Origin of the sequence: Leucobacter celer subsp. astrifaciens (assembly GCF_001273835.1) — a bacterium.
GTDB classification, from domain to species: Bacteria; Actinomycetota; Actinomycetes; order Actinomycetales; family Microbacteriaceae; genus Leucobacter; species Leucobacter celer.
On record NZ_JHEI01000132.1, the window covers coordinates 168,721 to 284,063 of the forward strand.

At 69.5% G+C, this 115,343-nt stretch carries 93 protein-coding genes, 1 pseudogene and 1 riboswitch (2 of these 95 only partly in view); of the genes and pseudogenes, 58 read left to right on the forward strand and 36 right to left on the reverse strand.

Annotation, left to right across the window (positions count from 1 at the left end; genetic code table 11):
* The 5 genes from guaB to guaA all read left to right on the forward strand — a co-directional run.
* A protein-coding gene (gene guaB, locus AMS65_RS01715) for an IMP dehydrogenase (protein ID WP_053382440.1) crosses the window boundary here: on the forward strand, window positions 1-676 show its 3' end. Its footprint begins 827 nt before the window's first position; 676 of the gene's 1,503 nt are visible here — the last part of the coding sequence; the start codon falls outside the window, past its left edge; it ends in the stop codon at window positions 674-676.
* Between the two features lie 198 nt (window positions 677-874).
* A complete protein-coding gene (locus AMS65_RS01720) occupies window positions 875-1,996 on the forward strand; it encodes a GuaB3 family IMP dehydrogenase-related protein (RefSeq protein WP_053382441.1) in 1,122 nt (373 codons plus the stop codon).
* A gap of 16 nt (window positions 1,997-2,012) precedes the next feature.
* Entirely contained in the window at window positions 2,013-2,921 is a 909-nt protein-coding gene (locus tag AMS65_RS01725; RefSeq protein WP_241489297.1) for an SURF1 family cytochrome oxidase biogenesis protein, read from the forward strand.
* A gap of 246 nt (window positions 2,922-3,167) precedes the next feature.
* On the forward strand, window positions 3,168-3,632 hold the full coding sequence (locus tag AMS65_RS01730) for a DUF3817 domain-containing protein (RefSeq protein ID WP_053382442.1): 465 nt from the start codon (window positions 3,168-3,170) through the stop codon (window positions 3,630-3,632).
* A 96-nt stretch (window positions 3,633-3,728) separates the two neighbouring features.
* A complete protein-coding gene (guaA, locus tag AMS65_RS01735) occupies window positions 3,729-5,312 on the forward strand; it encodes a glutamine-hydrolyzing GMP synthase (protein ID WP_053382443.1) in 1,584 nt (527 codons plus the stop codon).
* A 170-nt stretch (window positions 5,313-5,482) separates the two neighbouring features.
* Here guaA and AMS65_RS19755 read toward each other — a convergent pair whose 3' ends face one another.
* On the reverse strand, window positions 5,483-6,046 hold the full coding sequence (locus AMS65_RS19755) for a prepilin peptidase (protein ID WP_053382444.1): 564 nt from the start codon (window positions 6,044-6,046) through the stop codon (window positions 5,483-5,485).
* 503 nt (window positions 6,047-6,549) lie between these two features.
* Here AMS65_RS19755 and AMS65_RS01745 point away from each other — a divergent pair.
* Entirely contained in the window at window positions 6,550-7,494 is a 945-nt protein-coding gene (locus AMS65_RS01745; RefSeq protein ID WP_053382445.1) for an NYN domain-containing protein, read from the forward strand.
* Between the two features lie 135 nt (window positions 7,495-7,629).
* On the opposite strand, the gene AMS65_RS01750 is transcribed toward AMS65_RS01745, so the two are convergent.
* A complete protein-coding gene (locus tag AMS65_RS01750; protein ID WP_053382446.1) occupies window positions 7,630-8,454 on the reverse strand; it encodes a Bax inhibitor-1/YccA family protein in 825 nt (274 codons plus the stop codon).
* Window positions 8,455-8,589: 135 nt separating this feature from the next.
* Here AMS65_RS01750 and AMS65_RS01755 point away from each other — a divergent pair, with 135 nt between their 5' ends.
* The 4 genes from AMS65_RS01755 (at window position 8,590) to AMS65_RS01770 (ending at window position 12,453) form a co-directional block, all read left to right on the forward strand.
* Window positions 8,590-9,603 (forward strand): glycerophosphodiester phosphodiesterase family protein, encoded by a 1,014-nt coding sequence (locus AMS65_RS01755; protein ID WP_053382447.1) that lies wholly within the window; start codon window positions 8,590-8,592, stop codon window positions 9,601-9,603.
* A 177-nt stretch (window positions 9,604-9,780) separates the two neighbouring features.
* On the forward strand, window positions 9,781-10,506 hold the full coding sequence (locus AMS65_RS01760; protein ID WP_053382448.1) for an ABC transporter ATP-binding protein: 726 nt from the start codon (window positions 9,781-9,783) through the stop codon (window positions 10,504-10,506).
* Window positions 10,503-11,816: an ABC transporter permease gene (locus AMS65_RS01765; RefSeq protein ID WP_053382449.1), complete on the forward strand. Its 1,314-nt coding sequence runs from the start codon at window positions 10,503-10,505 to the stop codon at window positions 11,814-11,816. The genes AMS65_RS01760 and AMS65_RS01765 overlap by 4 nt, the downstream gene beginning before the upstream one ends.
* Window positions 11,817-11,826: 10 nt before the next feature.
* Complete coding sequence (locus AMS65_RS01770) at window positions 11,827-12,453, forward strand: TetR/AcrR family transcriptional regulator (RefSeq protein WP_053382450.1); 627 nt, start codon at window positions 11,827-11,829, stop codon at window positions 12,451-12,453.
* Window positions 12,454-12,673: 220 nt separating this feature from the next.
* Here the strand turns inward: AMS65_RS01770 and AMS65_RS01775 are convergent, their stop codons facing one another.
* Window positions 12,674-13,663: an asparaginase domain-containing protein gene (locus AMS65_RS01775; RefSeq protein ID WP_241489298.1), complete on the reverse strand. Its 990-nt coding sequence runs from the start codon at window positions 13,661-13,663 to the stop codon at window positions 12,674-12,676.
* Window positions 13,664-14,027: 364 nt separating this feature from the next.
* On the opposite strand from AMS65_RS01775, the gene AMS65_RS01780 reads away from it, so the two are divergent.
* Window positions 14,028-16,628, forward strand: coding sequence for an ATP-dependent helicase (locus tag AMS65_RS01780; RefSeq protein ID WP_053382451.1), 2,601 nt, complete (start codon window positions 14,028-14,030; stop codon window positions 16,626-16,628).
* Window positions 16,629-16,738: 110 nt separating this feature from the next.
* Here AMS65_RS01780 and AMS65_RS01785 read toward each other — a convergent pair whose 3' ends face one another.
* Window positions 16,739-17,368, reverse strand: a complete 630-nt coding sequence (locus AMS65_RS01785) for a TetR/AcrR family transcriptional regulator (protein WP_053382452.1) — start codon at window positions 17,366-17,368, stop codon at window positions 16,739-16,741.
* A gap of 193 nt (window positions 17,369-17,561) precedes the next feature.
* On the opposite strand from AMS65_RS01785, the gene AMS65_RS01790 reads away from it, so the two are divergent.
* The 5 genes from AMS65_RS01790 (at window position 17,562) to AMS65_RS01810 (ending at window position 23,765) form a co-directional block, all read left to right on the forward strand.
* Entirely contained in the window at window positions 17,562-18,530 is a 969-nt protein-coding gene (locus tag AMS65_RS01790) for a GGDEF domain-containing protein (protein ID WP_053382453.1), read from the forward strand.
* Window positions 18,523-19,548, forward strand: coding sequence for a GGDEF domain-containing protein (locus AMS65_RS01795; RefSeq protein ID WP_241489299.1), 1,026 nt, complete (start codon window positions 18,523-18,525; stop codon window positions 19,546-19,548). Before AMS65_RS01790 ends, AMS65_RS01795 begins: the two co-directional genes overlap by 8 nt.
* Before the next feature lie 108 nt (window positions 19,549-19,656).
* On the forward strand, window positions 19,657-20,823 hold the full coding sequence (gene sucC, locus AMS65_RS01800) for an ADP-forming succinate--CoA ligase subunit beta (RefSeq protein ID WP_053382455.1): 1,167 nt from the start codon (window positions 19,657-19,659) through the stop codon (window positions 20,821-20,823).
* A 30-nt stretch (window positions 20,824-20,853) separates the two neighbouring features.
* The gene (sucD, locus tag AMS65_RS01805) at window positions 20,854-21,756 is read left to right on the forward strand and encodes a succinate--CoA ligase subunit alpha (protein WP_053382456.1); all 903 of its coding nucleotides are present in this window, start codon (window positions 20,854-20,856) and stop codon (window positions 21,754-21,756) included.
* Between the two features lie 326 nt (window positions 21,757-22,082).
* Window positions 22,083-23,765 carry an Ig-like domain-containing protein gene (locus AMS65_RS01810; protein ID WP_053382457.1) on the forward strand — a complete coding sequence of 561 codons (1,683 nt, stop codon included), beginning with the start codon at window positions 22,083-22,085 and terminating at the stop codon, window positions 23,763-23,765.
* Between the two features lie 3 nt (window positions 23,766-23,768).
* Here AMS65_RS01810 and AMS65_RS01815 read toward each other — a convergent pair whose 3' ends face one another.
* Window positions 23,769-24,752 carry an epimerase gene (locus AMS65_RS01815; RefSeq protein WP_053382458.1) on the reverse strand — a complete coding sequence of 328 codons (984 nt, stop codon included), beginning with the start codon at window positions 24,750-24,752 and terminating at the stop codon, window positions 23,769-23,771.
* A gap of 63 nt (window positions 24,753-24,815) precedes the next feature.
* Here AMS65_RS01815 and AMS65_RS01820 point away from each other — a divergent pair, with 63 nt between their 5' ends.
* The 8 genes from AMS65_RS01820 (at window position 24,816) to AMS65_RS01855 (ending at window position 34,059) form a co-directional block, all read left to right on the forward strand.
* Window positions 24,816-25,865 carry a hypothetical protein gene (locus AMS65_RS01820; protein ID WP_053382459.1) on the forward strand — a complete coding sequence of 350 codons (1,050 nt, stop codon included), beginning with the start codon at window positions 24,816-24,818 and terminating at the stop codon, window positions 25,863-25,865.
* A gap of 84 nt (window positions 25,866-25,949) precedes the next feature.
* Window positions 25,950-27,731: a cell division protein PerM gene (locus tag AMS65_RS01825; protein WP_157502013.1), complete on the forward strand. Its 1,782-nt coding sequence runs from the start codon at window positions 25,950-25,952 to the stop codon at window positions 27,729-27,731.
* Window positions 27,732-27,737: 6 nt separating this feature from the next.
* Window positions 27,738-27,847, forward strand: a riboswitch (TPP riboswitch).
* Complete coding sequence (locus tag AMS65_RS01830; protein ID WP_053382461.1) at window positions 27,842-28,987, forward strand: thiamine ABC transporter substrate-binding protein; 1,146 nt, start codon at window positions 27,842-27,844, stop codon at window positions 28,985-28,987. Its footprint overlaps the riboswitch before it by 6 nt.
* Window positions 28,988-30,658 (forward strand): ABC transporter permease, encoded by a 1,671-nt coding sequence (locus AMS65_RS01835; RefSeq protein WP_083451408.1) that lies wholly within the window; start codon window positions 28,988-28,990, stop codon window positions 30,656-30,658. It abuts the gene before it with no gap.
* Window positions 30,658-31,200 carry a nucleoside/nucleotide kinase family protein gene (locus AMS65_RS01840; protein WP_053382462.1) on the forward strand — a complete coding sequence of 181 codons (543 nt, stop codon included), beginning with the start codon at window positions 30,658-30,660 and terminating at the stop codon, window positions 31,198-31,200. The genes AMS65_RS01835 and AMS65_RS01840 overlap by 1 nt, the downstream gene beginning before the upstream one ends.
* Before the next feature lie 30 nt (window positions 31,201-31,230).
* On the forward strand, window positions 31,231-31,890 hold the full coding sequence (gene purN, locus AMS65_RS01845) for a phosphoribosylglycinamide formyltransferase (RefSeq protein ID WP_053382463.1): 660 nt from the start codon (window positions 31,231-31,233) through the stop codon (window positions 31,888-31,890).
* A 127-nt stretch (window positions 31,891-32,017) separates the two neighbouring features.
* A complete protein-coding gene (gene purH, locus AMS65_RS01850) occupies window positions 32,018-33,676 on the forward strand; it encodes a bifunctional phosphoribosylaminoimidazolecarboxamide formyltransferase/IMP cyclohydrolase (protein WP_053382464.1) in 1,659 nt (552 codons plus the stop codon).
* Window positions 33,677-33,705: 29 nt separating this feature from the next.
* Window positions 33,706-34,059, forward strand: coding sequence for a hypothetical protein (locus AMS65_RS01855; RefSeq protein ID WP_053382465.1), 354 nt, complete (start codon window positions 33,706-33,708; stop codon window positions 34,057-34,059).
* 213 nt (window positions 34,060-34,272) lie between these two features.
* Here the strand turns inward: AMS65_RS01855 and AMS65_RS01860 are convergent, their stop codons facing one another.
* From AMS65_RS01860 to AMS65_RS01900, 9 genes are all read right to left on the reverse strand, one after another.
* Window positions 34,273-34,656, reverse strand: a complete 384-nt coding sequence (locus AMS65_RS01860) for an META domain-containing protein (protein ID WP_075200786.1) — start codon at window positions 34,654-34,656, stop codon at window positions 34,273-34,275.
* Between the two features lie 43 nt (window positions 34,657-34,699).
* Window positions 34,700-36,217 (reverse strand): aldehyde dehydrogenase (NADP(+)), encoded by a 1,518-nt coding sequence (locus AMS65_RS01865; protein WP_053382467.1) that lies wholly within the window; start codon window positions 36,215-36,217, stop codon window positions 34,700-34,702.
* A 253-nt stretch (window positions 36,218-36,470) separates the two neighbouring features.
* Window positions 36,471-37,934 carry a (2Fe-2S)-binding protein gene (locus tag AMS65_RS01870; RefSeq protein ID WP_053382468.1) on the reverse strand — a complete coding sequence of 488 codons (1,464 nt, stop codon included), beginning with the start codon at window positions 37,932-37,934 and terminating at the stop codon, window positions 36,471-36,473.
* Complete coding sequence (locus AMS65_RS01875; protein WP_053382469.1) at window positions 37,931-38,251, reverse strand: (2Fe-2S)-binding protein; 321 nt, start codon at window positions 38,249-38,251, stop codon at window positions 37,931-37,933. Before AMS65_RS01875 ends, AMS65_RS01870 begins: the two co-directional genes overlap by 4 nt.
* Complete coding sequence (locus tag AMS65_RS01880; protein WP_053382470.1) at window positions 38,248-39,474, reverse strand: NAD(P)/FAD-dependent oxidoreductase; 1,227 nt, start codon at window positions 39,472-39,474, stop codon at window positions 38,248-38,250. The genes AMS65_RS01875 and AMS65_RS01880 overlap by 4 nt, the downstream gene beginning before the upstream one ends.
* The gene (locus AMS65_RS01885; RefSeq protein ID WP_053382471.1) at window positions 39,471-40,196 is read right to left on the reverse strand and encodes a GntR family transcriptional regulator; all 726 of its coding nucleotides are present in this window, start codon (window positions 40,194-40,196) and stop codon (window positions 39,471-39,473) included. Before AMS65_RS01885 ends, AMS65_RS01880 begins: the two co-directional genes overlap by 4 nt.
* Before the next feature lie 9 nt (window positions 40,197-40,205).
* Complete coding sequence (locus tag AMS65_RS01890; RefSeq protein WP_053382472.1) at window positions 40,206-41,174, reverse strand: ornithine cyclodeaminase family protein; 969 nt, start codon at window positions 41,172-41,174, stop codon at window positions 40,206-40,208.
* Window positions 41,171-42,178 (reverse strand): proline racemase family protein, encoded by a 1,008-nt coding sequence (locus tag AMS65_RS01895; protein ID WP_053382473.1) that lies wholly within the window; start codon window positions 42,176-42,178, stop codon window positions 41,171-41,173. The genes AMS65_RS01890 and AMS65_RS01895 overlap by 4 nt, the downstream gene beginning before the upstream one ends.
* Window positions 42,179-42,316: 138 nt before the next feature.
* Complete coding sequence (locus AMS65_RS01900; RefSeq protein ID WP_053382474.1) at window positions 42,317-43,222, reverse strand: dihydrodipicolinate synthase family protein; 906 nt, start codon at window positions 43,220-43,222, stop codon at window positions 42,317-42,319.
* A gap of 276 nt (window positions 43,223-43,498) precedes the next feature.
* Here AMS65_RS01900 and AMS65_RS01905 point away from each other — a divergent pair, with 276 nt between their 5' ends.
* The 6 genes from AMS65_RS01905 (at window position 43,499) to AMS65_RS01930 (ending at window position 51,799) form a co-directional block, all read left to right on the forward strand.
* Window positions 43,499-45,259 carry an ABC transporter substrate-binding protein gene (locus tag AMS65_RS01905; protein WP_053382475.1) on the forward strand — a complete coding sequence of 587 codons (1,761 nt, stop codon included), beginning with the start codon at window positions 43,499-43,501 and terminating at the stop codon, window positions 45,257-45,259.
* Between the two features lie 102 nt (window positions 45,260-45,361).
* Window positions 45,362-47,017, forward strand: a complete 1,656-nt coding sequence (locus AMS65_RS01910) for an ABC transporter ATP-binding protein (RefSeq protein ID WP_053382476.1) — start codon at window positions 45,362-45,364, stop codon at window positions 47,015-47,017.
* Window positions 47,014-47,979 carry an ABC transporter permease gene (locus AMS65_RS01915; protein WP_083451409.1) on the forward strand — a complete coding sequence of 322 codons (966 nt, stop codon included), beginning with the start codon at window positions 47,014-47,016 and terminating at the stop codon, window positions 47,977-47,979. The genes AMS65_RS01910 and AMS65_RS01915 overlap by 4 nt, the downstream gene beginning before the upstream one ends.
* A complete protein-coding gene (locus AMS65_RS01920; RefSeq protein ID WP_053382477.1) occupies window positions 47,976-48,941 on the forward strand; it encodes an ABC transporter permease in 966 nt (321 codons plus the stop codon). The genes AMS65_RS01915 and AMS65_RS01920 overlap by 4 nt, the downstream gene beginning before the upstream one ends.
* On the forward strand, window positions 48,938-50,236 hold the full coding sequence (locus AMS65_RS01925; protein ID WP_053382478.1) for an alpha/beta fold hydrolase: 1,299 nt from the start codon (window positions 48,938-48,940) through the stop codon (window positions 50,234-50,236). The genes AMS65_RS01920 and AMS65_RS01925 overlap by 4 nt, the downstream gene beginning before the upstream one ends.
* A gap of 66 nt (window positions 50,237-50,302) precedes the next feature.
* The gene (locus tag AMS65_RS01930) at window positions 50,303-51,799 is read left to right on the forward strand and encodes an aminopeptidase P family protein (protein WP_241489300.1); all 1,497 of its coding nucleotides are present in this window, start codon (window positions 50,303-50,305) and stop codon (window positions 51,797-51,799) included.
* Here AMS65_RS01930 and AMS65_RS01935 read toward each other — a convergent pair.
* Entirely contained in the window at window positions 51,796-52,824 is a 1,029-nt protein-coding gene (locus AMS65_RS01935) for a proline racemase family protein (RefSeq protein ID WP_241489301.1), read from the reverse strand. The two genes, AMS65_RS01930 and AMS65_RS01935, sit on opposite strands and share 4 nt — an antisense overlap.
* 189 nt (window positions 52,825-53,013) lie before the next feature.
* On the reverse strand, window positions 53,014-54,039 hold the full coding sequence (locus tag AMS65_RS01940; RefSeq protein WP_053382480.1) for an agmatine deiminase family protein: 1,026 nt from the start codon (window positions 54,037-54,039) through the stop codon (window positions 53,014-53,016).
* A gap of 141 nt (window positions 54,040-54,180) precedes the next feature.
* Here AMS65_RS01940 and AMS65_RS01945 point away from each other — a divergent pair, with 141 nt between their 5' ends.
* The 3 genes from AMS65_RS01945 to AMS65_RS01955 all read left to right on the forward strand — a co-directional run bounded on the left by AMS65_RS01945 (window position 54,181) and on the right by AMS65_RS01955 (window position 57,399).
* Window positions 54,181-54,531: a nuclear transport factor 2 family protein gene (locus AMS65_RS01945; protein ID WP_053382481.1), complete on the forward strand. Its 351-nt coding sequence runs from the start codon at window positions 54,181-54,183 to the stop codon at window positions 54,529-54,531.
* A 431-nt stretch (window positions 54,532-54,962) separates the two neighbouring features.
* Window positions 54,963-56,468 (forward strand): APC family permease, encoded by a 1,506-nt coding sequence (locus tag AMS65_RS01950; RefSeq protein ID WP_053382482.1) that lies wholly within the window; start codon window positions 54,963-54,965, stop codon window positions 56,466-56,468.
* A gap of 142 nt (window positions 56,469-56,610) precedes the next feature.
* Window positions 56,611-57,399 carry a gamma-glutamyl-gamma-aminobutyrate hydrolase family protein gene (locus tag AMS65_RS01955; RefSeq protein ID WP_053382483.1) on the forward strand — a complete coding sequence of 263 codons (789 nt, stop codon included), beginning with the start codon at window positions 56,611-56,613 and terminating at the stop codon, window positions 57,397-57,399.
* A 279-nt stretch (window positions 57,400-57,678) separates the two neighbouring features.
* Here AMS65_RS01955 and AMS65_RS01960 read toward each other — a convergent pair whose 3' ends face one another.
* Together AMS65_RS01960 and AMS65_RS01965 are read right to left on the reverse strand one after the other, a co-directional pair.
* The gene (locus AMS65_RS01960) at window positions 57,679-58,137 is read right to left on the reverse strand and encodes a flavodoxin domain-containing protein (RefSeq protein ID WP_075200787.1); all 459 of its coding nucleotides are present in this window, start codon (window positions 58,135-58,137) and stop codon (window positions 57,679-57,681) included.
* 27 nt (window positions 58,138-58,164) lie between these two features.
* A complete protein-coding gene (locus AMS65_RS01965) occupies window positions 58,165-59,463 on the reverse strand; it encodes an FAD-dependent oxidoreductase (RefSeq protein ID WP_053382485.1) in 1,299 nt (432 codons plus the stop codon).
* A 225-nt stretch (window positions 59,464-59,688) separates the two neighbouring features.
* Between AMS65_RS01965 and AMS65_RS01970 the strand changes: the two genes are divergently transcribed.
* From AMS65_RS01970 to AMS65_RS01990, 5 genes are all read left to right on the forward strand, one after another.
* Window positions 59,689-60,912 (forward strand): cytochrome P450, encoded by a 1,224-nt coding sequence (locus AMS65_RS01970; protein ID WP_053382486.1) that lies wholly within the window; start codon window positions 59,689-59,691, stop codon window positions 60,910-60,912.
* A 75-nt stretch (window positions 60,913-60,987) separates the two neighbouring features.
* Window positions 60,988-62,424: a glutamine synthetase family protein gene (locus tag AMS65_RS01975; protein WP_083451410.1), complete on the forward strand. Its 1,437-nt coding sequence runs from the start codon at window positions 60,988-60,990 to the stop codon at window positions 62,422-62,424.
* Entirely contained in the window at window positions 62,421-63,155 is a 735-nt protein-coding gene (locus AMS65_RS01980) for a substrate-binding periplasmic protein (protein WP_053382487.1), read from the forward strand. Before AMS65_RS01975 ends, AMS65_RS01980 begins: the two co-directional genes overlap by 4 nt.
* 2 nt (window positions 63,156-63,157) lie before the next feature.
* A complete protein-coding gene (locus AMS65_RS01985) occupies window positions 63,158-63,892 on the forward strand; it encodes a gamma-glutamyl-gamma-aminobutyrate hydrolase family protein (RefSeq protein WP_053382488.1) in 735 nt (244 codons plus the stop codon).
* On the forward strand, window positions 63,889-64,635 hold the full coding sequence (locus tag AMS65_RS01990; RefSeq protein ID WP_053382489.1) for a type 1 glutamine amidotransferase: 747 nt from the start codon (window positions 63,889-63,891) through the stop codon (window positions 64,633-64,635). Before AMS65_RS01985 ends, AMS65_RS01990 begins: the two co-directional genes overlap by 4 nt.
* Before the next feature lie 170 nt (window positions 64,636-64,805).
* On the opposite strand, the gene AMS65_RS01995 is transcribed toward AMS65_RS01990, so the two are convergent.
* From AMS65_RS01995 to AMS65_RS02015, 5 genes are all read right to left on the reverse strand, one after another.
* The gene (locus AMS65_RS01995) at window positions 64,806-66,062 is read right to left on the reverse strand and encodes an aminotransferase family protein (RefSeq protein ID WP_083451422.1); all 1,257 of its coding nucleotides are present in this window, start codon (window positions 66,060-66,062) and stop codon (window positions 64,806-64,808) included.
* Between the two features lie 115 nt (window positions 66,063-66,177).
* Entirely contained in the window at window positions 66,178-67,680 is a 1,503-nt protein-coding gene (locus AMS65_RS02000) for an aldehyde dehydrogenase family protein (RefSeq protein ID WP_053382491.1), read from the reverse strand.
* Between the two features lie 338 nt (window positions 67,681-68,018).
* On the reverse strand, window positions 68,019-68,729 hold the full coding sequence (locus tag AMS65_RS02005; RefSeq protein ID WP_053382492.1) for a cache domain-containing protein: 711 nt from the start codon (window positions 68,727-68,729) through the stop codon (window positions 68,019-68,021).
* Window positions 68,726-69,511, reverse strand: a complete 786-nt coding sequence (locus tag AMS65_RS02010; protein WP_053382493.1) for a FadR/GntR family transcriptional regulator — start codon at window positions 69,509-69,511, stop codon at window positions 68,726-68,728. Before AMS65_RS02010 ends, AMS65_RS02005 begins: the two co-directional genes overlap by 4 nt.
* 11 nt (window positions 69,512-69,522) lie before the next feature.
* Window positions 69,523-73,200 (reverse strand): multifunctional oxoglutarate decarboxylase/oxoglutarate dehydrogenase thiamine pyrophosphate-binding subunit/dihydrolipoyllysine-residue succinyltransferase subunit, encoded by a 3,678-nt coding sequence (locus AMS65_RS02015; RefSeq protein ID WP_075200788.1) that lies wholly within the window; start codon window positions 73,198-73,200, stop codon window positions 69,523-69,525.
* 245 nt (window positions 73,201-73,445) lie between these two features.
* Between AMS65_RS02015 and AMS65_RS02020 the strand changes: the two genes are divergently transcribed.
* Both AMS65_RS02020 and AMS65_RS02025 read left to right on the forward strand, forming a co-directional pair.
* Window positions 73,446-74,786, forward strand: a complete 1,341-nt coding sequence (locus AMS65_RS02020; RefSeq protein WP_053382494.1) for a hemolysin family protein — start codon at window positions 73,446-73,448, stop codon at window positions 74,784-74,786.
* Window positions 74,783-75,829: a hemolysin family protein gene (locus tag AMS65_RS02025; RefSeq protein ID WP_053382495.1), complete on the forward strand. Its 1,047-nt coding sequence runs from the start codon at window positions 74,783-74,785 to the stop codon at window positions 75,827-75,829. Before AMS65_RS02020 ends, AMS65_RS02025 begins: the two co-directional genes overlap by 4 nt.
* 225 nt (window positions 75,830-76,054) lie before the next feature.
* Here the strand turns inward: AMS65_RS02025 and AMS65_RS02030 are convergent, their stop codons facing one another.
* From AMS65_RS02030 to AMS65_RS02050, 5 genes are all read right to left on the reverse strand, one after another.
* Window positions 76,055-76,642, reverse strand: a complete 588-nt coding sequence (locus AMS65_RS02030) for a hypothetical protein (RefSeq protein WP_157502015.1) — start codon at window positions 76,640-76,642, stop codon at window positions 76,055-76,057.
* Between the two features lie 83 nt (window positions 76,643-76,725).
* A complete protein-coding gene (locus AMS65_RS02035) occupies window positions 76,726-78,021 on the reverse strand; it encodes an ABC transporter permease (RefSeq protein WP_083451411.1) in 1,296 nt (431 codons plus the stop codon).
* Window positions 78,018-78,680, reverse strand: a complete 663-nt coding sequence (locus tag AMS65_RS02040) for an ABC transporter ATP-binding protein (protein ID WP_053382594.1) — start codon at window positions 78,678-78,680, stop codon at window positions 78,018-78,020. Before AMS65_RS02040 ends, AMS65_RS02035 begins: the two co-directional genes overlap by 4 nt.
* Before the next feature lie 209 nt (window positions 78,681-78,889).
* Complete coding sequence (locus AMS65_RS02045; RefSeq protein ID WP_241489303.1) at window positions 78,890-80,413, reverse strand: peptidoglycan-binding domain-containing protein; 1,524 nt, start codon at window positions 80,411-80,413, stop codon at window positions 78,890-78,892.
* A 3-nt stretch (window positions 80,414-80,416) separates the two neighbouring features.
* Entirely contained in the window at window positions 80,417-81,457 is a 1,041-nt protein-coding gene (locus AMS65_RS02050) for a hypothetical protein (RefSeq protein WP_053382497.1), read from the reverse strand.
* 393 nt (window positions 81,458-81,850) lie between these two features.
* Here AMS65_RS02050 and AMS65_RS02055 point away from each other — a divergent pair, with 393 nt between their 5' ends.
* Window positions 81,851-82,210: a hypothetical protein gene (locus AMS65_RS02055; RefSeq protein WP_053382498.1), complete on the forward strand. Its 360-nt coding sequence runs from the start codon at window positions 81,851-81,853 to the stop codon at window positions 82,208-82,210.
* Here the strand turns inward: AMS65_RS02055 and metX are convergent.
* Complete coding sequence (gene metX / locus AMS65_RS02060; RefSeq protein WP_053382499.1) at window positions 82,188-83,393, reverse strand: homoserine O-acetyltransferase MetX; 1,206 nt, start codon at window positions 83,391-83,393, stop codon at window positions 82,188-82,190. The genes AMS65_RS02055 and metX overlap by 23 nt on opposite strands.
* 144 nt (window positions 83,394-83,537) lie before the next feature.
* Window positions 83,538-84,863: a bifunctional o-acetylhomoserine/o-acetylserine sulfhydrylase gene (locus AMS65_RS02065; protein ID WP_053382500.1), complete on the reverse strand. Its 1,326-nt coding sequence runs from the start codon at window positions 84,861-84,863 to the stop codon at window positions 83,538-83,540.
* Window positions 84,864-85,073: 210 nt separating this feature from the next.
* Here AMS65_RS02065 and AMS65_RS02070 point away from each other — a divergent pair, with 210 nt between their 5' ends.
* Together AMS65_RS02070 and AMS65_RS02075 are read left to right on the forward strand one after the other, a co-directional pair.
* Complete coding sequence (locus AMS65_RS02070) at window positions 85,074-85,847, forward strand: SDR family oxidoreductase (RefSeq protein ID WP_193786995.1); 774 nt, start codon at window positions 85,074-85,076, stop codon at window positions 85,845-85,847.
* Between the two features lie 23 nt (window positions 85,848-85,870).
* Window positions 85,871-86,563 (forward strand): uracil-DNA glycosylase, encoded by a 693-nt coding sequence (locus tag AMS65_RS02075; protein WP_394324713.1) that lies wholly within the window; start codon window positions 85,871-85,873, stop codon window positions 86,561-86,563.
* 206 nt (window positions 86,564-86,769) lie between these two features.
* Here the strand turns inward: AMS65_RS02075 and AMS65_RS02080 are convergent, their stop codons facing one another.
* The gene (locus tag AMS65_RS02080; RefSeq protein WP_053382502.1) at window positions 86,770-87,732 is read right to left on the reverse strand and encodes an agmatinase family protein; all 963 of its coding nucleotides are present in this window, start codon (window positions 87,730-87,732) and stop codon (window positions 86,770-86,772) included.
* Between the two features lie 125 nt (window positions 87,733-87,857).
* On the opposite strand from AMS65_RS02080, the gene hutH reads away from it, so the two are divergent.
* The 5 genes from hutH to mfd all read left to right on the forward strand — a co-directional run bounded on the left by hutH (window position 87,858) and on the right by mfd (window position 95,958).
* A complete protein-coding gene (hutH, locus tag AMS65_RS02085) occupies window positions 87,858-89,438 on the forward strand; it encodes a histidine ammonia-lyase (RefSeq protein ID WP_053382503.1) in 1,581 nt (526 codons plus the stop codon).
* A 177-nt stretch (window positions 89,439-89,615) separates the two neighbouring features.
* Window positions 89,616-90,401: an IclR family transcriptional regulator gene (locus tag AMS65_RS02090; protein ID WP_241489304.1), complete on the forward strand. Its 786-nt coding sequence runs from the start codon at window positions 89,616-89,618 to the stop codon at window positions 90,399-90,401.
* A gap of 422 nt (window positions 90,402-90,823) precedes the next feature.
* Window positions 90,824-91,408 (forward strand): 50S ribosomal protein L25/general stress protein Ctc, encoded by a 585-nt coding sequence (locus tag AMS65_RS02095; protein ID WP_193786996.1) that lies wholly within the window; start codon window positions 90,824-90,826, stop codon window positions 91,406-91,408.
* Between the two features lie 72 nt (window positions 91,409-91,480).
* Window positions 91,481-92,107, forward strand: coding sequence for an aminoacyl-tRNA hydrolase (gene pth, locus AMS65_RS02100; RefSeq protein ID WP_053382505.1), 627 nt, complete (start codon window positions 91,481-91,483; stop codon window positions 92,105-92,107).
* Complete coding sequence (gene mfd, locus AMS65_RS19760) at window positions 92,104-95,958, forward strand: transcription-repair coupling factor (protein ID WP_053382506.1); 3,855 nt, start codon at window positions 92,104-92,106, stop codon at window positions 95,956-95,958. The genes pth and mfd overlap by 4 nt, the downstream gene beginning before the upstream one ends.
* Before the next feature lie 90 nt (window positions 95,959-96,048).
* On the opposite strand, the gene AMS65_RS02110 is transcribed toward mfd, so the two are convergent.
* On the reverse strand, window positions 96,049-99,957 hold the full coding sequence (locus tag AMS65_RS02110; RefSeq protein WP_157502017.1) for an S-layer homology domain-containing protein: 3,909 nt from the start codon (window positions 99,955-99,957) through the stop codon (window positions 96,049-96,051).
* Between the two features lie 181 nt (window positions 99,958-100,138).
* Between AMS65_RS02110 and AMS65_RS02115 the strand changes: the two genes are divergently transcribed.
* Window positions 100,139-102,466 (forward strand): helix-turn-helix domain-containing protein, encoded by a 2,328-nt coding sequence (locus tag AMS65_RS02115; protein WP_083451413.1) that lies wholly within the window; start codon window positions 100,139-100,141, stop codon window positions 102,464-102,466.
* Window positions 102,467-102,555: 89 nt separating this feature from the next.
* Here the strand turns inward: AMS65_RS02115 and AMS65_RS02120 are convergent, their stop codons facing one another.
* A complete protein-coding gene (locus AMS65_RS02120) occupies window positions 102,556-103,092 on the reverse strand; it encodes a hypothetical protein (protein WP_053382509.1) in 537 nt (178 codons plus the stop codon).
* 154 nt (window positions 103,093-103,246) lie between these two features.
* On the opposite strand from AMS65_RS02120, the gene AMS65_RS02125 reads away from it, so the two are divergent.
* Window positions 103,247-104,002, forward strand: coding sequence for a MazG nucleotide pyrophosphohydrolase domain-containing protein (locus AMS65_RS02125; RefSeq protein ID WP_053382510.1), 756 nt, complete (start codon window positions 103,247-103,249; stop codon window positions 104,000-104,002).
* 14 nt (window positions 104,003-104,016) lie between these two features.
* On the opposite strand, the gene AMS65_RS02130 is transcribed toward AMS65_RS02125, so the two are convergent.
* Window positions 104,017-104,883: a LuxR C-terminal-related transcriptional regulator gene (locus AMS65_RS02130; protein ID WP_053382511.1), complete on the reverse strand. Its 867-nt coding sequence runs from the start codon at window positions 104,881-104,883 to the stop codon at window positions 104,017-104,019.
* 106 nt (window positions 104,884-104,989) lie between these two features.
* On the opposite strand from AMS65_RS02130, the gene AMS65_RS02135 reads away from it, so the two are divergent.
* From AMS65_RS02135 to AMS65_RS02145, 3 genes are all read left to right on the forward strand, one after another.
* Window positions 104,990-106,966, forward strand: a complete 1,977-nt coding sequence (locus AMS65_RS02135) for an AMP-binding protein (protein ID WP_075200789.1) — start codon at window positions 104,990-104,992, stop codon at window positions 106,964-106,966.
* Between the two features lie 111 nt (window positions 106,967-107,077).
* Window positions 107,078-107,464: a DUF485 domain-containing protein gene (locus AMS65_RS02140; protein ID WP_053382512.1), complete on the forward strand. Its 387-nt coding sequence runs from the start codon at window positions 107,078-107,080 to the stop codon at window positions 107,462-107,464.
* A complete protein-coding gene (locus AMS65_RS02145; protein WP_053382513.1) occupies window positions 107,461-109,083 on the forward strand; it encodes a solute symporter family protein in 1,623 nt (540 codons plus the stop codon). The genes AMS65_RS02140 and AMS65_RS02145 overlap by 4 nt, the downstream gene beginning before the upstream one ends.
* A 150-nt stretch (window positions 109,084-109,233) precedes the next feature.
* Here AMS65_RS02145 and AMS65_RS02150 read toward each other — a convergent pair whose 3' ends face one another.
* Window positions 109,234-109,599 (reverse strand): GntR family transcriptional regulator, encoded by a 366-nt coding sequence (locus AMS65_RS02150; protein ID WP_053382514.1) that lies wholly within the window; start codon window positions 109,597-109,599, stop codon window positions 109,234-109,236.
* A complete protein-coding gene (locus tag AMS65_RS02155) occupies window positions 109,596-110,693 on the reverse strand; it encodes a hypothetical protein (protein WP_053382515.1) in 1,098 nt (365 codons plus the stop codon). The genes AMS65_RS02150 and AMS65_RS02155 overlap by 4 nt, the downstream gene beginning before the upstream one ends.
* Before the next feature lie 368 nt (window positions 110,694-111,061).
* On the opposite strand from AMS65_RS02155, the pseudogene hisS reads away from it, so the two are divergent.
* From hisS to AMS65_RS02180, 5 genes and pseudogenes are all read left to right on the forward strand, one after another.
* Window positions 111,062-112,370, forward strand: a pseudogene (hisS, locus tag AMS65_RS02160) (histidine--tRNA ligase).
* A 167-nt stretch (window positions 112,371-112,537) separates the two neighbouring features.
* Window positions 112,538-112,972, forward strand: coding sequence for a VOC family protein (locus tag AMS65_RS02165; protein ID WP_053382516.1), 435 nt, complete (start codon window positions 112,538-112,540; stop codon window positions 112,970-112,972).
* A gap of 133 nt (window positions 112,973-113,105) precedes the next feature.
* Window positions 113,106-114,386, forward strand: coding sequence for a phosphopyruvate hydratase (gene eno, locus AMS65_RS02170; RefSeq protein ID WP_206541958.1), 1,281 nt, complete (start codon window positions 113,106-113,108; stop codon window positions 114,384-114,386).
* 113 nt (window positions 114,387-114,499) lie between these two features.
* A complete protein-coding gene (locus tag AMS65_RS02175) occupies window positions 114,500-115,039 on the forward strand; it encodes an FtsB family cell division protein (protein WP_241489305.1) in 540 nt (179 codons plus the stop codon).
* 80 nt (window positions 115,040-115,119) lie between these two features.
* Window positions 115,120-115,343 carry the beginning of a DUF501 domain-containing protein gene (locus tag AMS65_RS02180; RefSeq protein WP_053382518.1) on the forward strand. Its footprint extends 259 nt past the window's final position, so the window shows 224 of its 483 coding nt (coding positions 1-224); its start codon is at window positions 115,120-115,122; its stop codon lies off the right edge, out of view.

Sequence of the window (115,343 nt, forward strand, 5' to 3'; positions counted from 1 at the left end):
CGCCGTCGACGTGATCGGCGGCAACGTGGCCACCTACGCGGGTGCGAAGGCGATCGCGGAGGCCGGCGCCGACGCGGTGAAGGTGGGCGTCGGCCCCGGATCCATCTGCACCACGCGCGTGATCGCGGGCGTGGGCGTGCCGCAGGTGACGGCGGTGTACGAGGCCGCGAAGGCGGCGACCCCGCTGGGTGTGCCCGTGATCGCCGACGGCGGTCTGCAGTACTCGGGCGACATCGCGAAGGCGCTCGTGGCGGGCGCCTCGTCGGTGATGATGGGCTCGCTGCTCGCCGGCACCGACGAGAGCCCGGGCGATCTCGTGTTCGTGGGCGGCAAGCAGTACAAGAACTACCGGGGCATGGGATCGCTGGGCGCGCTGCAGACGCGCGGCGAGCGCACCTCGTACTCGAAGGACCGCTATTTCCAGGCCGATGTGCCGAGCGACGAGAAGCTGATCCCCGAGGGCATCGAGGGCCAGGTGCCCTACCGCGGGCCGGTGGGCGCGGTGACGCACCAGATGATCGGCGGCCTGCGCCAGTCCATGTTCTACGTGGGCGCCCGCTCGATCACCGAGCTCAAGGAGCGCGGCAACTTCGTGCGCATCACCTCGGCGGGGCTCAAGGAGAGCCACCCGCACGACGTGCAGATGGTCGTGGAGGCCCCGAACTACAAGCGGTAGGCGCGGCGATCGCGAATCCCCCGTTCATCGACCCTGTCGAGGTGAGCGGGGGATTCGTGCGTCTCCGAGCCGCAGCGATCACCTCTTCTCAGTCGGAACCGACGGGAGGGAGCCGGGAGGGTTTCCGTTCACCTCGGCGAACTCGACGAACGTGGGTGCGGACGGAGCGCTCAGGCGGTGGCCAGATAGACTGGTCGGGTGAGCAACGAGATCGAGATCGGCCGCGGCAAGCGCGCCAGGCGCGTGTACACCTTCGATGAGATCGGCATCGTGCCGACCAGGCGCACGCGCGACCCCGAGCTCGTCTCGACCGCGTGGACGATCGACGCGTTCCAGTTCGAGATCCCGGTGCTGGGCGCCCCCATGGACTCGGTGATGTCGCCCGAGACCGCGATCGCGCTCGGCCGTCTGGGCGGCCTCGGCGTGCTCAACCTCGAGGGGCTGTGGACCCGGCATGAGGACCCGGTGCCGCTGCTCGAGGAGCTCGCCGGCATCGACGACGACATCGTCGCGGTGAAGCGCCTGCGCGAGCTGTACTCCGCGCCGATCCAGCCCGAGCTGATCCGCGCCCGACTCGGCGAGATCCGCGAGGCCGGCGTGACCGTCGCCGGCGCGCTCTCACCGCACCGCACCGCGGAGTTCACCGAGACCGTGGTGAACGCGGGCGTCGACCTCTTCGTGATCCGCGGCAACACCGTCTCCGCCGAGCACGTGGCGCAGGAGGGCCGGGAGCCGCTCAACCTCAAGCAGTTCATCTACGAGCTCGACGTGCCCGTGATCGTGGGCGGCGCCGCGACCTACCAGTCGGCGCTGCACCTCATGCGCACGGGGGCCGCCGGCGTGCTCGTGGGCTTCGGCGGCGGCGCGTCCTCGACGACGCGTGCCACGCTCGGCATCCGCGCCCCTATGGCCACCGCGATCGCCGACGTGGCGGGCGCGCGCAGCGACTATCTCGACGAGTCGGGCGGACGCTACGTGCACGTGATCGCCGACGGCGGCCTCGGCACCTCGGGCGACCTCATCAAGGCGATGGCGTGCGGCGCCGACGCGGTGATGCTGGGTGCGGCGCTGGCCAAGGCGTCGGACGCCCCCGGCCGGGGATGGCACTGGGGTCAGGAAGCGCACCACGAGGATCTGCCGCGCGGCAAGCGCATGCCCGTCGGCTCCGTCGCACCCCTCGCCGAGATCGTGAACGGTCCGGCGCACGTCGCCGACGGCAGCGCGAACCTCATCGGCGCGCTGCGCCGTGCGATGGCCACGACCGGCTACTCGGAGCTCAAGGGCTTCCAGCGCATCGGCATCGTGCACGCCGAGCGCTGAGGGGAGCGCGAAGACGTTGTCGGTCACCACTCACGAGTCGTCGCGGCGACTGGAGTACCTGGGCGAGCCCACGCTCGGCCAGGTGATGCGCAGGCCCCGGTGGATCCTCGCCCTGCTGCTCGCCCTGCTCGTGGCAGCCGTGTTCGCGTGGCTGGGACAGTGGCAGATGGACAATGCGATCCGGTCCGACGCTCAGCAGGAGGTCGACACGGAGACCCCTCGCCTGCTCGCCGAGGTCGACGAGGCCGGCTCGGGCGTGACCGATGCCGCAGCCGGCATGGTCGTGCTCGTCAGCGGTGCGCTGGTGCCCGGTGACACGAGGATCGTGACCCCGCGCGAGAACGCGGGGGAGATGGGCGCCTGGGTGGTCGGGCATCTCGCCGTGGCTGCGGAGCCGGGCGGCGAGGACACCGGTGTCGGCCTGGCCGTGGCGATCGGGTGGGCGCCCAGCGTCGAGCAGGCGGAAGCGGCCGCTGCGCGATTCGAGGCGGATCCCGCGTTCGCGGACCTGCGAGACCTCGAGGGGCGCTTCATGCCGCCCGAGGGGCCCGTCATCCCGAAGGCGGGCGAGGATCCGCAGGTCATGCACGCGATGGTGCCCGCGCAGCTCGTCAACTCCTGGCAGCCGGTCGAGGGTCCCGTGCACTCCGGGTACCTGGTGGTGCACCCGACCGGCGGGGGAGCGGAGATGCTCGCAGGGGCGGGGCTCGACGCCATCGACTCGGTGCCGCCCGAGCCCGCCGAGAGCGTGAGCTGGCTCAACGTCTTCTACGCGATCGAGTGGATCGTGTTCGCGGGCTTCGCGATCTTCTTGTGGTATCGCCTTGCGCGTGACGCGTGGGAGAAGGAGCACGAGCTCCAGAAGCTGACTGCGGCCGAGGGCGGCCGCAGCGCCGTCGGCGGGCAAAGCGATGCTTTGCTCTGACCGCCTTGCCGGGTACCGCCTTGCGCGTGATGCGTGGGAGAAGGAGCACGAGCTCCAGAAGCTCCAGGCCGAAACCGCCGCTGATTGAGCGGAGCGCGGAGTCGAAATCGAGGCGCTGGCCGTGGTTTCGACTCCGCTCCGCTCCGCTCAACCGGCGGGAGTTCCGTTGCGCTCGCGCAGGATGACGGGATGCTGAGCGCCCGGCATCGACCGGGCGTTCAGCAAGGCTCAAATAGAATGGAAGCCATGCAGCTGCAGCCGAAGCCATCTGATTACCCGCGCATTCGAAAGGCGCTGAGCTTCTACAAGGTGACCTCGGTCATCACCGGCGTCATGCTGCTCCTGCTGTGCGCCGTGATGGTGATGAAGTACGCCTTCAACGTGCAGCTCTTCCTCTTCACCGCCGACGGCTTCGCCCACTTCTACCCGCTCGCGCCCGAGGGGCTCGAGAGCGAGTTCCAGGCTGAGGGCTTCGACCTGTTCAAGGCGATCCTCATCGCCCACGGTTGGTTCTACGTCGTCTACCTGATCTCCGACTTCCTGCTCTGGAGCCCGATGCGGTGGCACTTCGGGCGTTTCCTGCTGATCGCTCTGGGCGGCGTGATCCCGTTCATGTCGTTCTTCCTCGAGGCGCGCATCGTGCGCGAGGTGCGGTCGTTCCTCGACTCCCGCGAGGCCGCGCCGGCCGCTGCAGCCCCCGCCGAGGCGTAGCACCCAGGCATCGCGCATCGCGGTCAGGGGAGAACCCGGAGTGCTGCGCGCGACGATAGAATTGCTCCTTGAGCTTCCCGATCCGAAAGGCCCGTAATGGCAGAACAGACTGATACCGGGCATCGCCCCGTTCTCGTCGTCGACTTCGGCGCGCAGTACGCGCAGCTGATCGCCCGTCGTGTGCGCGAGGCCGGAGTGTACTCCGAGCTGGTCCCGCACACGATCACCGCGGCAGAGGTCGAGGCGAAGCAGCCGCTCGGCATCGTCCTCTCGGGCGGCCCGTCCTCGGTGTACGAAGAGGGCGCTCCGCAGTTCGACGAGAGCGTCTTCCAGCTCGGCATCCCCGTGCTCGGCATCTGCTACGGCTTCCAGGTGATGGCGCGCGCGCTCGGCGGCGAGGTCGGCAACACCGGCGATCGCGAGTACGGCGCCACCGAGGCCGAGGTGCTCGGTGACGGCGGTGCCATCCTCGGCGGCCAGCCCGAGACGCAGAACGTCTGGATGAGCCACGGCGACGCCGTGCAGCAGGCGCCCGCGGGCTTCGACGTGCTCGCGCGCACCGCCGTGACTCCCGTGGCCGCCTTCGGCTCGCTCGAGAAGAAGCTCTACGGCGTGCAGTGGCACCCCGAGGTGAAGCACTCGGATCACGGTCAGCGCATCCTCGAGAACTTCCTGCACCACGTCGCGGGCATCGCTCCCGACTGGAACGCGGGCAACGTCATCGCCGAGCAGGTCGAGCGCATCCGCGCGCAGGTGGGCAACGCCCGCGTCATCTCGGCGCTCTCGGGCGGGGTCGATTCCGCGGTCTCGACCGCGCTCGTGCACAAGGCCATCGGCGACCAGCTCACGGCGGTGTTCGTCGACCACGGCCTGCTGCGCAAGGGCGAGCGCGAGCAGGTGGAGCGCGACTACGTGGCCTCCACGGGTGTGCACCTCATCACCGTGCACGCGGCCGACACCTTCCTCGGCCACCTCGAGGGGGTCACCGACCCCGAGGAGAAGCGCAAGATCATCGGCCGCGAGTTCATCCGCGCCTTCGAGCAGGTGCAGCGCGACCTCGTCGCCGAGGCGAAGGCCGAGGGCGAGCAGGTCAGGTTCCTCGTGCAGGGCACGCTGTACCCCGACGTCGTCGAGTCGGGTGGCGGGTCGGGCACCGCGAACATCAAGTCGCACCACAACGTGGGCGGCCTGCCCGACGACCTCGACTTCGAGCTCATCGAGCCGCTGCGCACCCTCTTCAAGGACGAGGTGCGCGCGATCGGCCGCGAGCTCGGCATCCCCGAGGCCATCGTGGGCCGCCAGCCGTTCCCCGGTCCCGGGCTCGGGATCCGCATCGTCGGCGAGGTGACGCGCGAGCGTCTCGACGTGCTGCGCGAGGCCGACGCGATCGCCCGCGAGGAGCTCACCGCCGCGGGCCTCGACCAGGAGATCTGGCAGTGCCCCGTCGTGCTGCTCGCCGATGTGCGCTCGGTGGGCGTGCAGGGCGACGGCCGCACCTACGGGCACCCCATCGTGCTGCGTCCGGTCTCGTCGGAGGACGCCATGACCGCCGACTGGACGCGGGTGCCCTACGAGGTGCTCGCACGCATCTCGAACCGCATCACCAACCAGGTGCCCGAGGTCAACCGTGTCGTGCTCGACGTGACGTCGAAGCCGCCGGGGACCATCGAGTGGGAATGACGGAGACGCTCCCGCTCGCAATAAGGACCGTGTGGAAATCGGACGCGTCAGCGGCGGAGTGGGAGTGAGTACTCTCTGAACGAGCTTCGAGGGGGCAGAGAACATTCAAAGTCCCGTACCGGAGGGGTCTCGTCATGAGGTTGCTTCTCTGCCGACGATCCGTTCAGGGGCTATAAGGTCAGGGTGGGAAGAAGGCGGCTTCCGATTTCCCTCCCTGTGAAGATGCCGACCCAGGCGCCGAAGATCATCCAAGGGCCGAGGGGCAACTCGATATCCCGGTGCCGTCCGCCGACAGTCACCAGGATGAACGCAGCCGAGCCGCCGAGGAAGATGCCTGAGCAGCCGCCGATAACGAGTTCCTCCCACCCGCCCCATGCGAGTGGCATGCCCAGCAGGCCCGCTAGCTTCACATCCCCGTTTCCCAGGGAACCGCGCGAGAGGACTCTGAGAACGCTGTAGAACAGCGCGAGAGCGAGGCTGCCGATCAGGGCTCTGGCTAAAGGCTCAGGATCTGCTGCCGCGATTGCTGCGGTCGCCGTTAGCGCGGCGAAAGCGGTGTAAGCCGGCAGGAGGATCCGATTCGGCAGACGGAACGAGCCGAGGTCGATCAGCGTGAGCGAGACCGACGCTGCTGCAAGGATCAGGTACGCAGTCAGCACGAGGGCGGATACGTCTGCATCGACCGGAAGGCGCTCGAATCCACCTTGGAACCACCACCAGACAACGGTTGGCATGGCGAGTCCTACGGCTACCAGCCGTGTCGCATTATATTCCGTGCATAGGATACGGTGAGCCGCCGCGAACTCGAATGGTCCCGGTGATGGCGCGCCCATCGGGGTCGGGCCCATGCGGTTCGGGCTGGCACGCGGTGGCCGTGGACGGCGAGAAGCATGCTGAGTCGGTGCAAGCCTCGGTGTTCCGTATGCTTCGTCGGGGCGTATGCGTCGGCGCAGCATATCTGCACTCTCCTTTCCGTGAAGCGAATGTCGATGCGGAGATGGGAAATGGCTGACGTGTAGGGGGCTACGTAGGGGAACGACGGCCATGGTCGCAATTGTGATGCGTGAGGAGCAACCGAGCGCTTCGTTTTTGTGCACGGGCTCGCAACTGTGGAAAACTTGGTGACGACCCCCAAGCTGGGGATAATCGCTCAGACTACTCGTCGATGCCGCGCTGGCCGGGCTCGTTGCGTAAGTACGTCTTTCGACGTGGCCTGAAGACCTGACAGACTGGGGGTGTGCCGGATACTCAGAACGGCCGCGTGGCGGTCTACCTCGACTTCGATAACATCGTGCTCTCCTGGTACGACCGGGTGCATGGGCGCAACTCCTTTGCCCGCGACCGGCAGCGGATCGCCGAGAACCCCGGAGACCCCGAGACGGCTGCCCGGCTGCGCGCGGCCATCGTGGATGTCGGCGCGATCATCGACTACGCGTCGTCGTTCGGCACGCTCGTGCTCACCCGCGCCTACGCCGACTGGTCGGCGCCCATCAACTCCGAGTACCGTTCGCAGCTGGTCGCCCGTGCGGTCGACCTCGTGCAGCTCTTCCCAGCCGCGGCCTACGCTAAGAACGGCGCCGACATCCGCCTCGCGGTCGACGCGGTGGAGGACATGTTCCGGCTCGCCGACCTCACGCACGTGGTGATCGTCGCCGGCGACTCCGACTACGTGCCGCTGGCGCAGCGCTGCAAGCGCCTCGGGCGGTACGTGGTGGGGATCGGCGTCGCCGGTTCGACCGCGAAGGCGCTCACCGCCGCCTGCGACGAGTTCGCATCCTACGACGCGCTTCCCGGCATCGAGCCGGTCGAGCGCGAGCAGCCCGCGAAGCGGCAGCGGAAGGGGAGCGCGGCGTCCGCGCCGAAGGAAGAGGCCGAGCGGGCGGCGGCCCAGTCCTTGACCGAGGTGGATGAAGACGGAGAGCTCGTCGTCGCCGACGACGATCCCGAGATCGCAGTGACGGGCCTGCTGATCCGCGCGCTCTGGCTGAGCCAGGACAAGGATGATTCGGGCTGGCTCTACAGCTCCGCGGTGAAGCAGCAGATGCGGCGCATGGATCCCTCCTTCAGTGAGAAGGCTCTCGGGTTCCGCTCCTTCTCCGACTTCCTCCGATCCCGGTCGGATGTCGTCGAACTGGAGGAGTCGGGCCACGAGCGTCTGGTGCGCCTGAAGGATCAGGGGTAGGAACGCTCCGCGGGCCGGCGTTCAGAGCGGATACTGCGGCTGCGCGCAGAATGACAGGGTGGCGCGCAGCCTGACGAGAAAACGAAGGAGGGGGCCCGGCAATGCCGGACCCCCTCCTTTCGTTTCGCGCGAAGCTCAGTCGCCGCGCAGGATCGCGAGGATGCGCAGGATTTCGACGTACAGCCAGATCAGGGTGACCATGAGGCCGAACGCCGCCGACCAGGCCCACTTCTCGGGCACGCGGTTCTTCACGCCGTTCTGGATGAGCTCGAAGTCCATGACGAGCGAGTAGGCCGCGAGCAGCACGGCGAGCACGCCGATCGCGATGCCGAGCCAGCCCGAGCGCATGCCCCAGGGGTTATCGGTGAGGCCGAACATCACCATCACGAAGTTGATCAGCGAGAACACCGCGTAACCGATGATCGCCACCATGAAGATCTTGGTGAGGCGCGGGCTCGTGCGCACCTTGCCGCTGCGGAACAGCAGCAGCGTCACGCCGAACACCGACAGGGTGCCGATGATCGCCTGCGAGACGATGCCGGCCCACTGGGCTTCGAAGATGCCCGAGATGCCGCCGAGGAAGACGCCCTGGAACACGGCGTAGAGCACGATGAGCGGAACGCTCGGCTCCTTCTTGAAGGCGTTGACGAGGCCGAGCACGAGGCCGATGATGGCCGCGGGCAGCGCGAGCAGCGGCAGCTGCCAGCCCACGGCCGCTGTGGCGAGCACGATGAGGAACAGCATCACCGTCTTGGAGATGGTGTTCTCGTAGGTCATCGGCTTGTCGGACGGTGCGATGCTCGGCGGCTGCTCCGCGCCGAAGCCGCCCTCCGTCGCCGGGGTGTCGATTCCGGGGCGCTGGGTCTGCGCCGCCGGCTGTTCGTAGATACGGCGCAGCTCATCTGCGGTGAGGGTCTTGCCGTTGAGTGCCGGGTTGTTGCTGAGTGCCGGATTGCTCATGCGTCGGAATCCTTTCCTGGCGTATGGGTCTGGACAAAAGCCTATCGGCTCGCCCCTATGCCGTGGCTGTGACTTCGCGGCAGGTGAACACGCGCGGCCGTCGACTGCCAGGACCCACTCGCTAGGGTGGAGACCATGCCAGACCAGCCCGCGCCGCTCGTCATCGGTCACCGGGGCGCTCCGGGGTACCGCCCCGAGCACAGCGCGTCCTCGTATCGACTGGCCTGCGAACTGGGTGCGGACGCGGTCGAACCCGACATCGTCGTGACGAGCGACGGTGTGCTGGTGGTGCGGCACGAGAACGAGATCTCGGGCACCACCGACGTCGCGAGGCGGCCGGAGTTCGCGGATCGGCGCACTACGAAGACGGTCGACGGCAAGCGCCACACGGGCTGGTTCACCGAGGACTTTACCTGGGCCGAGCTGTCGACGCTGCGCTGCCGTGAGCGTCTGGGTCGGGTGCGGCCCGACAACCGGGAGCACGACGGTCGGGAGCCGATCCTGCGCCTGCGCGATGTGCTGTCCATCGTCGACGAGCAGAGCGCGCGCCTCGGTCGTGATCTGCAGGCGGTGATCGAGGTGAAACACGCGGCTTACTACGCAGGGCTCGGATACGACATCGGGGAACTGCTGCTCGAGGAGCTCGCGGCCACCGGGTGGGACGCGCGCCCGGATCGGCTGGTGATCGAGTGCTTCGAATTGGGAGTGCTGGATCGTCTGCGCGAGGCCGGGGCGCAGGCCGCGATCGTGTTCCTCGCCGAGCGTTTCGGGTCACCGGCCGACGAGCCGGTGGGCGGAGGACCCTCGCGCAGCTACGCCTGGTACCGCAGCGATGCCGGGCTCGATCTGCTCGCTGCGCGGGTCGACGGCATCAGCGTCGCCAAGGGCAATCTGCTGCGAGTGAACGCGCTGGGCCGGGCGACCGGGCCCACCACGCTGGTGCGGCGCGCCCACGAGCGGGGACTGCTGGTCTTCACCTGGACGCTGCGCCCCGAGAACCGCTACCTCAACATCCGCTTCCAGACCTCGCTGCGCGGGGCCGAGTGGGGGGACTGGCAGAGCGAATTCGGCATGGTGCTGGACTCTGGAGTTGACGGGATCTTCGTGGATCACCCCGATCTGGGCGTCGCGATCCGGGAGGCGCGCTGAGCGCAGCCGCCGACGCTCGGTGCCCTGCGTGCGGTTGCCGCATCGCACGCCGTGGACTCCGCGCACGCGGGATGGCGGGGCGCCGGGTCACAGTCGGCACCCAGGTCGCGGCCGTGACGATGCCGTAGATTTTGCAGTAGTGCTAAATTGCATGACTGCAAAATGAGCGGAGCGCGCATGCCCACCACGGTTCTCGACGCCGTTGATATCCAGAAGTCCTACGGGCACGGCGCGAGCCGTTTCGACGCCCTGAAAGGGGTCTCCCTCGCCGTGCACGCGGGAGAATCGGTCGCCATCGTCGGCAAGAGCGGCTCGGGGAAGTCGACGCTGATGCATATCCTCGCCCTGCTGGACGAGCCGGATCGGGGTGCCGTGCTGGTCGACGGGACGGACGCCGCGGGACTGCGCGGCCGCGAGGTGAACCGGCTGCGCAACAAGGATTTCGGCTTCGTGTTCCAGCAGTTCTTCCTGATCCCGAACGCGTCGGTGCTCGACAACGTCGTGCTCCCGCTGAAGATCGCAGGCGTCGGCGTGCGCGAGCGCACCGAGCGCGGCATGGCCGCCCTGCGGGCGCTGGAGCTCGAGGACAAGGCGAAGAACAAGGCGACGGCGCTCTCGGGCGGACAGAAGCAGCGTGTGGTGATCGCCCGCGCCCTCGTGAACGACCCGAAGGTGATCTTCGCCGATGAGCCGACGGGCAACCTCGACACCGCCACGGGCGAGGTCGTGGAGGACATCCTCTTCGACCTCAACCGCGAACAGGGGATCACGCTCGTGATCGTCACTCACGATCCGGAGCTCGCAGCGCGCTGCGACCGGCAGATCTATCTGCGCGACGGGCTGGAAGTCGACGCGCCGCCGCCGGCGAACACGCGCGGTCGCAACGAGGAGGTGCCCGCATGAAGTTCGGAGACGTTCTCGGGAGCGCGGTGCAGAACACCTTCCGCAGCAAACTGCGCACATCGCTGACGGTGATCGCGATCTTCATCGGCGCATTCACCCTCACCATCACCAGCGCGATCGGCGCCGGCATCTCCAGCTACATCGACAGCCAGCTCGGCGCGATCGGCGCCGAGGGTGTGCTGAGCGTCACGAGCGCACCCGACGAGGACGCGCTCGCGACCGACGACGGGCCGACGCCGTACGACCCCGACAAGGCGACGGCGGGCGGCGGGTTCCCGGGCGCTGGACCCGGGTTCGGAGAGCTGCTCACCGCCGACGACATCGCCTCGATCGAGGCCGTGGACGGCGTGCTGCGCGTCGACCCGACGGTGTTCGTGAGCGCCGACTTCGTCGCCGTCGCGGCCGATGGGGCCGTCGACGGCGACCGCTTCGAGATATCCCTGAACCCGATGTCGGCGGCGACGGTGCCGGACCTGGCCGCCGGCGAGCCGCTGACCTCCGATGCGCGGAGCGAGATCCTGCTTCCGGACAGCTTCCTCGAGGCGCTCGGCTTCACCGACGCGGAGGACGCCGTCGGCGCCGAGGTCGTCCTCGGGGTCACGGACGCCGTGGGCGAGCAGCACGAGGTGCCCGCCACGGTGGCGGGGGTGCAGAACGCGTCGCTGCTCAGCGTCGGCGCGAGCATCAACGCGCACCTGACCGATGAGCTCGTCGCCGCCCAGGAGACCGGGCGGGTCGTCGAGGGTCCGGTCGGATACGTCGCCGCCGTTGCGCACTTCGACGCTGATGCCGACGACGACGCGGTCGCCGCGATCAAGGCGGATCTCGCAGACGAGGGCTTCCTCGCACAGACCACGGCGGATCAGATCGGCCAGTTCCAGACCGTCATCGCCGGCATCATCGGCGTGCTGAACGCATTCGCCGTGATCGCCCTGGTCGCAGCCGGGTTCGGCATCGTCAACACGCTGCTGATGAGCGTGCAGGAGCGCACCCGCGAGATCGGCCTGATGAAGGCCATGGGGATGGGCAGCGGCAAGGTGTTCGCGCTGTTCAGCAGCGAGGCGGTGTTCATCGGTTTCCTCGGCAGCGCGATCGGCGCGGGGATCGCGATCCTCGCGGGCTCCGCGATCAGCTCCGCCCTGGCTGGTTCGGTGCTGTCCGGTCTCCCGGGCCTGCAGATCATGCTCTTCGAGCCGGCGTCGATCGTCACGGTGATCCTCGTGGTGATGGCGATCGCGTTCCTGGCGGGTACCCTGCCCGCGCGTCGCGCGGCCAAGCAGAACCCCATCGATGCGCTGCGGTATGAGTGACAATGGATCGATGAGCGAGACGGGCGCCGGGGGGCTGCGCGAGCGCAAGCGTCGCGCGACCCAGGCGGCGATCGAGCGGGGTGCGCTGGAGCTCGTGATGGAGCACGGGTACGACAACGTGACCGTGGAGATGATCTGCGAGTACACGATGATCTCTCCGCGCACCTTCTTCAACTACGCGGGCTCCAAGGAGCGCGCCGTCCTCGGGATCGATCCGCCGCTCCCCGGGCAGGAGCGCCGAGACGCCTACGTGCGAGGCCTTGGCGGGTCCCCGCTGGAGGACCTCGCCGGCACCCTCGCCGAGGGGCTGGCCGAGCTGGGCGGGGCAGGCCCGGACACGCTCCGCCGCCGGCACCGCATCATGCAGGATAATCCGGCGCTCGCGATGAAGGAGTTCGCCCGCATGGAGGAGGCCCAGAACTCCATCGTCGATCTGGTGAGCGCCCGACTCGTCGGCGACGACCCGTCTCGCGCATCGGATCCCGGACTCGACGCCGAGGCCCGGATGATCGTCTCGCTCACCCTCGGCATCGTGCACTACCTCATGCGCGAGTGGATCGCCGGAGGGGTCGAGGCGGACGACGGGGAGGCGCTTCGCCGCGCCACTGCGCTCGCCCGCCGCATCGCGGCGGCGTGACAGCGTGACGGCGGCGGGGTGCTCGCATCCAGCGCTGGATCCCGCCCCCGCATCCAGACCCTGGATCTCGTGCCCTGATCCAGACCCTAGGATCCCGCGCCCGCATCCAGCCCCTGGGATCCCGCGCCCGCATCCAGCCCCTGGGATTTCACGCCCGCGAGATCCCGATTCTTGTCGCTGGCCAGGCCGGGAAGCGGCAGAAATCGGGATCTCGACCGGGTCAGGCGCGCTCGCCCACGAGGTTGCGCTCCATGGCGACGCGCAGATCCTCGCCCCGATGCCCGCGATCGAGCAGGAAGCCGAGCTTCGCGGTGGCCGCCTCGACCGTGAGGTCGGATCCGTCGATCACCCCGGCCGCCGCGAGCTCCTGCCCCACCGCGTACCGGGCCAGGTCGACGCCGCCGGTGGCGCACTGCGTGATCGCGACCACGGGCAGCACCGCGCAGAGCTCGCGCAGCGTGCCGAGCATGCCCGGCCGGGCCATGGGGGCGTTGCCGCTGCCGTAGCACTCGAGCACCAGCCCGTCGGGGCGGCCGCCCACGGCGGCACGCAGATCCTCGGCGGTGACGGCGGGCGTGAAGCGGAAGGAGAGCACGCGGGCCGGGGCGGCGGGGGAGTCCTGCGCCGCGGGGGGCGCGGGCACGCCGCTGGACCCGGAGGTCAGCGAGCGCTCCGCGCGGAATGCGGCGAGCGAGACGGCGTCGTGCTTCGTCGCCCGCACGGCGGGCAGGATCGCGCCGCCGAACGCGATCGAGACGGGCGCCCCCGGCGCCGCCCTGACCGAGGCGCGGATGGCGAGGCTCAGATTGTCGGCGGCGTCGCTGCCCGGAGCCCCGTGCGCCAGCTGGCTGCCGGTGACGATCACGGGGCTGCCGATGCCGGCGAGCTCGAAGGCGAGTCGGGCCGCGGTGTAGGCGAGGGTGTCGGTGCCGTGCAGGATCACGACGCCGCGCGGCCGGTGCGTGCGCACGCGCGCGCTGATCGCCCGGGCGATGCGCGGGGCCGTCTCGGCGTCGGCGTTGGCGCTGTCGATGGCGGGCAGCAGGTGGTTGATGCGGGCCTCGATGCCGAGCGGGCCGCAGATGCCGCCGACCATCCGCTCGAGCACCTCGGGGAAGTCGGGATCCGGCGCCAGACCGCCGTCGGTCTCGTGCATGCCGATGGTGCCGCCCGTCGCGAAGACGAGCACAGTGGGGCGCTGGGTGTTCATCCTTCCATCCTGCCAGGCGGCCCGGTGCGCAGAAGATCCGGGATCCGCTGACGCTGCGTGGCTGCGGTGGATCCGGTGCCCGCGGAAGATATGGAATCTGCAGAAGATATGGCCGATCCGCCGGCGGATGGCATATGCACGGCAGAATCCATATGTTCGGCGGGGGTGAGGGGCGGGAGCGGAGGCGAAAGTGGGGCCCGGGGCAGAGGGGGAAGCAGGGGCCGGGAGCGGAGGCGGAGACGGGGACCGGGAGCGGGAGCGGAGGCGGGGCAGGGACCGGGAATGGAGGCGAAGGTGAGGCCGGAGCAGAGGGGCAGGAGCTGCCGGGAAGAATGTCAGTGGCCAGGCCTAGACTTGAGGGACGATGAGCGACTTTGAACTTCTGGAGCCCGGAGCTCCGATCGGCGGCTTCACCGCGGGCCCGGCTGGCGATGGCTTGGGCGGCCCCGATCCGCTGCTCGACGGGCTGAATCCGGCGCAGGAGCGCGCGGTGATCGCGCGCGGCCCCGCCCTGCTGATCGTCGCGGGGGCGGGATCGGGCAAGACGCGCGTGCTGACCCACCGCATCGCGCAGCTGATCCGCAACCGCGAGGCCTGGCCCAGCCAGATCCTCGCCATCACCTTCACCAACAAGGCCGCGGCCGAGATGCGGGAGCGCCTCGCGAGTCTGCTGGGCGCGAGCATCGAGGGCATGTGGGTGTCGACCTTCCACTCGGCCTGCGTGCGCATCCTGCGCCGGGAGGCCGAGCGCTTCGGATACGTCTCGGGCTTCACCATCTACGACTCGGCCGATTCGCGCGCCCTGCTCAAGCGCATCATCAAGGAGCTCGACGCCGACACCTACGGCTTCACCCCCGCGAACGCGGGATCCAAGATCTCGCGCCTCAAGAACGAGCTCACGGACGCCGACGGGCACGCGGCGACCATGAACGAGAGCGACCCGCGCGAGCGGCTGTTCGTCGAGATCTTCAAGATGTACGAGCAGGAACTGCGCCGGGCCAACGCCTTCGACTTCGACGATCTCATCGGGCAGACCGTGCACCTCTTCCGGGCGCATCCCGATGTCGCGGCCGTGTACCAGCGCCGCTTCCGGCACCTGCTCGTCGACGAGTACCAGGACACCAACCACGCGCAGTACTCGCTCATCCGCGAGCTGACCCGGCCGGTGGAGCCCGAGCAGGTCGAGCGTCTCGTGCCGCCGGTGCGCGAACGCGAGCTCGACGAGAGCGGGCGCATCCCGGCCGCGAGCCTCACCGTGGTCGGCGACTCCGATCAGTCGATCTACGCGTTCCGGGGCGCCGACATCCGCAACATCGTCGAGTTCGAGCGCGACTTCCGCGGCGCCGAGGTGGTGAAGCTCGAGCAGAACTACCGCTCCACGCAGAACATCCTCTCCGCCGCCAACGCCGTCATCGGCAACAACTTCGACCGGCAGGAGAAGAACCTCTTCACCACCGAGGGCGACGGCGAGAGGATCGTCGGCTTCACCGGGTACTCGCAGCACGACGAGGCGCGCTTCGTGGCCGAGGAGATCGAGGATCTGCACCGCGCCGGTGTCGCATACGGCGATATCGCGGTGTTCTACCGCACCAACTCGCAGACGCGCGCGCTGGAGGAGCTGCTGATCCGCTCCGCTATCCCGTACCGCGTGCTCGGCGGCACCAAGTTCTACGAGCGTGCCGAGATCAAGGACGCGATGGCGTACCTCACGAGCATCGCGAACCCGTACGACCCGATCGCGTGGTCGCGCATGCTCGGTGCGCCCAAGCGCGGCGTCGGGCCGATGGCCGAGGCGCACCTCGCGAACTTTCAGGAGGCGCAGGGCATCTCACTCCACGACGCGATGCTGCGCGCCGACGAGGTGGGTGCGCTCGGTCCGAAGGTGCGCGGCACGGTGCGCGAGCTCGGCGAGCTGCTGGTGCGCGCGGCGCGCATGGCGATCGGCGGGGGCGCGACCGACGTGCCCGGCGAGGAATCCAAGCCCGCCCCCGTGGGCGACGTGCTCAAGCTGATCCTCGACGAGACCGAGATGGTCGAGAAGCTGCGGGCGAAGCGCGACCCGCAGGACGACGCGCGCGCTGAGAACCTCGAGGAGCTGCTGGCCGTGGCTCGCGAATTCGACGTGAAGCAGCCGGGGGCCGGCCTGCTCGCATTCCTCACCGAGGTCAGCCTCGTCGCGGCCGCCGACGACCTCGACGACACGAGCGGCACCGTCTCCCTCATGACCATGCACACGGCCAAGGGCCTCGAGTTCAAGGCCGTGTTCATCACCGGCGTCGAGGAGGGGCTGCTGCCGCACCAGATGTCCGTCGACGAGGTCGGCGGCATCAGCGAGGAACGCCGGCTCATGTACGTGGGGATCACCAGGGCGCGCGAGCGGCTCTACCTCACGCTCGCCTCGACTCGGGCTACCTTCGGAGACGTCTCGGTCGCCATGCCCTCGCGCTTCCTGCAGGAGATCCCCGAGGGGCTCATCGACTGGCGGCAGTCGCCCGGCGAGGTGACCGGCCGTGGAGGGACGGCCTCGCGAGCACTCAACGCATCGCGCGGATCCGGGTCCGGCTCCGGCTACGGAGGCGCGGGATCGCGCTCCCGCGGGGTCGACTCGTCGGTGTCGTTCTCGGGTGCCGCCGGGTCCGGTCGCTCCAGTGGCGCCGCGGCCGTCAGCGAACCGGCGAGCGGCAACATGCAGTCGGCCCTCGACAAGTGGCGCGAGCGCAAGCGGCTCGCGAAGGAGACCCAGGCCGCCGGCGGCGGATTCCCGAACATGATCGGCGGCGGTGCACGCGACAACGGGGATCTCGAACTCGGCCCGGGCGACCGCATCCGTCACGACGAGTACGGCGATGGGCGTGTGACCGGTGTCACCGGGGTCGGCTCGAAGCGGATCGCCCACGTCGTATTCGACTCGGTGGGGGAGCGCAAGCTGCTCGTGAAGCTGTCACCCATCGCCAAGATCGACTGATCACGGTTTTCAAGGGGTGGTTCGCTGCGGCCTGGTGAGGCCGGAGCCGGAGGACTGGCGGTTCGTGATTTCGACTCCGCTGCGCTCCGCTCGATCAGCGGCGGCGCGTCTCAGCCGAGGATCGCGCGGTAGTCGGCCATCATCCGGCGCACGCCGTCCTCGGTGGCCGAGGTGTCGCCGCTGCCGACGGACCACTCGTTCATCTGCGCGGCGATGATCCCGTTCACCATGGTGACGGCGAGGGTCGCCTCGCGCAGCGGGTCGTCGAGCTTCGCGTGCTCCGGGTGCGCCGTCAGCCAGGCCGTGGTCGTCGCGGTGAGCTGATAGGAGGACTCGAGGAAGGTCGTCAGCGAGAGCCGCGCGGCCTCGGGCTGCTCGGAGATGAGCTGCATGCGCAGACGAGCCACGTCGGAGTTCACGTGGCTGTGGCCGATCGCGGCGAAGTAGAGCCGGAAGATGCCGAGCACGAGGTCGTCGGGAGCGCTGTCGAGCATGGCGAAGGCCTCGCTGCCCTCCGGGATGCTGACCGCACGACCCACTATGGCGTAATCGCGCGATGAGAAGTAGTTGAAGAACGTGCTGCGCGAGATATCGGCCATCTCGCAGACGGCTTCCACCGTGACGTTCTCGACGCTGAGTTCGAGAGCGAGCGTCACGGCGGACAGCTCGATCGCGTTCTCCGTGGCTCGGCGCTTGCGCGCCCTGAGGCCCTCCGGTTTCGGTTCTTCAGTGCGGTTCACCAGTTGCTCGATTCCACCCACCGCCTGACGGGGAGTTCCCGGGCGGGGCGGCTCCAGAGTACTCGTCGAGCCTGAGAATCTCGGTAGCGGGAGGCCTCTCCGACGGCCCGCAGCTCTCTTATCGGATGGACTGTGTACCCTAAGGATACGAATAGCCGGGGGGGCTCGGATCCGGGACGAGGGGAAGTGCGCGATGGCATGGCTGTCTCACCAGCTTCGACGTCAGAATCCGCACTCCCTGTATCTCACGTTCGCAACCCTGCTGATGGCGCTCACGCTCGTCATCGATCTCCTCTTCCACCAGAACGAGATCAGTCCATGGCTTGCCTGGGCGCTGTTGCTCGCCTGCCTGGCCGGGGGTCTCGCAGCGTTCGTCTTCGGCCGTCGCACGCCGCGATGGATCGGGGTCGCCGGTGTGCTGCTCTTCATCGGTGCGCAGTCCTACTTCCTGAGCCTTGCCGACGACCCGCAATCGGTGGTGTCTTCGATTCAGCAGATGCCGGTGGTCGCGTTCTACCTGGGCTGGTTCGTGCGCCCGCGGCTCGCCGTGCCGCTGGTCATCGTCAGCCTGGCCGCGTTCGGGGCGGTCATGGCGAACAACCCGCAGCTGAGCCCCGCGGGAGCCGTCGGAACGCCGGTGGCGGCGCACGGGGTGCTCGGCCTGCTGTTCTGCTACTCGGTCGGCTTCTACCTGTGGCGGCGGCAACTGCGGGTCGCCGCGATCGATCCGCTCACCGGCGTCTGCAACCGGCGGGGCTTCATGGAGCGCCTGGAATCGCGGTTGCGCAGACTCTCGCCCCAGCGCGGCGGATTCTGCCTCGTGGTCGTCGACTTCGACGACTTCAAACGGCTGAACGATGCGCACGGGCACGCCGCCGGTGATGCCGCTCTGATCGCGACCGTCGAATCCTGGCGCGACGAGGTGCGCGCGGGCGACGTGGTCGGGCGGATCGGCGGAGACGAGTTCGTGCTGCTGCTGTTCGGCGTCGATGCCGCGGAGGGCCGGGCGGTGGTGACCCGGTTGCAGCAGAAATCGGCGAGCGCCTGGTCGTGGGGGATCGCCGAGGCCGTGCCCGGCGACTCGGCCGACGAACTGCTCGCCCGCGCCGACCGGGCCCTGTACGAGCAGAAGCACCTGAAGCGGGGTGAGCTCCGTGGATAGGAGGCAGTCCCGCGCCATGGGCGCCTGGCGGCACGGCCTCGATCGCGCCGGGGAGCTCGGTGCGCGTTTCGTGCGCTGGCAGACGCCGTTCTCGTTCGTGACCGCCATGATCTCGCTGCTGCTGGCACTGGTCTTCGCGGTGGATCTGGTGGTCGGTCACCCTCATATCCAGCGTCGCATCGTGGCGCTGTGGCTGACGCTCTACGCGCTGGGGGCGGTGCTGCCCCTCGCGCTCGGGCGGAGATTCACGCTGCAGCTCGGACTGCTCATGGCGCTGGGGATCGAGGCCTGGTCGACCTACCTCCTGGTGTTCTCCCATCACACGCATGCCGAGATCAACGCCCTGCTCGCGCTGCCCTTCTCCGCGCTCTACATCGGGTGGTTCTTCCCGACGCGCATCGCGGTTCCCTTCATCGCGCTCAGCGCGCTGCGCGTCTGCGCGACGCTCATCTGGAACCCGGATCTCGGCGGGGGCGCGGTATCGCCGGTCATCCTGGTCAGCTATGCCGTGCTGATCTCGGTGTTCACGTTCGGCGGAGCCCGCGCTGTGCGCAAGCAGGTGCGGGCGGAGGCCGCTACCGATCCGCTGACCGGGGTGCTCAACCGGCGCGGGCTGCGCGGCGCGGCGCGGCGGCTGCGGCAGCGCGCCGATCGCAGGGATCTGCCGGTCACCATCGTCATCATCGACTTCGACGACTTCAGGCGCGTGAACGAGGAGGGCGGGCACCTGTCGGGCGATCTGGCGCTCCGCGAGTCGGCGCGCGCATGGAGCGAACTGGTGGGGATGCGCGGGGTCTGGGATCGTTCGAACGGCATCGTGGCGCGCATCGGCGGAGACGAGTTCGTGCTGCTGCTGCAGGCCGGCCTCGACGAGACGGAGGCGCTGCTGCGGCATTCGCAGAGCGAGGCGCTCCACTCCTGGTCCTGGGGCGCGACGGTCCTGGAGCCGGGCGAGGCTCTCGAGGTCGCCACCGCGCGAGCCGACGTCGAGCTGTACCGTGCCAAGCAGCGGAACTGAACACGGGGTCCACATGCGGCGGTGGTAGAATTGCCGACTGGTCGACTTATCTCGACATCGAGACACTTTTCTGCCTCGGATCACCCCCCGACAAGCGAAGGACAGTACGTGGATCTGTACGAGTACCAGGCACGAGATCTTTTCGAGCGATATGGAGTGCCGGTGCTCGCCGGCATCGTCGCGGACACGCCCGAGGAGGCGCGCGCGGCGGCTGAGAAGCTCGGCGGCGTGGTCGTCGTCAAGGCGCAGGTGAAGACCGGCGGCCGCGGCAAGGCCGGCGGCGTGAAGGTCGCGAAGAGCCCGGAGGAGGCGTACGAGGCCGCGCAGGCGATCCTCGGCCTCGATATCAAGGGTCACGTGGTGAAGCGTGTCATGGTGGCAGCCGGTGCCGATATCAAGCAGGAGTTCTACTTCTCGGTGCTGCTCGATCGTGCCAACCGCTCCTACCTGTCGCTCTGCTCGGTCGAGGGCGGCATGGAGATCGAGCAGCTCGCGGTTGAGAAGCCCGAGGCGCTCGCGCGCATCGAGGTGGACCCGCTGACGGGCATCGACGCGGCCAAGGCCGAGGAGATCGCGCGCGCGGCGAAGTTCCCGGAGGAGCTCATCGCCAAGGTCATCCCCGTCTTCCAGAAGCTCTACGAAGTGTACGTGGGGGAGGACACCACGCTCGTCGAGGTGAACCCGCTCGTGCTCACCGGCGCAGGCGACATCATCGCGCTCGACGGCAAGGTGTCGCTCGACGAGAACGCGGAGTTCCGGCACCCGGGGCACGCGGAGCTCGAGGACAAGGCCGCCGAGGATCCGCTCGAGGCCAAGGCCAAGGCGCAGGATCTCAACTACGTGAAGCTCGACGGCGAGGTGGGCGTGATCGGCAACGGCGCGGGCCTCGTGATGTCCACGCTCGACGTCGTCGCCTACGCGGGCGAGAACCACGGCGGCGTGAAGCCCGCCAACTTCCTCGACATCGGCGGCGGAGCCTCGGCCGAGGTCATGGCCGCGGGGCTCGATGTGATCCTCGGCGACCCGCAGGTCAAGTCGGTGTTCGTCAACGTCTTCGGTGGTATCACCGCCTGCGACGCGGTTGCGAACGGCATCGTCGGCGCGCTCGAGAAGCTCGGCGACACCGCCAACAAGCCGCTCGTCGTGCGTCTCGACGGCAACAACGTCGAGGAGGGACGCCGGATCCTCAACGACGCCGCGCATCCGCTCGTGACTCAGGCCGCGACGATGGACGAGGGCGCCGACAAGGCCGCCGAGCTGGCGAACGCCCGCTGATCCCGAGACGAAGGACGTAGGAGAACAAACATGTCGATCTTCCTGAACAAGGATTCCAAGGTCATCGTCCAGGGCATCACCGGCGGCGAGGGCACCAAGCACACTGCGCGCATGCTCGCGGCGGGCACCAACATCGTCGGCGGCGTGAACGCGCGCAAGGCCGGCACCACGGTGACCCACACCGACGCCTCCGGCGCCCAGGTCGAGCTGCCCGTGTTCGCAACCGTGGCCGAGGCCATCGTGCAGACCGGCGCGGATGTCTCGGTGGCGTTCGTGCCCCCGGCCTTCACCAAGGACGCGGCGATCGAAGCCATCGATGCGGGTATCGGCCTGCTCGTCATCATCACCGAGGGCGTGCCCGTGAAGGACTCGGCCGAGCTGTGGGCCCACGCGAAGGCGACCGGCGGCAAGACCCGCATCATCGGTCCGAACTGCCCCGGCATCATCACCCCCGGCGAGGCACTCGCGGGCATCACCCCCGCGACGATCACGGGCAAGGGACCCATCGGCCTCGTCTCGAAGTCGGGCACCCTCACCTACCAGATGATGTACGAGCTGCGCGATCTCGGATTCTCGACCGCCATCGGCATCGGCGGCGACCCGGTCATCGGCACCACCCACATCGACGCGCTCGCGGCGTTCGAGGCGGATCCCGAGACGAAGGCGATCGTGATGATCGGCGAGATCGGCGGCGACGCCGAGGAGCGTGCGGCCGACTACATCAAGGCGAACGTCACCAAGCCGGTCGTCGGCTACGTGGCGGGCTTCACCGCCCCCGAGGGCAAGACCATGGGCCACGCCGGCGCGATCGTGTCGGGCTCGGCGGGCACCGCCCAGGCCAAGAAGGAGGCCCTCGAGGCCGCAGGCGTCAAGGTGGGCAAGACCCCCACCGAGACCGCCGAGCTGCTGCGCGCGGCATTCTTGAAGCTGTAAACACGCCAGCGTTTCAGCGAATGCCGCGCTGCCGCCACTGCGGCAGGCATTCTTGAAGCTGTAGACGCGGTTCGGGATCGGGGCGGGTGCTTCTTCGGAAGCACCCGCCCCGATGCTGTCCGGTCTCGGTCTTCGCCGAGAGAAGGGTTTCGGCGGCAGGTTCGCGGGCGATTTCAGTGCCGAAACCCTTCTCTCGAGAGGTCGGAGCGGTGCCGAGATCCCGGACTTCACGCGCACGTTGGATAGAGTCCACGTTTCTGCCGTATCACGAGAACTCGCGACTCGGAGCGCTGAGGCATCGGGAGCGGGGACTGGATGGGGACCCTATGAAGCGCGTGCTCGGAGCCGGAGCGCTCGGAACCATACTGCTGGCGGGAGCGCTCGTCGTGGCGCCGACGGCGGCACATGCGGCACCGGTGCCGGAAGGATGCGATGAGAGCGGCGCCTGCGCCCTCGTATTCGGCTTCACCGGCGAGGTGCAGTCGTGGACGGTGCCGGAGGGCGCGACTCAGCTGAGCTTCGAGGTGCAGGGCGCCTCCGGATACGGGCACTGGTTCGTCGGAGGGCTCGGAGGGTCGTTCACGACGGACCCGGCCGACATCGTACCGGGCACGCAGTTCGCGATCGCCGTCGGGCAGGGCGGCCAGGGAACCGTCGGCGGCTGGGGCGGCGGTGGTGACGGCGGCCCGGTGATCGGCGGTGGCGAGCCGCTCTACGCCGGTCTGGGCGGCGGAGGCGGATCCTACGTCTTCTTCGCCGGGGACGACGCCCCGTGGGCCCCGTTCGCCGTGGCCGGCGGTGGAACCGGCGGAGCCGGCGGCGGCACCGGATTGCGCGGTGGCGGAGCGAATCTGCCCGGCCAAGGGCTCGGCGGCACCTATGGCAGCGGCGGAACGCTCAGCGCCCCTGGTGCGGGAGGCATGGGGCTCGCGGGATCCTACGCTCCTGGATCAGGCGGCACCGGACCGGCCTCGTACGCCCCGCTCGACGGTTTCATCCCGGGAACGGGCGGCGATGGCGGCTACGCGGAGAACGCTCCCGGAGGATCCGGCAGCGGCGCAGGCGGTGGGTACTACGGCGGCGGTGGCGGATCGGGCGGGATCGCGGGCAGCGGGTTCAACGGGCTCGCCGGCGGCGGGGGCTCCGGCTTCCTGGCGAGCGGCTACTCGGCGCAGCCGCTCGCGCAGCCGGGCATGAGCCAGAACTCAAGCCGCGACGGCCGGGTGAGCATCACCTGGCAGATCACGCAGGACACGACCGATATCCAGACGACTGCGACGGCCGCGACCGTCGGTCAGCCGGTGACGCTGACCGCCGCGCTCGATTGCACGTTCGGGGCCGAGGGCGGCACGGTGACCTTCGCATCGGGCGGATCCGCTCTGGGCACGGCGACCGTCGATGAGGCGACGCAGGAGGCCTTCATCGAGTTCACCCCCGATGCGGCAGGAACGCTGGCGATCGACGTCGACTACGACGGACGCGGCGGGCTCTGCTCCGAGGCATCGGGGAACCACAACCTCGTCGTGTCTCCGGCGGCGAGCATCATCGTCTCTGCGACGGCGACTCCCGCCCGACTGCTGGTGGACGACACGACCGTGCTGAGCGCGAGTGTCGAGTGCGATACGGCCGTCGTCGGCGAGCTGGTGTTCAGCCGGTCCGGCAGCGAGATCGGACGCGCAGCGGTGGATTCGACGAACGGCGCCGCCACCCTCGAGTACGTGCCGCAGGCGGCCGGCGACGATCCTGTCGCCGTCGACTTCGTCAGCGACGACGGCAACTGCGCGCCCGCATCCGCGAGTATCGAGTTGACGGTGACCGCGGCTTCGACCGTGGTTCCCGATCCCGAGGACGAGCCGCTCGAATCGCCCGGCCCCGGCACGACGGTCGAGCCGAAGCCCGCGCTGGTGAGCACGGGTGCGGAGCCCGGTGCGATGCTCGCCATGGCGGCCGCGCTGCTGGCGCTGGGAGGGGGCCTGCTCGGAGCCGTGCGGCGTTCGCGCCGCGTGTGAGCCCTACGTCCGGTCGAGGGCCTCGCGCAGCGCCGGCTCGAGATCGGGATAGGCGAACTCGAAGCCCGCTGACTCGAGCCGCTCCGGCAGCACCCAGCGGCTCTTGAGCACGAGCTCGGTCTCGGTGCGGATGCCGATGGCGCCGATCTCCAGCGCCCAGCGCGGGGTCGGTGGCCCGAAGCGCACGCCGAGCACCCGGCGCACCGTCGCCATGAAGTCGCGATTGTCGACGGGGTGCGGGGCGCTCGCGTTCACCGCGCCCTCCAGCTCGGGGTGTTCCTCGAGGAAGTCGACGATCCTCGCCGCGTCCTCGATATGGATCCAGCTGAAGCGCTGCCGCCCCCGCCCGGAACCGCGCAGATGCAGGGTGCCCGCCTCGCGTCGAGTGCGGGTCGCCGGCCACCACCCGTCATACTGGGGGCCGCCGAGGCCCAGGCGGGCGAGCCCGCGGATCGGTTCCAGCACGCCGCCGTGTCCCAGCACGATCGCGGTGCGCAGCGCCACTCGGCGTGTCGCGGGCAGGTCGTCGGCGAAGAGCGCGCGCTCCCAGGCCTTCGCGACCTCGACCGAGAAGCCGCTGCCGATCTCGCCGTCCCGCTCCGTCATCGGCCGGTCCTCGGCGTGCCGGTAGATGGTCGCGGTGGCGGCGTTCACCCACAGCGCCGGCGGCGCCGCGGCGGCTGCGATCGCCCGGGACAGCGCCGCGGTGGTGTCCAGCCGCGAGCGGAAGATCTCGGCCCGGTTCGCCGGGGTGTAGCGGCAGTTCACGCTCTTGCCCGCGAGCCCCACGACGAGCGCCGCACCGTCGACCGCTGCAGCGATGCCGGGATCGTCGCCCCAGCGCAGGTCCGCGCCGGATCGCCCGATCGTCACCACCTCGCGCCCGGCCGCCCGGTATCGCTCGGCGAGATATCTCCCCATGAATCCGCCGGCGCCCCCGATCACGATCCGGCCGTGCGAGGAACCCTGCTGCGTGTTCGAGGTCATGAGGCCCAGCCTACGACGGGCGCGCGGCTCGCCCGGGCCCGCGCGGATTCTAGACTGGGAGGCATGACCGCACCCCAGGGAGTACACCTCGTCGGCAGCATCAACTTCGACGACGCCGAGACCACCATGCGCACGGCGGCCGAGCACCTCGGCGACCGGCTCAAGAGGATCCCCGACGGAGAGGTGGGCGAGCGCTTCCACTGGATCGTGTTCCAGGCCGACCGTCTCGGCCGCGCCGAGGGCATCGAACGCGTGGGCGACACCGCGATCCCGCTGCGCATGCTCGACATGCGCCCGGTGCGCATCGCCGACGGGGTGCGGGCCGAGGATCTCGAACTGCCCCCGCTCGGCTACGCCGACGCGGCGCTCGAGTCGTACGCCGTCTTCGAACGGCTGAAGTCGGAGGGGGTCGTCCCGGCGGCGATGCGCTTCCAAGTCTCGCTGCCCACACCGCTCGGCGTGGTCGGGAGCTTCGTGGCGGCCGCGGATCGCGCGGACTTCGAGCCCGTCTACGAGGCGGCGCTCGCCGCCGAGCTGGAGCGGATCCTCGCTTCGATCCCGCACGAGGAGCTCGCGATCCAGTGGGATGCGGCGCTCGAGTTCGCGATGATCGAGGGGCTCAGCGCCTACACGGGCGAGCCCTACGAGTGGTTCGCGGACGTGTGGGCCGGCACGAGCCGGCGCCTCGCGCGTCAGATCGACCGCGTTCCCGCCGACGTCGAGGTCGGGGTGCACCTCTGCTACGGCGACGTGGCGGAGAAGCACTTCGTCGAGCCGGCCGACACCGCCAACCTCGCGCGCTTCGCGCAGCTGACGATCGCGGCCGCCGAGCGCCCGCTCACCTGGCTGCATCTGCCCGTGCCGATCGAGCGCGACGACGACGCCTACTTCGCCCCGCTGGCGGCGCTCGGGCTGCCGGACGAGACCGAACTCTATCTCGGGCTCGTGCATCGCGAGGACGGCGCGGAGGGCGCGCTCCGCAGGATCGCGGCTGCGCAGCGGCATGTCGGCCGCACCTTCGGAGTCGCGACCGAGTGCGGCTTCGGCCGCGCACCCGAGGGCGCGGCGATCCCGCTCTTCGAGGCGCACCGCGCGGTCGCGTCGGCCTGGTAGCCGACCCCGGATCCGCACTGCGGATTCTGCGACTACGCGCAGAATGACCGACCGCCATCGGTGGAAGCACTAAGCTTCTGGTCGATGAGATCCTTAGTGACGGCGGCGATCGCGGCGATCGAAGCGGCTGCCGTGGCGCTCGCGGGACTCGTGGTCGTCGCGATCCCGGCGCTGCTGCTGTGGGCCGTCACCTTCGATCTCGCGGCAGAACCTTCGGCGGTGCTCGCCGTCATCGGAGGGATCTGGCTGCTCGCCCACTGGGTGCCCATGGGCTTCCAGCTGTCGCCGGAGGCGGCGCTGGGGCTCGGGCAGGCCCCTGAGGAGCTGAGCTTCACGCTGTCGCTGGCTCCGCTCGGGATCACGCTGCTCACGGTGCTTCTCGCCGCTCGGGCCGGGTGGCGCTTCGGCGGCCGTGGCGGAACCGGCGCGGCCGGTGTGCTCGGGGGCGCGCTCGGCTTCGGCGGTATCGCACTCGTGGTGACGTCGGTCGCCTCGCCGAGCACGCCGTGGCCGGTCTGGCTGGTGACCCTGGTGCTCGCGGGGAGCTACGGCGCGGTCGCCGCGGTCGCCTTCGCGGTGCGCGCCGCGCGGGATGCGCATCCGTGGTGGACGACCGCGCTGCGCGGAGTGCAGCACGGCTTCGAGTACCTCGGCCTGCGAGGAGCCGCGGCCTTCCCCGCGCGCGCCGCCCAGACCGTGCTGCTCGCGACCGCGGCCTTCACCGCGATCATCGGCCTGGCCGCGCTCGCGCTCGCCGCCGCTCTCGTGATCGGCTACCCCGAGGTGATCGGGCTCACCCAGAGCCTGCAGCTCGACCCGCTGGGGTCGGTGCTGCTCTTCCTGGCCCAGCTGGCTCTGCTGCCGGTCGCCGTGCTCTGGTCCGCGGCGTGGCTCACCGGCGCCGGTTTCTCGGTGGGAGCCGGCAGCTCGGTCACACCCTTCGAGACCCTGCTGGGTCCGTTGCCGACGCTGCCGCTCCTCGGCGCGATCCCGCAGGGATGGGGCAGCCTCGGGGCACTCGCGCCCGCTCTGATCGTGCTGGCCGGCCTGGGGCTCGGGTGGCTCTTCGCGCGTCGCCCCGAGCTGCGCCGAGCGCAGTGGGGCGTCGTCCTCGTGATCCCGGTGATCGCCGCGGCGCTCGTGGGACTGGCGGTCGCCGGGGTCTCCGCGCTGGCGAACGGATCGCTGGGGCCGGAGCGGCTCTCGGAAGCGGGGGCGCATCCCTGGCAGGTCGGGGGGCTCGCCGCCGCCGAGCTTGGGATCGGGCTGCTGCTCGGGGCGGCCGCTGGGAAGGCGGACTCCTCGCGACTGCGAGCCGCGCTGGCCGACGGCGTCCCCGGAGTCGATGTGCTGAACCGGCTGCGGAACGGGCGGAACAGCGATCCGCAGATGGCAGATGCGCACGGCTCGGATGCGCATGGCCCGGATGAGCAGGAGACCGTCCCGCTCGACCACGCGATCGGCGACCTCCACGATCTCCGGTACGCTCCGGCTGTGCATGGGTCCGAGCAGGAGACCGCCGAGATCCCGTCGCTCGATGAGCCCTGGCGGGGGAGCGACGAGCACGCCACCGAACCGCAGGAGGACTGGGCGTCGGAGTCTGAGCGCACCGCCCCGGAGGACGCCGACCCGGAGGACGCCGGCCCGCAGTACGGCGAGCCGGAAGACGCCGCAGCGGCTCGGCCCGAAGCGGGCAGCGGCGCGGAAAGCGACCCCCTCCCCGAACGCGAAGACGCCGCGGATGAGGAGTCCGAGGCCGACGCCCTGCTGCGAGCCTATGCCTGGGACGGCGGCGAGGAGATGATCGAGCGGGATGCCGACAGCGCCAGTCGTTCCGGTTGGCGCTGGCCGCGCCGGAAGGGCTAGTGTAGAGGAGCAATCCACGGGAGTCCGCGCGCGGCGGGCTGAGAGGGAGCACGCGAGCTCCGACCGTTCAACCTGATCTGGTTCATGCCAGCGGAGGAAGGAAGCCCTCGATGATGTCTGCACACCCGTCGAATCCCGTTTCGCGCGCGCGCCGCGCAGCGATCCCGGCCGTCGCGCTCGCCGCGGTCTGCGGTCTCGCGCTCGCCGGCTGCTCGGCGACGCCGTCCGACGATCCCGGCCAGGGCAGCGGTGAGTCCGAGCGGAAGGTCACCCTCGTCGTGCACGACTCGTTCCCCAACGAGGCGTTCGCGGAGGCCGCGAGCGCCGCGACCGGTTATGAGGTCGAGGTGGTCTCGGCGGGTGACGGCGGCGAGCTGACCAACAAGCTCGTGCTCACCAAGGGAGCCCCCATCGCCGATGCCTTCTTCGGCGTCGACACCATCTTCGCGTCGCGCATCGTCGAGAACGACGTCGCCGTGCCGCACCGCCCCGAGAACTTCCCCGAGAGCGGGAACGACTACGCGATCCTCGCGGAGAACGCGGAGGGAGCCGCAGGCGCCGGAGACGACGCCCCCCTCGCTCTCGTCCCGGTCGATCACGGCGCGACCTGCATCAACATCGACACCGGCTGGTTCGCCTCCGAGGGCGTCGCCGAACCCGAGAGCTACGAGGATCTCGCCGACCCCGCCTACCGCGATCTCACGGTGCTGCTCGATCCCACCGCGTCGTCGACCGGCGCCTCGTTCCTCGTCGGCACTGTCGCGGCGTTCGGCGAGAGCGGCTTCGCCGACTACTGGAAGAGCCTCGCCGACAACGGCGCCCGCATCGAGCAGGGCTGGAGCGACGCGTACTACGGCCAGTTCACCCAGGGCGGTGACGGCGGTACCAGGCCGATCGTGCTCTCCTACGCGTCGTCGCCGGCGTTCACGGTCGCCGAGGACGGATCCGCGACCTCCACGAAGGCCCTGCTCGACACCTGCACCCGCCAGGTCGAGTACGCCGGCGTGCTCGCCGGTGCGGCCAACGAGGCCGGCGCGAAGGCCGTGGTCGACTACCTCGTCTCGCCCGAGTTCCAGCAGACGATCCCCGAGGCCATGTACATGAGCCCCGTCGACGCCTCGATCGAGATGCCCGAGGCATGGGCGCAGTTCGCTCCCGAGCCCGCGGTCGGGCAGACGCACGACCTGCCCGCCGCCGATATCGAGCGCGGTCGTGAGGGCTGGCTGAAGACCCTGAGCGAGCAGATCGGCCTCTAGTTGCACCGAGGGAGCGCGTGGGGCGTCGCAGCCTGGACACTGGCCGCGGCGATCCCGCTCGCCTTCCTCGCGATCTTCTTCCTGTGGCCGGTCGTGTCGCTCGTGGCCACGGGCTTCGTCGATGACGGGCGCTTCGACCCGAGCGGGATCCCCGAGGTCTTCGGCGCGCAGCGCACCTGGCGCGTCATCGGCCAGACGCTGGCCCAGGCCGGGCTCGCGACGCTGCTCTCCGTCGCGCTCGGCCTCCCCGCGGCATACGTGCTCTACCGGCTCGAATTCCCGGGGCGCACGGTGCTGCAGGGCCTGCTCACCGTCCCGTTCGTGCTGCCGACCGTGGTCGTGGGCGTCGCCTTCTCGGCGCTGCTGGGGCCCGGCGGCCCGCTCGGGTGGTTGGGGCTCGAGCGCAGCCTGGCGAGCATCGTGGCGGCGCTCGCGTTCTTCAACGTGACCGTCGTCGCGCGCACGGTGGGCAGCTTCTGGGCGCGGCTCGACCGCAGCTCTGAACTCGCCGCCCGGGTGCTCGGCGCCGGGCGGGTGCGGGCGTGGATGACCGCGACGCTGCCGGCGCTGACCCCGGCGATCGCCTCGGCGGCATCGCTCGTGTTCCTCTTCAGCTCGACCTCCTTCGGCATCGTGCTGATCCTCGGCGGCCGCGAGTTCTCCAACGTCGAGACCGAGATCTACCGGCTGACGGTGCAGTTCCTCGACCTGCGAGGCGCCGCGGTGCTCTCCCTCGCGCAGTTCGCGATCGTCGGCGTCAGCCTGTTCGTCTCGGCGCGGCTGCGCAGCTCGGGGGAGCGCGCGGTCGAGCTGCGGGAGGAGGCCGACCGCGCGCAGCGGCCCGGTCGCGGCGACGTCCCCGCGCTGATCGTGTTCGGTGCGACGACGCTGCTGCTGCACGCGGCCCCGATCCTCACCCTCGTCACGCGCTCGCTGCGCGACCGCGAGGGATCGTGGACCCTCGCCAACTACGTCGCCCTCGTGGACCCGCCGGAGGAGCTGCCGCTCGACGGCCCGGTGCTCGGCGCCATCGGGCTGTCGTTCCGCATCGCTCTCGTCGCCGCCGCGATCGCCATGGTCCTCGGGATCCTGATCGCACTCGTGCTCTCCCGTCGCCCGGCCTCCACCGCACTGAGGCGGAGCATGGCGGCATTCGACGGGCTCGTGATGCTGCCGCTCGGGGTCTCGGCGGTGACGCTCGGCTTCGGTCTGCTGTTGACGATGCACCGGCCGCTGGGCATCGGTTTCGACCTGCGCACATCCGTCGTGCTGATCCCGATCGCCCAGGCGCTCGTGTCGCTGCCGCTCGTGGTGCGCACGCTGCTCCCCGTACTGCGCGGCATCGATCAGCAGCTGCGCTTCGCGGCGGGCGCGCTCGGGGCGAGCCCGTTCGCGGTGCTGCGCACGATCGACCTGCCCATGCTGGGGCGCTCGGCCGGGCTCGCCCTGGGATTCGCCTTCGCGGTATCGCTCGGGGAGTTCGGGGCGACCTCGTTCCTCGTGCGTCCGGGCGCGCAGACGCTGCCGGTGGCGGTCGCCGAGCTGATCGGTCATCAGGCTCCCGGCAGCTACGGGGCCGGGCTCGCGGGCGCCGTGGTGCTCGCCGTGATCACCGCCGGAGTGATGCTGCTTGCGGAACGACTGCGCACCGACGGTAAAGTTGATTTCTGATGCCTGGCTACGACCTCGAAGTCCTCGATGCGATGCTGATCGACGGCCGCTCCGGCGCGGGAAAAACCGATCTGGCCGCGCGGATCGCCAACCGTCTGCGCGAACTCGGACGCGAACCCCAGCTGCTGCATGTGGAGCACCTCTACCCGGGGTGGGACGGACTCGCCGAGGGATCCCGCACCGTCGCCGATGCGCTCGACGGAGGCGGTTACCGCCGCTACGACTGGTGGGCGGAGGCCTTCGCGGAGCGGGTGCCCGTGACACCGGATCGACCGCTGCTCATCGAGGGCTGCGGTTCGATCACCGCCGAGAACCTGGCCGCCGCGAGGCGCTGGGCGCTGCGGGCGACGGATCCTGGCCGCCCGGCGAGCGTGTGGAGCGTGTGGATCGAGTGTCCCGCCGAGGTGCGGCGATCCCGCGCGCTCTCCCGAGACGGTGAGACGTACGCCCCGCACTGGGACCGCTGGGCCGCCCAGGAAGAACTGCTCTACGAGGAGCACCGCCCGTGGCTGCTCGCCGATGAGCTGCTGCACTGCTCCTGAGGGGGCGCGCGGGGACGGTAGACTGGGCGGGTGCTGAAACTTGCGGTTCTGATCTCCGGCGGCGGCAGCAACCTGAAAGCGCTGCTCGACGCTGCAGCGGACCCCGAGTTCCCCGCGCGCATCGTCTGCGTCGGCTCCGATACCGAGGCGCCGGGTCTTGCCCACGCGGAGGCGTCGGGTGTGCCGACGTTCGTCGTACGGCCCCGTGACTACGCCACCCGGGAGGAGTGGGGGCAGGTGCTCGCCGCGGCGATCCAGGAGCACGGCGTGGGCACAGGCCCCGAACCCGGACTCGTCGTGAGCGCCGGGCTGATGCGGATCCTGCCCGGCGGCTTCGTGCGTGAGTTCTCGCCGCACCTCATCAACACCCATCCCGCACTGCTGCCGCTCTACCCGGGAGCCCATGCCGTTCGCGACGCGCTCGCCGCAGGCGCCACCGAGACCGGCGTCACCGTGCACATCATCGACGAGGGCGTCGACACGGGCCCCGTGCTGCGCCAGGCCTCCGTGCAGGTGCGCGAGGGCGAGACCGAGGACGAGCTGCACGAGCGCATCAAGCAGCTCGAACGCCCGCTGCTCGTGCAGACCGTGCGCGAGATCGCGCTCGGCGAGCTCGACCTCGGCGGTGAGGCGTCCCGGATTCCGACTCCGCAGCACTCCACTCGATCGACGGACCCTTCTGCCGGTTGAGCGAGCGCAGCGAGTCGAAACCAGATCGACTACTCGAACAGACCACTTGCAAATGAACAGCCGCACGAAGCGGGTTTCGACTCGCTTCGCTCGCTCAACCAGCGGAAAGTAAGGAACGGACCACTCCATGGCAGTCCAGAGCCACGACCCCAGCCTCTACGAGCATCGCGACGTCGTCCCGGTGCGGCGCGCGCTCATCTCGGTGAGCGACAAGACGCGCCTGCTCGATCTCGCGGGCGCGCTCGCCGAGGCCAGCGTCGAGATCGTCTCGACCGGATCCACCGCCGCGACCATCCGCGAGGCGGGCCACCCGGTCACCGACGTCTCCGAGGTCACCGGCTTCGCCGAGGCGCTCGACGGCCGCGTGAAGACCCTGCACCCGGCCGTGCACTCGGGTCTGCTCGCCGACCTGCGCCTCGCCGACCACCGTGCCCAGCTCGAGCAGCTCGGCTTCGCCGCCTTCGAGCTCGTGGTGGTCAACCTCTACCCGTTCGAGCAGACCGTGGCCTCGGGCAAGCCCGCCGCCGACGTCATCGAGAACGTCGACATCGGGGGCCCCGCCATGGTGCGCGCCACCGCCAAGAACCACGCCAACGCGGCGATCGTGGTCTCCCCGTTGCGCTACGACGAGGTCATCGATGCCGTGCGCTCCGGCGGCACCACACTCGCGCAGCGCCGTTCGCTGGCCACCGAGGCCTTCGTGCACACGGCCCAGTACGACGCCTCCGTGGCCAACTGGTTCCTGGACCAGGAGGATCGCGCCTGGGGCGAGGCCCCGGTCGACGAGGACGTCGCGGCAGAGGCGTCCGTCGACAGCATCTTCGAGAGTTCGGAGGGCTACGTCGGCTACGAGGTCTTCGGCCTGCGCGAGTCGGTGCTGCGCTACGGCGAGAACAGCCACCAGAGAGCGGCGCTCTTCACTGAGAACGAGGGGACCGGCATCGCCCAGGCGACGCAGCTGCACGGCAAGGAGATGTCGTACAACAACTACGTCGACGCCGATGCCGCGCTGCGCGCCGCCTTCGATCACGAGCGACCGGCCGTCGCGATCATCAAGCATGCGAACCCCTGCGGGATCGCGGTGGCTCCTGAGGGTGTCGAGGATCCCATCGCCGCCGCGCACGAGCTCGCCCACGCCTGCGACCCGCTGTCCGCCTTCGGGGGAGTGATCGCCGCGAACCGCGTCGTCTCGGCGAAGATGGCCGAGACCGTGTCGGGCATCTTCACCGAGGTCATCGTGGCGCCCGGCTTCGATCCCGAGGCGCTCGCGATCCTCACGCAGAAGAAGAACGTGCGCCTGCTCGTGCTGCCCGCGGACTTCGCGCCGAACCCGGTCGAGCTGCGCCAGGTGTCGGGCGGCTTCCTGCTGCAGGACGCGGATCACTCGTTCAAGCCCGCATCGGAGTGGGAGCTCGCCACGGGCGAGCCGGCCGACGCCGAGACGCTCGCCGAGCTCGAGTTCGCCTGGCGCGCGTGCCGCGCCGTGAAGTCGAACGCCATCCTGCTGGCCGCCGGGGGATCCTCCGTCGGCGTCGGCATGGGCCAGGTCAACCGCGTCGACTCCTGCCGTCTCGCCGTCGAGCGCGCGGGTGATCGCGCGCGCGGTGCGGTCGCCGCCTCCGACGCCTTCTTCCCGTTCGCGGACGGCCTGCAGGTGCTGCTCGACGCCGGCGTGCGCGCCGTGGTGCAGCCCGGCGGATCGGTGCGCGACGCAGAGGTGATCGAGGCGGCTCGGGCCGCCGGGGTGACGATGTACTTCACCGGAGAACGGCACTTCTTCCACTGAGCGTGGGGATCTGAAAGGAAGACAGGAACATGGAAATCGTCAAGGGTATTCTGGTCGTCCTGCATCTCGTCGGCTTCGGCGCGGTGTTCGGCAGCACGCTCGCGCAGCTGCCCGCCGTGAAGCAGGCCAAGGCGCGCATCACGCCGGGCATTCTGCACGGCGCCTCGCTGCTGTTCGCGACGGGGCTGCTGCTGGTCGCCTCGATCTACATGCTGGGCGGCCAGCCGAACAACGCGAAGATCGGCGTGAAGACGCTCGTGCTCATCGCGATGATCGGCATCATCCTCATGAACCGCAAGAAGGAGAACGTGTCGGGCGGGGTGCTCGGCGCGATCGCGGGTCTGTCGCTGCTCAACGTGGCGCTGGCGGTGCTCTGGAACTGAGCGCGCGAACGCGACGCAGGAGGGCGGGATCCATTGCGGATCCCGCCCTCCTGCTGGTTGAGCGAGGAACTCGGCCCGTCCTTCCGCTGGTTGAGCGAGGAGCGCAGCGACGAGCGCCGTGCTGAGCGAGCGGAGCGAGTCGAAGTATCGAAACCCGGGAATCGGTGTCCGCGGTTTCGACTCGCTGCGCTCGCTCAACCGGCGGTGGCCGCCCTAGTAGCCGCCCTGGCGCTCGAGAGAGCCGAGCTCCTGCCCGCCCTCGTCGAGGAAGGTGAGCAGATCGCCCGCGAGATTCGCCGTGCGGGCCTGCGAGAGCCAGGTATCGACGCCCTCGCAGAACATGAGCGTGGAACGCATCATCCCGAGATCGACGGTGCTGCCGTTCACGGAGTACTCGCCTCCGAGGCGGTTGCAGCCGTCGGTGCCGCTGTACTCGCCGCTGGAGGCGTCTGCTTCCGCTGTGAACTCCAGCGACGGCAGTCCTTGGGCCTCGGGATCCCCCCAGATGCCGACGACTCCGGTGCCGGGGGAGGCGCAGGCGGAAAGAGCGATGAGCGCGGCCGCCAGCAGACCGGCGACCGCCAATGTCTTCTTCATGGCTTCAGCTTAGGGCCGCTGCGGCGATTCCGGCAGAAAAAGGTCAGCGCCAGCGGTTTCCCCAGCTCTTGGACTCTCCGGCGGGGGCGATGGCCTGGGGGACGCCGAGCGGGTTGTCGTCTCGGAGGGCTGCGGGGAGGAATGCGGTGGGGGCGTTCTGGTAGGCGACGGGGCGCAGGAAGCGTGTGATGGCGGCGGTGCCGACCGAGGTGCTGGAGTCGTTGGTGGTGGCGGGCCAGGGGCCGCCGTGCTGCTGCGCGGGGGTCACGGCCACGCCGGTCGACCAGCCGTTGAAGAGGACGCGGCCGACCTGCTGGCTGAGAGCTTCCACGAGGGCGCGCAGCTCTGAGAGGTTGGCGGTCTCGCCGGCGGCCTCGGCCGAACCGAGGTGGAGCGTGCCGGTGAGGTTGCCCTCGTAGAACTCGGGCATGAGCGCCGCGAGGTCCGTGCCCTCGGGAGTCTCGACGAGGATCGAGAGCGGTCCGAACGCCTCCTCCACGAGTGCCTCCTTGCCGACGCGGAAGTCGTCGAGCGACACTGCGACGACGGTCGGGGTCGCCCAGCCGTGCCCCTGCTCGTCGAAGCGGATGCCGCCGTCGATCACCGGGCGCACTCCGGGGGACGCGAGGATCGCGTCGCGCCGTTCGGCGAAGCTCTTGGCGATGCGCGGGTCGAGCAGGCGGTGCTCGGGGAGCTCGCCGGCCGCAGCGCGGATCGTCTCGGGGAGCGAGGATCCCGCGGGGATGAAGGCGAATCCGGGCTTGGTGCACAGCTGGCCCGCGGATCCCGAGACGCTGGTGAGATAGCCGCTCGCGATCTCGTCGCCGCGTTCGGCGATGGCGTCGGCGGTGATGAAGACGGGGTTGACGCTGCCGAGTTCGCCGAAGAACGGGATCGGTGCGGGGCGGTTCGCGGCGATGTCGGCGAGGAGACGGCCGACGCCGATGGAGCCGGTGAAGGCGCCGGCTTTGATGCGGGGGTCCTTGAGCACGGCGACCCCGGCTTCGCGGCCGTGGATGAGCTGGAAGACGCCCTCGGGCATGCCGGCTGCGGCGAGTGCCTCGGCGGCGACCTCGGCGGTGGCGTCGGAGAGCTCGGGGTGCCCGGAGTGCGCCTTGACGATGAGCGGGCAGCCCGCGGCGAGGATCGAGGCCGAGTCGCCGCCCATCACGGAGAAGGCGAAGGGGAAGTTGGAGGCCGAGAAGTTGATGACCGGGCCGAGGGGCAGGTGGGTGCGGCGCACGTCGGGGCGTACCCCGAGGGCGAAGTCGGTGTCTGCGGGGTCGATGCGGGCGTCGAGGTAGCCGCCGTCGACGAGGGTGTCGGCGAAGAGGCGCAGCTGCACGGCGGTGCGGGTGACCTCGCCGGAGAGGCGGGCCTCGGTGAGTCCGGTCTCGCGCATGGCGATCGCGACGAGATCGCTCTTCGTGTTCTCGAGGGCGTCGGCGACGGCGACGATCGCGCGGGCGCGGTTCTCGGGGCTGGTCGCGGCGAAGGCGGGGGCTGCCGCGGCGGCGCGTGCGACGACGGCCTCCAGCTCGGGGGAGAGGGTCTCGGTCATAGCTGGTTCCTCCACGGGTCGGGATCGGCGGTGATGCACGGGTCGGCGGTGATGCATGGGAGCGCGGTGCTCCACATATCTACCATGTGCCATTGTACAGGCCGAATCGGGTGCGGCTTCGGCCTGTCAGGCCAGTCACAGTCTGCCACGGCCGGATCCGCCGGTCGTCCGCGCTCATGAACAGTCGCGCGTCTGTCGACTGTGCGGAACTGCTCGCCCCGCCGTGGGTGTGCAGGCTCACGCGCGGCGGGGGTCAGTCGTCGAGGTCGAGCAGCGCTCCCAGCGGCACGGGCTGTACGAGCGGGCGCTTCGCCGTTTGCGCGAGGGACTCCGGCGTTGTCGTGTCACCGCCCGCTGCGAGGCACGAGACCGCGTACCCGCAGACCCGTCCCTGGCACCACCCCATACCGGCGCGGGTGACCCCCTTCTGCGTACGCGCGTCATCGCCCGCCAGCGACGACCGCGCGCTCCGGATCTCGCCGACGCGCACCTCCTCGCAGCGGCAGGCGATCGTGTCGTCGTGCAGCCGGCCTGACCATCCCCGGGGCACCGGGTGCGCGAGGTGCATCGCCGCGGCGAAGGAGCGCTGCCTGCCCATCGCCCGCGCCTCCGCGGGGCGGGCCGCGGAGGCGCGGCCGAGCGCCTCGGCCGCGGCGACCCTGCCCGCGACGCGACCCTCGAGCACGGCCAGGGCCGATCCGCCGACTCCGGTGACCTCGCCCGCCAGCAGCAGGCCGGGAACCGTGGAACGCTGGTCGGCATCGATCACCGCGACGAGGGACCCGTCGATGTCCTGCCGGGTGGCGGCGCCGAGCTGCACCGGCAGCTCGAGTTGCGGGGTGAACCCCCAGCCCAGGCCCACACCGTCGATGCCGTCGATGAGGCGTTCGCTGCCCGGCGCGACGGTGCCGTCGCCGCGCACGCGCGCCGTGCGCACGGCTTCGGCCCGGCCGTCCCCGAGGATCTCCGTGACGACGGTGCGCTGCCGGTAGGGGATGCGGTGCCGCAGGAACGTCCAGACGTAACCGGCGCCCTCGAACGCCTTGGCGGGAACCCCGATGGCCCGGTGGGCGCGGGGCAACCAGCCCGAGAGGGCCGCCGACTCGCACACCGCGGCGACCTCGCCGCCCGACTGCACGATGTTCGCCGCGACAGGCAGCAGGAACGGGCCGGTGCCCGCGATGACGAATCGCCGACCGGGGAGCATGCCGTTCTGCTTCGTGAAACCCTGGATGCCGCCGGCGGCCATCACCCCGGGCAGATCCCACCCGGGAACCGGGAGCTGGCGGTCGTAGCCGCCGGTCGCGAGCACGAGTCGTCTCGCGCGCAGCTTCGGGATCTCCGAGACGCCCGATCCGTGGGCCGGAGCGAGGAACAGCGAGAAGCCGTCGGGGTCCGTGCGCGTCATCCACGCCGACGTGGCGGGGAGAAAGCGCAGACGCTCTGCGTGAATGCCGGCGTCGAAGGCGCGCCGCAGCTCGAGGTAGTCGGCCCAGCCGTGATGCAGCGCGCCGTCGTCGACGACCCCTGCGGCCTCCGAGCGATGGCGCCAGAACTGGCCCCCGGGCTGTTCGGCCGCGTCGATCACGACGACGCGCGCGCCCTCGTCGAGCGCGGCCACCGCCGCGGCGAGGCCGGCGGGGCCCGCTCCGACGATCGCGACCTCCCACTCGGGGGCGGAACCGGTGCGGCGCACGCCCTGCGTGTCGGGGTTCATGCGTCGCCCTCCGTCCGCTCCGTCCGCTCCGTCCGCTCCGCGCCGCCGTCGGCGCAGATCTGCATTCCTTCGCGCAGCGGGATCATGCAGGCGCGCTGCCCCGATTCCCCGTCGATCTCGACGATGCAGTCGAAACAGACGCCGATCCCGCAGAAGAGTCCGCGCGGTGCGCCATCTCGGGTGGTGCGCCACGCGGTGCGGCCCGAGGCGGTGAGCGCCGCCGCGACGCTTGTCCCCGCCTCGCCTTCCACGGGGTCGCCGTCGAAGCTCGCATGGACGCGGCCTGCGGCCGGTCGGTGCTCGGGTGTCCTGCTCATGAGCGGCTGCTCCCTTCGAGATGTTCGTCACCCGCGGCTCCGAGCCCGTCCGCAGCGGCCGGGAGGGGATCCTCGGCGGGCGCCGCATCGAAGCGCTCCGGGCGGAACGGGTGCAGGGCGAGATCCGGATCTGCGCCGCTCATGGCCTGTGCGAGCAGCTTGCCGGTGCCGGCCGCCAGCCCGATGCCCGCGCCCTCGTGGCCGGCGGCATGCCAGAGGCCGGGCGCTCGCGGGTCGGGGCCGATCACCGGCAGATGATCGGGGCAGTACGGGCGGAAGCCGTGGTAGTGGCGCAGGATCCGGGTGTCCCGGAGGAAGGGGAAGAGCGCGACCGCATTGCGCGCGATCGTGCGCAGTGCTTCCGGGCTGACGGTGTCGTCGAAGCCGACGCGCTCGCGGCTCGAGCCGATGAGGATCGTGCCGGCCGGAGTGCCCTCGACCACGGGGGAGGCCTGCAGCCCGGCGTCGGAGCTGCCGACGTTGTCGACGTACTCGGCGGCGTAGACCTTGTGGTGCACCATCGGGGGCAGGCGTTCGGTCACCATGACGAAGCCCCGGCGGGGGAGCACCGGCACCGCGACCCCGGCGAGTTCACCGATCCGCCCCGCCCACGTGCCGGTCGCGTTCACGACGTGCGCGGCGTGGAAGTCTGCGCTCGGGGTGCGCACCCCGACCACCCGCTCGCCCTGCCGCAGCAGTTCGACGACGGGGGAGCGCACCACGAGCTCTGCCCCGTTCTCGCGGGCCAGCCGGAGCAGATGGGAGGCGGCGAGCACCGGTTGCACCTGGCTGTCCTCGGGGTAGTACGCGGCGCCGAGCGCCCGGTCGGTGATGTGCGGCTCGTACGCCCGCAGCTGCGAGGGGTCGAGCCGCTCCGCGGTGATGCCGTACTCGCGCTGCGAGGCCGAGAACCGTTCGAGCGACGCGAGACTCGTCTCTTGCGAGGCGACGATGATCCCGCCCTTGCCCTCGAACTCCCACAGATGCCCGTGCTCGGCCAGTTCGCCGCGCCAGAGCCCGAGGGAGTAGCGGGTCAGCTCGAGCTCGGGGCCCAGCTCCTTGTCCGACACCAGGATGTTGCCCTCGCACCGCGAACTCGTGCCGCCGGCGGGGAGATCCCGTTCGACGACGGTGACCGAGAGGCCCGCGCGGGTTGCGAAGTAGGCGGTGGCTGCGCCGATGATGCCGGCGCCGATGACGATGATGTCGGACGTGCGGGTCATGTTTCCGTCGGTGGTTCAGGATCGGGATCGGGGGCGCTGCCGCCCGTCGCCCAGATGGATCGGGCATGGGAGATGTGCTCGCGCAGCAGGCGTTCGGAGCCGTCGCCGTCGCCGCTTTCGAGCAGGTCGATCAGGCGGTGGTGCTCGCGGGCGGAGTCGGCGAGGCGGCCCTCGCGAGCGAGGAGGCCGATGCCGTAGAGGCGCGTGCGGGTGCGCAGCGAGGTGGCCAGATCGACGAGCTGCGGGTTGCCGGTGAACGAGAGCGCGAGCGCGTGGAACTCGCGGTCGTCCCGGAGGTATTCCTCGAGGTCCTCGCGCTCGGCGGCGTGCAGGCAGGCGTCGGCGAGCCGCTTGAGGTCGGGGATCGCGGTCTCGGGCAGATGCCCGGCGACCAGACGGATGGCGGGGGGTTCGAGCAGCAGGCGGATCTGCGCCAGGTCGTCGAGATCCTTCTCGCTCATGCTGGTGACGCGGAAGCCCTTGTTCTTCAGCGTCTCCACGAGGCCCTCGCGCGAGAGGTCCATCATGGCCTCGCGCACCGGTGTCGCCGACACCCCGAGCGCCTGGCCGAGCACCGGTGCCGAGACGACCTCACCCTCTTTCAATCGTCCGGTGACGATGGCGGTGCGCAGCTGCTCGAGCACGGTCTCGCGCAGGTTCAACGGGCGCGCGAGCGGCGTGAGCTGCGAATCGGACTCGCTGGCGGGGACGGGCGTTGACATGACGGCTCCTCATCGGCTGGTGCTTCGCCGACCCTCAGCGAAGACCACAGCCGCACAGATCAAATCCTCCCACGACATGCCGACGCCGGTGTAGAGCGCCGGGCGATCGGCTCTGCGTGTCATGCCGCGGGAGACGAGTTCGCCGAGGTTCACGGGCGCCGAGTCCGACTCCCAGTCGTGCGGGGCGAGGGCGGTGGCCAGGTTGCCGTTCTCGCGGCGCGCCGAGCCGCGGCCCTCGACGGCGAGATCGGAGCGCTGCACGAGGAGATCGTCCACCTCCCGCAGCTCGCGGCCGTGCGTGCCGACGGCTGCGACGATCGCACCGTCGCGAACGAGCGATCCGTCGAAGAGCGGCGAACTCGCGCTGGTCGCGCAGATGATGATGTCCGCTTCGTGCACCGCGGTCTCCGCATCGTCGCCGCGATCGCGCAGCTCGATCTCGGGGAAGCGGGCGACGAGGGCCGCGACGTTCTCGGGGCGGCGTCCGATCACACCGAACCGTGCCTCCGGGAAGTCGACGAGCGCTGCCTCGATGTGCCCCGCGGCCTGCACGCCGGCGCCGAAGATCAGGATCTGCGGCTGAGCGGGGAGCCGGTCGTCCGGAGCCGCGGAACGCACGATATGACGCACCGCGGTGAGCGTGACCGCCGGGGTTCGGATCGCGGTGAGGCTCGCCCCCTCCATCACGGCGACGGGCGCGAGCGTGTCCGAGGAGTACAGGATGTACAGTCCCTGGATCTTCGCCAGGCCCCTCGCGGGATTCTGCGGCGCCACGGTGAGTGCCTTGAGCCCGCTGAATTCGGCGCCCTGCGCCGGCATCAGCAGGAACTCGCCGTCGGGTGCCGGGCTGAACAACCGCGGCCCGTCGTCTTCGGGGTCGACCCCGTTTCGCAGGCCCTGCTCGATCGCGTGCATGGCGAGTTCGAAAGGCAGGGCTGCGCGCACCGCCTCGGCGTCGAAATAGGGCAGAGTGCTCACAGCAGGAATCCGTTCGGGAAGGGGTCGGTGGGATCGAGGAAGTACTGGGCGGTGCCGGTGACCCACGCGCGCCCCGTGATCGTCGGGATGACGGCCGGTCGGCCGGCGACCTCCGTCTGCTCCAAGAGGCGTCCGACGAAGCGCGAGCCGATGTACGACTCGTTGACGAAGTCGGTTCCGAGCGCCAGCTCGCCGCGGGCCTGCAGCTGCGCCATCCTCGCGCTGGTGCCGGTGCCGCAGGGGGAGCGGTCGAACCAGCCGGGGTGGATCGCCATGGCGTGGCGGGAGTGCTCGGCCGTCGAGCCCGGGGCCTGCAGGTACACGTGGTGGCAGCCGCGGATGTCGGAGCGCTCCGGGTGCACCGGCTCGTCGGCGTCGTTGATGGCGGCCATGATCGCGAGGCCCGCCCTGAGCAGCTCGTCCTTGTTCGAGCGGTCCTCGCGCCACTCGATGCCGAGCGACTCGAGCTCGACGATGGCGTAGAAGTTGCCCCCGAAGGCGAGGTCGTAGCCGACCGCTCCGTAGCCCGGCACCTCGACGCGCGCGCCGAGCCGCTCGGCGAACGAGGGCACGTTGGTGATGGTGACGCTCTCGGCGTGCCCGTCGCGCACCGAGACCTCGGCGACGACGAGGCCTGCCGGGGTGTCGAGGCGGATCGTGGTGACCGGCTCGGCCACCGCGACCATGCCGGTCTCGACGAGCACGGTCGCGACGCCGATGGTGCCGTGCCCGCACATGGGGAGGCAGCCCGAGACCTCGATGTAGAGCACCCCCCAGTCGGCGTCCGGGCGTGTGGGCGGCTGCAGAACGGCTCCGCTCATCGAGGCGTGGCCGCGCGGCTCGAACATGAGCAGCTGCCGCAGTTCGTCGCTGTGCTCCATGAACCAGGTTCGGCGCTCCGCCATGGTGTCGCCGGGCATGACACCGACGCCTCCGGTGATGACGCGGGTCGGCATGCCCTCGGTGTGGGAATCGACGGCGTGGAAGACGCGGCTGGTGCGCATGTGCGGTTCCTCGGTTCTCTGGACGTGCGGTCGAGGGTGTGGACGGTGGTGGCGGACGGAGCGGAGCGGGTCGCCGCCGGTCGAGCGAACGCAGTGAGTCGAAACCCGATCCGGACTCGACTCGCCCCGCTCTCGACCCTACTTGTCGTAGCCCTTCGCGACCGCGGCCTTCGTGTCGGCGATGATGCGTTCGGCGACCGCGGGGGCGAGGGGCAGGCGCGGCGGACGGCTGGCGCCGCCCTTGCGGCCGAGCACGTCCATCGAGAGCTTGATCGCCTCGACGAACTCGGTCTTCGAGTCCCACCGCAGCAGTGAGTGCAGGTCGCGGTAGATCTGCTGGCCGCGCTCGAGGTCCGCGTAGTCGCCCGAGGTGCAGAGCCGGTAGAGCTCGATGCAGGCCTGCGGGATCGCGTTGGGGTATCCCGAGACCCAGCCCACGGCTCCTGCGAGGCCGACCTCGAGTACGGTGTCGTCGGTGCCGATCAGGATGTCGATGTCGGGGGAGAGCTCCTTGATCTCGTAGATGCGACGGGGATCGCCCGAGAACTCCTTGACGCCGACCATGTTGCCGGCCGCGTGGATCTCGGCGATGAGATCGGGCACGAGGTCGACCTTGGTATCGATCGGGTTGTTGTAGCCGATGATCGGGAGACCGACTCCGCCCACGGCGGCGTAGTGGTGCTTCACCTGCTCGCGGTTCGCGCGGTAGGTGTTCGGGGGCAGCAGCATGACGCACTGCGCGCCGGCCTCGGCGGCCTGCTCGGCCCAGTGGGCCGACTGGAGGGCCCCGTAGGCGCCCACACCGGCCATCACGGTGAAGCCCTCGGGGGACGCCTCGACGGCGGTCTTCACGACCTGCGCGCGCTCGGCCTCGCTGAGGTTCTGGTACTCGCCGAGCGAACCGTTGGGGGCGACGCCGTCGCAGCCGTTCTCAGCCAGCCATGCGACGTGCTCGCCGAACGCATCGAAGTCGACGGAGAGATCGTCGTTGAAGGGCAGTGCGGTCGCGACGATGACGCCGTGCCAGGGTTTCTTCTCGGTCATGGGTGAGGGTTCCTCTCGGATGGTCCGGGCGCGGTCGATGCGTCCAGGAGGCTCTATAAGGTGTGACATTGCACAATGTAGCACGCAGCAGGACCGCTCACAAGCGACGCGGAGCCGGGATTCCGGGCCGATCGCGCCGTTACCGAATCGAGTCCTTCGGAGTTCTACTGCAATGTAATATGGCACATGTCGCGTTGCGGTTGCCCCGTGAAACCGCCTGAAGCGACGCCCCGACGCGCGTCACGCGCTCCGAGTGAGATTCAAAGGAGACCCTCAATGGCTCGAAAACAGCTTCTGACCGTCGCGGCGCTCGCCGCCGCATCCGCCCTCGTGCTCTCCGGGTGCACCGGTGGCGGCGAGGGACCGGGCGGGGGCGCCGGCGAGCCCCAGACCGGCGGCACGCTGCGTGTGCTCGCGAACGGCGACGTCGATCGCATCGACCCCCAGCTCACCGCCTACGTGCCGGTCAACAGCGTGGTGCGAGCGACCTCCCGCTCGATCCTGAGCTACACGTCTTCCAACGACGAGAACGAGCGCATCCAGCTGCAGGCGGACCTCGCCGAGGAGGTGCCGACGCCGAGCGCCGACGGACTCGGTTACGAGATCACGCTGCGCGAAGGGATCACCTGGGACGCACCGGACGGAGCGCGGCCGATCGTCGCGGGCGATGTCGAGCGAGGCATCCAGCGCATCTGCAACCCGCACATCGGCGCGGCGCTGGGCAGCTACTTCATCAATCTGATCGAGGGCATGGCGGAGTACTGCGAGGGCTTCGCCGAGGTGGCGCCCGAGGTGGAGGCGATGAAGGAGTACATCGAGAACAACCACATCTCAGGCATCGAGACCCCCGACGACCGCACCGTCGTCTTCACACTCGTCGAGCCGGCCTCCGACTTCACGTCGATGCTGAGCCTGCCGACGGCGAACCCCGCCCCGGTCGAGGCGCTCGACTACCTGCCCGACTCGCCCGAGTACCGTGCCAACTTCGTCGCCTCGGGCCCCTACACGATCGCCGAGCACACGCCCGACGTGAAGCTGCTCCTCGTGCGGAACGAGGCGTGGAACGCCGACAGCGATCCGCTGCGCAACGCCTACGTCGACGAGATCGAGATGACGATGGGCGTCGAGGGCGACGCCGCGATGCAGCAGGTGCAGGCGGGTTCAGCCGACGTGCTCTTCGACATCCAGCCGAGCCCGGCCAACATCCAGCAGCTGGTCGCCGCGAACGATGAGAAGTTCACGACGATGGAGAACGGCGGCATCGACCAGTTCCTGTGGTTCAACACCAAGACCGACAACAACGGCGGCGCGCTCAAGGAACTGCAGGTGCGCCAGGCCCTGCAGTACGCGATCGACAAGCCCGCCGTCGTGCAGGTCATGGGCGGCGAAGACATCGCCACGGTGACCAACGGGATCTTCGGCCCCGGCATCAACGGACACGAGCCCTTCTCCCTCTTCGGAGACGAGAGCGGCAAGGCCGATCCCGAGAAGGCCAAGGAGTTGCTCGCCGAGGCCGGCGTCACCGATCTGACCCTCAAGTTCCCCTACCGCAACCTCGGCACCCAGCCCGACATCGCGCAGACGGTGCAGGCGAGCCTCGAGGCGGCGGGCATCGCGGTGGAACTGTTCCCGGTGCCGCCGACCGACTACTACGCGAACTTCATGACGAACCGCGAGAACGCTTCGAACGGCGAGTGGGACATCGCGCTCGTCGGCTGGTCGCCCGACTGGGTGGGCGGTGCCGCGCGCAGCGTCTTCCAGCCGCAGTTCACCTTCGACGGCACGCCGCAGACCTACAACTACGTCGACTACAACAACGACGAGGCGAACCGTCTGGCGGCCGAGGCGCTCGCCGCCGCGACGCCCGAGGAGGCCGGCGAGCTGTGGCACCAGGTCGACCGCACGGTCATGGAGGACTCGCCGATCGTGAGCATCGTCGCCCGCAAGAAGGCGAACTACCACTCCGACCGCGTGCAGAACTTCCAGATCTACGCGCTCGCCCAGAACGGCGACTGGACGAACATCTGGCTGCGCTAGTCGTGAGACGCCCCCGCGGCGGCGGTCCGCGCCAGGACCGCCGCCGCACCCGGGGACGCTCACACCAGGCTGCGTCCAGTGCAACGCGAAGAGGAGTTTCCGATGGCCATCCTTGAGGTGCGCGATCTCGTCGTCGACATCCCGACCGAAGACGGCCCAGTGCACGCCGTGAAGAACGTTTCGTTCGACGTGCGCGAGGGCGAGTTCTTCGGCATCGTGGGGGAGTCGGGATCGGGCAAGTCCGTGCTCGTGCAATCGGCCATGGGGTTGATCCCGGCCGCAAGAACGGCGGGGGAGGTGACATTCCGCGGCGAGAATCTGCTCGAGCTGAGCGGGGAGCAGCTGCGGCGCAAGCGCGGCAGGGAGATCAGCATGATCTTCCAGGATCCGCTCTCGAGCCTGCACCCCCAGTACACGATCGGCTGGCAGATCGTCGAGCAGATCCGGGCGCATGAGAGGGTGTCGAAGCAGGCCGCGAAGGCCCGCGCCCTCCAGCTGCTGGAGAAGGTGCACATCCCCGACGCGACGAGCCGCTTCGACGCGTACCCCCACCAGTTCTCGGGTGGGATGCGGCAGCGGGTGATGATCGCCATGAGCCTGTCGCTCGGGCCGTCGCTGATCATCGCCGACGAGCCGACCACGGCGCTCGATTCGACCGTGCAGGCGCAGATCCTCGAACTGCTCGCGGAGATGCAGCAGGACGTCGGCGCCACCGTGCTGATGATCAGCCACGATCTCGGGGTCATGGCGAGCGTGGCCGACCGCGTGATGGTGATGTACCGGGGCGAGCAGGTGGAGATGGGCGACAGCGCCGAGCTGTTCGCGAACCCTCAGGAGCCCTACACCGCGAGCCTGATCGAGTCGTCCTCGTTCAGCAAGGGCTCGCGGACCGCGCTCACGACGCGCGCGGTGGACCGGCAGCCCGACAACATCGTCGAGGTGTCGGACATCTCGCTCTCGTTCAAGCAGAGGCGCGGACAGGAGCGCACGGTGCTCGATGACATCTCACTCGAGGTGCGCCGCGGCGAGACGCTCGGCCTCGTGGGCGAGAGCGGCTGCGGCAAGACCACGCTCGCCCGCACGATCGCGGGACTCATCCTGCCCTCGAGCGGCAGCGTGACCTTCGACGGACGCGACATCTCCGAGATCAAGGGGCGAGCCTGGCGCGAGCAGCGCAAGAAGGTGCAGGTGGTGTTCCAGGATCCCTTCGGATCCCTCAACCCCAAGCGTCGCGTCGGCTCGATCATCGGCGACCCCTTCAGGATCCACGCCGTCGCGAGCGGCAGGGACCGCCAGCGCGGTGTCCAGGAGCTGCTGGAGCGCGTCGGCCTCGATCCCGAGCACTACAACCGCTTCCCCTCGCAGTTCTCGGGCGGACAGCGGCAGCGCATCGGGATCGCCCGGGCCATCGCGCTCAACCCCGAGCTCGTGATCCTCGATGAGCCGGTGTCGGCCCTCGACGTGACCGTGCAGGCCCAGGTGCTGGGGCTGCTCGACGAACTGCAGCGGGATCTCGGCCTCACCTACCTGTTCATCTCGCACGATCTCGCCGTCGTGCGGCACATGTGCGACCGGATCGCGGTGATGGAGGGCGGCCGGATCATCGAGCTCGGCGATCCCGAATCGATGTATGCATCGCCCCAGCAGCCCTTCACCAAGAAGCTGCTCGCCGCCGCCTATCTCGAGCTGCCGACGCTCCGGGATGAGGGTGCGGAGAACGGCGATCCCTCATCCGAGTACGAGGAGCTGACGCGATGACAACGAAGGCACCGCTCAAGACCACCAGGATCCTGACCCCCGGCATGGCGGCGAAGCAGGCCGTCGGCATCAAGGCGCGCGGATCCTGGCAACTCACCCTGCGGAGGCTCTCCCGAGACCCCGCCAGCATCGTCTCGGCCATCGTGATCGTGCTCGCAGTGGCCTTCGCGATCGGGGCCCCGCTGATCGCCCAGTGGACGGGGCACGGCCCCACCGAGCAGTTCCGCGAGACCGGACTCTCATCCGCGGGCATCCCCGTCGGCCCGAACCCGGAGTTCCTGCTGGGCACCGACCAGCTCGGCCGCGACGTGTTCGTGCGCCTCGCGTACGGTGCCAGGGTCTCCCTCCTCGTCGGCGTCGCCGCGTCGCTCATCGCATCGGCCATCGGCGTCATCATCGGCACCATCGCCGGCTTCTTCGGCGGCCTCACCGACACGATCCTCAGCCGCGTCATCGACCTCGTGATGAGCGTGCCCTTCCTGCTCGTCGCGATCGCGCTCGTCGCGGTGCTCGGCCCGAGCCTCGGGCTGTCGATCGCGGTCATCGTCTTCTTCAGCTGGGCCGGGCTCGCGCGGGTGATCCGCGGTCAGGTGCTGGCGATCCGCGAACGGGAGTTCATCGAGGCGGCCCGCTCGCTCGGCGAGTCGCGCTGGTCGATGATGTTCCGCGACGTGATGCCGAACCTCGTCGTGCCGATCATCGTCTACACGACGCTGATGATCCCGGCGGCGATCGTGTTCGAGGCGACGCTCTCGTTCCTCGGCCTCGGCATCGTGCCCCCGACCCCCAGCTGGGGCAACATGCTCGCCGATGCGGCGAACGGCTCCATGTACCTGGTGGCGCCCTGGATGGTGCTCGTACCGGGCCTGGCACTGCTGGCACTCACACTCGCGTTCAACATGCTCGGCGACGGGCTGCGGGACGCGCTCGATCCGACCTCGACGAGAGGGGCGAAGGCATGATCCGCTTCTTCCTGTCACGGCTCGCCTTCGGCGCGCTCGTGCTGTTCCTGCTCAGCATCTTCGTGTTCGTGCTGTTCTACGTGTCGCCCTCGGACCCGGCCCGCATCATCGCGGGAGACAAGGCGACCGAGGCGCTCATGGCGCAGATCCGTACCAATCTCGGCCTCGACAAGCCGATGATCCAGCAGTACCTCATGTTCCTGGGCAACCTGCTGCAGGGCGATCTCGGCTTCTCCTACCGCACGAACATGCCGGTCGGAGACCTCATCGTGAACCGCATCCCGATCACCATGTCGCTGGTCTTCGGCGCCGTCGTGATCTGGCTGGCGATCGGGATCCCGATCGGGATCGCCTCGGCGAAGCGCCCGGGCAGCCTGCGCGACCGACTCGGTCAGGGCTTCGCGATCGTCGGCATCAGCTTCCCGACCTTCGTGCTCGGCATGATCGCGCTCTACACGCTGTACTTCCTCCCGACCCGGATGGGGATCACGCTCTTCCCGCCCGCGGGGTACGTGCCGTTCGCCCAGAACCCGCTGCAGTGGGCGTGGCATCTCGTGCTGCCGTGGACCACACTCGCACTCGTCATCGCGGCGGTGTACGCGCGACTCACACGCGGGCAGATGCTCGACGTGCTGGGGCAGGACTACATCCGCACGGCGCGCGCGAAGGGTCTCACCGAGCGCCGGGTCACCTACGTGCACGCGTTCCGCAGCGCGATGCCGCCGCTCGTCACCCAGCTCGGCATCGACATCGGTATGCTGCTGGGCGGCGTCATCGTGATCGAGCAGGTGTTCGGTCTGACCGGCATCGGCTCGCTCGCGGTGACCAGTGTCGCCATGCAGGATCGCCCCGTCGTGATCGCGATCGTACTGCTCGGCGGCCTCTTCGTCGTCGTCTCGAACCTGATCGTCGACATGCTCTACGCCCTGTTGGATTCGAGAGTGAGGACTGCTCGCAGATGAACGAACACCGGTACCCGATCGGCTCCCGCCTCTCCGCCCGCGACCTGTGGGTGGAGGTGCCGCTCGACTGGAACGAGCCCGAGGGGGAGACCATCCGCGTCTACGCCCGCGAGGTGGTGGACGCCGCGCGGCGGGACGAGGATCTCCCGCTGCTGGTCTTCCTGCAGGGCGGCCCGGGCGGGAAATCGCCCCGCCCGCTCGACGCCGAGGGGTGGATCGAGAGCGCGGTGAAGCGCTTCCGGGTGATCCTGCCCGACCAGCGCGGCACGGGACGATCCACGCCGCTCTCCGCGCGGGACTTCGCCGAACTGCCCGCCGAGGAGGGCGCGCGCCGCCTCGCGCTGCACCGGGCGGACTCCATCGTGCGCGACTTCGAGGCGCTGCGCGAGCGCCACTTCCCGGGACGCCAGTGGTGGACGCTGGGGCAGAGCTACGGCGGATTCCTCACCCTGCAGTACCTCTCGCACTACCCGCAGTCGGTCGTCGCGTCGGCGATCACCGGGGGGCTGCCGGCCCTCGATCCCGATCCCGAAGTCGTCTACGCCCGCACCTTCCCGCGCATCGCCGAGAAGAACCGTCTCTTCCGCGAACGGCATCCGCATCTGACCGATCGGATCGATCGCGTCGCCGACCTGCTCGCGGCGAACGACGTGCGGCTGCCGGGCGGGGATCGGCTCACCGTGCGCCGCCTGCAGCTGCTGGGCCTGGACTTCGGCATGAAACCGGGTTACGACCGGGTGCACTGGCTCTTCGACGAGGCCTTCGCCGATGAGGCGGAGACCCGGCTCAGCGACACCTTCCTCGCCGAGGTCGAGGCGGTCACCGGTTTCGCGACGAACCCGCTCTTCATCGCGCTGCAGGAGGCGATCTACGGGCCCGGCCCCACCTCCTGGGCCGCGCAGCGGGAGCGGGATCGGCGGCCTGAGTTCTCGGAGGAGGCGCGACCGCTGCACTTCACCGGCGAGACCGTGTTCCCCTGGATGTTCGCGGAGATCGCGGGGCTGCGCGGCTTCGAGGCCGCGGTGCAGCACCTCGCCTCACGGGAACAGCCCATCGACGGGTACGACCTCGACGCGCTCGCGCGCAACGAGGTGCCGGTCGAAGCGGCCGTCTACTACGACGACATGTACGTGGACGCGCAGCTCTCCCTCGAGACCGCCTCGCGCGTCGCCGGAATGCACGCCTGGGTCACGAACGAGTTCGAGCACGACGGGCTGCGTCTCGGAGACGTCGCCGAGCGGCTCTTCACCGTGCTCGAGGCGCGCATCGGCGGCACACGGCGGTCACGCGACTGAGCGGCGCGGGGCGCCCGGACGGGACACCCGCATCGGAACGTACAGGACAACAGGGAAGGACACGAGATGACTCTGCACGCGGACGACCACCACCGGCTGAGCGGCCTCGCGAGCGAGGTGCGGGTGCTCGACTGGGAGTCGAGCATTCCGATGTCGCGCGCGGTGCGACGCGATCCTCGCATGCCCAAGCTCACGGAGGTGCCCGGGTTCACCCGCTGGCTGACGGAGGGCTGGGGTGAGGCGGATCGGACGCCGCGCATCGAAGCCGGAGCGGCCGATGCGGCTGCGGCGCACCGACGCAGGCTCTCCGAGGCGCTGCCCGGTCGCACCCTGGTGGTGACGGCGGGGCGCGCCCAGCTGCGAGTCGGCGACACCTTCTTCGAGTTCCGGGCCGACAGCGATTTCCTCTGGTCGGTGGGGCATCCCGTGGAAGACGGGGTGCTGGTGATGCGCCCGATCGCGGGCGGGCATGATGCGACGCTCTATCTCACGCCGCCCGCGCGCCCGGGGGAGGACGCCTTCCACGCGGATGCGACCCACGGCGAACTGTGGGTGGGGCCGACGCCCGGCCTCGCCGAACTGGAGTCGGCGCTTCAGCTGCGCGCCGCCCCGCTGTCGGAACTGGTCGTCGCCGACGACGCGCTCGTCGCCGGCGCCGCGGTGGTGGCGCCGGGCGCGGGGCGTGCGCTCGGCGGACGAGCACGGTCCGCGCTGCTCGGACGGGTGCTCTCGGAGCTGCGCATCTTCAAGGACGAGTGGGAGATCGCCGAGCTGCGCCGCGCGGTGACGGCCACCGTCGAGGGCTTCGCCCAGGTGCGGCGCGAGATACCCCGGGCCATCGCGGGCGGAGGCGAACGCTGGCTGCAGGGCACCTTCGATCGCCACGCGCGCACGGTGGGCAACGGCCCCGGCTACGCGAGCATCGTCGGGGCCGGGGCGCACGCCCCGATCCTGCACTGGGTGCGCGCCGACGGGGAGTTGCGCGGCGATGAGCTGCTGCTGCTCGACATGGGCGTCGAGAATCGCAGTGGATACACCGCCGATGTGACCCGCACCGTCCCCGTCTCGGGCACCTTCACCGCCGAGCAGCGCGCCGTGCACGACCTCGTGGAGCGTTCGCACCGTGCGGGGCTCGCCGCGGTGCGTCCCGGGCGCCTGTGGGCGGACTTCCACGCCGCGTGCATGGAGGTGCTCGCTCAGGGCCTCTCCGACTGGGGTCTGCTGCCGGTCTCGGTCGACGAGGCGCTCTCGGCCGTCGGGCAGCAGCACCGGCGTTACATCGTGTGCGGAGTCGGGCATCATCTCGGCCTTGACGTGCACGACTGCGAGTCGTCGCGGTACGAGAACTACCTGGGCGGCACGATCGAGCCGGGTATGGCACTCACGGTCGAGCCCGGGCTCTATTTCCACGCGTGGGATCTGACGGTGCCGCCCGAGCTGCGCGGCATCGGTGTGCGCATCGAGGACGACCTCGTGGTCACCGGGGAGGGCGCCGAGGTCATCAGCGGCGCCCTGCCGATCGACGCTGCGGGGATCGAGGAGTGGATGGAGCAGCAGGCCTAACGCAGCACGAAGCCGTCGCCCAGGGAGTCGCTCGGGTCGAGTGCGAACCGGTGCTCCCCGGTGCGGTGGGCCGTGCCCGACACGTAGGGGATGACCGCCGAGGCGCCCTCGAGAGCGGGGGCCGGTTCCCAGCTCGCGTGGAACACGGTATCCACGATCGACCGGTGCTCCAGAACCTCACCCGCTCGAAGCGCGCCCTCATCCGCCAGCAGTGCGACTCGCGCCCCGGTGCCGGATCCGCAGGGCGACCGATCCACCTCGCCGTCGGCGAAGACGGTGACGTTGCGCTGCCTGGGGCCGGTCTCCCCCCGGCCGAGGTCGTCCCACAGGATCGTCCCGTACACCCCGGAGAGCCGGGGGTCGGAGGCGTGCCGAGCCTCGGCGGACTCGGTGAGGGCGTGCTTCACCTCGCGCCCGATCGCGATGAGGTCGGTGTAGTGCTGCGGGGTCACTGCGAGATCGACATCGGCGGCGCGCACGGACGCGTAGATCGCTCCGCTGAAGCTGAGGTCGGCGAGCACGCGACCGCGGCTGGTCTCGACGGCGACCCCGCGCGTGATGACGTGCGAGGCGACGTTGCGGAACGTCGCTCGCACCAGCGCTCCGCGGCGACGCTCGACGAGCGCGGCTACCCGGCCGGAGGGAACGTCGATGCGCACCTCGGTGATGCCATCGGGGTCGCCCTCGACGAGCCCGGTGTCGGTGGCCCAGACGCCCAGCGCGATGGTGCCGTGGCCGCAGGCCGTCGAGAAGCCGTCCTTGTGCCAGAAGAGCACGCCGAAGTGGGCATCGTCCTCATCGGGCGGCACGATGAAGCCGCCGTACATGTCTGCGTGCCCGCGCGGCTCCTGGCAGAGCAGCCGGCGCAGCCCGTCCGCTCCGTCGTCATCCGCGATCGCCGAGACCCGGCGCTCCGCCACCGTGAGACCGGCGGGGAGGGGCGGCTGCTCGTGGACGATGCGGAAGGGCTCGCCCGCGGTGTGGTAATCGGTGGTCGCGATCATGGGGGTCCGGGTGCTGGTCACGGGGCTCCTCGGGGGTGCGATGTCGAGAACGTGCCGGGCACGTCGAGGGTCCTTCGTATTGTAGCGTGTGACATTGCATTGGAGAAGATGGGGTCTCGCGCCTCACTCGGAGACGACGATGGCGATCCGGCGCCGGGTTGTCCGGCTCCGAATCGCCATCGGAACTGCTCGGCTCGTCGCCGGAGCCGTTCAGCCGACCTTCGGCTGCTGCTGGGTGATGCAGTGGATGCCGCCGCCGCGGGCGAAGAGCGGGCGCGCATCGATGCCGATCACCCGTCGTCCCGGGTACACCTCGCGCAGCGTGGCGAGCGCCTGGTCGTCGGCCGGATCCTCGAATGCGCAGGCGAGCACCGCGCCGTTGAGCACGACGTGGTTGATGTAGCTGTAGTCGACGAAGCCCTCTTCGTCGCGCAGCGCCTCGGGCGCGGGGAGATCGAGGATCTCGAAGCTCGAGGAGGTGTCGTTGCGGTACTGCTCGGCCACGGCGCGGTTGGTCTTCGCGATCACGTGGTCGGGGTGCGACTCGGCGTCCTGCCGGTGCATGAGCAGTACCTCGGGCGAGGCGAACGCGGCGAGGATGTCCGAGTGGCCGCGGGTGCCGAAGGTGTCGTGGTCGCGGGTGAGGCCGCGGGGGAGCCACATGGCGCTCGTGGTGCCGATGGTGCGCGCGAGCTCGGCCTCCACTCGCTCTCGGGTCCACCCCGGGTTGCGGCCCGGATCGAGTTGCACGGTCTGCGTGAGGATCACGTGCCCGGTGCCGTCGACCTGGATCCCGCCGCCCTCGTTGGTCATCTCCGAGTCGATCAGCTCGGCACCCGCGGCCTCGGCGACGATGCGGCCGATGTGCTGATCGTGATCCCAGCTGGCCCAGTCCTGAGCGCCCCAGCCGTTGAAGACGAAGTTCACCGCGCCGAGCCGGCCGTCGTCGCCGACCACGAAGCTCGGTCCGATGTCGCGCATCCAGGCGTCGTCGAGCGGGGCCGTGATGCGGTCGATCTGCGCCGAGAGGTACTTCGACGCGATCTCTTCATCTCCGGGGTTGACGACCACGGTGACGGACTCGAACTCGCTGGCGGCGTTGGCGACGGCGGCCCAGGTGGTGCGAGCCTCCTCCACCTCGGCCTCGGTGTCGCCGAGGGTGTAACCGCTCGTCGGCCACGCGAGCCAGAGCCGCTCCTGCTCGTGTCCCTCGATGGGCATGCGCCACGTCGTCATCGGTGCTCCTTTGGGTCCTGCCTGGGTAGGTTGTGCGCCAGTCTACTGGCAGTGTGACCAATAAGCACGCCCGGTGTGGCGGAGGGCGCTGTCCGAAAATTATTCTCCACCCGTGGAAGTTCCGAGGGTAGGATCGGACGCATGCACGAAGCGGTGAGGGCAGCGGTCCAGAAGTACGTCGACGGTTGCGCGGCGGCCGATCCGGAGCGAGTGCGCGACGCGTTCGACGAGCACGCGGTCATGTGGGGGTATCTGGGCCCCGACTACGTGACGATGAGCGGCGCCGATTTCGCCGCCGGGGTCGTGGCGACGGCGCAGCCGGCGGGACCCGGGTACTCCTCCGAGATCCACAGCATCGAGGTCGTCGGCGATGTCGCCAGCGCAGTGCTCGACGAGAAGGGGTTTCTCGGCGCCGACTTCCGCAACTTCTTCGGTCTGATCCGACGCGGCGGGGAGTGGCGGATCACCAGCAAGGTGTTCACCACGGTCTGATCGGCGGCGCTTCGTTCCCGCCCGCCGGTTGAGCGGAGCGAAGAAGGCCATGAGCCCCGCCGGTTGAGCGAGCCGAAGGCGAGTCGAAACCCGATGTGTCCCTGCCGCTGTCGGAGGAAGCTCGTCTGCTGAGCGCCCCCGCCGGTTGAGCGAGTCGAAACCCGATCCGCCCCGGGGGTCTCCCGTGCTCGCTCGGAAGAGCGCCTGCGCCCCGCCGCGCGGATGGGTGAAACGGTTTCGTGTCGCGGGCTGCAACGTCGGCGAAATAATTCATTCACATTTGCATGAATCTTTTGCCGAATTCGCGCTTTTCTCTCTCAAAACCAAGTATCTACTTGCCTGAGAAAAACATCTACGTGTAGTTTGTTATGTGCAGTGCTCGGTTCGAGCGCTCGTTCCATTGGTGGATGTACAAGGGAGTACCAGCGACCATGTCACACAACAACGACGTCGTGGAGCACGACGAGGATGCCGCCCACCTCGCGTCACTCGGCTACTCGTATGACACGACCTTCAAACGCGAGATGAGCTTCTGGGGCAACGTCTCGCTTGGCTTCACTTACCTATCGCCGATCGCGGGCGTCTTCTCGATGTTCGCGATCTCGCTCGGCCAGGCCGGGCCTCCGATGGCCTGGGCGCTCGTCATCGCCCTGGTCGGCCAGTTCCTCGTCGCGCTGATCTTCGGCGAGGTCGTCTCGAACTACCCGGTCGCCGGCGGCGTCTACCCCTGGGCCCGGCGCCTGTGGGGCCGCAAGTGGGCCTGGATGAACGGGTGGATCTACGTGGTCGCGCTCGTCGGCACGATCGCGGCCGTCGCCTACGGTGCAGCGCCGCACCTGGGCACGCTCCTCGGGTTCACGCCCGACACCGGCGCCACGGTGATCCTGGCCCTCGTGCTGCTCGCCGTCGCCACCTTCTTCAACCTCATGGGCACGAGGGTGCTGGGCTTCGCGGCGACCACCGGCCTCATCGCGGAGCTGATCGGCTCGATCGTCATCGGCGGCTACCTGCTGCTCTTCGGCCGTCAGCACGACTGGTCGGTGCTCTTCGACAACCAGGGCATCGGCGACAACGCACCCGGAGGCTACTTCGGTGCGTTCGCGGCGGCCGCGCTCATCGGTATGTTCGCCTACTACGGCTTCGAGGCCAACGGCGATGTCGCCGAGGAGATCAAGAACCCGAGCGTCCGAGTGCCCAAGGCCATGCGCATGACACTCTACGTCGGCGGCTTCGCGGCCAACGTGCTCGTGTTCTCGCTGGTGCTGGCGGTTCCCGACTTCCACGCGGTCGCCAACGGCGACGTGGCCGACCCGATCCACGAGCTGCTGAGCAACGCCTTCGGCCCGATCCTCCCGGTCGTGATGCTGGTGATCGTGATCGCCTTCATCTCGTGCATGATCAGCCTGCAGGCCGCGGCCAGCCGACTGCTCTTCTCGATGGGGCGCGACGGCTTCCTCCCCGGCTCGAAGTTCCTCGCGAAGTTCAACGACAACCGTCACGTGCCGCAGAACGCGCTGATCATGGCGGCGCTCTTCCCCGCGCTGGTGGTGCTCTTCTCGCTGCTGCTCGAGGACGCGCTGACCGCGATGGTCGGCTTCGGCACCGTGGGCATCTACATCGGCTTCCAGATGGTGGTGTTCGCCGCGCTGCGCGCCCGCATCCTCGGCTGGAAGCCCGCGGGCAAGTTCCGTCTGGGCGCCTGGGCCTACCCGGTCAACATCGCTGCTCTGCTCTGGGGCATCGTGGCGGTCGCGAACATCCTGTGGCCGCGCGAGACCGGCGGCGGCTGGGCCGAGGACTACCTGCTGATCATGACCACCGTCGGCGTGATCGCCTTCGGCTGGATCTACATGCTCGTCTCGAAGGCCTACACCCGCGGCGATGCGCCGGCGGGCGATGCCAGCGGGCCGATCAAGACCACGACGAAGGTGGGCTGATCCCGCACGCCTCACTGGATCACACGGGAGTCCCGTTGTGCCGCCGCGTTTCTCTCGCAGCGGCGCAGCGGGACTCCCGCTCCGTCCGCAGGACACCGCAGGCACCCGCGCACCCCACGCACCGCACCCGAAAGGACCCCAGATGACCGATCTCGCAGTGGATCCCGCACCCTTCCTGACTCCGGCCGTAGAGGACCCAAACGGGCCGCTGATCCCGATGGTGGTGTCGCTCACCTTCCCGGGGATGGATCGCGGGGCGCACGACCTGCAGGACGAGTTCACGCGGATCGCGTTCGCGGCCGTGCGCGAGGCGGGCGGGCGACCCCGGCTGGTCGACTCCGCGGCACCCGATCTCGCCTCGGTCGACGAGGTGTTCGCCGACGCGCAGGGGATCGTCTTTCTCGGCGGCGGCGACGTGGACATCGCCTGCTACGCGTACGAGGGACCGGTGCCGTCGAACCTGTACGGCGTCGACCGTCGGGGAGACGACTACTGCATCGCGCTGATCCGGGAGTCGGTGCGGCGGGATCTGCCCACGCTGGCGATCTGCCGGGGCTCGCAGCTGCTCAACGTCGCCTTCGGCGGCACGCTGATCCCCGATATCTCGGACTGGGAGATGCACCACGGCGGCAGCGGCGAGCCGCTGTTCATCGATGAGCCGGTGATCCTGGAGCCGGATTCCGAGATCGCCCGGATCCTCGGCCGCACCGAGGTCACGGTGCGCAACGGGCATCACCAGGCGGTCGCCGAGGTGGCTCCGGCGCTGCGCGCGACGGCTCGGGCGCACGACGGCATCGTCGAGGGCACCGAGCATCGTGACGCGAGCTGGGTCGTGGGCGTGCAGTGGCATCCGGAGGAGCCGCAGGCCGACGCGCAGGATCGCGCCAGCCTCTTCGGGGAGCTCGTCGCCCGCTCCCGCACCACCCCGTAGGCGTGCTCGAGCCGGCGTGCAGCCGGTTGAGCGAGCGAAGCGAGTCGAAACCGATACTCCGGCGGTTTCGACTCGCTTCGCTCGCTCAATCAGCGGACCACGAGAGCTCACTCAATCAGCGGATCACGAGCGGCAGAAGCCGCCTCCCCGCGAACTCGACGTGAGCCGCGGGGAGGGGATTCGCTAAGCGAAGCCTGGCTGGGCCTGGCGGGAGCGATCGGCGCAGCCGATCGCGGATGGACGGCTTCGCGTGCGAATCACCTTTCCGCGGCGGGGGCGTCAGACCGGGATCGAGGCGGCCTCGAGCACTCCGGGCAGCCACTCGAGCGCGGCGTCGCTGCCGAGCGCCCAGGAGGATGCGTCGTGGCGGCCGTACTCGCCGACCCGCTCGGCGCCCTGCGCGGCGAAGCGACGGTCGATGTGCTCGCTGCCCTGGCTGTAGGTCTCCTCGTAGAAGGTGTCGCCGAGGCCGAACATCGCGTAGCGCACCCCAGTGAGGTCCGGGGGAGTCGCATCGAACGCCTCGGCGAACGGGATCGCAGAGTTGGGCAGGTCGCCCTCCCCGTGCGTCGAGCAGACGACCAGGATGAAGCGGTCGGGGGTGATCGAGGCCGGGTCGGTGTTCTGCAGATCGTGTATCTCGACGTCTTCGTGCTGCTCGCTCAGAGCCGCGCCGAGGTCCTCGGCGATGAGTTCCGCGTTGCCGGATTCGGTGCCGTACAGAATGGTGAACTTCACTGCGGTGGTTCCTCTCATTGAATCTGGTTATCGTTCGGTCGGCCTCGCCCCGCGGGCGATGGCGGCCATTCGGTCGTGGTCGGAAAGCTTGCGGCGAACCCGCCCCTCCGGAGCGAGTTCGCGCTCGTGCGCGTCGAGTGCGAGCCACTGCTCGTAGCCGACGGCGCGCTCGCGCACGGCCTCCGGCAGACCCGAGAAGCCGAGCCGGTCGGAGACCACGGCGAGGGTGCCGTCGGCCAGATCCGCGGCGATCTCCTCGGCGACGAGCTTCGCGTAGCTGCGGTTCTCGGGAATCGCTCCGCGCGGTCCGCGCTGAGCCCAGCCGGCACGGTACAGGCCGGCCTCGATGCGGCCCGTCTCGGGGGTGGCCTCCAGGTCCGCGATGAGTCGCGCGAGTTCGTCGCCGCCGGTCGAGGCGAAGCCGATCGCCGTCACGACGGCGGTCGCGGGCACGATGACCTGCTCATCCCCGCGGGCGAGCTCCACGCCCTCCACGCGGTCGGTGCCGATCACGCGTACCGGCGACCAGCCGAAGCGCAGGTCGACCGCGGGCCCGGGATGCATCGGGCGGTCCGCCGCGATCATCTCGCTGATGGCGGTCACGCGTCCCTGTGCCGCGCGGTCGAGCTCGGTGCCCGAGGGCGGTTCGACCTCGCCGGCCGCCGTGTAGCTCGCGCGGGGGAGCTGGGCGAGCTCGCGGAGCATCTGCGGATCGCCCTTCGAGTCGGCCGCACCGGATCGGCTCACGAGAGTGACGCGTTCGGCGGGAGCTGCGAGGTAACCCTCGAGCGCGGGATCGGCGACGTCGCTCTCGGTGTAGTCGTCGGCCCCCTTGACCAGGAAGCGGAGCACGTCGAGTGCGACGTTCCCGGCACCGATGACGACGATATCGCCGCCCAGATCGGGGAGCCGTTCGCCCTCATCGGGGTGGGAGTTGAGCACTCGGGTGAGCACCCCGGCCCCGATCACGCCGGGGAGCTCGCCGCCGGGCAGCCCAAGGCCGCGATCCGCCGAGAGGCCGGTCGCGAGGACCACGGCGTCGAAGTGCTCACGCAGCTCGTCGAGGCTCAGGTCGCGCCCGATCTCGATGTCGCCGGCGAAGCGCACGGACTCGTGCTGGAAGAGACGGTCGAACTGTCGCGTGATCGCCTTCGTGTGCTGATGGTCGGCTGCGACGCCGTAGCGCACCAGGCCGAATGGTGAGACCAGCCTGTCGAGGATCGTGAGCTCGCAGCCGGGCGTCGAGCGCAACAGGGACTGCGCGAGATAGCAGCCTGACGGCCCGCTGCCGACGATGGCGATCTTCGGGCTCGAGGGAGTCGGCATCACAGCTCCTTTGCGTGTTCCTGCTGATCCGGTGCGATGGAGTCCACCGGACATGGGCCTATTGTAGCGTTAAATATTCCACGAGTGAATGTTTTATTTCGATTACGTGGATTTCTCCTCGGGAAACCGCAGAAAGACTTGCGCTGTAAAACATTCACGGATAACTTATTTGCTAACCGGCCGCTCGTAGATCGGAGCGGGAGCGAATTCGACGAAGGAGTACGAATGACCGGACAGGTGGCACCGGAGGCGGTGCCGTATCTCGATATCACGTCGCCCGACTTCGCGATGAACTCGGAGGCGGTGCGCGACGCGCGCAGCAAGAGCTGGTACGCGCGGACCAACTACGGCATCGGCGTACTGCGCTACGAGGAAGTGACCGAGCTGCTCAAACACGCCAGCCTCAACCAGGGCAGCGCCAAGTGGCCCGATCATCACGGAGTGCACTCCGGGGTCTTCTACGACTGGTGGGCGAAGAATCTCCTCGTGCTCGAGGGCGACGAGCACGACCGCATCCGCCGGCTGCTCAACCCCGCGTTCTCACCCGGTGTGGCGCGCAGACTCGAACCCGAGTTCGCCGAGATCGCCGCCGAGCTCATCGATGACATGAAGGCGAAGCAGGCACGGGGCGAGCAGGTCGAGTTCGTCGCCGACTTCTCCGAGCCCTTCGCCACCCGCGCCCTGTGCGCGATGATGGGCCTGCCGCACGAGCACTGGCCGTTCATCGCCTCGCGGGCGAACACGGTCGGCTACGCGCTGAGCGTGACGATCAAGGAGGACATCGACCGCGTCGACGTCGCCGTGCAGGAGCTCTACGACTTCGTCGAGCGCCTCATCGAGGAGCGGCGGGAGGAGCCGGGAGACGACATGGTGTCGACGCTGCTCCAAGTCTCCTCGCAGGACGGCGACACCCTGAGCGGCGAGGAACTGCGCAACGCGCTCGTGCTCATGCTCTTCGGCGGCATGGATACGACCCGCAATCAGCTCGGTCTGATCCTGCAGACCTTCATGCGCAACCCCGAGCAGTGGGAGGTGCTGGCCGAGCGGCCCAAGGAGCTCACCCGCCCCGCGCTGGAGGAGGCGCTGCGCGTCAACCCCACCACGCGCTGGGTGACCCGCGAGGCCAACGAGGACTTCGAGTTCAACGGGCTCGAGATCGCGAAGGGCACGACCGTGCACCTCTTCACGATGTCGAGCGGCACCGATCCAGAGGCCTACCCCGACCCCGAGATCGACATCCAGATCCCGAGCCGCAAGCAGCACCACACCTTCGGCGGCGGCATCCACAAGTGCCTCGGGCACTACATCGCCCGCGCCGACATGAGCGTGGCGCTGCCGATGCTCGCGCAGGCATTCACCGACGTGAACTGCCCCGGCGGCGATGAGTGGCTCCCGGATTCCGGCAACCACGGACCGATCAAGCTCCCCATCGACTTCACCGTGCGCTGACGCGCCGTCCGCAGCGCCCCGGCTCCTCGCGCGGGAGCGCTGCACGACAGACCTTCCAACGACGAAAGGAACCCCATGTCCGACCTCAAGACCGGCGGGAGCTTCGGCGCCTCGCTGCGCGAGATCCTCGCCGACAAGACCGCGTTCGCGCGGCATCAGGAGGCGAATCTCGAGCCCGAGACCGTCGCGGCGCTCGGCGCGAAGATCCGCGAGACCGGCGTCAGGTACATCTACTACATGATCCCGACGCTCGGCGCCCGCACCGTGGCCAAGGTGGTTCCGGCAGAGCACTACGAGCGCATGCTCCGCAAGGGCATCGCCTTCCACCGCACCGCGCTCACCGATCTGCAGACCAGCCGGGAGGGCGAACTCATCGGCGGCGGCGTCGAGGCCCACGAGTTCTGGGGGCTGCCCGACCCGGAGACCTTCCAGGTGCTGCCCTGGGATACCGAGGTCGGACGCATCTTCTGCACCGCCTACGATCCGCCCCACCTCGGCGAGGACGGCGGCCGCCTCATCCCGCTCGACACCCGCGCCCTCTTCAAGGCCGCTCATCGCGGCTTCACCGAGCGCACGGGCCTCGAACTGCGCAGTGGTCTCGAGCCTGAGATGACCTGGGTCGGCCCAGGCATCGAGGTCGTCTCGAAGGACGACCAGAGCCCCGCCTACCAGGTCGAGAACCTCGAGAAGATGCGTCCCGTGTTCAAGAAGGTCATCAGCTACGGCCAGGCGCTCGACTTCGACATGATCCAGGGCGACTACGAGGACGACGGCCAGATCGAGCTGAACTGGAACTTCGACCGTGCCGAGCTCACCTCGGAGCGCATGACCACCTACCGCCAGATCTGCAAGCAGGTGGCGCGCGAGCTGGGGCTGCAGGCCAGCTTCATGCCCAAGCCCTACAACGGCAAGATGGGCAACGGCTGCCATCACAACCTCAGCCTGTGGCGCGTCGCGGAGGACGGCTCGGCCGAGAACGTGATCGAGGACGGCCGGGTGGAACTCCACGCGACGGAGACGGCGCGCCAGGCGATCGCCGGCATGCTGCTGCACACTCCGGGATCGATGCTCGTGATGGGGTCGACGGTCAACTCCTACAAGCGCTACTGGGATGCCGGCCAGTTCGCGCCCTCGGGCGCCGACTGGGGCCTCGACACCCGCGGCGTCGCGATCCGGATCTCGGCCAATGGCCGCATGGAGTACCGCCTGCCGGATGCGAGCGTGAACCCCTACCTCTCCCACCTCTACCTGCTCGCGGCGATCGAGCACGGACTCGAGGCGCAGCTGGATCCGGGCGACCCCGGGCAGCCGAGCGAGGAGATCGCGAAGGTCGTCGTGCCGAACACGCTCGGCAGCGCGATCGAGGCCTTCGAGGCCGACGAGTACCTCATGGGCGCGATGCCCGAGGAGCTCACGAGGATCTTCCTGCAGCTGAAGCGGGACGAGTGGGCGCGCTACTGCGGCCAGATCACGCAGTGGGAGTTCGATCAGTACTGGGAGGCGATTCCGTGAACGCGACCGAGAACGCAGGGCAGAGTCCCCGCATCATCCGTCTGGCCTGCATCGACTCCGAGGCCCTGCCGCTCTTCGCGAAGAGCCCCGATGGCAAGGTCCGGAGCGGCTACGAGCCCGAGGCAGCGGCGCTCGTCGCCGAGCGCCTCGGCGCCGAGATCGAGTGGGTGATCGTGCCGTGGGAGGACATGATCCCCGCCGTGCGGCGAGGTGATGCCGACGCCGTCTGGTGCGGCCAGGGCATGACCGATGAACGCGCGGCGCTCGTCGACTTCACCCACCCGTACGCCGTGTTCAACGAGACCCTCGTCGTGCGCGCCGGTGATCCCGCGCGTTCGGCCGACGAGCTCGAGGGCTACCGCATCGGCGCCATCGCGAACTCCACGAACATGAAGCTCGCCGAGACCTTCCCCGGTGTCGAGCTCGTGAGCTTCGGAGCGAGCGACGACGTGTTCGGCGACATGATCGAGGCCACTCGCTCGGGTGAGATCCACGGTTTCGTCGATGACGATGTGGTCATGATCCCGCTGGCGCAGGAGGATCCCGACTTCGTCGAGGCGTTCACCGTGCTCACAGGCAACAGCTGGGGCATCGGAGTCGCTCCCGGCAACGACGCGCTGCGCGAGGAGATCGACGCCGCGCTCGAGGCGGTCGTCGCCGACGGCTCGCTGGAGCGCGTCTGGCGCACGTGGATGCCGCTGCTGCCCTTCCCGCTGCAGAACGAGCGATAGCGATGGGCGGGCCTCAGGACGGCGGGCGGATCCCGCGCATCGGCGTGACCGGCATGTGGTCGAATCAGATTCACGGTCTGCGCTTCGACGGGAGCGCCGTCGCCTCGGCGGTGCTGCGCTCCGTCGTGCGCGCAGGCGGCGAGCCCCTCACGCTCTTCGCGGAGGGGCCGTCGCCCGCAGAGGAACGGCTGCGGGGGCTCGACGGCCTGCTCGTGCCGGGCGGCTCCGACGTCGATCCGCGACGCTACGGCGAGGAGCCGCTGGAGACCACGGCTCCCGCCGACTTCGCGGCCCAGGACCAGTTCGAGGCCGACATGATGGCGGCGGCGATGCGGCTCCGGATCCCCGTGCTCGCCATCTGCCGGGGCTTCCAGCTGCTGAACGTCGAGCACGGCGGCACGCTGGTGCAGGATCTGCCAGCGGACAGCCCGCACCGCAACGCGGTGCACGAGGTGACGCTCGAGACCGACTCGGCGCTCGCCGGGGCCCTCGGGGTGCCGGCGCTGCCGGTCTCCTCCTACCATCATCAAGCCGTCGACCGGGTGGGGGATGGACTGCGCGTCGTCGGACGCGCGCCCGACGGGGTGGTCGAAGCTCTCGAGCATGAGAGCGCCGATCTTCTTGCAGTACAGTGGCATCCGGAAGATACGGCCGCGACCGATGCGCGGCAGCACGCGATCTTCGCCTGGCTCGTGGAGCGGGCACGGGTGCGGACGAACGCGGAGGAGACGGTATGAGTGACGCGCGAGTGCTCGTGGTCGAGCACCAGGGGGACGCGGGCCCGGGGCTCTTCGGCACTCGGATCGCCGAGTGCGGTGTCGAGCTGGAGACCGTGGGACCCGACGCGGGCGCCGAGGTGCCGTCATCGCTCGACGGCTTCGACGGACTGATCGTGCTCGGCGGCACGATGGGGCCGACCGACGACCACGATGCACCGTGGCTTCCGGCGACCCGGCACCTGCTGGCGGAGGGCGTCGCCCGCGGCGTTCCGACGCTCGGAATCTGCCTCGGGGCGCAGCTGCTCGCCACGGCGACCGGCGGGCATGTGCGCACGAACCCCGAGGGGCCCGAAGTGGGGCTGCACACGGTGCGATTCGGCGCTGACGCAGCTGGCGATCCGCTCTTCGACGGCCTCGCGGGAACCGACGTGCCGGCCGTGCAGTGGCACTGGCTCGAGGCCGACGAACTGCCGCTGGAGGCGAGTGTGCTCGCCTCCAGCCCGGTGTGCAAGAACCAGGCGTTCCGGATCGGCGATGCGGCTTGGGGCGTGCAGTTCCACCCCGAAGCGCTCGGCGGTTCCGCTCGCGACTGGGTCGCGGACGACCCCCAGAGCCTCGTGGACCTCGGCCTCGTCGGGGCCGAGGTGCTGGGCCAGGTGCAGCACGCCGAACCCGAGCTGAGCCGTGTGTGGGGCGCCGTCGCCGAGCGATTCGCCGCACTCACTGTCGCCGCCGCGAAGCAGGAACAGACCGCCGCGTAGAGCAGCTGCACGCCCGGCTGCGCGGGATCGATCCGCACACGGCGGACCGCCGTGTCTGTCTCTGCTGATGCGCGTAGGGACGGTGTCGGTTCGCCAGCCGCAGCTCTGCGGCTCTCAACTCGGGCTGTTCAACGGCTCCCAGCGCGAGGTTCTGCGCGGAGACGCCGCCTTCACAGATGCCCGTCGAGTGTCTCGCGCACTGCACCGATCAGTTGTTTGATCTCGAGATCGGTGACGATGAATGGGGGACTCGCCTGCAGCGCGTTTCCGTTGAGGGGGCGCAAGACGTATCCCCTATCGATGAGTTCGTCCGCGATCTCAGCAGATCCGACTCGATCGGTGAACTGTATCGCCCCCAGGAATCCTTCGTGCCTGACCTCGTCGACGAGTTCATGCCGAGCGAGCGCATCGAGCTCGTCGCTCAGCACGGCTTCCAACTCGCCCGCCCGGGCGACGAGGCCTTCGTCTTCGATGATCTGCAAGTTCTTCAGCGCTAGAGCGCTGCCTGTCGCGTGACCCGAGTAGGTCACGCCGTGTCTGAAGATATGCGACTCTTCGCCGCGGGAGAAGTAGGGCTCCCAGACGCGGGGAGAGACGAACACCCCTCCCATCGGCGCATAGCCGGAAGTCAGCCCCTTTGCCACGGTGATGATATCCGGGCGCAGCCCGTAGCGTTCGGTCGCGAACATGTGCCCGGTACGGCCGAACCCGGTGATCACCTCGTCGAGAATGAACAGGATGTCGTACTCGTCGCAGATCCGCTGAATGCCCTCGAGATATCCTGGCTTGGGCGGATACACCCCGCCGGCGCCGAGAATCGGCTCGGCGATGAACGCGGCGATGTTCTCCGGGCCGAGCTCCATGATCTGGCGCTCCACTTCGACGATGTCGTCCGGTGAGACGCGAAGCGTCTCCGGTACCAGCGACGGTCCGAAGCCCTCTCGGTTGAAGTCGAGTCCGGCGACGCTCGTACCGTATGCGTGCAGGCCGTGGTACGAGTACTGGCGACTCACGATGTATCGCTTCGCCGGCCTCCCCGTGATCTGCCAGTAGTGGCGGGCGAGCTTGCAGGCCAGATCGTCCGCATCCGAGCCTCCGCTGTTCAGGATGATTCTCGGATCCTCGATGGGAGAGAGCTCGGAAAGCCGGTCGGTGAGCTCGATCGCCCGATCGTTCGCGAACCTCCCGAAGACATGCCAGGTCTCGAGCCGCCTGATCTGCTCGGCTGCCGCCTCGGCCATCTCCGGCCTGCCGTGACCGATGCTCGTGTGCCACAGGCCCGCACTGCCGTCGAACAGCCGCTGCCCAGCAGTCGTCGTGAGGTATGCTCCATCGCCGCGTTCGACCACGATCTGGCGACGCTCGATCGAGGGCATCTGTGCCTGAGCGCTCCACAGACTGTTCCCGGGTGAACTCGTACCGGCCATCGCCATCATTCTCCTCAACTTCCACGGGCCAGGGCCGCAAAGCCCGTCCGTCCGACTCGGTTCTCCTGCAACGCTCGGGACCTCCACGAGATCCCGAGCCCTTTTCTGACCCTTGCTAGCTGGGGTCCACGAGCACCGACTTGCTCCTCGTATACTCGAGAACGCTCTCGCGGCCGAGTTCTCGGCTGTTCCCCGATACGTGCTGGCCGCCGTAACTGAGCCCCTGGTCGATCCTCCCGACCGTGTTCACCCACACCAGCCCTCCTCGCAGCCGCGTGGAGAATCGGTAGGCCCGGGAGATGTCTCTCGTCCAGACGGCAGCGGAAAGGTCGTACTCGGACTCATTCGCCATTCGAAGGACCTCGTCTTCGTCGCGGAAGACGATCACCGACAGAACCGGACCGAATATCTCTTCACTGGCGACTCGCATGTTGTTCGTCACGTCCGTGAGAACGGTTGGTGCGAGATAGAACCCATCGCCTTCGGAGATCTTTCCGCCACTCACGATAGATGCTCCCTGGTCCATGGCGGACGATATGTACCCAGAGACGCTCTGAAGGTGCGCTTGGGAAATCAGAGGGCCGATCGAAGTCGCCGTGTCGAGCGGGTCGCCCAGGCGGAACTTCATGGTCTCCTGCAGGAGCAGCTCCAGCATCTCGTCTCGGATGCTCTCGTGCAGGAACAAGCGTGACGGGGCGATGCACTGCTGGCCCGAATTCTCCCAGATGGATTCAGCGGATTCGGCGGCGGCCTTTCTCAGATCCGCATCGGGGAAGACGATGTTGGCGGTCTTTCCTCCCAGTTCAACACTGACCTTCTTCATCGAGGGCCCCGCAACGCCCAAGATGTGACGTCCGACGCGAGGGGAGCCGGTGAATGAAACCTTGTGAACGTCTGGGTGGCGAATCAAGGCCTCTCCTACGACGTCGCCGTACCCCGGGACAACGTTCAGCACGCCTGCGGGAAGACCGATCTCTCGTGCAAGGTCCGCGAGATAGAGAGTGGTGTAGCTCGCAAGCTCAGACGGCTTCAAGACGACCGTGTTTCCCGCGGCTAGCGCAGGAGCGATCTTCTGGGAGGCCATGGCGAGAGGGTAGTTCCAGGGGGTGATTGCGGCGCATACGCCGATGGGTTGGCGAAGCGTCATCCCGAAGAAGGGCTGACGAACCGGGTTCACGTCTCCCTCCAGCTTGGTCGGCCAGCCCCCGTAGTACCGGAACACGTGCTCGACGCCGTCGATCTCGTCGAGGGACTGCGAGAGGGGTTTCCCCATATCGATCGATTCCAGCTCCGCCAGAGTTTCTCGATGGTCCCGGACTGCGTCTGCAAGATCGAACAGGTAGCCGGCGCGAGTCGTCGGGCTGATGTCTCGCCAGTCCTCGGCCCCGAGGGCTCTGGAAGCCTTGTCGACCGCAGCGGATACATCTGAAGGAGAAGCCGCTGCGATGCGGCCCAGGCTGCTCCCGGTCGAGGGATCGACGGAGTCGAACGTCGATTCATCGTCGGAGGCGCGTTCGTGACCGCTGCCGAGGCGGAGTCCTTGGTCCCTGTTCAAGAAGGATCGGGCATCTTCGCGGACTTCCCTGGAATGCCCGAGGCAAGGGTCAGAACTCTGCATTATTGCTCCTTCTGAGGGTTGTGCGATTGCCGTGCCGATGGGTTCCAGCGCGGCCGACCTCACCGGTCATCGTACATACTATTTTCTATATTTAAAAGCGTGAAGTGTGATCCTGTCATGTCTTCATATCGAGTAGTACCGAGCGAGGGGCTGGATGCGTCGATGTCCGTCGTCCGCGGGCCGCGAGGTGCTCGGCGGGGAGGCGGGGCTCTACGGCACTCGGACCACCGAGTGCGGTGTCGAGTTGGAGACCGTGAGGCCCGCCGCCGCGCAGGATGAGACCGCCGCGCAGCCGACGCCGGGCTCACGGCCGCGCAGGCCGCGCAGGCTGCGCGGGATCAGGCGTCGGCGTAGAGCAGCTGCACGCCTGCCTGAGCGGGATCGATCTGCGCCCGACGGAAGCCGGGCAGCGAATCCGGCACGTAGTCTCCCGGAAGGAACCGTGAGGAATTGCTGAAGATCACGTTGCCGTGCCGGCCGATCAGCGCCATCGCGACGGAGTGCTGCAGCAGCACCGGGAGCAGAGCCGCCTCCAGATCCTCGACCTGGATGTCGTTGCCGACCGCTCCCACGCGGGCGCCGCGCACCTCGGCAGGCACGGTGAGCGTGAGCACGTAGGCCTCCACGCCGAGGTAGTCGATGTAGGGACCGACGAGTGCCGGCGTCCCCTCGTGGAACGACCTGATGAACCACTCGTGGTGCTCGTAGTCGTAGTAGCGGTCGGCCCCGGGTACCACGCCGAACGAGTAGCGGGCGAAGCGCGACTCGTCCTCTCTCACCCACCACTCGAGGTGGCCGTTCTCGGTTCCCAGCGCCGAGTGCGCGAAGATCAGGCCGCAGCCGTCGATGGTCTCGTCTTCCGCGAGGAAGCGCACCGCAGCTGATTTGAGGCGGCGGCGCGTCGAGTCGCTGATCTCGATGAGCCCGGTGTCGGTGAAGCCCAGGTTGGCGATGAGCTCCTCGGAGAGCGCCTCGAGGCGCTCGAAGTGCTGCGTGAACCAGCTGCTCAGGCTGTCGACGACCGTCTGCACGGACTCCGGGGCGCTCATCGGAAGCCTCCGAGGGTCCGAGGCGGTGCGGCGGCGCCCTGCGCGCGGCCGAGGGCGATCTTGCCGTCGATGATCAGTCGCATATTGCTCTTGACGTGGTCGACGGCGAGCTGCTGAGCCTCCTCTGCGCGCTGCTGCTCGATCGCCGTGGTGATGGCGAGATGCTCGGTGAAGGCGAGCTGAGCCGACGCGCGGCACACGCCCTCGCACCAGAGGAAGGGGGAGAGCTCGGACTGCAGGCGCTGCTCGGCCGTGAGCAGCCGCTGCGAGTGGCTGAGCACGGCGACCTCGAAGTGGAACCGGCTGTCGGCCATCGAGCGCTCCCGTGAGCTGCGCGCCTCGCGCGCCTGAAAGGCGAACTCGGCGAGGCGCGTGCGGCGACCCGGCTCCGTGCGCTCGGCGGCGAGCCGCGCCGCCATCCCCGAGACCGCTGCATGCTCGTCGAAGAAATCGCGCAGCGCGACGAGGCTCGTGGCCCGCAGCGATGCCTGCAGCGCCTCGGAGGAGGGGAAGGGCGCCTGCACGACGAAGGTGCCGCCGTTGCGACCTCGCCGCGTCTCCACCACACCCTGCGCACGCAGCTTCGCCAGCGCTTTGCGCAGCGTGGCGACCGCGATCCCGAACTGGCTCGCGAGTTCGGCCTCGGGCGGCAGCCGTTCTCCTACGCTGAGCATCCCCATCGAGATCGCCGAGGAGATGCGCTGGGCGATCCCGCCGACGTTCGGGCCGGAGGGCGTGCCCTCGCCCTGCGACGGGGTCTGACCGAGGAGCGGCTGCTGCACCTGATCGCCGCCTACGCGTCGAACTGCAGCGCGCGGGCGAGGAGGGCCTCCTGCTCGACCGCGTGCACCTTCGCCGATCCCGTCGAGGGGGCGGCCGAAGCCGATCGGGAGATCACGCGGATGCGGTCGTTCGCCAGGTGCTTCGACAGCTCGAGCGAGATGAACGGCCAAGCCCCCTGGTTCTCGGGCTCGTCCTGCACCCACACCAGATCGACGCCGCTGTACTGAGCCAGCACCCGGCCCAGCTGCGGGCCGGGGATCGGGTAGTACTGCTCGACGCGGACGAGCGCGACACGGGGGTCGGGGCGCTTGTCGAGGGCCGCGCGCAGATCGTAGTAGATCTTGCCCGAGACCAGCAGAACCCGCTCGACGGCCTGCTTGTCCTCGACCACCGGATCGTCGATCACCGGCTGGAAGGTGCCGCTGGTGAACTCTTCGACCGAGGAGGTCGCGCCGCGCAGACGCAGCATCGACTTCGGGGTGAAGACGATCAGCGGCTTGCGGGGGCGTGCGTAGGCCTGTCGGCGCAGCAGGTGGAAGTAGTTGGCCGGGGTCGACGGGCGGGCGACGATCATGTTGTCCTCGGCGCACAGCTGCAGGTATCGCTCGATGCGCGCGGAGGAGTGATCGGGGCCCTGCCCCTCGTACCCGTGCGGCAGCAGCAGGACGACCGACGAACGCTGGCCCCACTTCTGCTCGGCCGCGGCGATGTACTCGTCGATCACGGCCTGCGCGGTGTTCGCGAAGTCGCCGAACTGCGCCTCCCACAGCACGAGCGCGTCTTCCCGCTGCAGCGAGTAGCCGTACTCGAAGGCGAGGGCGGCGTACTCGGAGAGCAGCGAGTCGTAGATCCAGAACCGAGCCTGCTCATCGGAGAGGTTGAGCAGCGGGATCCACTCCTGCCCGTTCTTGCGATCGTGGAAGACCGCGTGGCGCTGCGCGAAGGTTCCGCGGCGGGCGTCCTGTCCGACGAAGCGCACCGCGGTGCCCTCGATGAGCAGCGAACCCAGAGCGAGCAGCTCGCCGAAGCCCCAGTCGATGCCGCCCTCGCGGGTCATGGCGAAGCGCTTGTTGAGCAGTTGCTGCAGCTTCTGGTGCACGGTGAAGCCCTCGGGCTTGTTCGCGAAGGCGTCGCCGATGCGCTCGACCACACTGAGGTCCACGGCCGTCTCGAGCGGAGCGGGGCCGGGGCCGCCGACCTCGGCGAGCTCGGCGATGCCGCTCGCGCCGACGATCGGGATCGAACCGGTCTGCGCCGCGTGCGTCTCCTGGAAGGCCAGCTCGAGGCGATCCTGGAAGTCCTGCTTCGCCTTGTCGTACTCCTCCTCGGTGATGTCGCCGCGACCGACGAGCGCGCTCGTGTACAGGCGACGGGTGGAGCGCTTGGCCTCGATGAGGTCGGTCATGAGCGGCTGGGTCATCGAGGGGTCGTCGCCCTCGTTGTGGCCGCGGCGGCGGTAGCACACCAGATCGATGATGACGTCGATGTGGAAGCGCTGGCGGAACTCGTAGGCGAGCTTCGCCACGCGCACGACCGACTCGGGATCGTCGCCGTTCACGTGGAAGATCGGCGCCTGCACCACCTTGCCGACCTCGGAGGAGTAGATGCCCGAGCGGGAATCCACGGGAAGGGTGGTGAAACCGACCTGGTTGTTGATGATGATGTGGATCGTGCCGCCCGTGCGGTAGCCGCGCAGCTGCGACATCTGCAGGGTCTCGTAGACGACGCCCTGGCCGGCCATGGCCGCGTCGCCGTGGACGAGGATCGGCAGCGTGGTGAACGAGCCGATCGGCTTCAGATCCTGCTTGGCGCGCACGATGCCCTCGAGCACGCCGTTGACGGTCTCGAGGTGCGAGGGGTTGGCGGCGAGGTGGATGGGCACCTGCGTACCGTTGGGGGCGGTGAAGACGCCGGAGGTGCCGAGGTGGTACTTGACGTCGCCCGAGCCGCCCTTCTGGGCCTGGGCTCCCTCGAACTCGCGGAAGATCTGACCGTAGGTCTTGCCCGCGATGTTGGAGAGCACGTTGAGGCGGCCGCGGTGGGCCATGCCGATGTCGACGCTGTCGACGCCGTCCTCGGCCGCATCGATGAGCATCGCGTCGAGCAGCGGGATGACCGACTCGCTGCCCTCCAGGCTGAAGCGCTTCTGGCCCACGTACTTGGTCTGCAGGAAGGTCTCGAAGGCCTCGGCCTCGTTGAGCTTCTCGAGGATGCGCATCTGCTCGTCGTGGCTCGGCTTGGCGTAGGGCACCTCGAGCTGCTCGCGCAGCCAGAGGCGCTGCGCCGGATCCTGGATGTGCATGTACTCGATGCCGATCTTGCGGCAGTAGGAGTCGCGCAGCACGCCGAGGATGTCGCGCAGCTTCATCGCGCGCTTGCCCCCGATGCCGCCGGTCACGAACTCCCGGTCGAGGTCCCAGAAGGTGAGGCCGTGCGACTCGATCTCGAGGTCGGGGTGGGTGCGCTGCTGGTACTCGAGCGGGTCGACGTCCGCCATCATGTGGCCGCGCACGCGGAAGGAGTTGATGAGCTCCTGCACACGAGCGGTCTTGTCGATCGCGCCGGAGATGTCGACGTGGATGTCGGACGCCCACTGCACGGGCTTGTACGGGATGCGCAGCGCTGCGAAGATCTCCTCGTAGAAGCGATGCCCGCCGGTGAGCCGCTCGTGCACGAGCTTCAGGAACTCGCCGGATCCGGCGCCCTGGATCACGCGGTGGTCGTAGGTGCTCGTGAGCGTGATGGTCTTGCCGACGCCGAGGTTGGTGAGGACCTCCTGCGAGGCGCCCTGGAACTCGGCCGGGTACTCGAGCGCGCCCGCGCCGATGATGCAGCCCTGGCCCTGCATGAGGCGCGGCACCGAGTGCTCGGTGCCGATGCCGCCCGGGTTGGTGAGCGAGATGGTGGTGCCCTGGAAATCGGCAGCGGTGAGCTTGTTGTCGCGGGTGCGCTTCACCAGGTCCTCGTAGGCCGCGAGGTACTCGTTGAAGTCGAGCGTCTCGGCCCGCTTGAGCGAGGGGACCAGGAGCGAGCGGGTGCCGTCGGGCTTGGGCACGTCGATCGCGATCCCGAGCCCGATGTGCGCGGGTGCCACGACCGAGGGCTTGCCGTCGATCTCGGCGTAGGCCACGTTCTGGCTGGGGAACTCCTTGATCGACTGGATCAGCGCCCAGCCGATGAGGTGGGTGAAGGAGACCTTGCCGCCACGGCTGCGCCGCAGGTGATTGTTGACGACGATGCGGTTGTCGATCAGGAGCTTCGCCGGGATGGTGCGCACGCTGGTGGCGGTGGGGACCGTGAGGCTCTGGTCCATGTTCTTGGAGAGGGTGCGGGCCATGCCCTTGAGCGGCGTGACCTCGTCCTCCCGAGTCTCCTCGGCCTCGGCGCGGGGAGCGGAGCGCGGTGCGTCGGCGGGGATCGGCGCCTCACGGGGAGCCGCGTTCGTCGTGCGCGCGGGCTGCGCCGGCGTGGTGATCGGGGTGGTCGAGGGGCCGACGTTGACCTGGGGCTGCGGTGCGGCGGGAACCTGAGCGGTGGTCCCGTACTTCTCCAGCACCGGCCACCATGAGCGGTCTACCGAATTCTTGTCGACTTGATACTGCTTCCACAGCTCGTCGACGAGCCACTCATTTGCACCGAAATCTCCTGCGGGACCAGCCTGTCCAGTGGTCTCCGTGCGCTCCGCCAAAGCGACGTCCTCTCGTTTCATGCCGGGTGAGGCAAAGGTGTAGTAGCCGAGGGTGTGGCTCCATAGCCGTACCTCAACTAAGCCTACGCCTTTCGGGGCGATCGTGCGGCCATACTCCCAGCAGAATCTGCAGCGTCTGCTGGTACAGTCTGTAAGCCTATGGACGCAGACTCTCGAAGACCGGCGGAGCCCCCGAGTACCGGCCGCGCTGAAGCGCGGCATTTCGCATCCACCAGGAGCCGCCGGTGAACGACTGGATCCTCCTGCTCATCGGCATTCTGCTCACCGTGGGCACCGGCATCTTCGTCGCCGCCGAATTCTCGCTCGTGGCGCTCGACCGCCAAGATCTCGAGCGACGCAGATCCGCCGGCGAACGCGGCCTTGATCGTGTGATCCGGGGCCTCTCGATCACCTCGACGCACCTGTCGAGCGCGCAGCTGGGCATCACCCTCACGACGCTGCTCGCGGGGTACACGCTGGAGCCCGCCATCAGCGGCTTCCTCGACGGACCGCTCGGAGCGCTCGGCGTGCCCGAGGGACTGCGGCGCGCCATCAGCGCCCCCATCGCGGTGGCGCTCGCGACCGTCTTCTCCATGATCGTGGGCGAGCTCGTGCCCAAGAACTTCGCGCTGGCGAAACCGCTCGCGACCGCGCGTCTCGTGATGCCGGCTCAGGGGGCGTTCACCGCGACCTTCAAGCCCGCGATCCTCGTGCTCAACGGCAGCGCGAACGGCATCCTGCGCGGGATCGGCATCGAGCCGAAGGAGGAGCTCTCGGGCGCCAGATCGGCCGAGGAGCTCTCCTCGCTCGTGCGCCACTCCGCGAGCGCGGGCCTGCTCGAGGCCGACACCGCGACCCTGCTCGACCGCACGCTGCGCTTCTCCGAGTTGACCGCGGCCGACGTGATGACCCCCCGGCTCAAGGTCGAGAGCCTGCAGCGGCTCGAACCGGCGACAGCCGTGCTCGAGCTGTCGGGTCGCACGGGATTCTCGCGCTTCCCCGTGATCGACGAGGATCGCGACGACGTGGTGGGTGTGGTGCACGTGAAGCAGGCGGTGGCCGTGCCCAGGGCCAGGAGGCCCGAGGTGCCGGTGGCGGCGCTCGCCGAGGAGCTGGTGCGCGTACCGGAGACCATGCGTCTGGACCAGCTGCTCGAGGAACTGCGCTCCACCGGCTTCCAGCTGGCCATCGTGGTGGACGAGTACGGCGGCACGGCCGGCATCGTCACGCTCGAGGACCTGGTCGAGGAGATCGTGGGCGAGGTGGCCGATGAGCACGACCGCGCCGCGGCCGGCGTCGTCGGCACCGCGGAGAAGATGACCTTCCCGGCCGACCTGCGACCCGACGAGGTCCTCGATCAGACCGGGATCGACATTCCGGACAGCGATGAGTACGACACCGTCGCCGGCTTCGTGCTGCGCGAGCTCGGCCGCATCCCCGAGCCGGGCGACGAGGTGATGCTCGCCGACGGCGGCACGCTGCGCGTCGAGCGCATGGATGGACGCCGCATCGCGCGGCTGCGCTATACGAGCGTGCCGCTGCCCGAAGGGGCCGACGCGATCGACGACCGGGAGGACGGACGATGAGCGACTGGATGGGCATCGTCTGGCTCGTGGTGCTGCTCGTGATCAACGCCTTCTTCGTCGGTGCGGAGTTCGCGGTGATCTCCGCACGGCGATCCCAGATCGAGCCGAGGGCCGACGCCGGCTCGAAGCGCGCCAAGACGGCGCTCTATGCGATGGAGCACGCGACGCTCATGCTCGCGACCAGCCAGCTCGGCATCACCGTGTGCTCGCTGCTGATCCTCAACGTCTCGGAACCCGCGATCCACCACCTGCTCGAGGGGCCGCTCGCCTGGACCGGGCTCGCCCCCGAAGCGGTGAGCATCACGGCGTTCGTGCTGACGCTGCTGGGCGTCTCCTACCTGCACGTGGTGTTCGGCGAGATGGTGCCGAAGAACGCGGCCTTCTCGATGCCGGATCAGGCCGTGCTGCTGCTCGCGCCGCCGCTCGTCGCGGTCTCGCGCCTGCTGCGCCACGTGATCGCCGCGCTCAACGCGATCGCGAACGGGGTGCTGCGCCTCTTCGGCGTCGAACCGAAGTCGGAGACCAACAGCACCTACACGCTCGAGGAGGTCGCGAGCATCGTGAGTCATTCGACGCGCGAGGGCGTGCTGGAAGACCGCAGCGGTGCGCTCACGGCGGCGTTCGAGTTCACCACCAAGCGGGCGGAGGACCTGCTCGTGCCGCTCGACCGGCTCGTGGTGCTGCCTGCGGGCTCGACTCCGGGCGACGTCGAAGCGGCTGTCGCGAGGCACGGCTTCTCCCGGTACCCGATCGCGGGCGCCGACGGCGAGCTCGACGGCTACGTGCACATCAAGGACCTCGTGCGGCTGGGGGAGGAGCGGATCTCCGAGGCGATCCCGCCCAAGCGCATTCGCGAGATGGTCTCGGTCCACGCCGCCACGGAGCTGGAGGATGTGCTCGCGCGCATGCAGGCGCGCGGGATCCACCTCGCCCGCATCCACGATTCAGAGGGCGGAGAGCTGGGCGTCGTGTTCCTCGAGGACGTGATCGAGGAGCTCGTCGGCGAGATCCATGACGCGACGAAGCGGCAGCGGTACGAATAGCCGGGAGCCTTGCGCCGTGTTGGGTTTCGACTCCCTCCTTCGTCGGTCGCTCAACCGGCGGAGGGGAGTGTCCTCGCTGGTTGAGCGAGGCGGAGCCGAGTCGAAACCGGGGTGCGCCGTGTTGAGTTTCGACTCCCTTCTTCGTCGGTCGCTCAACCGTCGGAGGGGAGTGTTCTCGCTGGTTGAGCGAGGCGGAGCCGAGTCGAAACCTGCGACGGCGGCGAATCAGTGAGCAGTGAGTACGATGTGCGCCGAGATCTCGTCGAGCGGGAGCTCCGCGCCGGCGACGAGCGGGTTGTCCGGGATGCTCAGCGTGACATCGAACTCGGCGGCGTCCTTGCTCAGCACGGTCGGTGTGAGGCGCACGGTCGTTCCGGTGCGCACCGCTCCGTTCACGGAGAGCGTGCCGGTCACGGTGACGGTGCCGACCTCGCTGTTCGCCCGGCGCAGCGCCGTCGGCTCGGTGAGTACGAACTCGGCGTCGGGCAGTCCCTCGGCGCTCACTTCGTACCGCGCTTCGGTGATCACGCCGTCGTTGAGCACGATGTATCCCGACGACGTCACCCGACCATCGAGCAGGGCCTGCAGCGCCGGGTTGTCGACCGGGGTCAGCAGCTGGGTGTCGGAGATGTCGTAGGTCCTGGTCGTCGGCATCTCGAGCAGGTCGGAATCGACTGCCGCGCGCAGCTCGGCGGCCTGCACGCTCGTGCTCGGAGCGGGGGCGCACCCGGCGAGGCACAGCGGCAGCGCGGCCGACACGGTCGCGATGAACCCGATGGCTCGCGCGGAACGACTCACCTGCACTGCAGTCACAGACCCGACCCTTCGCGTTCGACGTACCCGCTGAGACTACGCGCCGAAGGTGAGAGGCGGCCTAAAGCGCGATGTGTGCGGGCTTATGCGTCGCGCAGCGCGTCGACGGGTTCGATGCGAGCGGCCTTCACCGCGGGGTAGCCGCCGGCGGCGAGACCGACCAGCGCTCCGACCACGACGCCGAGCGGCGCGGCCCAGGAGGCGATCACGGGAGTCCACTGCTGCATCACGCACACGGCGATCAGCGCGAAGAGGCCGACGGCCACTCCGATGAGCCCGCCCAGCACTCCCGTCGTGAGCGACTCGAGGATGAACTGACGGGCGATGTCGCGAGTTCGCGCCCCCAACGCCCGTCGCAGGCCGATCTCGCCGCGCCGCTCCGAGACGGAGAGCAGCGTGACGTTGGCGATGCCGATACCGCCGCCCACCAGGGCCACGATGCCGATCGCGAGGAAGAGCACATTGATGTCGGCCTCGACGTTCGACTGCAACTCGTTCGTGCTGCTGGGCGCGGACACCTTGAAGGCCTCCGGGTCGTTGGGGTTGAGCGCGAGCGGGGCCTGGCGCGCGACCACGGAGCCGGCGCCGACGTCGATGCGCAGGTCGAGGCTGTCGGCCGCGGTGAGTCCGAGCCCGGCGCGTGCCGTGCTCACGGGCACGATCACCGAATCGAGCAGCCCGCTGCGCGTGCCGACGTCGCCGATGATGCCGATGACCGTATAGGCGCGGTCTCCGATGAAGACCGCGGGCTGCCCGGTGACGCGGTTGATCCCGAGTTGCTCGGCCGCGCTCGCTCCGAGCACCGCGACGCGATCCCTCCGCTCCTCGTGCCCGGAGTCGTAGAAGCGGCCCGTCTGCACCGATCCTCGCACCACGTCCAGCAGCTCCGGGGAAGCCGCGATCACGGGCGGAGAGCTCCGCTGCGCGGCCGAGGGATCCTGCACCTGCACCGCGTCGACCCGGGGAGCGTTCGGCACCTTCGCGTAGAGCGCCGCGCGCTCGACGCCGGCGAGCGTCTCCGTGCGCTCCACCGCGTCCCAGGGGATGCGGGACGTCGCGCGCTCCTTCCCGCCCGGGGAGCTCGTCGAACCCGGCTCGACGGTGACACGGGTCGCAGCCAGCGCGTCGAACTGCTGCGCGATCTGGCCCGCGGCGGTTTGAGCGAAACCGATCGTCGCCACGAGCGAGGCGATCCCGAGCACGGTTCCGATCAGCGTGATCACGAGCCGAGAGGGCCGTGCGCCGACCCCCTCGAGCGACTCGTGCACCAGGTCGCGCACGGAGACCGCCGGCTGCCGCGGACGGCCGCGCCCGCCGAACCGCCTGCGTGGCTTCTGCTGCGCGGAACCTCGTTCCTCCGCCGGGGCCCCGCGCTTCACGCCAACTCCGAGAGTTCGCCGTCGTGCATGCGCACGCGCCTGCCGGCCGAGGCCGCCACCGCTTCGTCGTGGGTGATCATCACGATCGTGAGGCCGTCGGCTCCCAGCTCGTCGAAGAGGCGCATGATCGACGCGGAGTTCTGCCGGTCGAGGTTGCCCGTCGGCTCGTCGGCCAGCAGCAGCCGCGGTGATGTGCAGACGGCGCGCGCGATGGCCACGCGCTGGCGCTCGCCGCCCGAGAGCGTGCCCGGGGAGAAGTCGACGCGGTGCGTGAGGCCGACGCGCTCGAGCGCCGCACGGGCCAGCGGCTCCCGCTGCTCGTGCCCGAGACCGGCGTAGGTGCCCGCGAGCATCACGTTCTCGAGCACGGTGCGGGTGGGGAGCAGATGGAACGACTGGAACACGAAGCCGATGGCGCGACTGCGCAGCGCCGCGCGGTCGTCGTCGCCGAGCTGGGAGACATCGACGCCCTCGAACAGGAAGCGGCCGGTGCTGGGACGGTCGAGCAGGCCGAGGGTGTTGAGCATGGTCGACTTGCCCGAGCCCGACGGCCCGACGATGGCCAGGTAGTCGCCGCGCTCGACCGTGAGGTCGATACCGCGCAGCGCGTTGACCGGGGGCGGGCCGGGGAAGAATCGCGTGACGTCTTCGAGCTGGATGACGGGCCCCGGGTAATCGGGGTCGCCGGCGGGCGCCGTGCTCCCGGTGCTCGTGGCCCGGGCCCGTGCGCGCGCCCGGCGGCGCGCCGTGCGCACCACCCGGCGGTCGGCGGCGCGGGGACGCAGCGCAGCGGCATCCGAGCCTGCCGGCTGATCCTCGGTGCTCGCGGGTTGATCCTCGGTGCTCGCCAGCAGATCCTCGATGCGGCTCACCGGCCGACCACGACCTTCGCCCCCGCCGTGAGGCGGGGATCCTCGGACGCGATCTCGACGAAACCGTCGGCCGCGAGTCCCGCCTCGACCGTGATGATCTCGGTCTCGGCGTCCGCCCCGTTCTTCACGTCGATCAGCAGCTCCACGCGATCCTCGCCACCCGATCCCGCCGACAGCGCGGCGATGGGCACCGCCAGTACTTCGCCGTCGGTCGAGGCGATGGGAATGCGCAGGCGCACGTTCGTGCCGCGGAGGGCATCGATCTGCTCCGGGGTGAGTTCGCCGGGGGAGAGCGTCACGGTGTAGCGGTCGCCGCCGCCCTGACCGCCGCCCTCACCGCTCTCGCCGTTCTCCCCGTCGGATCCGCCGCCCGACTTCGGGGTCGCGATCTTCTGCACGGTCGCGGCGAGTTCGTCGCCGTCGGGGCCGGGGTAGAACGCCTCGTCGCCCTCGCTCAGCAGATCGGCATCCTGCTTCGAGAAGGTGCCGACGATGGTGAGTGCTGCGCCGGAGACGCTCATGGGCGAGCCCGAGAGGATGTCGCCACGAGCCACCGAGACATCATCGACGCGACGGGGCAGATCGCTGAGGAAGAGCACCTCGCTCGACGGGAGCCGGGGCAGCACCCCCTCCTGAGCGGCTACCAGGGCTTCCTGGGCATCCGAAAGCGCCTCCCACGCCGAGTTCACCGCGGCCTGCTCGCCGATCACGTTCTTGGCGCCGCCGTCGACCGCTTCCTGCAGAGCGGCCTGCGCCTGCGCGACGGAGGTGTTCGCGTCGCGCACCGATCGCTCGGCGTCGCGCAGCGCGAGCTGGGCATCGGGGCCGCCGTTCGCCGCCTCGTAGCCGGTCTGCTCGTAGAGGGCGCCGAGCGCGGTGGCGGTGTCGTACTCGAAGAGATCCGAATCGGGATCCCCGGCCGCGTAGCCCATCGTGTTCAGTGCGACCTTGAGCTGCACCACGTCGGGGCCCCGCATGCCCACGCTCAGCGTGCGGTATGCGGGCAGGGCCCCCGACAGCACGATCACGGGGCGTCCGGCGAGCTCGAGCGCCACGTTGCCGGCCTTGAACACCGTGCCGATCTCGGGCACGTGCCCCGTGACGACGGGCCGGTCCTCGCCGCCGGCGGCGTCGATCTCCACGTCGACCGCGTCGGCGTAGGTGACCTCGCCGCGCGCCACGATGGTGTTCTCGATCACCCGCTCCTCGACGGGAGCGGTGACGGGTCCGGGCTCGGGCGGCGCGGTGCGAGCCGCGATCTCGGCTGGCGAGACGATGAACTGCATCACCGCTATGCCGGCCAGCAGCGACACCACCGCGACGGCCGCGATCAGTGCGACCAGGCGGGTGCCCGACCAGCTGCGCTTGGTCTTCGGGGACTCGGGGTCCGGAGTTTCGAGGTCCGGTGCTTTGGGGTCCGGAGTTCCGGGGTCCGGTGCTTCGAGATCTTGCGCGGCGGTGTGCGGCGCCGACGGATCCTGTTCCGTGTTCCCTCTGCGTCCCCGTTTCAGCGACGCCACCGGTTACTGCTTCTTCTCGACGCCGTGCTTGGCCACGAGCGCGTCGAGCTCGGCCTTGTGCTCATCGACGAACTTCTGCTCCAGATCGAACTGGATCTTCAGGAGGCCGTCGTCGTAGCCGATCTTCCCCTTGCAGCCCTGATCGGCAAGGGCGACCTCGATCTCGCGCTCCTGGAACTTCTTCTGGTCGGCCTTGCTGGGCTCCTGCAATTCGCCGTCTTCGCCGTCGGGCATCTGCAACTCGTTGTACTCATCGCTCATCGCCTGCTGCGCCAGCATGGGGGAGGAGAATCCGTCGTATCCCGCGTCGGCCATGCAGTCCGCCCACTCGCGGTTGAGCTTGAGCACGTCCTCGTTCGGGCTGTCCTCGCTCCAGAGCGCTTCGTACAGCTGGTTGGACGACTCGAAGAGGTCCTCGAACTCGGGATCCTCGTACGCGGCCATGCCGCCGTTCGTCTCGGACTGCACCTCGTGCTGCGCAGCGCCGTAGCAGCCGTTCTTCGTCCAGTCGTACTCGTAACCGCCGTCCTCGTCCATGGCGGCGATCTCCTCCTCCGTGGGACTGGGGCCGTGCAGCGCCTCGTAGTAGGCCTGCTGCTCCGACTCGCTGAGCGCTTCGACGTAGTCCTGGTTGGGGTCGATGTACTCCTCGCCCGTGTCCTCGGGCATATCCTCCATGCCCGGCCAGCTCACGATGCCGTAGCCGTACTGCTTGGCGAACTCCTCGGAGCCCCACTCGACTCCTTCGTCTTCTTCGGAGCTGTAGATCGTGCCGCCGTTCTGCACATCGGGCGTGTACTCGAAGCCCTCCGTGCTCATGCACTCGGCGACGAGCTCCTCGGTCTGCTTCGTCTCGGCGTCGAGCTTCTCCTGGGTGTACTCCTCGCCGTCCCAGAGCGCCGACAGGTACTTCGAGAGCGGGCCGTCCTCTGCGGTCGCGTCGGTGCCCGACTTGCCGCCCGAGCAGCCGGTCAGGGCGAGGGCCGCGGCGGCGAACAACGCCAGGGCGGGAATCGAAACGCGCTGGGGGAGCGATCGGGGCATGGCGGAACCTCAATTCTCGGGCGGTTGCGGGGACTGGCCCCGTCGCATCTCCGGTCAAGTTATCACATAGGTGTCGGCTAAGTCGGGAGGGGTTTCCGTAAAAATACCCGTACCCGACTGCGGGTCGATCGACAGCCTCGCGGATAATATATCGTGATTTTAAGACGCTGATCCGATTTATATCCGGGTGGATGCTTCGAGGCTGTGCGGGCGGTGTGGGGCGAGCGTGTCCGACGCGGCGTTCGGCGAGCGCCATCGGCAGATCACCGACACAGAAGTTGTGCGCTTGGCCGAGCAGTTCGGGCTCGGCAGTGCGGAACTGAACCGTATGATCGGGCTAAACATTCCGACCGCCGCTGAGGCCCCCGGCCCCGCAATAGTTTGAGGAGTCCGATGAATACCCACGCTCTCGTTCTCGCACCGCTCCTTCGTTTCTTCGCGTGGGCGCTCAGCCTGAGCGCTCTCTTCACGGGGATCGGGCTCACCGTGACCCGCGAGACCGTGCGCTGGTACGACGACGGGTTCGGCGAGGTCGAAGCGGTGTGGCCCGCCGGGCTCGTGCTGCTGGGCGTCGGAGTGCTGTCGACGGTGGCGGTGTCGATGATCGAGGCTCACCGTCTCTCGGCGCTCATCGCCGCAGGCGGCTCGACCGATCCAGGATCTGCCGCGCAGGTCGATCCGGATCGTGCCGTGGCCGAATCAGGCAGCGGTTGGACGGCCCCCGAGTCGTTTACACCGCCAGCAGCCGGGTGAGCTGCGCGCCCACCTTCTCGAACTCGATGAGGAATGCGTCGTGCCCGAACGGCGAGTCGATGCGTGTGGCGCGATCCCCGTCGAGACTGCCCGGGGTGTGTCGGGCGATCTCGTCCTGACCGTCGAGGGTGAAGAGGCGGTCGCTCGGGACGCCGAGCACCAGCGTCGGCAGTTCGAGCGTCGAGAGCGCGGCGCGCACCCCGCCCCGGCCGCGGCCCACGTCGTGCGAGTTCATGGCCTGCACCAGCGTGACGTAGCTGTTGGCGTCGAAACGGCGCGTGAACTTGTTGCCGTGGAAGTCGAGGTACGACTCCACCGCGAAGCGCCCGCCGCTGCCCAGGGGGCTGACCGCCGACTGCCAGGAGCGGCCGAAGCGCTCGTCGAGCTCGGTGTTGCTGCGGTAGTTGAGCAGGGCGAGCCGGCGGGCCGTCGCGAGGCCGTGGTGCGGGCCGATGCCGTCGGGAGCGTCGTAGTAGTTTCCGCCGCGGTACGAGGGATCGGAGCGGATCGCCTCCAGCTGCACGAGGTTGAGCCCGATCTGATCGGCAGTCGTCACGGGCGGCGCGGCGATCACGGCGAGGCGGGCCGTGCGATCCTGGTGAGCGATGCTCCACTCGAGCGCGTGCATGCCGCCCATCGAGCCGCCGATCACGGCCTCGAAGCGCTCGATCCCGATCTCGTCGGCGAAGCGCGCCGCCGCGGCCACCTGGTCGCGGATCGTGAGGTAGGGGAAGCGGCCACCCCACTCGCGGCCCGTCGGGTCGAGGGAGCCCGGGCCCGTCGACCCCTGGCACCCGCCCAGCACGTTGGGCGCGACGATGCAGTAGCGGCTCGTGTCGAGCGGGCGGCCCGGGCCGACGATCTCCGACCACCAGCCGTCGGTGGGGTGCCCGGGACCCGCGGAGCCGACGAGATGGCTGTCTCCGGTGAGCGCGTGGAAGACGAGGATCGCGTTGTCGCGGCGCTCATTCAGCTCGCCGAAGGTCTCGTAGGCGATGCGCGCGTTCGGGATCTCGACGCCCGCCTCGGTCGTGACCGCTCCGATCGGCACGAAGTCGCGCTCGCCCACCGGGTCCCCGTCGCGCCAGCCGCCCGAGATCGGCGGCCGCCCCATGAGGGCGCGCAGCTGCGCGTCCGTGATGAAGTCGGTGGGGAACGAGTCCTCGGGCGTCTGCCAGTCCATAACTGTCCATTCTGCCGGGGCTGCGGGTGGCGCGCGCGAATGTTACGAGCGGGTGGATGCCGAACATGAGAAATCGGAGTCCCGAAGGGCTGCTTCCTGCGAGGTGAAGCAGCCCTTCGGGACTCCGATTTGCGGTGCGTGCGCCTATGCGTTGGCGGCGGCTGCGACGACCGCGCGCGCCGCCGCGAAGCCCTTCTCGAGGTCGTCCTTGATGTCATCGATGTGCTCGAGGCCCACCGAGAGGCGCACGAGACCCGGGGTGACACCCGCGGTGAGCTGCTGCTCGGGGGTGAGCTGCGAGTGCGTGGTCGATGCCGGGTGGATGATGAGCGAGCGCACGTCGCCGATGTTCGCGACGTGGCTGAACAGCTCGACCGAGTTGACGAAGGCCTTGCCGGCCTCGACACCGCCCTTCAGTTCGAACGACAGCACGGCGCCCACACCCTTGGGTGCGTACTGGTTCGCGGCCGCGTACCAGGGCGAGGTGGGCAGGCCCGAGTAGTAGACGGTGGCGACGTCGTCGTGCGCGTCGAGCCACTCGGCGACGTTCTGCGCGTTCTGCACGTGGCGCTCGATGCGCAGCGACAGCGTCTCGATGCCCTGCAGCAGCAGCCAGGCGCTGTTCGGGGCGATCGCCGAGCCCAGGTCGCGCAGCAGCTGCACGCGCGCCTTGATGATGTAGGCGATCGCGTCGCCCACGGCGCCGGTGTAGCTGACGCCGTTGTACGAGGGATCCGGCTCGGTGAGGCCGGGGAACTTGTCGACGTGCTTCGACCACTCGAACTTGCCGCCATCGACGATCACCCCGCCGAGGGTGGTGCCGTGGCCGCCGAGGAACTTCGTGGCCGAGTGGAGCACGATGTCGGCGCCGTGCTCGATCGGACGCACCAGGTAGGGGCTCGCGACCGTGTTGTCGACGATGAGCGGCACGCTGTTCTCGTGCGCCACGTCGGCGACCGCGCGGATGTCGAGCACGTTGGAACGCGGGTTGGCGATCGACTCGGCGAAGAAGAGCTTGGTGTTGGGACGCACGGCGCGCTGCCACGCGGCGGGGTCGTCCTGATCCTCGACGAAGGTGACCTCGATGCCGAGCTTCGCGAGCGAGTACTTGAAGAGGTTGTAGGTGCCGCCGTAGATCGAGCTGGAGGAGACGATGTGGTCGCCCGAGTTCGCGATGTTGAGCACGGCGAAGGTCGAGGCCGCCTGGCCGCTCGCGAGCAGCAGCGCCGCGGCGCCGCCCTCGAGTGCGGCGACGCGCTGCTCGGCGACGTCCTGCGTCGGGTTGGTGATGCGGGTGTAGATGGGCCCGAGCTCCGCGAGTGCGAAGCGGTTGGCCGCCTGCTCGGTGCTGTCGAAGACGAAGGCGGTGGTCTGGTGGATCGGCAGCGCGCGTGCGCCGGTCGCCGGGTCGGGCTGCTGGCCCGCGTGGATCTGCTTGGTCTCGAATCCCCAGGCGGTGTGGTCGGTCATGGGTGCTCCTCGCTGAGTGTGCTTGCTGCGTGTGATGGAGAAAGGTGGCGCGCGGTGCTGCGCTGGTGAACAGACTACGAAGCGCATCTGAGAACGACAATGGTATGGGACACGCCGCGTAATCTGGTGGTCGGTGCGACGGCTGCGTCCACGACGGGCTGTGTCGACGAGGACATTAGGATCGAAGCGGAACCGTCGGAAGGAGAGCGCATGCTGAGGCGAGTGGTGGTGACGGGCGCGAGTTCCGGGATCGGAGCGGCGACCGTGCGACGGTTCGTCGAACTCGGGTGGCAGACCGTCGCCGTCGCCCGGCGCGAGGATCGACTGCGCGCTCTCGCGGAGGAGACCGGGGCGCACGCGGTGGTCTGCGACGTGACGGACGAAGAGCAGGTGGCGCGACTCGCGGCCGAGGTCGCCGAGACGGGCGGTGCCACGGGCCTCGTCAACAACGCGGGCGGTGCGATCGGCACCGAGTCGGTGGAGCACTCCTCGAACGAGGACTGGCGGCGCATGTTCGAGGTCAACGTGCTGGGCCTGCGGGCGGTGACGGCGGCGATGCTGCCGGTGCTGCGCGAGGGCGCGCGGCGCACCGGCTGGGCGTCGATCCTCAACCTCACCTCGACCGCCGGGCACAGCGCCTACCCCGGAGGCGGAGGCTACAACGCGGCGAAGTACGCGGCCCGCGCGGTGACGGAGGTACTGCGACTCGAGCTCGCGGGTGAGCCGATCAGGGTCATGGAACTCGCGCCGGGGCTCGTGCACACCGAGGAGTTCACGCTCAACCGCCTGCGGGGCGACGCCGAGGCGGCAGAGGCGCCCTATGCGGACGTGATCCCGCTGCGCGCCGAGGACGTCGCGCAGGTGCTGGTGGGCGCCTTCGAGCAGCCGCCGCACGTGAACCAGGACCTCATCGTGCTGCGGCCGGTGGCGCAGTCGAGCGTCTTCCACACGCATCGCGGGCCGCTGGCTCCGAAGGCCGGATGAGCGGGGCGGGTGAGAACGTGGGAATGAACCTGAACGAGCTGGCCGAGCACGGCTACATCGCGGCGGACTGGGCCGAGGCGCTCGAACCGGTGGGCGACCGCCTGTCCGAACTGGGACGCTTTCTGAACGCCGAGCGGGCGGAGGGGCAGCGGGTGCTCCCGGCGGGGGACCGGATCCTCGCCGCATTCCAGCGTCCCCTCGCCGACGTGCGAGTGCTCATCGTGGGGCAGGACCCCTATCCGACCCCGGGCCACCCGATCGGGCTCTCCTTCGCCACCGCACCCGAGGTGCGGCCGATCCCGCGCAGCCTGCAGAACATCTACAAGGAGATGCAGGACGATCTGGGCATCGCCCCCGCCGCGCACGGCGATCTCACCGCGTGGGCCGATCACGGAGTCATGCTGCTCAACCGCGTGCTGACGGTGCGCGCGGGCACGCCGGCCTCGCACCGCGGCAAGGGGTGGGAGGCGCTCACCGAGCACGCGATCCGCTCGCTCGTCGCGCGGGGCGGGCCGCTCGTCGCGATCCTCTGGGGCAATGACGCCCGTTCGCTGAAGCCGATGCTGGGAGACGTGCCGAGCATCGAGAGCCCGCACCCGTCGCCGCTGTCGGCCTCCCGCGGCTTCTTCGGCTCGCGCCCCTTCAGCCGCGCGAACGAGGCGCTGCAGGCGCAGGGCGCGGAGCCCGTGCAGTGGGAGTTGACCCGCCAGGAGTAGACCGGCGACCAGCGCAGGTCGACCGGGGTCCGCCCGCCGGTCGAGCGAGCGGATCCCGCCCGCCGGTTGAGCGAGCGGAGCGAGTCGAAACCCAGGCGGCCCGCGCAGCCTTGATTTCGACTGCGCTCGTGCCTCGCTCCGCTCGATCGGCGGTGGGGCGCTCGTGCCTCGCTCCGCTCGATCGGCGGTGGCGCGCTCGTGCCTCGCTACCGCCCGAGGCGCTGGGCGAGACCCGCTGCGGCCTCGAGCACGAGGAGCGCCGCGAGCCGCACCGTGCGACCGTCGGGGGCGTCTGCCGACGCGTCGACCTCGGCGATGTCGATGCCGCGCACGCGGGGATCGGCGGCGAGCAGCCGGGTGATGCGGCGCAGCTCGTGCGCCTCGAGGCCGCCGGGGATCGAGGCCGGGCAGCCGGGTGCGACCGAGCGGTCGCAGACGTCGACGTCGAGGTCGACGTGGATCGGCCCGCCACCGGCGCCCGCGATGTGCAGCGCCTCGTCGACCACCTCGCGCAGCGGGCGGTCGTGCAGCTCGTCGCGGTGGATCACGGTGATGCCCAGCTCGCGCGCCCGCTGCCGGTAGGCGCGCGAGTTGGCGAAGTCCGCGATGCCGATCTGCACGATGCGGTGCGGGTTGAGGCCGGCCTCGACGAGGCGTCGCACGGGCGAGCCGTTGCTGCGCCCGTCGCGGAGGTCGTGGTGGGCGTCGAGCGTGATGAGCCCGGCCGTGTCGAGCGCGGATCCGGCTACGCCGAGCGCGGCGGGCACGGTCAGGGCGTTGTCGCCGCCGAGCGCCACGACGAGCTCGGAGCGCTGCGCGAGTTCCGCGATCCGCTCGGCGGCCGCGATCTCCCCGGCCTCCGTATCGGGATCGGCGAGGTCTCCGGCGTCGGCGATGCGCAGTTCTTCGTCGAGCACCAGCTCGGCCTCGGGGCCGCGGCCGCCCGGGTTGCCGAGCGCCACGAGGTGCGACGAGTAGCGCCGCAGCGCCGCGCGGATCGCGGCCGGGGTCTCGTGCGCGTTGGTGGGGGAGAGCGAGGTGTGCGCGGTGGGCACGCCCACGATCGTGAGCTCGGCCCGGGCTCCGACGGCGTCGGGCTCCGGCCAGCCGCCCGTTCGTGGCCAGGAGGGATCGTGCGACAGGGGCGGGGATACGGCTTCAGCGCTCATATCTGCGACGTTAGCAAGAGACGATTGCCAGCGGCCAGGGTCCCTTGCGATCAAGTCCGGTATCCCGGACAATGAAGGCGGCGAGGCTATCGCCTGCAGCGCCGCCTTCAGATGGAATCGACAACATGAGCAGTTCTTCTTCCCGTACCCCCGCCGTCGTCCTCGGCGCCGCACCGCTGACCGTCGCGGACGTCGTCGCCGTCGCCCGAGAGGACGCACCCGTCGAGCTCTCCTCGGAGGCGCTCGCGCGCGTCGCCGCGAGCCGGCAGATCATCGAGGATCTGGCGAACGACAGCCGGCCCCACTACGGCGTCTCCACCGGCTTCGGCGCACTCGCCAAGGTGCAGATCCCGGTCGAGAAGCGCCAGCAGCTGCAGCGCAGCCTCATCCGCTCGCACGCGGCGGGCACGGGCCCGGAGGTCGAGCGGGAGGTGGCGCGCGCGCTCATGCTGCTGCGCCTGAACACCCTCGCGACCGGCCGCACGGGTGTGCGCCCGGTCGTGGTCGAGACCTACGCGACCATTCTCAACGCCGGCATCACGCCCGTGGTGCACGAGTACGGTTCGCTCGGCTGCTCGGGCGACCTCAGCCCGCTCGCGCACTGCGCGCTCACGCTGATGGGCGAGGGAGAGGTGCGCGTCTCGCGGGACCCGCACGCCGCTCCGGTGCCGGCGGCGGACGCGCTCGCCGCTGCCGGCATCGCGCCGCTCGTGCTGGCCGAGAAGGAGGGGCTGGCCCTCATCAACGGCACCGACGGCATGCTCGGCATGCTCTGCCTCGCGCTGCACGATCTCACGCGGCTGCTGGCGGTCGCCGACGTCGCCGCCGCCGCGAGCGTCGAGGCGCTGACCGGCACCGACGCGGTGTTCGCCGCCGATCTGCAGGCGCTGCGCCCGCACCCCGGCCAGGCGAGCGCGGCAGCCAACATGCGCAGCGTGCTCGACGGCTCGGGTCTGATCCAGCGCCCGCGCGAGGGCGAATTCACGCGGGTGCAGGACGCCTACTCGCTGCGCTGCGCACCGCAGGTGCACGGGGCGGCGCGCGACACCGCCGCCCACGCCGCGCGGGTCGCGGCGGTCGAGCTGGTGTCGGCCGTCGACAACCCGGTCGTCACCCTCGACGGCCGCGTGGAGTCGAACGGCAACTTCCACGGCGCCCCCGTCGCCTATGTGCTCGACTTCCTCGCCATCGCGGTCGCCGACGTGGCCAGTATCTCCGAGCGCCGCACCGACCGCTTCCTCGACGTGGCGCGCAATCACGGCCTGCCGCCCTTCCTCGCGGCCGACGCCGGCCTGGACTCGGGCCTCATGATCGCGCAGTACACCGCCGCGGGCATCGTGTCCGAGCTCAAGCGCCTCGCGGCTCCCGCCTCGGTCGATTCGATCCCCTCGTCGGCGATGCAGGAGGACCACGTCTCGATGGGCTGGCACGCGGGACGCAAGCTGCGCCGCGCCGTCGACGGCCTGGCGCGCGTGCTCGGGATCGAGCTGCTCGCCTCCACCCGGGCGCTCGACTTCCGCTCGGCTGCGGGCGAGGGCGCCCCCGCGCCCGCGACGGCGGCCGTTCACGCGCTCTTCCGCACCCGCATCTCGGAGCCCGACACCGATTCCTTCCTCTCGCCGACCATCGCCGTGGCCCACGAGTTCGTGGCGAGCGGAGAGGTGCTGACCGAGGTGGAGCGGGCGGTCGGCGCTCCGCTCGCCTGAGCGAGTGCGATCCCGCACCCCGATCCTGTCGTTGAGAAACGCCGAGAAACGCCGAGAAACGCTGAGAAACACGGAGTCCCACATGGCTGCATCAGACCGTACGAGGCAGCCATGTGGGACTCCGCGTTTCGAGGGCGACCGGGCGGCGCGGGCGCCACGAGTCGACGGGCTGCGAGCGTGAGCGCGCCGAAGGTGCCCGCGGCCGATCAGACGCTGCGGATCCTCGGCCTGCTCGCCGGATCGCGGGGCCCGATGGCCGCCAGCATGATCGCGAGCCGGCTCGAGCTGCCGCGATCCACCGTCTATCAGCTGCTCGCCACGCTGCAGCAGCACGGCTTCGTGATGCACCTGCCCGAGGAGAAGCGGTACGGACTCGGGATCGCCGCGGTCGAGCTGAGTTCGGCCTACGCCCGGCAGGAGCCGCTCGCGCGCATCGGCCGCCCGCTCGTGACGGCCCTCGTCGACCGGGTGCGTCAGAGCTGCCACCTCGCCGTGCCGCACGGCCGCGACGTGCTGTACGTGATCGAGGAGCGTGCGCCGGGATCCCCGCACCTCGTCACCGATGTCGACGTGCGGCTGCCGATCCAGCTCACCGCGAGCGGGCGCGCGATCCTGGCGGCTCTGCCGAAGGCGCAGGTGCGGGCGCTGTTCCCGGATCGCGAGTCCTTCGTGCACCGCCACTCCGAGGGCGAGGACGCGATCGACCGCTACTCGCGGCTGCGCGCCGTGCTCGACGAGACGCGTGCGCGGGGGTTCGCGTTGGAGCGGGGGTCGGTGACCGCCGGCCTCGCGTCGATCGGCGTGCCCGTGCTCGATCATCGCGGCTGGCCGGTGGCCGCGCTCGCGGCGACGTTCGAGGAGAAGGACCTCGCCGACGAACGGCTCGCCGCGCTCGCCGCGGAGGTGCGGCGCACTGCGGAGACGCTGTCGGCGCGGATCCACGGCCGGGCTGCGCGCAGCTGACGGCCGTCTCGCTCGGTCCTGAGGGCCGTCCCGCTCGGTCCTGTGGGCCGGGCCGCGCGCGTCTGGACCAGCTGGTTTCCATATCCGACTGCAGAATCGCCTTCGCGCGCTGCAGTTCATGGTTCCGCAGAAGATATGGGATCTGCAGGAGATATGGCCGATCCTGGTCTGAATCGCATATCCACGGCAGATCCCATATCTTCCGCGGAACCGTGCGCATCGACGGGAGCCGAGCCGCAGTAGTCTCGCGGCCGTGTAGAATAGTGAGCTGTACTTCGGCGAGGGGCGCTCCGGCGCCCGTGATCGACGCGGGACGGACTGCCTCAGCGGGCCATCTTGCTGCGTTACTACGCAAGTGCGAGACACCAATCCTGGCGGCACGGCCGCCCTCATTGGGCGAGAGCCCGCAAGGAGAGAACATCATGAGCAAGACCAATACGCTGGTCGCCTCCATCCGCGAGAGCTTCGGCAAGGGTGCAGCGCGCAAGCTGCGCGCCGTCGGGCAGACCCCGGCCGTCATCTACGGCCACGGCACCGACCCGGTGCACGTCTCGGTCGAGACCCACCCGCTGAGCCTCATCATCCGTCACGCCAACGCGATCATCGAGCTCGACATCGAGGGCCGCAAGGAGCTCGTGCTGGTCAAGGACGTGCAGAAGGATCCGGTGCGCCAGATCATCGAGCACATCGACCTGCTCGTCGTGAAGAAGGGCGAGACCGTCGAGGTCGAGGTGCCGATCCACGTCACCGGCGAGTCGTTCGCGGGCACCAACGCCCTGCAGGAGCTCAACACGCTGCACCTCAGCGTTCCCGCGACCTCCATCCCCGAGAACGTCGAGGTGAGCGTCGAGGGCCTCGAAGAGGGTGCGCACATCGTCACCGGCGACATCGAGCTGCCGAAGGGCGCCAGCCTGCTCGGCGACGCCGACCTGCTCGTCGTCAACATCGTCGTGCCGCGCGGCGCCACGGCCGAGGAAGAGGCCGCTGAGGAAGCCGCTGCCGAGTAATCACTTACGGCGTTCGGGCCCGTGGAGCATCGCCTGCTCGACGGGCCCGTTCGCATTCTGCGAGGATGATCGATGTTCTGGAGCAAGCGGAGAAAGACGGAGGATCGCGTGTCCGGTGACAGCTGGCTGATCGTCGGCCTGGGAAACCCCGGTGCCAAGTACGAGGCGACGCGGCACAACGTGGGGCAGATGGCGCTCGACGTGCTCGCCGATCGCATCGGCGGTCGGTTCTCGCCGCACAAGACCGGATCCCGGATCGCCGAGGGCAGGGTTCGGCCGGGCGGGCCCAAGCTCATCCTCGCCAAGTCGAACGGCTACATGAACACCTCGGGCGGCCCGGTCTCCGCGCTCGCCAAGTACTTCGACGTGGCGCCGGATCGCATCATCGTGATCCACGACGAGCTCGACCTGCCCTTCGACAGCGTCAAACTGAAGCAGAGCGGCGGGCACGGCGGGCACAACGGCCTGCGCGACATCGCCAAGGCACTCGGCACTCCGGAGTTCCTGCGGGTGCGCGTCGGCATCGGCCGCCCGCCGGGGCAGCAGGACCCCGCCGACTACGTGCTGCGACCGTTCGGCACGAGCGAGCGGAGCACGCTCCCGGTGCTGCTCGAGGACGCGGCGGACGCGGCCGAGGCGATCGTGGACGAGGGCCTGCTGGCCGCGCAGCAGCGATTCCACGGGCGGGCCGCGAAATGACGCTGCGGGGGATCGACCGGCTGCTCGAGGCCTCGCCGTCGTTCGCACGAGCGCTCGACGCGAGCCCCCTCGATTCGGAGTTCTCGGTCGCCGAGGGGCTGCGCGCGCCGCTGATCGCCGGCCTGCTGCGACGCCGCCGCGAGGCGGGGGATCGCGGGGCGCTGCTCGTGATCGCCGCGACGAGCCGCGAGGCGGACGCGCTGCGCTCGGCACTCGCCTCTCTCGTGCCCGAGGCGCGGACCGCCGAGTTCCCCGCGTGGGAGACGCTGCCGCACGAGCGGCTGAGCCCGAGCGCCGAGACGGTCGGGCGCCGCGCGGCGGCGCTGCGGTTGCTGCGCGAGCACGACCCGGCACGCCCGCTCATCCTCGTGGCCTCGGTGCGGGCCGCGCTGCAGCCGGTCTCGCCGCACGCCGCCCAGGCCGAGCCTCTGGTGCTGCGCGCCGGGGAGACCCCGATGGTCGAGCGAGCGCAGCGACTCGAAACCAGGAGCGTGGCGGAACGGAATTCGAAGGCGTCGGATGGTTTCGACTCCGCTCCGCTTCGCTCAACCGGCGAGGTCGGCCTCGAAGCCATCGCCCGCGGCCTGGTGCTGCGAGCCTACACGCGCGTGGACATGGTCACGAGGCGCGGCGAGTTCGCCGTGCGCGGCGGGATCCTCGACGTCTTCCCGCCGGAGGCCTCGCAGGCCGTGCGCGTGGACTTCTTCGGAGACGAGATCGACCAGATCCGTCGCTTTGCCGTGTCCGACCAGCGCAGCGCGGGCGACCCGCTCCCCGAGGTCGAGCTGTGGCCGGCGCGCGAGTTGCTGCTCACCGACGAGGTGCGCGAGCGCGCTGCGGAACTGCTGCCGCGCTTCCCGGCGCTCGGCGGGCTGCTCGAGAAGATGAGCCAGGGCATCCCCGTCGAAGGCATGGAGAGCCTCCTGCCGCAGCTCGTTCCCGGTGTGCAGCCTCTGACCGCACTGCTGCCCGAGGGCGGCGCGGTGCTCGTCGCGTCGCCCGAGCGGGTGGCGGGGCGCGCCGTGAGCCTGGCCGAGACCAACCGCGAATTCCTGGAGGCCGCCTGGATCGCGGCCACCGCCGGTGCCGATGCGCCGGTACCCACGGAGGACAGCGGCATGCTGTCCGTCGGCGAGCTGCGCGCGGCGTCGCACGGGCGGCCGTGGTGGACGGTCTCGACCTTCGTCGCCGGTGAGGACGTTGCTTCCTCGCCGGCTGAGCGAGCGGAGCGAGTCGAAGGATCGGAACCTGGATCGCTCGACGGTTTCGACTCGCTTCGCTCGCTCAACCAGCGGGATGATTCGCTCCGCTCGCTCAACCAGCGGGATGATTCGCTCCGCTCAATCGACGGAGACCCCCTCGCCGTCAACGTCGCCGGCGGAGCCTTCCCCCGGCACGCGGCCGGAGCCGATGCCACGGGCTCCGCGATCCGCCTGTTCTCCGAGCGCCTGCGCGACGGCTGGCACGTGATCGTCAGCGCCCAGGGCGTCGGCCTCGTGGAGCGGGCGCGCGACGTCCTCTCCGAGGCGGGTGCGGCGGCCCGCATGGTCGACGAACTTCCCGAGCGCCTCGAGGACGGCATCGTCTACCTCGTCGCGGGCACCGCGTGGTCGGGCTTCGAGAGCGCCGAGGCGAAGCTGCTGCTGGCCACCGAGGCGGAGTTCTTCGGGCGTTCGGTGGGGTCGCAGGTCGCGGGCGGGCAGAAGCTCGCGAAGCGGCGCGGCAAGAACGTGGTGGATCCGCTGAAGCTCGTCGCGGGCGACTACGTGGTGCACGAGACCCACGGCATCGGGCGGTTCGTCGAGCTGACGCAGCGCATGGTGCCGACCGGCATCGGACGCGACGCGACGAAGGCCCTGCGCGAGTACCTCGTGCTCGAGTACGCGTCGAGCAAGCGCGGCATGCCCAAGGACAAGCTGTACGTGCCGACCGATCAGCTCGATCAGCTCTCCCGCTACGTCGGCGGTGAGGCCCCCGCCCTCTCCAAGATGGGCGGCAGCGACTGGGCCAACGCCAAGAAGAAGGCCCGCAAGGCGGTGCGCGACATCGCGGTGGAGCTCGTCAAGCTCTACTCCGCCCGTGTCGCGTCGAAGGGGCACGCGTTCTCTCCCGACACCCCGTGGCAGCACGAGCTGGAGGAGGCGTTCCCGTACGCGGAGACGCTCGACCAGCTCACCACGATCGATGAGGTGAAGCGCGACATGGAGCGCGAGATCCCGATGGATCGCCTCGTCGCTGGTGACGTCGGCTTCGGCAAGACGGAGGTCGCCGTGCGCGCCGCGTTCAAGGCGGTGCAGGACGGCAAGCAGGTCGCGATGCTCGTGCCGACCACGCTGCTCGTGAACCAGCACCTCGAGACCTTCCAGGATCGCTTCGCGGGGTTCCCCGTGCAGTTGCGGGCGCTCAGCCGTTTCCAGACCGACAAGGAAGCGAAGGAGACGACCGAGGGGCTCGCCGCGGGCACGATCGATGTCGTCATCGGCACGCACCGCCTGCTCTCCGACAACGTGCTCTACAAGGATCTCGGGCTGCTCATCATCGACGAGGAGCAGCGCTTCGGCGTCGAGCACAAGGACGCGCTGAAGAAGCTCAAGACCAACGTCGACATCCTCGCGATGAGTGCGACCCCGATCCCGCGCACGCTCGAGATGGCGGTCACCGGTATCCGCGAGATGTCGACCCTCGCGACGGCTCCCGAAGACCGGCACCCGATCCTCACCTTCGTCGGCCCTCGCAGCGACAAGCAGATCACGGCCGCGATCCGGCGCGAGATGCTGCGCGAGGGGCAGGTGTTCTTCGTGCACAACCGCGTCGCATCGATCAACCGGGTCGCCGCGCAGATCGCCGAGCTCGTACCCGAGGCCCGGGTCGCCGTGGCGCACGGCAAGCTGGGGGAGCACCAGCTCGAGCAGGTCGTGCAGGACTTCTGGGAGCGCAAGTTCGACGTGCTCGTCTCGACCACGATCATCGAGACCGGCCTCGACATCGCCAACGCCAACACGATCATCATCGACGCCGCGGACAAATACGGTCTGAGCCAGCTGCATCAGCTGCGCGGTCGGGTCGGGCGCAGCCGCGAGCGCGCCTACGCCTACTTCCTCTACGACCCGGAGAAGCCGCTCACCGAGCACGCTCACGAGCGCCTCGAGACACTCGCGGCCAACAACGAGCTGGGGTCCGGCATGCAGGTGGCGCTCAAGGATCTCGAGCTGCGCGGTGCTGGCAACCTGCTCGGCGGCGAGCAGTCGGGCCACATCGCGGGTGTCGGCTTCGACCTGTACCTGCGCATGATCGGCGAGGCGGTGAACACCTTCAAGGGGGAGGAATCGACCGGACCGGTCGAGCTGGTGCTCGAGCTGCCCGTCGACGCGCACATCCCCGAGGAGTACGTGGAGAGCGAGCGCCTGAGACTCGAGGCCTACCAGAAGTTCTCGGCCGCCTCGCACCCGCAGGCTCCCGACGACCACGTGGCGCTGGTGCTCGAGGAGCTCACCGACCGCTACGGCGAGCCGCCGGCCGAGGTGCTGCGGCTGGCCGCCGTGTCCGCGCTGCGCCGGCGCGCAGCGCGCCTGGGCCTCTCGAAGGTCGTCGCGGCGGGACCCGCGCTCCGCATCGAACCCGTCAAGCTGCTCGACTCCCGGCGCATGCGCATGAACCGTATGTACCCGGGAGCACGGTACACAGAGGCATCCGGCACGCTGCAGGTGCCGCTCCCGGGCGGCACCGCGTCGTCCCGGAGCCCGTTGGCCGGCGTCGGGCAGAAGAAGGTCGGCGACGAGAACGACATCGTCGCCTGGACGGCGCGGGTGCTCGCGACCCTGCTCGAGGAGGATGCGCCGGCGGGATCCTGACCCGCAGGCCCTGCGGCACGGGGGGGGGATCCCGAATCCGGGATCCCCGACCAGATGCGCCCCGCCCCAGGTATCCGCGCTCGGGGGCCTTCAGCCCGCTGAGGCGCGGCTGTCCGCCCTGTACAGGAAGGCCGCCATGGCTTCGCGGCTGACCGAACTCTTCGGCGCGTACTTCGGCCGACCGCCGGGCTGTCGGATGCCGGTCGATATCCCGGTCTCGTTCATCCAGGAGATCTGTCGGAAGAAGCGATCCCGGGGGTGCACATCGGCGAACGGCGACGCCTGCGGGGGCGCTGAGAGGGGCGTTGCGTCGCGTCGATGGAGGAAGACCGCCAAGGCTTCGCGGGTGACGTGCGCTTTGGGGCGATATGTCGGCTTGCCGGACGCCTGCCGGTGACCGGTGCTCAGCTTCGAATCCCACATCCAGGAGATCTCCCGGTAGAACTTGTCGCCTGGCTGCACGTCCGCAAAGTGAGATACTCTCGGCGCTCGGTAATCCTTCGGCGCAGACGATCGATAGAGGAAAGCAGCCATCGCCTCACGTGTCACCGGGGCCTGGGGCTCGTAGACGCGGTACGCTCTGCCCCGGGCGTCGATCCGGCTGATCCCGGTGGAGATGCCGCGCTGTGCCATCCAGTGGATCTCGCGCGCGAACTTGCTGCTCGGAGTGACATCGCGGAAGACCGGCTGCGGCGGTGTGACCGGCGTCTCGTCGTCATCGTCGTCACCGCTGCTGTCGTCGGCGTCCGTCACAGAGAACAGGTACCGCGTGCGCGCCGTCTCCTCATCGGGAAGCCAGGCCTCGATCCGGAACGAGGCGCCGGTGAGCCCCTCGGGGAAGAGCCGGTCGATCGGCACCACCGGAAGGCCGCTCGGGTGCGGGGCCGCACCGGCTCGCAACTGCTCGTAGCCCTCGCACAGATCCCGCTGCTCCCCGGTGGTGTTCGACTGCATCCAGAAGCAGATGTTCCCGGAGTACCCGCCGTCGCCCGCGTCGGCGGTGCTCTCCTCCTCGGTGCCTCCGAGCACATCGACCACGAAGACGGGCTTCCCGGTCTTCTCGTGGATCAGGTTGGTGTCGGGGTAGCCGTCTGCGAGCAGCGCGGCATCGTAGATCAGCGGCACCCGGCGGTCGTCGTAGGCGGGCACCACCTCGACGTCGAGCATGAAGGTGTTGCGCACCCGCTCGGCGCCGTTCACCGCCTCGATGGTGATCGGCGTGCTGAAGGTGCCGATGTCGTTCGCCGTGAGGCGGCCGCGGTAGTTGAGTTCCCACTCGGATCCGCTCCAGTCGAGCGACAGCATTCCCGTCTCGCGCACGAGCGGCAAGAACCGGCCCAGCTGGCCGTCCCCCAGCGCGAAGGCGACCGTGCTGCTACCGGACCGGCCCTCCGGCAGCGGCAGATCGCCCGCAGCGAGGGTGGCGATGGTGGCCGTGCCGTCAGTGGCGATCGGGATCTGCAGCTGCGCGCTCTGCTGACCGTGCCAGTTGATGCGCGCGCTCGCATGGGCCGACGGTGCGGCCGGTTCGATCGAGAAGCGGCGGGTGCTGTCGATGGTGAGCTCGCGCACCGCCGTCGTGCCCCACTGATTCGCGATCGAGACGATCACGGGCTGAGAGAGATCGGTGTCGGGATGCAGCTCGTGGCTGAGCGTGCCCGCGGGCACTGTCACCGCGCACGAAACCGGGTCTGCGGAGCAGGGGAGTACCGCACGCATTGAGGGCGACTCCTCCTCGCCGGCCCGCTTGGGCCACTGCACCTCGACGGTGAACTCGTCGATCGGGACGTTCGCGGCCAACCGCAGCGACAGCTCCACGCCGTCGTAGCCGTTGTCGTGCAGCTCGGCCACCGGAATCTGGATCTCCGGCGCACCGACGGTGAACTCCACCCGGCCGTGCACGGGGTCGGTGTCCGGGGCGTCCAACCGCGTCATCGTGACCTCGGCGATGTGCTGCCCCACTCGATCGGGTGCGAAGGCGAGGCGGAACCCCGAGTGCACCGACGGTGTCTCGTCGCCCGGAGCGTACACGCGCCATTCGTAGCTGAACCGCGCGGCGTCGGTGAAGAACGCCGGCTGGTAGGCTCCCTCGTCGGTCAGCGGATTCGCTGAGAGCACCAGCGCGCGGTTCGGCAGCATCACCCCCGATGCGCTGGGGGTGATGCGAGGCGTGATCGACTCGGGCGGCAGCAGGCGCAGCAGGCCGTGCGAGCCGTCGGCGAGCACCACGGTGAGGGCGCCCAGCTGTCCCGCGACGGTGAACGGCTCGTCGGGTTCGGTCGCGGCGGTCAGCGATGTGAAGCCGCCGCGCCGCTTCGTGGGGCTGGTGTCATCGGGCCACCAGGCCCGGCTCGCCACGCTTGCTGCGGCGGCGGGATCGCTGTGCCGCGAATCGACGTACTCGAACGCCGTGGTGGGGACCCATGACCCGCTGTTGCTGCGGCTCAGCAGCCAGCCGTCGCGGAACATGAGCTCCTGGCTGCCGCGGTCGTGCGGCAGTTTGAGCGACACCACATCGGTCTCTTGTCCGTCGAGCGTCCACCGGTAGTCGGTGATGTCGCTGCGCTCGGAGAGCTGCCAGAGCGCGGGGAGCGGTCGTGCCGTGGCGCCATCCGACTCCGCGAGCGACTTGGAGAACAGCAGCGCGTTGATCTGATCCCGGGCCTCGGCACCCGAATGCTGCGGCGGGTGCTGCTGGAAGTGCTCGAACGCGGGAATATCCGGTTGGTAGGCGACGCCTTCACGGGCCGCCCGTTCTTCGTCGAGGCGCAGCACGTCGACACCCTGGCCCGCCGCGTTGCGCGAGAGCGTGGTGCCGACGGCCGCATCGCTCACGAACTGCCAGATGGAGACGGCGATCATTGCCAAGCTCACGAGGATGATGATTGCAGGACCGGTGACCGCGGCAACCGTGCTGAAGCTCGATGCCACCGATGCGCCAGTGGCGCTGCCGACGACGAAGCTGGATTTGAGCGCGTGCGGGAAGACCACGCCGATGATGATGGAGATGTTGACCGCGCCGACCGCGACGAGCGCCCCGAGGGTGGCTCCCGCCGCGACCGAGACCCCGAGGCCCGCGGCCATGAAGGTGCCGATCTGCGCCTGCCGAACCTGCTCCGAGAACACGGCATCGGACGCGAGCGCGGTGAGATCGTCCTCCGAGCCGGCCTGGAACGCGCCCCACGCGGTGAAGCTCTGCGCCGTGGGGATCGGCGCCCCCCGAAACAGGCTCGGTGTGCGCAGTTGGCACCAGGCGCGCAGCTCTTGCGGCAGGGCGGGAATCTGGGCGGCATCGATGCCCTCCGGGGCGGTCGGAGGCCTGAACGTGCACGGGTTCGCGAGGTAGTCGTCGTAGAGCTGCTTCGCCGCCACGGCTGACGTGAACTGCCGTTGCCGCAGTTGGTCGCGTACGTACTCGACCGCTGAGGTCTCGTGCGCCTCGAGCGCGTCGCCGTAGACGTAGCGGGTCATCAGGGCCTGCACCTCAGTGGTGATCAATGAGGCGAGCTGGCTGCGTGCGTACTTGCGAATGCGGTTGTCGGCCGGCAGATCGTAGAGGGTGCGCAGCGTCTCCTCTGCCCTCGGCACGAGCCACCCGAGTGCGGCGGCGGCCTCCGGATTGCTGAACACCTCGGTGACGCTCGTCGCCGGAGGTGTGCCGAGCATGGTGAGCGGCTGGCGTACATCGCCGCCGGTGCAGGTATTCGTGACGAGCGAACCGAGCACCGCGACGTCTGACACGCACTGCGGAGCGGGAACGGGGGAATCGGGCTGGATGATCCCGTTCTGCACGATCACCTCGACAGGATCGGCAGCGGGATCAGTGCCGGGCAGGATCGGGATCGAGAAGTCGGGCAACTCGATGGCAGTACCGTTCTCCGCCTCAGCCCGTGGGGGGAGAGGCTCGACCACCAGCGTCGCGACCAGGGCGGTGCCGAGCAGCAGGGCGAGTACCCGCCCGAGTCGTCGACCGAGAACTGCGGTGTTCGATGTGTGCACGATGTTCCCCTTCCGGGCGCCACCGACGGCCCCGAGCGGCGCCCTCCGCCGCGCTGCCTCCATTCGACCTGAGCTGCGCTGCTGCCGGTAGCGTGGTAGACCCGCGATTTCCCTGCGCGGGGTCGGCCATCGGGGCGGGCTATGATCCTGCCACGGCCCGTGGGTCATATAATTGGACACTATGCACCGTTGCGCTGGACTCGAGGGGCCTCTGCCCTGGGCGAGCGGAAGTGACGGGCGTACGACGAGGAACAGCCCGATCTCACTCGATGAGACGCTCGCGCTTCTCGAGTTGCGCTTCGCGGGACCGGTAGACCTGTTTGCCGCGCGCGACCTCGGCCGTGCCGCGGGCTACGATCACGAATTGCTCGGCTGGTTCGCGGATGAGGCTCGGCGCGTCGGCGCGGTCGAACGCATCGACGGGATCGTGACGCTCGCCGGTGAGCCGGCTCGTGATGTCGTGCTGCCGTGGTTGCGCGGTGTCATGGCCGCTTGCGATCCCGACTGGGTCGATGCGGCAAGCGAGTTCGCTCTGCAAGCGCCTGCGGTGGCGGAGGAGTTATCGCACGAGGTGCGGCGGGCTACGACCGATCTCGTGGCGTTCGGTCTGGTGGAGCGCCAGACCTCGGGCCGACTCGGTTTCCGTTCACCAGCCATCGCCGACGGGATGCGGCGATTCGCCTCCGACGCGCTCGCCGCTAGAGTGTATCGGCGCGCGCTCGAAGGGACCCGGTACGAGCCCGCTGCTGTGCTCTGGATGCTCGCGGCAGGCGAGCCGATCGCCGCCGCAGTCATCGTCGATGCGGCGGATCGTCTCGCCGAGGGGGGCGAATGGCAGCAGGTGTTGCGGCTCGTCGACCTGGTGTTCGCACAGCAGGCCTCTGGGCTGGAGAGGTCTGCCGCCGCCACGGCCGCTCGGGGCGACGTCGCTGCAGCGGATGTCGGTGCACCTGATGCCCGCGCGTCTGATGCCGGTGCGCCTGGAGCTTCGGGAGCGGTGCGAGATGGGCTGCGCCAGGCTTCGGAACGTCTCGGCGTAGCCGAGCGGGCACGGCTGCGCATGCGCGCCGCCACAGCGGCGCGCATGCTGTTCGATACGGCTGAGAGCGTGGCCCGTATCGATGACGCCGCGGCTGAGGCAGCGGCAGCCGATGACCCTGCCGCTGCCGAGTTGCGGGCCGAGATCGCGGTGGCTCGCGCTGAGATATTGCACTACGGCTCCGGTTCGCTTGACGCTGCGCTCGGCGAATTGGCCGATGACGTCGCGTTGCCTGCGGCCCAGCGCGCGCTGCTCGCGGCGCATCGCGTGCTGCATCTGGGGTACGGCGGCCGCACGCGCTTGGCTGCCGAGGAAGCACGCCGTACCGCGGCACTGCGCCGAACCGCCTCGCCGCTGCTGCGCCTGCGCGTGCACGTGGTCGAGGCGCTCGCGCTGAGCGCTGCCGGGCAGCCCGAGGCCGGCTTGCGGCGCTCCCTTGCTCTGTCGGCCGCAGCCCGTGAGCTGCCCGCGGCCGAGGCTGCCGCGGCGCAGGAGGCGTTGCGGGTGGCCATCACGGTGACGGCGCTCAACTGCAACGGTCCCGCCGCCTATGCGCAGCTGCTCACTTATGTCTCCGACACGAGTGCGCACCCCGATGGGCCCGAACTCATACGCTATTTTTTCGCGCGGGCTGGATGGGAGCTGGCATGCGGGCGCGTGGCCGAGGCGCGTGCCCTTGCGGAGAAGACGCTGCGCGCCACCGAGCGAACCGACCCGAGCGGCCTGGCGCCCGCGGTCCTCGTGACCGTCGGGGTGACGGCTGCGCTGCAGGGCGAACTCGACATCGCCGCCGAGATGCTGCGCCGTTTCGAGAAAGCACGAGCGCGTGGGACCGCGGTGATCGGAGGCGGGCTCCAGTCGGGCGCTGCGCAGCTGCGCTTCCTGCTTGGGCGCCGGGAGGCGATGCCGCTGCTGCGTGAATCCGTTGACGCGTTCGTCGCCGAAGGGCAGTACGGCTATGCCGCAGAAGCCCTGTTCAGCGGAGTGCGTTTCGGTAAGCAGGAGGCGGCGGGCGCGCTGCTGGGATTCGCCCCGCACCTCGACGGCACGTTGCATGCACTGCGCGTCGACCTGGCGAGGGCGCTCGTCGACGACGATCCCGTGGCCATCTTCACGGCAGCCGAGGGCTTCGAAGCCGCTGGACTCGCGGTCTACGCCGCCGAGGCAGCGGCGAGCGTCGTGCGTCACCCCGGGGTTCCCGACACGGTGCGACGCCGCGCGGGCGTGATGGCGCGTGCGGCGATCGACCAGTTCGGTCTTGAGCACCACCCGCTGATGCGCGGCGTGCCAGGCGGGGAGGGAACGCCTCTGACTCCGCGAGAGCAGCAGGTCGCGCGGCACATTGCCGAGGGGCTCAGCAACGAGGAGATAGCTGCACGCTGGGGCGTTTCGCCGCGCACGGTCGAGGGGCACATCACGCGCCTGTACCGGAAGACGGGTGAGCGGAGGAGATCACCAGGGCGCCGATGATCTGGTGCGAGGCGAGTGCCTACGCTGAGTACGCGAGATGGCCCGCACTCGCGGAAGCGAATGCGGGCCATCTGAACGAGTTGCCCGATCTAGTTGGTCGTGCAGAGCTCGCTGAGCTCCGAGCTCGCTGCGGTGAGTGCCTCGGTCTTGTCCTGGATATCCGTCTGCAGATCCTGAGCCTGCTGCTGCAGTTCGGTGCTCTTCTCCTGCAGTTCCTCGATCTTGGCCATCGCCTCGGGATCGCTCGGGTCGAGATCCGACAGGTCAGAGAGCTCTTGGAAGCCCGACAGATCGACCTGCTCGAGCACACCGACGAACGAGTTGTACTCGGTGACGAAGCCGTCGAGCGCGGTGCTGACCTCTTCGTTGGTGACCTTCTTCTGGGTGTCGCTGAGCGCTTCCTTGATGGGCTGGAAGATCGCGTTGAAATCGACTTCCTCACCCTGCAGCGCACCCTGGAGGGCCTGCTGCGTGTCGGCCTGCGACTGCGTCACGACCTCGGTCATGGTCTCCTCGGCGATCTTGCAGGCGTCGGCGACGCTCTGCCCGCCCGAGCAGGATGCGAGCGCGAGTGCGAGCCCTGCTGCTGCGACGACGGCGCCCGTGCGGCGAACGATCGAATTCATAGTGAGTTCCTTCCCCCTGTATTGCAGGCACTCAAGCGAGTGCCCCGGGAAGTCTACAGACCCTGCCGCCGAGATTCGAACCGCGACCGTGACGGAGGGCGGCCGACACCGTCCGGCAGTGGCTGCCGGCGGCGAGGTCAGTAGGCTGGAGAGCATGGACAGCGCCAACAGAGACGCCGAGAACCGTGCGGATGCACCTGACCAGGACGCCTCAGCGGTCCGCGCGGCAGAGGCGCTGGCGCGCGTCGCCCGCACCGTGCGCACCATGGTGCGGCCCGGCGGCTGCGCCTGGCATGCGGCCCAGACGCACGAGTCGCTGACCCGCTACCTGGTCGAGGAGACCGCCGAGTTCATCGACGCGATCGAGCGGGAGCTGCCCGCCGACGAGGCCCGGTCGGAGCTCGGCGACGTGCTCTATCAGGTGCTCTTCCACGCAGCGATCGCGGAGCGCGACGGCGAGGGTTACGACCTCGCGGCCGTCGCCGACGCGTTGAACGAGAAGCTGGTCGCGCGTCATCCGCACGTCTTCGGCGACCGGGGCTACATGTCCGTCGAGGAGCTGAACGCGGAGTGGGAGCGCCTCAAGGAGGACGCGGCGGGGGAGGATCGCGGATCCCGCAGCCCGCTCGACGGCATCCCCGTGGGGATGCCCGTGCTCGCGCGGGCGGCGAAGGTCGTGGACCGGCTGCGGCGCGCGGGGCTCATCAACCCCTCGGCGACGGAGCGCTCCCACGAGGACCCGCTCGCGGCGGTGATCGGCCCCGACGAGCAGCGACTCGCGGAGTTCGGCATCGGCGACGCGATGCTCGCGCTCGTGACCCGCGCGAACGCCGCGGGAGTGGATCCGGATCGCGCCCTGCGACTCGCGGTGGATCGCCTCTCGGCCAGGGTCATGCACGGCGAGGGCTGACCCCGCGAGAAGGGTCAGAGAATGAGACCTCGCATGCGCGCCCCGGAGACGGCCGCGTGCCGCGTGGACACCCCGAGCTTGGACATCGCCGCCTGCATGTAGCTCTTCACCGTGCTCTCGGTGAGCCCGAGGGCCGCGCCGATCTGCGCGTTCGTGCCGCCGAGCGCCGCGTGCGCGAGCACGTCGGTCTCGCGCCGCGAGAGCGTGACCGTCGGCTCGTCGACAAGCGCGGCCTCGCCGTTGGCGGGGCCGCCGATCCCGGCCAGCCGCCGCTCGAGCAGCGAGAGGCGTTCGCGCAGCGCGGGATCCGCGACCTCGGCCGCGATGCTGCGCAGCTCGGCGTGACTGCTGCGCAGCGCCTCGAGCACTGGCGCCGGAGTCTCCGACTGCCGCGCCCGATCGAGTGCAGCGGCCGTGACGCGCCGTTCGACCTCGTCCTGCACGCGGATCTCCTGCCCGAACGCGCCGGCCACCGAGGCGGCGGCGTGCACGAACGACGCGCCGGGCACCGAGCCCCCGCGCGTGCCGCCGTAGAGCACGGCTCGCACGGCGCCGCCGACCATCACCGGCATCGCGAACAGCGAGACGATGCCCTCGGTGCTGATCTCGGCGTCGTAGTCGTGGGTGATGTGCCGCGAGCGGGCGTAGTCGGTCGTGAGCCGAGGCCGGCACTCGCTCATCGCCCGTCCGCCGAGGCCGCGGCTGTGCTCGACCCGCAGACCCTGCAGGCTGAGCGTGCGATGGCCGGCGAGCGCGGTGATCGTGGAGACCCCGCCAGATTCGAAGCCGCCGAAGGCGAGCGGGAACCGCGTGGCGCGCGCGAACTCCGCGACGGCGTCGTCGAGCGTGCGCTGAGCGGAGGCGTCGGTGAGTTGCGTCATCGTTACTACCAACTTTCGGGGGTGTTTCATGCTAACCCGAATATCTAGCATCGTGAACGCCACCGTAACGAAGCGGTGAAAGATCACGATTTCAAAGGAGAAACCAGTGACTGTACGCGCATCACACGCAGCCGATGGCGGGTACCGGACGGTTGCGCAGCGAAGCCGCGATGACCGGGAGGGGTTCTGGCTCGAGGCCGCCGAGCGGATCGAGTGGGAGACGCCTCCGACGGCCGCGATCGAGGAGCGGAGCGAGACCGAGTGGCGCTGGTTCCCCGGCGGCCGGGTGAACGTCTGCGCCAACGCGCTCGACCGGCACGTCGCGGCCGGGCGCGGGGACGACACCGCGCTGATCTACGACTCGGCGATGACCGGTACCCGCGCACGATTCAGCTACACTGAGCTGCGGGATCGAGCGGCCCGCTTCGCAGGGGCGCTGCGGGCGGTCGGCGTGGAGGCGGGCGACCGGGTGCTGATCTACTGCCCGATGACTCCCGAGGCCGTGATCGCGATGCTCGCGTGCGCGCGGATCGGCGCGATCCACTCCGTCGTCTTCGGCGGCTTCGCAGCGAACGAGCTGGCCGTGCGCATCCAGGATGCGAAGCCGCGAGTCGTCGTGACCTCCTCGGGTGGTCTCGAGCCGAACCGAACCGTCGCCTACCTGCCGCTCGTGCGCCGCGCGCTCGACATCTGCGGCGGCGGGGAGTCGAGCGTGGAGACCGTGATCGTGCACGACCGCGACGCTGTGCCGGGATCCGCGGCCGACTACGCCGACGACACCGAGATCGCGTGGCTGGACTGGGCGTCGCTCGAGGCCGACTCGGCTGCGGCGGACCCCGTGGCGATGCGCTCCGAGGATCCCCTGTACATCCTCTACACCTCCGGAACGACCGGCAGCCCGAAGGGCGTCGTGCGCGACAGCGGCGGATACGCGGTGGCGCTCTCCTGGGCGATGCGCAACATCTACGATTTCGGTCCGGGCGACACGATCTTCACGGCATCCGACGTCGGCTGGGTCGTGGGCCACTCGTTCATCGTGTACGGGCCGCTGCTCGCGGGCGGCACGACGGTGCTCTACGAGGGCAAGCCGGTCGGCACGCCGGACGCGGGGGCCTTCTGGCGCGTGCTCTCCGAGTACCGCGCCAAGATCCTCTCCACTGCGCCCACCGCGCTGCGCGCCATCCGGCGGGAGGACCCCGGACTCGAGGAACTCGCGGCTCACGACCTGTCGTCGCTGCGGGCCGTCTACCTCGCCGGCGAGCGGATGGATCCCGAGACCTGGCACTGGGTGAACGACGGGCTGCGCGTGCCGGTGGTCGACCACTGGTGGCAGACGGAGACGGGCTGGCCCATCTGCGCGAATCCCCGCGGCATCGAGACCCTCCCTGCCAAGGCTGGCTCGACGTCGGTGCCGATGCCCGGCTTCGACGTGCGCATCGTGGACTCGAAGGGGCACGACATCACGGCCCCCGGCACCGAGGGCAACATCGCGATCCGCCTGCCGCTGCCGCCCGGCGCGCTGCTCGAGATCTGGGGGAGCCGACAGCGTTTTATCGACTCCTACCTCTCGGCCTTCCCGGGCTACTACGCCACGGGGGACGCGGGTCACTTCGACGAGGACGGCTACCTGTTCGTCATGGGCCGCACCGACGACGTCATCAACGTCGCCGGGCACCGGCTCTCGACCGGCTCGCTCGAAGAGGTGCTGACGCAGCACCCGGCCGTCGCCGAGTGCGCCGTGATCGGCGTGCACGACGAGCTCAAGGGGCAGCGGGCGGCCGGCTTCGTGACGCTGAAGCACGGTGAGACCGTGGGGCGCGAGGACCTCGCAGCAGAACTCGTGCAGCTCGTGCGCGATCGCATCGGCCCGGTGGCGGCGTTCCGCGACGTGACGATCGTCGACCGGCTGCCCAAGACGCGCTCGGGTAAGATCCTGCGCAAGACCATGCGTCAGATCGTCGACGGCGAGCCCTACACCGTGCCGGCCACGATCGAGGATCCGAGTGTGATCGACACGCTCGTGGCGGCGCTCTCGACCACCGTCTCCGCACCCGCGACGCAGGCGGTGACGCTGCCGCGCTGACGCGCTCGCCGCCGGTCGAACGAGGCGGAGCCGAGTCGAACACCGCCGATTGAGCGAGGCGGAGCCGAGTCGAAATCTCATTCCCGTATTCCCATGAGGCAAGGAGGCCCCATGTCCACCGATTCACGCGCGCTCGATGAGAGCGCCCCCATCGATTACGAGGCGTTCCAGTCGCGCCCCGAGTTCCAGGAGTACAAGCACCGCTTTCGGCGCTTCGTCTTCCCCCTCGCCGTCGCGTTCATGCTGTGGTTCCTGCTCTACGTGGTTCTCGCCGCCTACGCGCACGACTTCATGGCGCAACCGCTCCTCGGACTGAACGTCGGACTGTGGCTCGGGCTCGCCCAGTTCGTCACGACCTTCGCGATCACCATGTGGTACGTGTCGTTCGCGAACAAGCGGCTCGATCCCGCCACCGTCGCTCTGCGCGCGGAACTCGAGAGCATCGAGGTCGGCGGATCCGGATCTGCCGGGTCCGCCGCCGAAGGAGGTGCACGATGAATACGACAGCGATCCTGCGCCTCGAAGAGGCCTCCGGGCAGCAGAACCCGGTGCTCAACATCTCCATCTTCCTCGCCTTCGTCGCGGTGACCATGGTGATCGTGATCCGCGCGAGCCGCACGAACAAAAGCGCTGCGGACTTCTACGCCGGAGGACGCTCGTTCTCGGGCCGCCAGAACGGCCTGGCGATCGCCGGCGACTACCTCTCGGCAGCGTCGTTCCTCGGCATCTGCGGCGCGATCGCGATCAACGGCTATGACGGGTTCATGTACTCGATCGGCTTCCTCGTCGCCTGGCTCGTGGCGCTCCTGCTCGTCGCCGAGCTGATGCGCAACACCGCGAAGTTCACGATGGCCGACGTGCTCTCGTTCCGGCTGAAGCAGCGACCGGTGCGCATGGCGGCCGCGCTCACCACGCTCGCGGTGTCGTTCTTCTACCTGCTCGCGCAGATGGCAGGCGCCGGCGGGCTCGTGTCGCTGCTGCTCGGGATCGACGACAAGCTCGGACAGTCGCTCGTCATCGCCGTGGTCGGCGTGGTGATGATCCTCTACGTGCTCATCGGCGGCATGCGGGGCACCACCTGGGTGCAGATCATCAAGGCCGTGCTGCTCATCGCGGGAGCCGGAGCGATGACGGTCTGGGTGCTCGCGCTCAAGGGCTTCAACTTCGGTGCCGTGCTCGATGCCGCCGTCAACAACCCGGAGAACACGAACGGCGCGGCGATTCTCTCGCCCGGCCTGCAGTACGGCGCGAACCCGATCGACTTCGTGTCGCTCGCCCTCGCGCTCGTGCTCGGTACCGCGGGTCTGCCGCACGTGCTCATGCGCTTCTACACGGTGCCCACCGCGAAGGAGGCGCGTCGCTCGGTCGTCTGGGCGATCTGGCTGATCGGCATCTTCTACCTGTTCACCCTCGTGCTGGGCTACGGGGCGGCGGCGCTCGTCGGCCCCGAGACCATCGCGACGGCCCCGGGCGGGCAGAACTCCGCTGCGCCGCTGCTCGCGCTGCACCTCGGCGGCCCGCTGCTGCTCGGCTTCATCTCCGCGGTCGCGTTCGCCACGATCCTCGCGGTCGTCGCCGGTCTCACGATCACCGCGTCGGCCTCCTTCGCGCACGACGTGTACAACAGCGTGCTGAAGAAGGGGCAGGCGTCGCCGCGGCAGGAGGTGAAGGTCGCGAAGATCACGACGCTCGTGATCGGTGCGGCGGCGATCCTCGGCGGCATCGGCGTGCAGGGGCAGAACATCGCGTTCCTCGTCGCGCTCGCCTTCGCGGTCGCGGCATCGGCGAATCTGCCGACGATCCTCTACTCCCTGTTCTGGAGCCGCTTCACCACCCGCGGCGCCGTGTGGTCGATGATCGGCGGCCTGCTCTCGGCCGTGCTGCTGATCGCCTTCTCGCCCGTCGTCTCCGGCAACGAGACCGCGATGCTCGGGGCCGGCGTCGACTTCGCGATCTTCCCGCTCAAGAACCCGGGCATCATCTCGATCCCGCTCGGCTTCTTCCTGGGGTGGCTCGGATCGGTCACCGATCCGGGTCGCGAGTCGCCGCGACTCGCGGCCGAGATGGAGGTGCGTGCGCTCACCGGCTTCGGCGCGGAGCCGCCGGTGAAGCACTAGCGCGGTGCGGCTCCGGTCCCCGCTCGGGACCGGAGCCGCGGGGTGGCTCAGGGCGATCCGCCGATTGAGCGGAGCGCAGCGGAGTCGAAATCAAGGATCCGAGCTGAGCCCGTCGCGGGGCACTGGTGGTGTGCGTGGGGCGGCTCGGGGTCAGGCACCCGGTTCCGACCACACCGCGCGGAGCACCGCGACCGCGTCGTCGAAGCCGGTGCCCTCGGCCTGGGCGGCCTCGGCGAGCGCGCGGGCCCGCTCGACGACGGCGCCCGCCGCGCGCGAAGCCCCGGGTGCCACGCGGGTGCCGGCGGCGGTGCGGGTGACGACCAGCCCCTCCTGCTCGAGCGCGCGGTACGCCTTCGCCGCGGTGCCCTGCGCGATTCCGAAGTCGCGCGCCGTCTGCCGCACCGTGGGCAGGCGCTCGCCGTCGCCCAGCTGCCCGGAGCGGATCGCACCGCGGAACAGCTCGGCGATGTCGTCCGCGGTGCGCGGGGCCGGGGAGTCCGGGTTCACGGGTGTCATCGCGCTGCCTCGGCCGCGGTGGGGGAGGGAGTCGTAGGATCCTCATGAGCGCGCTCAGAGTCCTGCGCCGCTCTCCGACGGTTCGTACGCCAGATGTCGACCGCGAGCCGCAGCAGCAACGCGACGCCGACACCCTGCAAGAACCAGCCTCCGAAGCGGAAGATCCCTGCGAAGCCCGCGAAATCGGGGGTGAGAGAGATGAGTCCGAGTTCGTCCTGCGGCAGTCCCGGAGCTGCGTCGTTCGAGGCCTCGACGGTGACCTGCCAGCCGCCGAGGTAGCCCACGAACATCCACAGCATGCCGAGTGTGATGATCGTGCCGCCGAGCGCGAGCGCGACGAGTATCTTGGCGGTCGCCTCGCGTGACTCGCGGATGCTGGGTGCGCTGCTGCGTGCGGGGATCGGCCGGTTGGCGTCTTGAGCGAGCGCGGTGATGAGGATCGCGAAGAGAATGGCGAGCACGGCCAGGGTTACGCCATTGTTCAGCCACCCGCCGCCGGAGGGATTATCGACGAAGGGGCCGTCGGGCAGGATCCGTTCCGACGGGGCGACAGGGATGATCATTCTGCCACCGTCAGAGGTCGGGTGGGCGATCATCTGCGCCCCGGTCGGCAGCAGAGTGGTCGTGAAGCCCTGCCAGACGGAGGTGAGGGCGAGCAGTACCGCCGAACCGATCGCGAGCCAGAGCTGTCCCTTCGGTGCGAAGCTCCACCAGTGGCGACGAGGCATGATCGCTCGCTCGCCGGGGGCGGGAAGCGGTTCGCGTGCGAGGAGCAGGGCGGCGACCCCGATCACCAAGGCGGCGGCGATGACGGGAGCGGGGCGGCGCCACCACCCGGCGACGCCGGTCGGATCGTAGCCCGCGAACGCGGCGACAAGGCCGACCGTCGTAGCGACGGCGACGATGGAGAGCGAGCCCCAGATCCCGATCCGCGTCAGCAGCAAGCGGCGATGGGTGTCTCCCGGCAGGGTGATCCACGGGCCGCGGCTCAGCCAGGTGAGTGCGAAGAGCGCGAGGCCGACGAGGATCGGAGCCTCGATCACCGGCATCGGGATGAACCCGAGCACGATGCGGTACCAATAGGTGACGTCCATGAGCGCCTTTCCGATGTGAGATCTATCTTGTATCGCAAACCTAGCACAACTTGTGTTCCTCGAGTGATACAAGTTGAAGTCTTCTGACGGTTGCAGAGGTACCGCCTTGAAGCGGAGTCTCAGATGGCTGCTTGATTTCAGCTGAAGCAGCCACCTGAGACTCCGCGTTCGCGCATGAGCCGAGAGCTGTACCCGGCCGCACGGCGGCGGGGGATAGCGACATCTCCACGAAGTGGGAGTCGTAAATGGCCGCATCGCCTCGGGGGATAGCGGCACAACGCGACTCCGACTTGGCTGCGGAACGGGAACGCGCCGCGGGCCCGGCCGAGGAACGGGCATGCGCCGCAGGCATGGAAGAATAGGTGACCATGGCCAACCCCGTGAACCCGCCGCGCGGCATGCGCGACTTCCTCCCTGCAGACAAGGCCCGTCGCGAGCACGCGCTCGGCATCATCAAGGGCGTCTACCGCGCGCACGGCTTCGACGAGATCGAAACGCCCGTGGTCGAGGACTACGCGCGGCTGCACGCGGGACTGGGCGGCGACAACGAGAAGCTGAGCTTCTCGATCCTCAAGCGCGGCATCCGGCCCGAGCAGTTGCAGGCGGCGACCGAGGCCGGCAACGCCGAGCAGCTCGCCGACCTGGGGCTGCGTTTCGACCTGACCGTGCCGCTCACCCGCTTCTACGCGAGCCACCGCGCCGAGCTGCCGCCCGTCTTCCGCGCGATCCAGATCGCCCCGGTGTGGCGGGCCGAGCGCCCGCAGAAGGGGCGCTACCGCCAGTTCGTGCAGGCCGACATCGACATCATCGGCGAGCCCGGGCTGCTGGCCGAGATCGAGCTCGTCACCGCGACGTCGCAGGTGCTCGCCGAACTGGGGCTGCAGGGCTGCGTGATCCGCGTGAACGACCGCCGCATCCTCTTCGGGCTGCTCGAGCACTGCGGCTTCCCGTCCGACACGCACGACCGCGCGCTCATCACCGTCGACAAGCTCGACAAGATCGGCGCGAGCGGAGTGGTGGAGGAGCTGCGCGACATCGATCCCGAGGCCGCTGAGCGGCTGGGAGCGGTACTCGCGGCCGTCGAACCCGCGCTCGCGGGCGACGGGATCCCGCTCACGGGAGCGGGCATCGGAGCCGTGCTGCCGGGCGCAGCCGAGAACCCCGGTGCGGCGGCGGGTATCGGGAACCTCGCTGCGCTGCGACGCGCTCGCCGCCGCGCTGCCCGAAGGCGTCGAAGTGCGCTTCGACCCGACTCTCGTGCGCGGCATGGGCTACTACACCGGCACGATCTTCGAGGTCGCGCACCCGGGCTCGGGCAGCTCGGTGGGCGGCGGCGGCCGCTACGACGGCATGGTGGGGCGCTTCCTCGGGCAGGACGTGCCCGCGGTGGGCTTCTCCATCGGCTTCGAGCGCGTGGTGGATCTCATCACGCTGCCCGAGTCCACGGGGCCCGAGGCGGTCGCGCTCGTGTACGACGCGGAGGTGGCCTTCGAGGATCTCGTGGCGCTCAAACGGGATCTCGTGGCGCGCGGGCACCGCGTACGCCTGGAGCGGCGGCAGAAGAACATGAAGACGCTGCTCGCCCGTGTCGCGGGCGAGGGCTTCACGAGCTTCGCCAACGTGCGGGCCGGGGTGAGCGACGCCGGGGCGCTGGAGTTCCGCCCGCTCGACGGCTGAGCCCGCGGGATCCTGCGCAGCCCGCAAGATCCCGCGCAGCCCGGAACGGCCCGGTGCTCAGACCTTCGGCCCTATTTCCCGGCCGCTGCGCATTGACCTCCGGGCGCGACAGTGCGACGCTGTCGAATGTGCCGCCGTCCCGAAGCGGCCCGATCAGGAGGAACCGCATGAGCACCCAGATCTTCGTCAACATCGCAACCGCCGACCTCGAACGCTCCAAGGCGTTCTACACGGCGCTCGGGTGCGAGATCAACCCGCTCTTCACCGACGAGAACGCGGCCTGCGTGGTGTGGGACGAGCAGGTGTTCTTCATGGTGCTCACGCGGGAGTACTTCGCCACCTTCACCGACAAGACCGTCGCCGACGCGAAGACCACCGCCCAGGTGCTGATCGCGCTCTCGCGCGATTCCCGCGAGGCCGTGGATGAGATCCTCGCCGCCGGGCTCGCGGCGGGCGGCAGCGAGCCGAAGGAAGCCCAGGATCTCGGGTTCATGTACTCGCGCGATCTCGAGGATCCGGACGGCAACGTGCTCGAGTTCCTGTACATGGATCCCGCCGCTGCCGAAGCGGGGCCGGACGCGTTCGCGGCGGCCGACGACTGATCAGTGCCCGTACCGCGCCGCCGCCCGGCCCGTCGGCGGTCGGCCGCTAGACTGGTGTGCGGCGGGCGCACCATGCCCGCCGCACACTTCTGCTCAACATCCCAAGCACTGGCATAGACCCAAGGAGCGCATGGTGGCATTTATCGACGCAGTGATCGCCCGAGAGATCCTCGATTCACGTGGCAACCCGACCGTTGAGGTCGAGGTCGGCCTGACCGACGATTCCGTGGGCCGCGCTGCGGTGCCCTCGGGCGCTTCGACCGGCGCCTTCGAGGCATACGAGCTGCGCGACGGCGACAAGGATCGCTACCTCGGCAAGGGCGTCACGAAGGCCGTCGACGCGGTGTTCGATGAGCTCGCGCCTGCGGTCGAGGGCTTCTCCGCCGACGACCAGCGCATCATCGACGCCGTGCTCAAGGAGGTCGACGGCACCGACAACAAGTCGCGCGTCGGGGCCAACTCGATCCTCGGCGTCAGCCTCGCCGTCGCCCACGCTGCGGCGGCCTCGGCCGAGCTCCCGCTCTACCGCTACCTGGGCGGACCGAACGCGAGCACGCTGCCCGTGCCGCTCATGAACATCATCAACGGCGGCGCGCACGCCGACACCGGTGTCGACATCCAGGAGTTCATGGCGGTGCCGCTCGGCGCCGAGACCTTCTCGGAGGCACTGCGCTGGGGCGTCGAGGTCTACCACTCCCTCAAGGCGCTGCTCAACGAGAAGAAGCTGTCCACCGGTCTCGGCGATGAGGGCGGCTTCGCTCCCGACCTGCCGACCAATGCGGAGGCGCTCGACCTCATCGTCGAGGCTATTCAGCGCGCCGGTCTCGAGCCGGGTCGCGACGTGGCCGTGGCGCTCGACGTGGCCTCCTCGGAGTTCTACGAGAACGGCGTCTACAAGTTCGAGGGCCAGGATCGCACCGCGGCCGAGATGACCGCGTACTACGCGGATCTGCTCGACCGCTACCCGCTCGTGTCGATCGAGGACCCGCTCGACGAGAGCGACTGGGACGGCTGGAAGCACCTCACCGACGAGCTCGGCACTCGAGTGCAGCTCGTCGGCGACGACCTCTTCGTCACCAACCCGGAGCGTCTTGCCGACGGCATCGCGAAGGGCGTCGCCAACTCGCTGCTCGTGAAGGTCAACCAGATCGGCACGCTCACCGAGACCTTCGACGCCGTGCAGCTCGCGCAGCGCGCCGGCTACACCGCCGTGATGTCGCACCGCTCGGGTGAGACCGAGGACGTGACGATCGCCGACCTCGCGGTGGCCACCGACTGCGGTCAGATCAAGACCGGAGCCCCCGCGCGCTCCGACCGCGTCGCCAAGTACAACCAGCTGCTCCGCATCGAGGAAGAGCTGGGCGCTGCGGCCAAGTACGCCGGACGGGGCGCGTTCCCGCGCTTCTCGGCCTGAGCGCTGCCGATCCCGAGGTCCTGTTGAGTGAGCTGATGCGGCCGACCTCGGTCGGCCGCGCGCCGCTCACGCCGATCGCGTGAGCGCAGCGAGTCGAAATCAAGGATCCTGAGATGGCGGACAGGCACGGCACGGTGAAGCGTTGGACCGAAGACCTCGGCGCGTGGGCGTCGAGCCTGCGGTTCAGCGGCTTCACCGCGCTCGTCGTGGTGCTGGTGATCGCCGGTGCCGTGATCGTGAGCCCGAGCATCTCCACCTACGTGCAGCAGCGGCGGGAGATCGCTGAGCTGCGCGAGAGCGTGCGTCAGCATCAGGAGGCCGTGAACGAGATCGATGCCGAGCGTGCGAAGTGGAAGGATCCCGTCTACGTGCGAGCTCAGGCGAGGGACCGGCTGTTCTACGTGATGCCGGGGGAGACCCAGCTCAACGTGATCGACGACATCGTGCTGCCGGCCGAGTCCGAGGAGGAGACCAACGCCGAGCTCTCCCGCATCGAGAGCACCTGGGCGCGCGGTCTCGCTGCGTCCTTCCTGAGCGCGGGATTGACCGACGCGCCGCCCGAAGAGCTGGAGGGGGTCGACCCCGCCGCTCCGGAGGATGCCTCCGACGCCACTGACGCCACCGACACCACCGACGCCGAGACCGGCGAGTAACCGCACACGTCCATGCCGAGCACCGCCGCATACTGCAGCGAGATCCGACCGGCTCGGGACGACGAGAAGGAAGACCCCGCATGACACGTCCGCCGTACGACCAGCCCGCCGCAGCCGATATCGCGGCGGTGAGCGAGCAGCTGGGCCGAGAGGCGCGCGGCGTCGTCGGCATCGCTGCGCGCGCCTCCGACGGCAGCCCTGCCGTCGTGGCCACAGCGCCGCGCCTGCCCGACGGGTCGCCGTTCCCCACCTTCTACTACCTGTGCCACCCGGAAGCGGTGGCGGCCGCCTCGCGGCTCGAAGC

Coding starts and splice junctions, on each gene's coding strand:
- AMS65_RS01910 (WP_053382476.1), top strand. CDS start 45,362: ATGGCCATCCTTGAGGTGCGCGATCTCGTCGTCGACATCCCGACCGAA.
- AMS65_RS01730 (WP_053382442.1), top strand. CDS start 3,168: ATGCAGCTGCAGCCGAAGCCATCTGATTACCCGCGCATTCGAAAGGCG.
- AMS65_RS01790 (WP_053382453.1), top strand. CDS start 17,562: ATGGCATGGCTGTCTCACCAGCTTCGACGTCAGAATCCGCACTCCCTG.
- AMS65_RS02175 (WP_241489305.1), top strand. CDS start 114,500: ATGGCGGACAGGCACGGCACGGTGAAGCGTTGGACCGAAGACCTCGGC.
- AMS65_RS01905 (WP_053382475.1), top strand. CDS start 43,499: ATGGCTCGAAAACAGCTTCTGACCGTCGCGGCGCTCGCCGCCGCATCC.
- AMS65_RS01885 (WP_053382471.1), bottom strand. CDS start 40,196: ATGTCAACGCCCGTCCCCGCCAGCGAGTCCGATTCGCAGCTCACGCCG.
- AMS65_RS01780 (WP_053382451.1), top strand. CDS start 14,028: ATGAGCGACTTTGAACTTCTGGAGCCCGGAGCTCCGATCGGCGGCTTC.
- AMS65_RS02070 (WP_193786995.1), top strand. CDS start 85,074: ATGCTGAGGCGAGTGGTGGTGACGGGCGCGAGTTCCGGGATCGGAGCG.
- AMS65_RS01830 (WP_053382461.1), top strand. CDS start 27,842: ATGATGTCTGCACACCCGTCGAATCCCGTTTCGCGCGCGCGCCGCGCA.
- AMS65_RS02165 (WP_053382516.1), top strand. CDS start 112,538: ATGAGCACCCAGATCTTCGTCAACATCGCAACCGCCGACCTCGAACGC.
- AMS65_RS02115 (WP_083451413.1), top strand. CDS start 100,139: ATGCACCGTTGCGCTGGACTCGAGGGGCCTCTGCCCTGGGCGAGCGGA.
- AMS65_RS01855 (WP_053382465.1), top strand. CDS start 33,706: ATGGAAATCGTCAAGGGTATTCTGGTCGTCCTGCATCTCGTCGGCTTC.
- AMS65_RS02095 (WP_193786996.1), top strand. CDS start 90,824: ATGAGCAAGACCAATACGCTGGTCGCCTCCATCCGCGAGAGCTTCGGC.
- AMS65_RS02075 (WP_394324713.1), top strand. CDS start 85,871: ATGAACCTGAACGAGCTGGCCGAGCACGGCTACATCGCGGCGGACTGG.
- AMS65_RS01950 (WP_053382482.1), top strand. CDS start 54,963: ATGTCACACAACAACGACGTCGTGGAGCACGACGAGGATGCCGCCCAC.
- AMS65_RS01765 (WP_053382449.1), top strand. CDS start 10,503: ATGAAGTTCGGAGACGTTCTCGGGAGCGCGGTGCAGAACACCTTCCGC.
- AMS65_RS01775 (WP_241489298.1), bottom strand. CDS start 13,663: ATGAACACCCAGCGCCCCACTGTGCTCGTCTTCGCGACGGGCGGCACC.
- AMS65_RS01820 (WP_053382459.1), top strand. CDS start 24,816: ATGACCGCACCCCAGGGAGTACACCTCGTCGGCAGCATCAACTTCGAC.
- AMS65_RS02000 (WP_053382491.1), bottom strand. CDS start 67,680: ATGCAGAGTTCTGACCCTTGCCTCGGGCATTCCAGGGAAGTCCGCGAA.
- AMS65_RS01995 (WP_083451422.1), bottom strand. CDS start 66,062: ATGGCCGGTACGAGTTCACCCGGGAACAGTCTGTGGAGCGCTCAGGCA.
- AMS65_RS02130 (WP_053382511.1), bottom strand. CDS start 104,883: ATGACGCAACTCACCGACGCCTCCGCTCAGCGCACGCTCGACGACGCC.
- AMS65_RS01770 (WP_053382450.1), top strand. CDS start 11,827: ATGAGCGAGACGGGCGCCGGGGGGCTGCGCGAGCGCAAGCGTCGCGCG.
- AMS65_RS01870 (WP_053382468.1), bottom strand. CDS start 37,934: ATGAACCCCGACACGCAGGGCGTGCGCCGCACCGGTTCCGCCCCCGAG.
- AMS65_RS02065 (WP_053382500.1), bottom strand. CDS start 84,863: ATGACCGACCACACCGCCTGGGGATTCGAGACCAAGCAGATCCACGCG.
- metX (WP_053382499.1), bottom strand. CDS start 83,393: ATGGACTGGCAGACGCCCGAGGACTCGTTCCCCACCGACTTCATCACG.
- AMS65_RS01825 (WP_157502013.1), top strand. CDS start 25,950: ATGAGATCCTTAGTGACGGCGGCGATCGCGGCGATCGAAGCGGCTGCC.
- AMS65_RS02080 (WP_053382502.1), bottom strand. CDS start 87,732: ATGAGCGCTGAAGCCGTATCCCCGCCCCTGTCGCACGATCCCTCCTGG.
- AMS65_RS02120 (WP_053382509.1), bottom strand. CDS start 103,092: ATGAATTCGATCGTTCGCCGCACGGGCGCCGTCGTCGCAGCAGCAGGG.
- guaA (WP_053382443.1), top strand. CDS start 3,729: ATGGCAGAACAGACTGATACCGGGCATCGCCCCGTTCTCGTCGTCGAC.
- AMS65_RS01930 (WP_241489300.1), top strand. CDS start 50,303: ATGACTCTGCACGCGGACGACCACCACCGGCTGAGCGGCCTCGCGAGC.
- AMS65_RS01945 (WP_053382481.1), top strand. CDS start 54,181: ATGCACGAAGCGGTGAGGGCAGCGGTCCAGAAGTACGTCGACGGTTGC.
- AMS65_RS01880 (WP_053382470.1), bottom strand. CDS start 39,474: ATGACCCGCACGTCCGACATCATCGTCATCGGCGCCGGCATCATCGGC.
- AMS65_RS02155 (WP_053382515.1), bottom strand. CDS start 110,693: ATGGACGTCACCTATTGGTACCGCATCGTGCTCGGGTTCATCCCGATG.
- mfd (WP_053382506.1), top strand. CDS start 92,104: ATGACGCTGCGGGGGATCGACCGGCTGCTCGAGGCCTCGCCGTCGTTC.
- AMS65_RS01965 (WP_053382485.1), bottom strand. CDS start 59,463: ATGCCGACTCCCTCGAGCCCGAAGATCGCCATCGTCGGCAGCGGGCCG.
- AMS65_RS01925 (WP_053382478.1), top strand. CDS start 48,938: ATGAACGAACACCGGTACCCGATCGGCTCCCGCCTCTCCGCCCGCGAC.
- AMS65_RS01900 (WP_053382474.1), bottom strand. CDS start 43,222: ATGACCGAGAAGAAACCCTGGCACGGCGTCATCGTCGCGACCGCACTG.
- AMS65_RS01915 (WP_083451409.1), top strand. CDS start 47,014: ATGACAACGAAGGCACCGCTCAAGACCACCAGGATCCTGACCCCCGGC.
- AMS65_RS02125 (WP_053382510.1), top strand. CDS start 103,247: ATGGACAGCGCCAACAGAGACGCCGAGAACCGTGCGGATGCACCTGAC.
- AMS65_RS01815 (WP_053382458.1), bottom strand. CDS start 24,752: ATGACCTCGAACACGCAGCAGGGTTCCTCGCACGGCCGGATCGTGATC.
- AMS65_RS01865 (WP_053382467.1), bottom strand. CDS start 36,217: ATGACCGAGACCCTCTCCCCCGAGCTGGAGGCCGTCGTCGCACGCGCC.
- AMS65_RS01975 (WP_083451410.1), top strand. CDS start 60,988: ATGTCCGACCTCAAGACCGGCGGGAGCTTCGGCGCCTCGCTGCGCGAG.
- AMS65_RS01875 (WP_053382469.1), bottom strand. CDS start 38,251: ATGAGCAGGACACCCGAGCACCGACCGGCCGCAGGCCGCGTCCATGCG.
- AMS65_RS02145 (WP_053382513.1), top strand. CDS start 107,461: ATGAATACGACAGCGATCCTGCGCCTCGAAGAGGCCTCCGGGCAGCAG.
- AMS65_RS01955 (WP_053382483.1), top strand. CDS start 56,611: ATGACCGATCTCGCAGTGGATCCCGCACCCTTCCTGACTCCGGCCGTA.
- AMS65_RS01940 (WP_053382480.1), bottom strand. CDS start 54,039: ATGACGACGTGGCGCATGCCCATCGAGGGACACGAGCAGGAGCGGCTC.
- AMS65_RS19755 (WP_053382444.1), bottom strand. CDS start 6,046: ATGCCAACCGTTGTCTGGTGGTGGTTCCAAGGTGGATTCGAGCGCCTT.
- AMS65_RS02140 (WP_053382512.1), top strand. CDS start 107,078: ATGTCCACCGATTCACGCGCGCTCGATGAGAGCGCCCCCATCGATTAC.
- AMS65_RS01985 (WP_053382488.1), top strand. CDS start 63,158: ATGGGCGGGCCTCAGGACGGCGGGCGGATCCCGCGCATCGGCGTGACC.
- AMS65_RS02050 (WP_053382497.1), bottom strand. CDS start 81,457: ATGCCCCGATCGCTCCCCCAGCGCGTTTCGATTCCCGCCCTGGCGTTG.
- AMS65_RS02005 (WP_053382492.1), bottom strand. CDS start 68,729: ATGAGCGCCCCGGAGTCCGTGCAGACGGTCGTCGACAGCCTGAGCAGC.
- AMS65_RS01990 (WP_053382489.1), top strand. CDS start 63,889: ATGAGTGACGCGCGAGTGCTCGTGGTCGAGCACCAGGGGGACGCGGGC.
- pth (WP_053382505.1), top strand. CDS start 91,481: ATGTTCTGGAGCAAGCGGAGAAAGACGGAGGATCGCGTGTCCGGTGAC.
- purH (WP_053382464.1), top strand. CDS start 32,018: ATGGCAGTCCAGAGCCACGACCCCAGCCTCTACGAGCATCGCGACGTC.
- AMS65_RS01895 (WP_053382473.1), bottom strand. CDS start 42,178: ATGCGCACCAGCCGCGTCTTCCACGCCGTCGATTCCCACACCGAGGGC.
- AMS65_RS01860 (WP_075200786.1), bottom strand. CDS start 34,656: ATGAAGAAGACATTGGCGGTCGCCGGTCTGCTGGCGGCCGCGCTCATC.
- AMS65_RS01755 (WP_053382447.1), top strand. CDS start 8,590: ATGCCAGACCAGCCCGCGCCGCTCGTCATCGGTCACCGGGGCGCTCCG.
- AMS65_RS02055 (WP_053382498.1), top strand. CDS start 81,851: ATGAATACCCACGCTCTCGTTCTCGCACCGCTCCTTCGTTTCTTCGCG.
- AMS65_RS01760 (WP_053382448.1), top strand. CDS start 9,781: ATGCCCACCACGGTTCTCGACGCCGTTGATATCCAGAAGTCCTACGGG.
- sucD (WP_053382456.1), top strand. CDS start 20,854: ATGTCGATCTTCCTGAACAAGGATTCCAAGGTCATCGTCCAGGGCATC.
- AMS65_RS01750 (WP_053382446.1), bottom strand. CDS start 8,454: ATGAGCAATCCGGCACTCAGCAACAACCCGGCACTCAACGGCAAGACC.
- AMS65_RS02025 (WP_053382495.1), top strand. CDS start 74,783: ATGAGCGACTGGATGGGCATCGTCTGGCTCGTGGTGCTGCTCGTGATC.
- AMS65_RS02150 (WP_053382514.1), bottom strand. CDS start 109,599: ATGACACCCGTGAACCCGGACTCCCCGGCCCCGCGCACCGCGGACGAC.
- AMS65_RS01810 (WP_053382457.1), top strand. CDS start 22,083: ATGAAGCGCGTGCTCGGAGCCGGAGCGCTCGGAACCATACTGCTGGCG.
- hutH (WP_053382503.1), top strand. CDS start 87,858: ATGAGCAGTTCTTCTTCCCGTACCCCCGCCGTCGTCCTCGGCGCCGCA.
- AMS65_RS01920 (WP_053382477.1), top strand. CDS start 47,976: ATGATCCGCTTCTTCCTGTCACGGCTCGCCTTCGGCGCGCTCGTGCTG.
- AMS65_RS01840 (WP_053382462.1), top strand. CDS start 30,658: ATGCCTGGCTACGACCTCGAAGTCCTCGATGCGATGCTGATCGACGGC.
- AMS65_RS01970 (WP_053382486.1), top strand. CDS start 59,689: ATGACCGGACAGGTGGCACCGGAGGCGGTGCCGTATCTCGATATCACG.